The organism is Spirosoma liriopis (genome assembly GCF_023196085.1).
GTDB classification, from domain to species: Bacteria; Bacteroidota; Bacteroidia; order Cytophagales; family Spirosomataceae; genus Spirosoma; species Spirosoma oryzicola.
Window position 1 is genome coordinate 1 of the sequence record NZ_JALPRF010000011.1, and the last position, 105,766, is coordinate 105,766.

Genomic DNA, 105,766 nt, shown 5'->3' on the forward strand with positions numbered 1-105,766 from the left:
TTCGCCGGTGTCGTGCAGCAGCACGGTGCCGGGGGTAGAGCCCTGCGTGCAGCCGCGTTTGACGGTGGGTCAGCCCATCTGCCAGGGCAGCACCTACAGCGTGAGCTACACCCTGGAAGGGGTGGCCAGCCTGAGCGTGAGCGGGGGTAACCTTAACGTAGTCAATCATAGTATTGAGAACATTCCGGTAGGCACCAACGTGGTGGTGAGTGCCTTGACCAGCAGCAGCTGCATCAGCAGCGTGACGGTAGTGGCACCAGCCAGCTGCACGAACGTGTGCGAGAACCCGGCCATCAGCTTGAGTGGCCCAGTGTGCTCGAGCTCGGCGGTGGGCACCTACGTAGTGAACTACACCCTGACGGCGGGGGCTACAGTACGGGTCAGCGCGGGCGTGGCAGCCAACGGGGTGATCAGCGGGGTACCTTCGGGGGTGCCGCTGAGTCTGACGGTGAGCAGCGCCAATGGCTGCGTGGACAAGGTGGTGACCGTCTCGCCAGCCAGTTGCAGCGTGGTAGTCTGTGAGAAGCCAGTCTTGACGCTGGGTAACCCGGCCTGCACGGGTACGGGCAGCTACAGCGTAGCGCTCTACAGCAGTACGAGTCTAATCACGGCCAGCGTGGGCAGTGTGGATGTGGCTAACCGGCGCATCACGGGTATCCCGCTGGGCGTGCCGGTGAGCGTGACGGCGCTGAGCAGCGGGGGTGCGGCCTGCATGAACATCTCGATGGTGGCTTCGCCGGTGTCGTGCAGCAGCACGGTGCCGGGGGTAGAGCCCTGCGTGCAGCCGCGTTTGACGGTGGGTCAGCCCATCTGTAACGGGGCTACCTACAGCGTGAGCTACACCCTGGAAGGGGTGGCCAGCCTGAGCGTGAGCGGGGGTAACCTTAACGTAGTCAACCATAGCATTGAGAATATCCCGGTGGGCACCAACGTGGTGGTGAGTGCCTTGACCAGTGGTAGTTGCATCAGCAGTGTGACGGTGGTGGCGCCGGCCAGCTGCACGAATGTGTGTGAGAACCCAGCCATCAGCTTGAGTGGTCCGGTGTGTTCGACATCGGCGGTGGGCACCTACGTAGTGAACTACACCCTGACGGCGGGGGCTACGGTGCGCACCAGCGCGGGTGTGGCAGCCAACGGGGTGATCAGCGGGGTGCCTTCGGGGGTGCCGCTGAGTCTGACGGTGAGCACGGCTAACGGCTGCATCGACAAGATCGTAACCGTCTCACCAGCTTCCTGTGTAACGCCGGTCTGCGAGAAGCCGGTCTTGACGCTGGGTAACCCGGCCTGTACGGGTACCACCAGCTACAGCGTGGCCCTGTATAGTAGTACGAGTCTAATCACGGCCAGCGTGGGCAGTGTGGATGTGGCCAACCGGCGCATCACGGGCATCCCGCTGGGCGTGCCGGTGAGCGTGACGGCGCTGAGCAGCGGGGGTGCGGCCTGCATGAACATCTCGATGGTGGCTTCACCGGTGTCGTGCAGCAGCACGGTGCCGGGGGTAGAGCCCTGCGTGCAGCCGCGTCTGACGGTGGGTCAGCCCATCTGTAACGGGGCTACCTACAGCGTGAGCTACACCCTGGAAGGGGTAGCCAGCCTGAGCGTGAGCGGGGGTACCATCAACACGGCTAACCATAGTATCGAGAACATCCCCGTTGGGGTGAATGTAATTGTGAGCGCGGCCAACAGCGCCACCTGCATCAGCAGCGTGACGGTAGTGGCACCAGCCAGCTGCACGAACGTGTGCGAGAACCCGGCCATCAGCTTGAGTGGCCCAGTGTGCTCGAGCTCGGCGGTGGGCACCTACGTAGTGAACTACACCCTGACGGCGGGGGCTACGGTGCGCACCAGCGCGGGTGTGGCAGCCAACGGGGTGATCAGCGGGGTGCCTTCGGGGGTGCCGCTGAGTCTGACGGTGAGCACGGCTAACGGCTGCATCGACAAGATCGTAACCGTCTCGCCAGCCAGTTGCAGCGTGGTAGTCTGCGAGAAGCCGGTCTTGACGCTGGGTAACCCGGCCTGCACGGGTACGGGCAGCTACAGCGTAGCGCTCTACAGCAGTACGAGTCTAATCACGGCCAGCGTGGGCAGTGTGGATGTGGCCAACCGGCGCATCACGGGCATCCCGCTGGGCGTGCCGGTGAGCGTGACGGCGCTGAGCAGCGGGGGTGCGGCCTGCATGAACATCTCGATGGTGGCTTCGCCGGTGTCGTGCAGCAGCACGGTGCCGGGGGTAGAGCCCTGCGTGCAGCCGCGTCTGACGGTGGGTCAGCCCATCTGTAACGGGGCTACCTACAGCGTGAGCTACACCCTGGAAGGGGTAGCCAGCCTGAGCGTGAGCGGGGGTACCATCAACACGGCTAACCATAGTATCGAGAACATCCCCGTTGGGGTGAATGTAATTGTGAGCGCGGCCAACAGCGCCACCTGCATCAGCAGCGTGACGGTAGTGGCACCGGCCAGCTGCACGAACGTGTGCGAGAACCCGGCCATCAGCTTGAGTGGCCCAGTGTGCTCGAGCTCGGCGGTGGGCACCTACGTAGTGAACTACACCCTGACGGCGGGGGCTACGGTGCGCACCAGCGCGGGCGTAGCAGCCAACGGGGTGATCAGTGGGGTGCCATCGGGTGTGCCGCTGAGCCTGACGGTGAGCAGCGCCAATGGCTGCGTGGATAAGGTGGTGACGGTGTCACCAGCCAACTGCGTAATGCCAGCCAGCTTAGGGGACTTTGTGTGGGTGGATACGGATAAGGATGGTGTGCAGGATGCGGGTGAGCCGGGCTTGCCCGGGGTGGTGGTGGTGCTGCTGGACGGCAACAACACACCGATTGCTTCGACGACCACCAGTGCCACGGGGGCGTACAGCTTCACGGGTCTGACCCCGGGCGTACCTTACTCGGTGAGCTTCACGGCCCCTTCGGGTTACACAGCTACGCTGGCTAACCAGGGCGGTGACGACACCAAAGACAGCGATGCCGACCCCATCACGGGCCGCACCCAGTCGGTGACGCTGGCTCCGGGTGAGAACAACCCAACCCTGGACGCGGGCTTCTACCTAAATGAGATTTGTGAGAAGCCGGTCTTGACGCTGGGTAACCCGGCCTGCACGGGTACCACCAGCTACAGCGTAGCCCTTTACAGTTCCACCAGCCTGGTAACGGCTAGTGCGGGCAGTGTGGATGTGGCTAACCGGCGCATCACGGGCATCCCGCTGGGCGTGCCGGTGAGCGTGACGGCGCTGAGCAGCGGGGGTGCGGCCTGCATGAACGTATCGATGGTGGCTTCGCCGGTGTCGTGCAGCAGCACGGTGCCGGGGGTAGAGCCCTGCGTGCAGCCGCGTCTGACGGTGGGTCAGCCCATCTGCCAGGGCAGCACCTACAGCGTGAGCTACACCCTGGAAGGGGTAGCCAGCCTGAGCGTGAGCGGAGGTAACCTTAACGTAGTCAATCATAGTATCGAGAACATTCCGGTAGGCACCAACGTGGTGGTGAGTGCCTTGACCAGCAGCAGCTGCATCAGCAGTGTGACGGTGGTGGCGCCGGCCAGCTGCACGAATGTGTGTGAGAACCCAGCCATCAGCTTGAGTGGTCCGGTGTGTTCGACATCGGCGGTGGGCACCTACGTAGTGAACTACACCCTGACGGCGGGGGCTACGGTGCGCACCAGCGCGGGTGTGGCAGCCAACGGGGTGATCAGCGGGGTGCCTTCGGGGGTGCCGCTGAGTCTGACGGTGAGCAGCACCAATGGCTGCGTGGACAAGGTGGTGACCGTCTCGCCAGCCAGTTGCAGCGTGGTAGTCTGCGAGAAGCCGGTCTTGACGCTGGGTAACCCGGCCTGTACGGGTACCACCAGCTACAGCGTAGCGCTCTACAGCAGTACGAGTCTAATCACGGCCAGCGTGGGTACGGTGGATGTGGCTAACCGGCGCATCACGGGCATCCCGCTGGGTGTGCCGGTGAGTGTAACGGCCATCAGCAGCGTGGGGGCAGTTTGTGCTAGCATTGGAACCGTTGCTTCGCCAACGGCATGTACAGTGGTTGTCCCCTGCCAGCAGCCTAAGTTGAGCGTAGGTCAGCCTCTCTGTAACGGCAATGGTAGCTACAGCGTCAGCTTTACCTTAGATGGGCCTGGTAGCGTGAGCGCTAGTGCTGGTACGATTGTAGGAAATCTAGTAACTAACATTCCATCAACGGTTGATGTGGTAGTCAGTGCCCGCACGGCTCTTGATTGTCCTGTTACTAGTCTCACCGTCACCCGAGCCAACTGCCCTGTCGATCCGCCGTGTACGAATCCGGCTATCACGTTGAGCGGACCAGCCTGTGCGGCCGACGGTAGCACCTATGTTGTCAATTACACGGTAACGGCTGGTACGTCGATTAGCGCCAGTGCAGGTGTGGTAAGCGGTGGCATCATCCGTGGTATTCCGCTCGGTCAAGTATTGAGTTTGACGATTATTGCTCCTAATAGCTGTACGGTTAAAATGGTCCGAGTGCCATCGCCAACGAACTGTCTGGCTGTATGTCGTACACCTGTTCTGATGGTGGGTAATGCCGCCTGTACAGGAGCAAACAGCTATAGTGTAACCTTCACTAGTAGCGTTACGGGTGTTACTTCGAATGTGGGAACGGTCAATCTGGCTGCTGGTACCATTGCGGACATTCCGCTGGGAACGGCGGTGCGCGTAACGGCTACGGCCAGTGAGGGCTGCACCAATATCGAGACGGTAGCCAGTCCGGTTAACTGCACTTGTCCAGTGCCGCAGCTGACCGTCGGCCAGCCGATCTGTCAGGGTAATGGTTTCTACACAGTAAGTTATACGCTGGAAGCCCCAGCTAGTCTGAGCGTCAGCGCCGGTCGAGTAGTGGGCAATACGGTGATGGATATTCCGACCGCCGTTGACGTAGTGGTCAGCGCCTGGCTGAATACCAGCTGTGCAAGTAGTATCACTGTAGCGAAACCAACCTTGTGTCCGCCACCGGATGTGCCTGGTACGGATTGCGTAAATCCGGGAATCACTTTGAGTGGCCCGATCTGTGCTACGGATGGCCGGGCAACGTACGCTGTCAACTATACCCTGACGGCGGGGTCAATTTTAGCGGTCAGCGCGGGCGTCGCTTCCAACGGTGTTATCAGCGGCATTCCGCTCAGTCAGGTAGTTAGTCTGACTATCACCAAAGCGGGCTGTACGCCAGAAGTGGTACCAGTGAGGCCTCCGCTTACTTGTATTATACCTTGCGAGCGACCAGTCTTGACGGTTGGTAACCCAGCCTGCACGGGTAGCAACCGCTACAGCATTACGTTCTACAGTAGCGTCGCCAGTGTGACGGCCAACGCGGGTACAATCAGTGGAAACCGGATTACGGATATTCCGCTGGGAACAGCGGTGCGTATAACAGCTACTGCCAGTGCGGGCTGCGTGAGTGAGGAAACTGTAACTTCACCTGTTTCCTGTGGCTGTGATCTGCCAAAGCTGACGGTGGGTCAACCGATCTGCAACGGTGATGGTACTTATATGGTCAGTTACACGGTAGATTCTCCAACCTCTACGATTGGTCTTCAGCCTACACTCGTTATTCCTGCTGGTGTCGGTCAGCTCAATACCGTCAATCACACGATCACGGGTATTGCCGTTGGAACACCTATCAGCATAAGTGCGATAACGTCATCGGCCTGCGTAACGAGCATCACCGTAGCGTCTCCGCGTAACTGCACGAGTGTATGCGAGAATCCGGCCATTAGTCTAAGCGGTCCGACTTGCGAATCCAACGGACTGACTTATGTGGTTAACTATACCACGGTAGCCGGAGCAACAGTAAGGGTAAGCAGCGGTATTGTCGTGGCCGGTCGTATTCAGGGCATTCCGTCGGGCCAACCAGTGAGTCTAACGGTCAGTGTGGCCGGTTGTGCGGATAAAGTAGTGGTAGTGCCCCCAGCTCTGTGTACGAGTTGTGTTCAGCCTATTCTGACGTTGGGAAATCCGACTTGTAATGGAACGACCTACAGCGTGGTTTTCGCTAGCAGTGTTTCTAATTCAGGTTTGAAAGCCAGCAGCGGCCAGATTTCAGGTAACATGATTTCAGGTATACCCGTTGGTACGCCGGTAAGCGTAACGGCTGGAGTAGGTACGAGCTGCGTGAATGTAATAACGGTAGAAAGTCCAGTCAGTTGCACGATAAATTCGCCCTGTACGCAACCCCAGTTAAGTGTGGGTCAGCCGATCTGCCTGGGTACGACCTACACTGTCAGCTTCAACGTTGGCAGTCCCGCCAGCGTCAGCGCCAGTGCGGGCGTCGTTGTGGGTAATCAAGTAATAAATATTCCGGTCGGTACGGATGTGACGGTAAGTGCAACGAATGGTGCTTGCGTGACCCGAATTCGGGTTACGGCTCCGACGGCTTGTTCCGATCTGTGTAAGAGCGAACAAATCTCGCTCAGTCTGCCGGTATGTTTGACGGCTGGAGCAACTACTTATTCGGTAAATTACACGGCTGTAGCAACGACCGTTCGTGTGCTGGCCAATGCAGGCGCAACCGTGACGACCAGTAGTATTACTGGAATTCCGGTTGGGGTACCCTTGTCATTGACGGTGCTCACAGGTATTCAGGATAACTGCCCTGCTCGCCTGGTGGTAGTACCCCCGCCGACCCTTTGCGGACCAGTTTGTTTGCCACTGGGTCTAAATACGGGTGTTGCGCTGGCAACCTGTGGTCAGGCTAATGGATCAGCATCGGTTGTTGTCAATCCCGGTAGTGGCGTAGCACCGTTCACTTACCGGTGGACCAATGCCAGCGGTAGCAGTGTGGGCAGCACCAGCGCGGTAAGCGGACTGGCATCGGGTCAGTACACAGTGATTGTGACCGACAGCCAGGGCTGCACCGCCACCAAAGAGGTAACGATCGGTAGCACTAGCGCACCGACCCTGACAGCCCGCATGACCAACACCAGCTGTGGTGGGGCCAACGGCTCGGCCAGCGTGCAGGTCAGCGGAGGTAGCGGTTCGTATACCTATCAGTGGACTAGCGCCAGTGGCAGTGTGGTCTCGACCAGCGCTACGCTGACAAACCTGGCCGCGGGCGTCTACACCATACAGGTGACGGATGCTTCGGGCTGCAGCAGCCTGACGAGCGTGACGATTGGCACCAGCAACCCGGTTCAGCTTTCGAGCCAGGTGCAGCCAGCGGCTTGTGGAGCCTCCACCGGCTCGGCGGTTGTGACCGCCAGCGGAGGCAGTGGCTCGTATACCTACCAGTGGACCAACGCTAGCGGTAGTGTGGTCTCGACCAGTGCTGCGCTGAGCAGTGCGGCTTCGGGCAGCTACACGGTGGTGGTTGGTGACGGGTCGGGCTGTAGCAGCAGCGCGGTGGTGAGCATCAGCAACACGGCAGCTCCGGTGGTGAGCGGCACGGTGAGCAACGTGCTCTGCCACGGCTCGGCGACGGGCTCGGTGGTGCTGAGTGTGGTGGGTGGTACACCCCCGGTGAGCTATGAGTGGAACACGGGTTCGACCAGCAAGGACCTGAGTGGAGTAGTAGCGGGCGTGTACACGGTGAGAGTTCGAGATGCGGGCGGTTGCCAGAGCGTGCAGAGCTTCACCATCAGCCAGCCTTCGGAGATCGTAGCGGTGATACAGCCAAGTCCGGCTACCTGCACGACGCCAGGCAGTGTAAGTCTGGTGAGCGTGAGTGGCGGCAGCGGTAGCTACAGCTACCGCTGGAGTCCGGGCGGCTCGACGGCCACCAGCCTGACGGGTCTGACAGGCGGTAATTATACCTTGACGGTAACGGATGCCAACGGTTGCAAAGCGATCGCCATTGCGACGGTGGTCACGCCGACCAACTGCACGACGGCTTGTGCTTTGCCAGGCATAAACGTGGGCATCACCCTGGCCAGTTGTGGTCAGGCCAACGGGGTGGCCGTGGTCAACATCAACCCCGGTAGCGGCACAGCTCCCTACACCTACCGCTGGACCAACGCCAGTGGCAGCAGCATCGGCAGCACCAGCGCGGTGACGGGTCTGGCACCGGGTCAGTACAGTGTGCTGGTGACCGACAGTCAGGGCTGCACGGCTACCAAAGAGGTCAACGTGGGCAGCACCAGCGGAGTGAGTCTGAGCGCCAGTGTGCTCGCCAACACCAGCTGTGGCCAGGCCAACGGCTCGGCCAGCGTGAGTGTGAGCGGGGGCAGCGGCTCCTACACCTACCGCTGGACCAGTGCTAGTGGTACGGTGGTCTCGACGGGGGCCACGCTGGTGAACGCCCCTGCGGGCGTGTACACAGTGCAGGTGAGCGACGCCAGCGGCTGCAGCAGCCTGACGAGCGTGACGATCGGCACCAGCAACCCGCTCCAACTGAGCACCCAGGTCCAGTCGGCGGCCTGCGGAGCCGCGACGGGCTCGGCCAGCGTGAGTGTGAGCGGAGGCAGCGGCTCCTACACCTACCGCTGGACCAGCGCTAGTGGCGCAGTGGTCTCGACGGGGGCTACATTGAGCAATGCGGCCTCGGGCAGCTACACGGTGGTGGTTGGTGACGGGTCGGGCTGCAGCAGCAGCGCGGTGGTGAGCATCAACAACACGGCAGCTCCGGTAGTGAGCGGCACGGTGAGCAACGTGCAGTGCAACGGCTCGGCGACGGGCGCGGTGGTACTGAACGTGAGTGGGGGCACGCCACCGGTGAGCTATGTGTGGAGCAACGGTGCGACGAGCAAGGATTTGAGTGGTGTGGTCGCGGGTGTGTACATGGTGACGGTTCGGGACGGTGGCGGTTGCCAGAGCGTGCAGAGCTTCACCATCAGCCAGCCTTCGGAGATCGTAGCGGTGATACAGCCAAGTCCGGCTACCTGCACGACGCCAGGCAGTGTAAGTCTGGTAAGTGTAAATGGAGGTACCGCGCCTTACGCTTATAACTGGAGCCCAAGTGGATCAACATCCACCAGCTTAACTAACTTGACGGCGGGTGCATACACCTTGACAGTGACGGATGCCAACGGCTGCAAAGCAATTGCCATTGCAACAGTGACTTCGAGCTGTACTGCCGTATGTGAAAAACCGTTGTTAACAGTGGGAAGCCCCGTATGCAATGGCAACACTTACTCGGTGAGCTACTTTAGCAGCGTGGTCAACGTGACGGTCAACGCCGGTACGGTCTCGGGCAACAGCATCACGGGTATCCCAGTGGGTACGGCGGTTGTGGTGACGGCTACGCAGTCGGCAGGCTGTGTGAGCACGCTGACGGTCAACAGCCCCGCCAGTTGCACGACGATTCCGCCCTGCACGACACCTTCACTGAGCGTGGGTCAGCCGATCTGTAACGGCACGAGCTACTCGGTAAGCTTCAATGCCGTGGGTGGTACGGTGAGCGTGAATGCGGGTACGATCTCGGGTAACACTGTCATTAATATTCCGAGCGGCACGAATCTGGCAATAACGGCTACCAACGGGACTTGCGTGAACACGGTCAACGTGGCCAGCCCAAGCTGTGGTGGACCACAGTGCGAGAACCCGGCCATCAGCCTGAGCGCGCCATACTGTGATGCGTCAGGCAGCGGTAGCTACCAACTCAACTACACGCTGGTGAACGGGGCGTCGGTGAAAGCCAGCGCGGGTACGGTCAGCAATGGGGTGATTAGTAATCTGTCTTCGGGTAGACCGGTGAGCCTGACGGTAAGTCTGGCAGGCTGTACCGATAAGGTCATCACGGTTCCAGCCTTCACGTGTGAGAAAATTTGTGAGAAGCCAGTGTTGATGGTAGAAAGCCCGATCTGCAACGGTAACACATACACGGTAGGCTTCTCGAGTAGTGTGGCCAACGTGACGGCTAATGCCGGTACGGTCTCGGGCAATACTATCACGGGTATTCCAGTGGGTACGGCGGTTGTAGTGACGGCTATGCAATCAGCGGGTTGTGTGAGCACACTGACAGTCAACAGCCCGGCCAGCTGCCCACCGAATCCGCCTTGCACGACACCTGCCTTGAGCGTGGGTCAGCCGATCTGCGCAGGTAACAATACCTATTCAGTTAGCTTCGATGCAACGGGTGGTACGGTGAGCGTGAACGCGGGTACGGTCTCGGGTAACACCGTTATCAATATTCCGAGCGGTACGAACCTGGCAATAACGGCTACCAACGGGACTTGCGTGAACACGATCAACGTGACGGCTGTCAGCTGCCCAGGACCGAAGTGCGAGAACCCGGCCATCAGCCTGAGCGCACCAGTCTGCGACGCCACGGGCAGCCGTACATACCATGTCAACTACACGTTGGTGAATGGGGCGTCGGTGAAAGCCAGCGCGGGTACGGTCAGCAACGGAGTGATCAGCGGTATCCCATCGGGTAGACCGGTGAGTCTGACGGTGAGTCTGGCAGGTTGTGCCGATAAGGTTATCAGCCTGGCAGGAGCAACGTGCCCACCAACACCAACGCCTGAACCGGTATTAGACCTGGGCAAACAGGTAAGCAAAACCAATGCGCGGTTAGGTGAGGTGGTGACGTACACGGTGACGCTGGTTAACAAAGGAACGGTACCGGCTACCAATGTGCTCGTACAGGAATCCATGAGTGCTGGGCTAGCCCTGGTGCCAGGTTCAATCGCGACCACAACCGGTACGTACACGATTGGTAGTCCAAGCCTATGGACAATCGATAACTTGCCTGCCGGTGCGACGGCTACGCTGACTTTCTCGGCCAGCCTGACACAAGCGGGTGTCGTTTACAACACGGTAGCTATACCGGGTGATACAGCGACGGTTTGTACGACGGTTCCGGTTAAGGTTTGTAAAGGTGCTCCGATCAACGTAGCGCTGTCGGCTCCGGCTGGTTACAGCAGCTACCAGTGGTACCGCAACGGAACCTTAATCTCGGCGGCAACCAGTAATACCTATACGGCGACGCAGCTCGGTGAGTTTACGGTACACGTCAACCAGGGCCAATGCCCCAACGGTTCGTGCTGTCCGATCATCATCGAAGAAGAAACGGGAGTGGCTTATACGTTGGCTTCACAGACACCAACCTGTATTGGCAACCAGCCACAAGCGAATGGTTCAGTGACGATCAACGGATTGTATAATACGCCTGGTTCGTTCCGGTACGCAGTCACCGCAGGAAATAGCTTTACGCTAACGAATCCGGCAACGCAGCCTGTACCAGCCAATGGTGTGATTATTACCAATGCAGCTGGTGGTCAGACGTATACGGTCCGGGTGTTCAACGGGGGCGGTTGCTGGCAGGATCAAACCGTTACGGTAGCCAATCCGAACTGTTCCTGCTCGGCAGAACCACCAACGATTGCCTGCGCGATTACCCAGTTATGCAAAGGCGGAACAACAACGCTGACGGCAACGGGTTGCGCGGGCGGTACGATAATCTGGTCGGATGGTAAGACCGGTACGACGATTTTCGCTACGCCAAGTGCAACGACGACCTATACCGCTCGCTGCGTGCTGGGTACTAACTGTACGAGTGGTGCGTCGAATGCGATTACCATTACCGTACTCGATCCGAAAGCACCGACGATTACGGCCAGCGCCAGCACGGTCTGCCCAGGCTCGTCCGTAACGTTGACCGCGTCGGGTTGCACAGGTGGCACCATCGAATGGTCGGAAGGAGCACAGAAGGGTAACTCGATTGTGGTTAATCCGAACACGCGAACAACCTACACGGCGCAGTGCCGGATGGGTGGTTGTTTGAGCAGCCCAGGAACAAAAACCCTTGAAATGGGCAGCGATATGCCAGCGCCAACACTGACAAGCAGTGTGACCGGCGTATGCCCCGGTGGTTCGGCAATCCTGACGGTTACGGGATGCGAGGGTACGCCAGTCTGGAGCCACACAACCGCTACGGGTACGAGCCTGGTGGTAACACCAACGGCTGGCAACAATACGTACTGGGTGTACTGTAAGAACGGTGCTTGTACCAGCAAGGCCTCGTCGATAGTCACCATCAACGTGATTACACCGACCGCGCCGAGAATAACGGCCAGTGCGGATACGATCTGCGTAAAAGGACAGGTTACATTGACCGCTGCGGATTGCGGAGGTACGGTAAAATGGTCGACGGGTCAAACCGGAACCAGCATTACCGTGCAGCCAGAGGCAACCATCAGCTACCTGGCCTATTGCCAGACGGATGTTTGCCTGAGCAATGCGTCAAACGCGGTGAAGGTGACGGTTGTCAACCCAGTGGCTCCGATTGTGAAAGCAAGCAAACTACTGGTTTGCAGCGGTGAAGCCGTCGAGTTAACGGCCACAGGTTGCACAGGTATCGTCCAATGGCATGGTGTCAATCAGCAAGGTAGCACCGTCGTGATCTATCCGACCCAGACCGCTGAGTACTACGCAACCTGCAAGCAGGGTGCTTGCGAAAGTCCAGCTTCAAACAAGGTGCGGGTGACGGTGAATAGTTCGGGTGGTACGCCACCAACGATCTCGGCTTCTTCGCCCAATACATGCAGTGGAGGAACGGTTTCGCTAACGGCAACGGGTTGTGCAGGTGGTACGATCAAGTGGTCGGATGGCCAAACCGGATCGGTAGTCACGGTGACACCGACAACGGCTAGCCATGAGTACTACGCACTTTGCCAAGTCGGTACAGCATGCGGTAGCAGCAAATCGAACGTGATCAACATCAATGTCACATCAACACCGACGCCGACCGTCGTTTGTAGTACGGACTCGATTTGTGTGGGTGAGACGGTGACGCTAACCGTGCAGAACTGCACGGGTACGCCACGCTGGAACACGGGTGAAACGACTAGTTCGATTGTCGTGTCGCCACCTGTAACGACGGGCTACACCGTACAGTGCTCGGATGCGAACTGCACCAGCCCAAGCTCGAAAACCTATACCATTACGGTGGTGACGGTTCCGTTGCCAATGCTGACGGCTTCGGCAACGGCGGTAGAGCCAGGTGGTACAGTTACGTTGACAGCCAGCGGTTGCCCAGGCGAAATCATCTGGTCGGCCAACGACATCAACGGCAACAACAAAGGCGCCATCCTGGTCGTACGCCCAGAAGGTACGCAGACCTACTACGCTCAGTGTAAGTTCCACGATTGCCTAAGTGATCCGTCACTGACCATCACCATCAACAAAGGGGATTGTGTGGTTCAGGCCGGTACGCTGAAAGCGGTTAGTCCAACGGTTTGCGCATCGACCTCATCAACGGTTGTCGTTGCCGCTGCTCCGAATGGAGGACTGTTGCAACCCGAAGGCTACTCCGTGCTGTATGTACTGACGAAAGGAACGGAACGGATTGTTCAGCAGATGGCAGCTACTCCAAGCTTTACGGTAGGGGCCGAGACTGCCGATTACACGATCCATACGCTGGTCTACAAAGCGCAGGCTACTGATAAGAACTACCTGAACCTGAGTGCTGTCCAGGCAGGTATCAGTACAGGTGCCGACCTGCTACGGTTAATCACCGACCAGAAGGTATGCGCAGCGCTGGATCTGACGGGGGCCAAAATAGCCGTACGTTACGTCGCTCCGCCGAAACTGTTGGCGGGTCCATCACTGACCGTTTGCTCCGGTTCCGAAGCAACACTGACAGCGCTGGGTTGCGAAGGGGGTACGGTTACCTGGAGCGATGGTTCGATTGGTCATAGCATCAAGAAAACGATCCATGCTGATCTGTGGCTGATGGCGACCTGCACGCTCGACGGCTGTACGAGTGCACAGTCGGCTAGCATCGATGTTCATTTAGGTACGCCAAACATCCCAGCCATTGCGACAAACACGCCGGCTATTTGCACCAGCGAAACGGTTTCGCTAACGGCAACGGGTTGCACAGGTGGTACGTACATCTGGTCTGATCCGGCTAGCACAACGGGCAGTGTACTGACCGTAACGCCAACCGCAACAACTGAGTACCGCGTCAAGTGTAAGCTGGGTCAGTGCGAAAGCAACTGGTCGGCAGCCAACACGATTACGGTAGGAACACCCGCTGCACCGACAGTTTCGCTGGCAGGCTCAGGGGTTAACACCAGCATATGTGCGGGCACACCGGTGACCTTGGTCGCTGAAGGCTGTCTGGCGACGAGTGAAGTGATCTGGTCAACCGGTCAGATCGGTCGCTCAATCACGGTTACGCCGACGGCAACAGTGACGTACACCGCACGTTGCCGCAACTCGACCAATTGCAACAGTACTGCCTCAAACCCAGTAACGGTTACGCTGATGAATACTGTGGCTGCGCCAACGGTAGTGGACAAAACCAATACATGTCCGTTCACAACGGTTGATCTAAGCAGCGCGGTGACCAGCAAGCCGGTTACAACGGGCGGTACGTTTGCTTACTACACGGACGCGACGTTGAAGACGCCAGTGGCTAACCCAGCTGCCGTCGGTTCTGGAACGTATTACGTGGTAGAGAAAACGACGAACGGTTGCAGCAGTCAGCCAGTAGCCATCCATGTGCAGATTACTACCTGCCAGGAGCAAACGCCTTGTGACGAAAAGAATCCAGCCACAGCGGATGCGGGCGCAGATGCTAGTATCTGTGCGGCTAAAACCTACCAGTTGGCGGGTAAAATGGGTGGCTCTGCCAAAACAGCCCATTGGACCACCAGCGGTAGTGGTAGCTTCGATAATGCGTACGCCTTGAACGCAGTCTACACAGCAAGTGCCGGGGATATTTTGGCCGGTACCGTAACGCTAACCTTGTCGGCTAGCGCGGGCAGTGCAAATTGTCCAGTGGCTACGGATCAGCTGGTTCTTTCGATCCAGGGAAGCTCGGCAGTGCCCGTGGTGTCGATCTTAGGATCCACCAAGCTCTGCGCGGGTGACTCGGTTACGCTCAGGGCACCTGCTGGAGCGACGAGCTACAAGTGGAACACGAACGCGACCACACAGAGTATCGTCGTCAAAACAGGCGGCAGCTACAGCGTGCAAGTACTGGATGCGGGTGGTTGCAGCTCAGTCAAGTCGGCGGATGTGGTTGTTGAGGTAGCTGCTCCGCTGGCGCCACCGCTGGTGCATAATCTGCGCAACGAGTGCCCGGCCAAGATTGTCGATCTGACGAAGGGGTTGTCTTCGACGAGCGTAGGCAGCAGCTACATCTACCGCATCTGCGAATGCAACACGTCTAATATTGTGATGCGTCCTGATTCGGTCTGCGAGGGTACGTACTGGGTGGTTGAGAAAGGACCAACGGGCTGTTTGAGTGCACCGTCGAAGATTGAAGTAAAAGTCTTTAACTGTGCAGCTGATACACTCAACACAGATGTACGCATTACCAAGCTGGCCAGCACCGCCTACGTATCAAACGGTGCACCGGTGAGCTACACAGTGACGGTGACGAACGCGGGTCCGCACACGGCTAAGAACATCGATGTACGCGATGTGTTGCCAGCAGGCTTGTCATTAGTCTATGCGTCACCCACCAGCTATTCTGTGTCGAACGGGGTTATCAAACAACGGATCGACAGTCTAAAAGTGGGTGAATCCCGCCAGTTGGTGTACGCGGCCCATGTGATTAAGAAAGGACAAGCCATTGTCAACACCGCCGAGGTTACGTATCTGGACAACAAGGATTTGAATGGGGCTAATAACTTCTCGAGCGTGACGGTACGGGATACCTCAGCCGCCCGTACGGGTGTGATTGGCTTGGCTAAAGCGGTTGTTGGTACACCACGTGCGGTTGGTGATTCGCTGATCCGGGTGTCATACGGCTTTGTCGTTACCAACTTTGGGGACGATACGCTTCAGAACGTCCACGTAACGGACGACCTGGCCCGTGTCTTTTCGCCCAACACGATTCGTGAGGTTTTGGTCAGAGCGTCCGATGCGAAGCTGGTTCCCGAATTCAGTTGGACAACCGGTACCGGTACCAATACGCAACCGGGTCTGACCACGTCGCTGTTGCCAGGCGGATCACAACACTTTACAATCGATGTGACCCTGAAACGGGCGCTGGGTAATACCAGTAAATCGTTCAACAACACAGCGTATGTATCGGCGTTGAGCCACGGTGTAACGGTAGCCGATTCGTCGGTAGCCGGTATCAATCCTGATCCAGATAACGATGGGAATCCGGTCAATAACACCGGTGCCACCAGCTTTACCCTGGGTGTCAGCGCGCCAACCGGACCGGGTATTGGTGTTGCCCTGGCGGTAATCAAGATTCAGCCGCAAGCGGATAACAGCTACAACGTAACGTACAAAGCGACGGTCAAAAACGTGGGTAACGTAAATCTGACGAATGTAAGCCTGAGTGACAGTCTGATTCGTGCGTTCAGCGCGCCCGCTTCGTACGCTGTCGTTGGTAAGCCAGTCGTTGGGGCAGGCAGCACGTTAGTGGCGAATACAAGCTATGACGGTCATACACAGCCTGACCTGCTCGCAAGAGCCAGCAGTCTGGCCGTAGGCGTGCAGGATACGATTCTGATCACGGTGAATGTGAAGCCCAACGGAGCAGCGGGTCCGTTCTACGCTAGTGCAACGGCCGTTGGTCTCACTCCGGCAAACCAAGCCGTTACCGACATCTCCAACACAGGACTTGATCCTAAACCAGAGGGCTCTACGCCAACGGGTGTTCGTTTCGATCTGCCATCAGCGTTGTTAGGTGTGGCTAAATCAGTAGGAACACCAGCGCTGGTACAAGCGGGTATCTACGATATTCCCTACACCATTACCCTGAGTAACATGGGTCAGCTACCACTCTACAACGTGCAAGTGGTGGACAACCTGTCGCAGACCTTTGGGCATGGAGCGCTGATCGTTGACAACCGCATTCACCTGACGACCGATACCGGCTTGAAGGCTGATACGCTCTACACGGGTCAGGGTCTGGTGACCAAGATGCTGGTTGATTCGCTCAGCAGTCTGCCCGTAGGTACATCACGGCAGGTAAGCTTTACGGTACGGGTGAATGCGAAGAATGCCGATGCGCTGACCTTCTATAACACAGCGTACGCGACGGCTCAAACGGCGGAAGGAAGGGCGGTAGCGGATACCTCAACAGCAGGTACCAATCCTGATCCGGCGAACACGCTTGATCCAAGAACAAGTAACCTGCCCACGCCGGTATCGTTGAATCAGCTTCTGACGGGCTCCTACATCGGCGTCGCCATGGCGATAGCTGACACTGCTCGTCAACCGAATGGATCGTACAACGTGACCTATCAGATCGTGGTGCAGAACTTCGGTCCTGACACGCTGACAAAGGTGAGTGTAAGCGACTCGCTAACGAAGGTCTTCAACGGTCAGACGGGCGCTCGCTATACGGTTGTGAAAGCGCCGATCACCAGCTCAACGGGCAGCCAATTGGTTGTAAATCCTCACTTTGACGGGGATAGCCAGCCGCAACTGGTGCTTGGTGAGCCGGGTAGTGTACTGCTACCGGGTGTGGTGGATACCATTCGGGTGGTGGTGAACGTGACCAGCAGTGGCAACACGTCAACGTTCCTCAACTCGGTCTATGCTCAGGCATTCAACCGAACTGGTCTGGTCGACGATGTGTCAACGAATGGACTTATCGCGGATCTTAACGGTAACCAGAACCCGACGGATGATAACGAGCGGGAAGCGACTCCGCTGACCCTGCCGCTGGATAATTCGGCGGTCTTTATTCCCGAAGGCTTCTCGCCCAACGGTGATGGTGTCAACGATGTATTTGTCATCCGCGGCATGCAGGGGTTAACGGTTAGCCTGGAAGTGTATAACCGTTGGGGACAGATGGTCTATCAGAACCAAGACTACCAAAACAACTGGAATGGTAAGCCAAACACGGGTGTGACGGTAGGTTCGGATGACGATGGTCTGCCAGACGGTACCTACTACTACATCATTCGCACCAGCGATGGCCGCCGGTATGTCCGTTACTTGACCCTTAATCGCTAGTTATAGATACCTATGGTAAGATTGGTTTTTTCTCTCCGATACAGACGGGTTCTGGCGCTACTGATGCTTATAGGCATCAGTAGCCCAGGACTGGCCCAACAGGACAAAATGTTCTCCCAGTACATGTTTAACATGGTGGCGCTAAATCCGGCTTATGCCGGTAGTCGCGATGTACTAAGCATGTCGGCCCTCTACCGCAATCAGTGGACCGGTGTGGAAGGAGCCCCCCAAACCGCTACCTTCACGATGGACATGCCCCTCAACCGGGAGCGGGTGGGGGTAGGTCTACAGCTTTACGGGGATAAGTATGGTCCTATTCAGGAAGCAGGCGGATTTGTCTCGTATGCGTTTCGAATTAAGGTTGGCAATCGCTCGACGCTGGCTCTGGGCTTGCAGGGAGGGGCCGCCAGCTACAATGTTAACCTGGCGGATGTACGAACCGGTCCAGACGGGGGACAGGTTGATCCTGCCTTTGCCAGCAACATTACCAAACTGCTGCCCAACTTTGGGACGGGTATCTACCTGAGCAACGACCGCTCGTACCTGAGTCTGTCGGTGCCTCGTCTGATCAAGAACAAGCTCAGTGAATACAACGTAGGGAATGTCATTTCGACGCAGCGTCGTCATGCTTACCTGGCGGCAGGTTTTGTCGTGGGGGTTAGTCCGGTCATCAAGCTAAAGCCTTCGCTGTTAATTAAATATGCCGAGGGTGCACCGTTGGGATTCGATGGTAACGTAAACATTTGGTTTATGGATCGCATCGGGCTTGGCGTTTCGATGCGCAGAAACCAGTTCAGCGATTGGAGCAGTGTGGGCACCGATGCACTGGTTGGGCTGCTGGAAGTTCAGTTAAGTGATCAGTTTCGGTTTGGGTACGCTTATGATCGGACGATGAACAACTTTAAGGATGTAGCGCCCAGTTCACACGAAATTATGCTACGGTACGAATTTGGATTTGGAAAGAATCGCGTTCTGACGCCCCGGTATTTTTAGCTGAAAACCCCAAAGAAGAATCCCATGTATCTGTTGTGTAATAGATACATGACCGGGATTCTTCTTTGGGGTTTTGAAGAGAATCTTAAATGAACCACTGGCTTAGTCCGAATCACGTACATCAACAGTTGAGAAGGCTGTAAAGTCACTATTAACTTATAGTTTATTTTGCTATTCACTCAAGCTAAATCAGAGTTAAAAATAAGGGTCATTCTTTTTTATAAAGTGTTATGACCGATAATGTTAAATTATTGGTCATATAAAAGGACTTGTAAAAGTTTTATAACAGGCTTGCTCGTTTATCTAAAGCTGATGCTGCTGTAAGGTCCGCCTATACGTAATTGTCTGTCATCTTATTGGCAAAAAATGCATTTGTCCCACATTCATTATGGTTGAAGCGGCTTTTGTTTTGGTTATTCGGTTCAACTATATGCTGTTTTCTGCACCTTATAAAGACTGGTGAAAGGTTGCTCGACCTAGACAAACTAGTTCATTGTGTAATGAGAAGTATCGTATTTAAATAAGTGCAAGAAAGGTCACAAATGAGTTAAAGAGTATAAAAAATCAGACAATAGAAAATATATTTATATATATGTAAATTTTATTAACAAGATGGTTAAAAAGTTAATAATGGCACAAAATTTTTACTGTTTATTGAAAGAGGCAGATCCTCTACGGCAACAAAGGATAGATTTTTTAAGAAAAAAATGTAATATAAATTCAACTAGAATTTAATTCATTAAGTAACACTGTTCGGAATATTAGTTTATGGTATAAAAACCTGTGTTAATGTTATTTTATGGTTCAGTAATGACCCGATAGTAGTTTATATTATACCATAATAATTAACTTTACTTATAGAAACAAGAGAGATTATACCTATTTAACTGTACATAGCGTAAAAATTTCTACTACTATGCATGCGGTTCATTGTTGAGCTTAAATGGATAGAAGACATTGCTCTGTAAAGCGTGTAAGCAGATCCACTTTGGTGCTAAACGTATCTGACTGCTTAAAACGACTAATCCAGAAAACAGGACTTAATCTTACATTAAGTATGTAGATAAAGAATGAAATGATAGGGCAGTTACCAGAGGATGGATGTTCCAATTTTTGATAGCTGTTCTTTAGATCTTTACCACTATGAAATGTAAATTGATTAAACCCGATGTCATTAGACTAGTTGATGTTGAATCTAACACCTAAAAGCAGAAGTATCATGTACAGCGTACGGAGTTAACTACTCCATCTCATTAAAAATTAGGGCTTATTTTTTAATCTATATGTTAAAGCCAGTCACTTTGCCTAGTAAAGAGTGAATCACGACTAAATGCGTGAAGAAGAATAATATTGATTATTACCACCGTAATTCTTTGTAAAAAACTAATAAATGCACAACTATGGAATCTTTTGATAGCATTTACAAGCGTTATTCTGAAATGGTCTATAAGCAATGCTTTTCAATGACAAAAAATCATGAAGTTGCTAAAGATTTTACGCAGGAAATTTTTATTAAAGTTTTTGTCAAGCTTAATACCTTTCAAAGCCGTTCAGATTTCTCCACATGGCTATACTCAGTTGCTTATAATTATTGTATTGATCAACTGCGTTTAACTAAGCGATTGAGAACAGAATTTCTTTCAGACAGTCATCTGCGGAACGTCCCTGAATCGGATCATGCTGAAGTTGCTAACGTTCAACTTCAGGATTTAGAACTTGTTATGGAAGAGTTGCGGTCAGAAGATGTAGAGATCTTGCGCTTGAAATACGAAAAAGGCGTATCAATCAAAAGTATCAGCCAACAATATAATATTTCAGAAAGTGCAATTAAGATGCGATTAATGCGTACCCGTATTAAACTGCAAAGTGCTTACTCAAGAAGATTTTTATAAAGGCTATTTATGGGAAACATATACATCAAGCTGTAAATGTTAATTAAAACTACAGGGATCTGGTTTTGTAACCAACTTAATGGTTTACAAGATCAGATCCCTATACGATGAAATCTAAGTACCAGTGTCTAAGAACTTTCGAAGAGTCGTAACAATCCTTCGAGTTTGGGTCGAAATGAGACCCCGATAGGGATCTTCTCCGCATCGATGTGGAAAAAGTTGCGGTCGTAACTGGTGATCTTGCTCAGATTGACGATGTACGACTTGTGCACCCGCACAAACTGGCGGGCCGGCAACAGGGCGCTCAGGGCCGCAATCCGCTCGTTGACCACAAACAGCTGGTTGTGGTAGACCACCTTGGAGTAGATGCCGTAGGCTTCGATGTAGTCGATGGCCTGGAAGTCGAAGCGCTGGATCTTGCGGCCCATCTTGAGGAAGATGTAGTCGAGCTGCTGGAAGCTGGTTCTGGTGAGTTGCTGGGCGAGGGCGCGGTTGATGGCCAGCAGGAGCCGTTGTAGGGTGACTGGTTTGAGGATGTAGTCGGCGGCCACGCCGATCTCGTAGCTTTCGACGGCGAGTTGGTGGGAGCTGCTGAGCACGATCACGGGCGGCAGGGGTAGGTTCTGCTTTAATAAAGGAAAAGTTGGCGTACCCCCTAGGCTTGTTTCCATGAAGATAAGACCAACGTCTTCGGTAGACAAGGTTGTTAAGGCTTCATCTAGTGTAGTACAAACCTGAATAAGATTCAAAAAAGGGTAGTTCATCAAATTCTCTTTGAGATTCGCTACATCGGACTCCGTGTCATCAATAATAATGTAATTAATAACCTTCACGATCGAAATAATTTGAAGTTGGAGTTTGAATTATTCGTCTGCGTTGTTCACGCATAACTAATTAATAGCACGACTGACGATGCTTTTCTTTCAAACTAATTAAGACCAGATAAGTAACAGTGTAGCTAAAAAAACAGGTAAAGCGGGCAATTTTTTAGTTAAAGCGGGCATTATAGATCAAATGACATAGTTTTAAGAAGCCAAATAGTATTTAGACTGTTTATAAAATAATTTAATTAAATACCTTTTTGCCGAGGAAATGAAAAGAGTACCACTGACAAGGTTTAAACCATTGCCGAAGCAAATTGAAAAGGCTCTATGATAGCATTTCATTGTTGACAGGATATACTTTGTTCGAATGCTGCTATATTACTATTGAAGATAAACTTTCATTTTGGTTAGTATTAGTTTGCCGATATTTCTCATCAAAAGAGATGGTAGCTTTTAGTCTATAATATTGATAGATATTTATAAAGATAGTATGTTTATCGTTGAACGTTAATTGCATGGACGCCTTACTTTCAAAATAGTTATTTTCGAAGCTATAGTAAAGCAAGTAAGTTGTAGTAAATGGAATATTTTAGACGTTTTTAAGATAGTTATCCTTATCTAAGATTAGATAAATTTAGGAACGTATTTTAAGAAAAGTATTAATCGTAGCTATTAAATTATTATGTCATCAGGCTCTATACATAAAGTTAAACTATCGAGTGATTATTTATGTTTAACACTGCTTCTAACTAGTAATTGCAGCGTTTGTAAATAGTGCTACTTTATAATAGGTGTTTTCAAAATGAAGAAAGGTCTGGATACTATGTATCATATAGTAATAGAATAAACGAGCCTTGTATTATTCAAAGGAGTCGCACATGCGAAGGTATATATCTACTGAGCAGCTTTTTTTATTGATGACAATACGAGTAGGTACTCGTATTGTTGTTAGTTTAATTGCAAACTGTATATAAACACTTGTCTCTGTCTATTAGATAATCAGTATAATACAGACACTTAATCGATTAATCTGAATAAAGTTCTGTACAAATCAACTTGCTCTAAAGATTGCCATAACATCGAGCCTAGAAAAAAGATAAAAACAGTAATTTTTTTGCAATATTAGAGGATCAAATGAGTTTTTGTATGTAACAAATTGTATATACTAAGCGCAAGTAAGTCAAGTAAATTCATTTATAAACAAAGAAATGGCGTTGTCAGGTAAGCAAAAACATAGAATTGAACGCTCTTATGTCGCGGATAGCTAATAAGTTGATGATTGTAAATGGTAGTTTGATTCCCACTCTCAATGCGTCAACTTACCTCGTAAAAACTAACGGGTCCTGAATATAGCAGAAGTACAAGCGAGCAAATGACTAAAACGTATATTATTGACCGTTATATTATACGTATACATACTATTTTTATGAGGTCTTTTGGGGAGAAGTTTACGACGCTCCTAAAAAATTTAACAGTCCTTCGAGTTTGGGTCGAAATGAGACCCCGATAGGGATCTTCTCCGCATCGATGTGGAAAAAGTTGCGGTCGTAACTGGTGATCTTGCTCAGATTGACGATGTACGACTTGTGCACCCGCACAAACTGGCGGGCCGGTAACAGGGCGCTCAGGGCCGCAATCCGCTCGTTGACCACAAACAGCTGGTTGTGGTAGACCACCTTGGAGTAGATGCCGTAGGCTTCGATGTAGTCGATGGCCTGGAAGTCGAAGCGCTGGATCTTGCGGCCCATCTTGAGGAAGATGTAGTCAAGCTGCTGGAAGCTGGTTCTGGTGAGTTGCTGGGCGAGGGCGCGGTTGATGGCCAGCAGGAGCCGTTGTAGGGTGACTGGTTTGAGGATGTAGTCGGCGGCCACGCCGATCTCGTAGCTTTCGACGGCGAGTTGGTGGGAGCTGCTGAGCACGATCACGGGCGGCAGGGGTAGGTTCTGCTTTAATAAATCTAAACCTGACGGGGATGAATCGACATTGAGAATAATCAGATCGATGTCTTCACTCATCAACAAAGCTATGGTGGCTTCTATGCTGGTAGGAATACCGGCCAATTGTAGTAAAGGAACTTTGGTTAAGTGATCCCTAAGAACTGTAACATCCTCAGTCGTGTAGTTAGCAATTAAGTAATTCCTGATCTGCATAAATTGTATCTTTAATTGGCCCACAAGTCAAGCAACTGCCGGTTAATTACTGCGGCAAAAAGTGCTTGTTCCGTCGATAAAAACGTGACAGCCTCAAAGAAAAAGGCCTTGTTTGATGAACACTTGCTGGGAATAATTTTGAGAAATTATCTCGATTAGTTAAAAGCAAAGTTTACGTAATAAACACTTTCTATCAGCCATCCAAACGGACGGTGTATGTAAAAGCTATTCTGGAATTGAAGGGTAATAAGAAGTTACCCTGAGGAAAGTTCGTTAGCTCAAAAATCAGCGATAGCTATAATAACGACTATAACTTTTGTGGCGACTTTCGTAAAAAATGTAGCAAATAGTATAAATGATGAGTCATAAGTGGTTGTTTTACTTATTATCATTCAAATTTATAGTGTATTTGATCAATTTTACTCGGAGTTACCCCATATAGGTTACGAAAGCATTTGGTAAAGTAAGAAGCGCTATCGAAGCCTACCAGCGTAGCAGTTTCAGCAATCGTGTAACCCTTTTGAAGAAAATAAAGAGAACGCTTGAGTCTGTAGTTTCGAATCAGTTCATTTGGAAGCAGCGTAGTAAGGGTTTTGATCTTACGATGGAGGGTATACCGACTCATGCCTATATCGCTGGCTAATTCTTCAACGCCATAGGTGGAATCGTCAAGCTTAGTTTCTACTAGCGAATAAATTTTAGTCAAGAACGAGTTTTCAACTGGCTCGGTGAGTGCTGGCTGGTCGATACCTGTCAGGTCGGCATGAATAAGCTCCCGGAATCGCTGTTGACGCTCTAACAGGTTTCGGACGCGCAGTTGTAGTTCAGCTATCAAAAAAGGTTTGGTGATATAATCATCAGCGCCTGTTGCTAATCCCTCCAATCGGCTGTCAACGGACGATTTGGCCGTTAATAGAATGATAGGAATATGGTTGGTTCTTGGGTCAGCCTTTAGATTTTGGCAGAGCGTGTAGCCATCCATAACCGGCATTAAAACATCACTAATAATCAAGTCCGGAATCTGCGAAGTAGCATGACTCATGCCTTCCAGACCGTTTTTGACCCAGGTGACGTAGTAGTTTGCTTGCAGACTATCGACGATCAGGTTAGCCACGTTCGCATTATCTTCAACGAGTAAGATAACCGGCGTTTCTGCACTACTTCGCCCCTCACCTCTTGGCGTACTACCTGTGTTGGCTATTTGCTCGGTTTCTAAGGGCTCAACTAATTGGTAGGGTAGTCGTACCGTTACCACCGTTCCCCGCCGATTCGGCAACGGATCTTCGGTGCTCTCCAGGTGGATCGTTCCCCCCTGGAGTTCGACCAACTCTTTAACTAACGACAGGCCAATGCCAGTACCTTCGTTTTGACGAGTGGCAGGTGTACCTGCCTGAAAAAAACGGTCGAAGATGGAAGGTAGCTGTTGAAACGGTATGCCAACGCCCGTATCGGTTACGGTTAGCGTGATGCCGTTATGCGGGGCCAGGCAGACCGTTACATGACCACCGTCGGGCGTAAATTTCAGCGCATTGGACAGTAGGTTGTAAACGATTCGTTCCAGCAGCATGGAATCAAACTGGTAGTCGTTGCTAAGCTGGTTTTCATAATCCAACTGAATTGTTTTTTGCTGCGCTAAGCTGGAAAACGAATTAACAACCTGCTCAACCAACATACCCGGACTGCCGCACGACTCATGCACCTGCATAATTTTAGCCTCTACTTTCGCCAGGTCCATAAGTTGGTTGGTGAGCCGGAGCAATTGGTTGGCATTGTGCTCAATGGAATCTAGCTGATGGATGTAATTTGTCTGATCCAACTCCTTCCGCAGAAGTTGGGCTGGAGCCAGAATTAAGGTTAAAGGCGTTTTAAACTCATGGGTAACGTTGGTGAAAAAACGGGTCTTCAGTTCATCAATCCCTTTGAGCTGTTGGGCCTCTTGCTCTTTAAGTTCGACTTCCTTTTGCTTTATCTGAATTGACTGGTGCAGCGATAGCCGGTAGGCGAACGAACGCAGCAAACCGTATAGGATAAGCGCTACCAAAACGCTGTATAGCCCGTAAGCCCACCATGTAGCCCACCAGGGTGGCTGAACGATGATATCCAGCTTACGACAATAGTTGCTCCAGAAGCCCGAATAGTTAGAAGCGTTGATGATAAGCGTGTAACGCCCCGGTTCTAAATCGGTGTAGACAGCTTCAGGATGATTAACAATAATCCAGTCTTTGTCTAGTCCCTCCATTCGATAGCGGTACAAGTTCTTTTTTAGTCGATTGAACTGTATTACCGCAAATTCAATATTGAGGTCGTTTCGGTTGTGTGCCAGGACAATTTTTGTAAGCGCATGAGCCGGCAATCCGACAATCGACGAGTCCGTCTCCGAATTGACAGGCCGATTATTAACCAGAAGATTGGTCAACTCTACCTTTGGCTGGTACGTATCATTTCTTACGCGAGAGGGCTCGAAAGCCGTAATTCCTTCAATACCACCTAGTATGATTCGATCATTGGGTAAATGCAGAAAATGATACCGGTTAAATTCATTGGCAATCAGTCCATCCTGCGTGGTGTAGGTTTGCGTCTGCAAGGTGCGTTTATTCAATCGGCATAGTCCCTTATTGGTACCGATCCACAAATAACCCTTTTGGTCAGGAATTGCCGAGTAAATGACGTTATTGGGTAAACCATTGTCAGTCGTCAGTCGGCGTGATGTACCGGTGCGTTTATCAAATCGGCATAAACCGTTGCCGAAAGTTCCAATCCAAAGGATATTGTCATCTACCGGATCGCTGGACAAACAATAAAGGTTGTTGCTACTCAGCGAAGCGTTGTTCTTCGGTTCGTGCCTGTACGAGCGCAAAATCCCCGTCGTACGGTCTAAGCGGTATAAGCCATCGCTGGTCGATAGCCAAAAGGCATGGGGATCAACCACCAGTTGATTAATCGATGGTTTGATCTGTGCCAGCTGAGGATACGATACATGGATCCATTTGCCTGCCTGTTTGTCATAGCGCCATAATTCCGATTTACAGACAGTCCAGATTGTGCCGCCTGGGTCGGTAGCCAGGGGAATGGATTGATCGGTCGGCTGACCGTCAAACAAGACAGGAAAAGGAATCGTTGTCAGTTGCTTTGTTTGCAGATTAAGCAGGTGGAAGGGCGACTTCCCTACGTTGAACATGAGCCGCTTATCCTGATCAAAAGTGTATCGGAAATAAAAGGAACCATTGTGCAGTGCAAGGCGAGCCACCTTTGGTGAAGGAACTCCCAGTTGGTTGACCAGCAGATCGGTGTGAAAGCTCACTTGGTAAGGATAGCGGTCGAACTGCTTGTTGTTCAAATCATACTTAAATACCCCTCGTCCGTTCGTTCCCGCCCAGAGAACGTCAGATCGGTCGATGAATAAGGATATGTACATGGAGCTACCAGGAAATATAGGAAACCGCTGTAAGCCACTTTTCTCATCGAGTCGAAACAGTTCGTCGTAGTAGTAAAAATAACCGTTGCCTTTTGAGTCAGTAAAAAAGAAGCGGTTCTTTTGTTGGGTCTGCTTCGGCGCAAGGGGAGAATTAGCGCACTGCCCCGTGGTAGGCTTCAACAAAGTAAGATACCGTTGGGAAAGAACGACCAGGCTACCATTAGGGTGTTGATACAGGCCCGTAAGTTGATTGTCCGGAAGCGAGCGGGGGTTGTTCGGATCGTGTTTGTAGTGCGTAAACTGTCTTGTCTGCTCATCAAATCGGTCTAGTCCGCTCGCCGTTGCAACCCACACCCTACCCTGTTTATCTTCGACAATCCCTCCGACTGACCCCTGGCTAATCGAAGCAGCATCGTGCGGTTGGTGACGGTAGGATTGAAAACGATTTGTGCGTAAATCTACCGAGACCAGCCCTTGCTTGGCGAAGTAAAGCCAAAGGCGATTATGACCGTCTGGATAAAAGAGATGCAATGAATCACGGCCAAAATTACGCTGGTAAAACGGCTGGTGTGAAAAATTGACAAACGTTTCGCGAACGGGATCAAACCAATCAAGATCCTGCGAATAACTACGAATCCATATATGTCCCGAGTGATCGAGCTTTAACGTTAAAGGGTCCGGAAACGAAAGCGAAGTTTTAGCGGCTGAGTTCGGTTGAAAAACTTTAAACGTGTGCCCGTCGTAACGGCATAATCCGTCGCGGGTTGCCATCCAGATAAATCCTTTAGGACCTTGTAGGATATCTGAAACAAAAGCCTGAGGTAAACCTTGTTCTTCAGTGATTAACTGGGGTTTAATGGCCGTAGCTGATTGGGCCAGCAGTGGTAATAAGGGTGAGTAAAAAACGGTTACTGTACAAATCCATATAACTATTCTCCAAAGAGTTTTCGACATTAATAAGTCTATTTAATATATTTTATTGGTAGACGATACAAATATACGTTACTAGTTATTTATACTCAGCAGTGTATGTGTTGGTTGATTAGTAAGTTAATTAAACGGTATACAATTGTATCTACACTAGTTTACTAGTTCCAGGCAAAATGATGACGTTCAAGCTATTAAGTGAACTAAGTCTTGATGTCGTCAGAGAAAGGTTGTCACCATTGTTCTGATTGGTTGCTTTGCTTTTTCACTCTCACTAAGTTGACCGTATTGACTACAGCGTCAATCAGATTTAGATGATTTTCGGCTATTGAGTCATAACGAATATTATAAATAATTAAGGATCAGCATACTAACCTCGTTATATAATATTTAATTGCTATATATAATACAACTAAAACAATAAGTCGCTAATTTTATGGCATGTTAGCGAAGCGCGGCATCGCTGATACGATTTTTTATTCTTTCATTTCTCTTTTGACTTCTATGGCTATTAAGAAACACTTGATCCGGGTTGTCTTCGACGTTCTTGATGAAACGAACCACAGTATTCAACTAAATACGGATCTGGCCGTTACCGCTGCTGATCCAGATGAAGCCATTGATTGGGTCTTCACTGAAATGCAGCGGCAATTCAATCGGACTGATATTCGATTGGCAAAGGTGCGCATTTGTGCGTGAGTACTTGCCCTGAATAGCGGAAACAGTAGGTCGATAGACTTCGTACACACCCGTTTCTACGTCTGTCATACGCTCGTTGTAAACCCATCGTATTTCGGTTTAGGTAATCACAACGGCTTGCTTGTCAGTAATGGAGCCAAAGTGCGCTAGACCAGTTAAATAAGATACGTTTATTACAGCCGAGTGAAGCATAACCGAAGCTTCGAGCGGGTAAAGAAAGTTATAGAATTAGCTCCCACTTATACTGGTAGCCTTGACCTTGTTTTTACGAATGCTAGTTATTCGCTGATTGATTGTACTGGCGATCTTGCCTTTGTCATAACAGCAGAGGGCCGTCAGATCCGTATCCTCAGTGCGATAATCTCGAGCGAGCCGCACCAGAACAGCCCGTATGAAAAGTCTACGCAGGAATTGGGCTGTCTCCACTGAATTTTTGCTGCTGAAAGGCAAATTCGTGCGTTACCTTCGCTCGTTGGCGGGTTTCCTGGGCCTTTTGGTAAAATTGATCAGCAGCGACCTGATTGCCTCCCTCGGCAAACTGCTTGGCCGACTGCTCGAGCAGAATCACCGTTTCTTCCAGGCTACGAATGGCCTTCCAGAACGATTCTTCCACCACCTTCGTCGTTTCCGCCAGCAGTGAACTAGCCGTAAAGGCATGACCCGTATGACAGCGGTAGCGAATCAATTTACCCTCTTTAATACTGATCAGCGCACCATTGCATTCCGGACAGGTTAAGGCCGTCAACTCACCCATGCTCAAAATACCCATTTCGAAGGCGTTTTCCTGAGCAGCGATGTTTACTTCCGTTTCCATCCGCTGCTGTTCGTCGCTGGTAAAATCTGGTTTGTCCATAACGGTCTCTCTGCTTAGTTGGACCAATAAGGGGGCTAGTTCTTTAACCGGAACGCAGTAATCTACATCCACATAGGCCAGTACGCTATCGGGCATACTCGAGTAAGGCGCATCGTCGGGTTCCTGAACAACTGTGGTACCACCCAGTCGTTTTATCGCCCACATGCCCGAGGTGCCGTCATCGAGCATTCCCGTCAGAACCACGCCAATAACCCGCGATCCGTACGTATAAGCGACGGAACGAAACAACGCATCAATAGAAGGACGAAACCGGTTTTCCTTGGGACCTCGCTTAACAAGTACCTGATCAAATTCAACAAGTATATGATGGTCGGGTGGAGCTACGTAGATATATCCCGGCTGAATAATCTCACCATCAATAGGGTGGACTGCTTTCAGGGATCCTGCGCCCGTAAGGATCTCCGGTAAATAACTTGAGGAATGGGGAGATACGTGTAATACGACAAAAATAGACGCCTTAAGATCAGCCGGTAAAGCTGCTACTAGTTCTTTTAAGACATAAACGCCACCGGCTGATGCACCAATTACAATAATGTCACGTTTTGCCATATTAAGTTAAGGCTATATCTTTATCAAACGGTGATTTAAAAAAACACTCTAATCTTTCAAACTGCCCTACTGCTTCTTAGTTTACCGGTAGTTCGTGAATAATGGCAAAAAAGAAGTCCACCTCCGATTCTCCGCAGTCCAACTTGTCCTCAAACGTTCCCATTGTTGCCATTGGTGCATCAGCGGGCGGACAGCAAGCGGTGGTTGAACTGTTGCAGAACCTGTTGCCCACAACAGGACTAGCCTACGTATATGTTCAGCACCTTGATCCAACGCAGGAAAGTCGGTTGGTAGACATTCTTGGCCGGGCAACGGAAATGCCCGTGCACGAAGCACAGCACTTGATGCGGGTTGAACCCAATCAGGTGTACATCATTCCACCTGACCAGGATCTGGAGGTATTGGATGGGGTTCTCACCCTGAAGCCGCGCGAGTCCCGTTCGTCGATCCACATGCCTATCGACCAGTTTTTTTTATCGCTGGCCGAACGACAGAAAGAAGGTTCCATTGCTGTTGTGCTGTCGGGTGCGGCTTCCGACGGGACGCTGGGCATGCGCGCCATCAAAGCTGCGGGCGGAATAACATTTGCCCAGGACGAAACGGCCCGGTTTCAGAGTATGCCCCGGTCGGCCATTCTGGAAGGGGTAGTAGACCGGGTATTGCCACCCGCCGAAATCGCTAAAGAACTCGAACGGCTTAGCCAGCAAACATCGTTGTTTCAGCAGACAACGCTAACGGAACTGGAGGAAACGGACAATCTGGAAGCGATGCTGGATGAACCTACGGCCTCTTCCAGTGAAGATCTGCGGATGATCATTCAACTACTGCGTCGGTCGACGGGGGTTGATTTCAGTCACTACAAAATAACGACTATTCGCCGGCGTATTATCCGCCGAACGCTGCTCTATAAACTGGACTCTCTGCGCGCCTATGCCGACTATCTGCGCCAGCATCCCGATGAAGCCTTGTTACTCTATGATGATCTGCTGATCAATGTGACGACTTTTTTTCGGGATGCCGATACGATGGATTACATCCAGAAAGTTCTGCTTCCGCAGCTCGTCCGCGAGAAACCAGCCGCTGAGCCTATCCGCATCTGGGTACCCGCCTGCTCAACGGGGCAGGAAGCCTATTCGCTGGCTATTCTGTTGCTGGAAGTACTGGGGGAGCGGGCTATAAGCCGGACTATTCAGTTATTCGCGACCGACTTGAGCGAGTCGGCTGTGGCAAAAGCCCGACTGGGCAGCTACACGCGCGGGGAAGTGATGGACATATCACCCCGGCGACTGCAACGCTTCTTTACCAAAGTAGATGACCACTACCGCATCAACAAATCGGTGCGGGACCTGTGCGTATTTGCTCCCCACAATTTGCTCAAGGATCCGCCCTTTTCGCGACTCGATCTGGTTAGTTGCCGCAATCTGCTTATTTATCTGGATGCAACCCTCCAGCGCAAAGCCATCGTCACGTTTCACTACGCCCTGAATCCGAACGGCTATCTGGTGCTTGGCAAGTCTGAAACGGTAGGTTCTTCGGCGCAGATGTTCTCGCAGCTGGAAAAAAATTATAAGATTTTTGCCCGTAAAAACGACGTCGACAGCCGGGCCACATTTACGCTTACACCCCGTCAACTGGACGGTGACTACATAAACAGCCGTCCAACGACGATTCCCAAAACGACTAATCAGCCGAGTGGTAACTTGTTGGATCGTCATTTGCCGTCAGGACAGGAGCGGTGGTCGGGTTCGGGTGCTGATCTGGATAAACTGGTTGACAATTTGCTGCTGAATCAGTACGTCCCGGCCAGTGTGGTCGTGAGTCAGGACATGGAAATCCTTCAGTTTCGGGGGTCAACCGGTATGTTCCTAGAACCATCGCCGGGGAAAGCCAGCCTGAACCTGATCAAGATGGCCCGACCCGCGCTGGTATTTGAACTGCGAAATGCGGTTCATAAAGCCCAGAAGTCGGGCGAGTCTGTTCGCAAAAGTGGTCTTGAATTTAAGGTTAGAAACAAAACGCATTACGCATCCATTGAAGCCGTGCCGCTCGATACGGCTACCGAAGAGCGATTATTTCTCATTATCTTCGAGGAAGTCGATCCACCGGTAGCACCGGTTACCCAATCGACCAGTGCCCGCAACCGCCGGATCAAAGAACTGGAATCCGAACTGGCCAACCTGCGGGAGGATATGCGCTCCATCATCGAAGAACAGGAAGCCAGCAATGAAGAACTTCAATCGGCAAACGAGGAAATCATCAGCAGCAACGAAGAGTTGCAGAGTATCAATGAAGAACTCGAGACCAGTAAGGAAGAAATTGAGTCAACCAACGAAGAACTGCTGACGATCAACCAGGAGTTGCAGGTACGCAATGATCAGTTGTCGGAGGCTCACCAGTTCTCGGAGGATATTTTCAATACCATTCGCGAAGCTACGCTGGTACTCGATACCGATCTCCGGATAAAAAGTGCCAACCCTGCTTTCTACCGGCTGTTCCAGCTAAACGCGAGCGAAACAGAAGGCCGACTTATTTACGAATTAGGCAATCGGCAGTGGGACATTCCCGACTTGCGGCTGATGCTTACCGATGTGGTCACCTCCGGAGCGCAGTTTCAGGGGTATGAACTTACGTATCAGTCGCTCATAACGGGCGAAAAGCGGCTTTCACTCAACGCCCGGCGCGTTGTTCGTCAGCAGGATTCCATTCTACTGGCTATCGAAGACATTACCGAACACCGACGGGCGCAGCAACTGCTGGCCGAACGGGAGGCCTGGTTCCACCAGATCGCCGACAATGCCCCAACGCTTATCTGGGTCACCGACGCCAATGGTCAGTACACATTCTTGAATAAAGTCTGGCTGGAATTTACGGGGCGTTCGCAGGAGGAAGTGATGAAGCGCGGTTGGGCCGAGAGTCTGCATCCAGACGACCAGTCCGACTACCTGAAGATCTACAACAGCAACCTGAACACCCGGCAATCCTTTCAGACTGAGTACCGCCTGCACCGACACGATGGCGCATACCGATGGATGCAGGAGAATGCCCAGCCGATGTTTGGAACCGATGGCGTCTTCAACGGATTTATCGGTAGCTCGGCCGACGTCCATTTGCAAAAGGAACTGAATCAGGAACTGGACCTGCGGGTACAGGAACGTACGCAAGAACTGGAACAGTCCAACGCTACCATTCAGCGGATGCTCGATGGATCAATTGCCGCCATCGTTCTGCTTGATCCGTTGTACAATAAGACAGGAAGCATCATCGATTTTGTGTTCCGGGCTGCCAACAAACCGTCCGAAGAGATTTACCAGAAGACCGAAGCTCAACTTCTGGGTAAACGGTTGCTGGAAGAATTGCCGGACACGCACCGGGCTTTCCTGGACACCTATTTAAGCGTGATGGAAACCGGTGAATCCGTTCGTATGGAAGGGCTGTATAGTCAAGCGCCTTTGGAAGCCTGGCTGGATATGACCGTGACGAAAAACGGCGGAGGGCTTATTCTGAGCTTCATTAACATCACCGAACGCAGGAAAGCAGAGTCTGAAATCCGGAAAAACCTGACCCTGCTGCAACAAACGGAAAACATCGCTAAAACCGGAAGCTGGGAATACAACCGGTCAACGGGCACGATGATCTGGTCGGAGGGGATGTACCGGTTGTTTGGTCTCGAACTAGGTACGCTCGTCAAGCCTGAAACCTACCTGACTTTTGCGCACGAGGATGATCGTGCTACGGCCCAACGTCTGGTCGAAAACTTAGAACAAGGTACGCAGTCTTTCGAGGAAACAATACGGATTCGAAGCACAGATGGCGTCAAAACCCTCAAGGTGATCGGCGAAATTATGCAGGACCGCAATCCCGCTCCCCTGCGTGTGTTGGGAATCGATTGGGACATTACCGATTTGGAGCAGGCGGCAGAACAGTTACGGGAACAGGCCATAAACCTGCAAGCCGTGCTGAACAGCTCACCGGCTGCTATTAGTTTTCTAAAACCCGTATACGAGCGTTCGGGTGAATTCGGCACTGAGCATATTGTTGATTTTCGGCTGGTAGTTTGCAACCAGGAGTTCGCTCAGATAGCCGGCTATGCCGTTGCGGATTTGTCGAACCAGGTGATTTCTCAATTGGCGGATAAACTCTGGAAGGAGCATTCGATCGACAACATCCGGCATGTGCTGGAAACGGGAGAGCCTTTTTTCGAGGATCGCTACGACGCAGATAAAGACCAATGGATGCTGATTGCCTTGACAAAGTTTGACAGTGGTGTGGTGCTGACCGGTCAGGACTTTACCCGATCGAAAAAAGCGGAACAGCAACAGGAACAGTGGCTTAACGAACTGGAAAAGTCGAACGAGAACATGCAGGTACTGGTTCAGCTTCGCCAGCAGTTACGGGAGCGGGGTGAGTTTTTGCGGAGTACATCGCACGATCTACGGGGTAACTTTGGCATCATCCAGGGAGCCGCTACACTGCTGGATATGGCTAACACCGACGAAGAGCGCAGCCAAATACTGAGTATGCTTCAGCGGAATTTAAAGCAGGGAACCCAAATGCTTACGGAACTGCTGGATATGGCCCGGCTGGAAGCTGGTCAGGAAAAACGGCAAGTGTCATCCTTTAACGTCGCTGATTTGCTGAACGGGTTGATCGACAGCGTCCAGCCATTAGCCAGCGAACGGCAACTGTGGCTGCACAATGAAGGCGCTGAAAACCTGACCGTGCAGGGAGATGCCGTAAAAGTGCACCGGATAGCCCAGAACCTATTGCTCAACGCGTTGAACTACACCCAGACTGGTGGCGTAACCGTTCAGTGGGGGGACGCACCTACTTCGGACCGATGGTTGCTTACCATTACCGATACCGGACCGGGCTTACCCGAACGAACCCGCATTAAATCCGGGGAGGGCATTGGCCTTGTCATCGTGCAGCAGTTATGTCAGTTACTAGACTGTCAGATAGAAATTAATAGCCAGCCGGAAACGGGTACGCAGTTTCGGTTACTGTTTCCCCGAACGTATCCCGATTGAACCAAGTAAGCCTGAAAGTATCGTTGTTGCCTGGTTCACATTCGTTCCTGATGGCCCGGCCATTAGGAGCGAATGTGAACTGTACATGAAGCCGTGCAATAGCGACGTCTGTCAGGGATACTGATCGCATAGAGCATCAGCTGATGGCTACGTAAGCTGCGATTACGGGTTGTAAAAGCGGCAGGATGGTTTCGATTTGTGTTTTTTCTTCCTCGGTCCAGTGACGGGCACGGCCAAACATACACGGCTGAAGAATGCCCCACAGTTGATTGTCTTTCTGAATGTGCGCGTGGATCAGCGCCCGATGCCCGAAAGTGTCCCGTTCAAATTGCCGGTTGAGTACTTCAGTGCCTGCCGTTTCTACATCATCGACATAAACGGACGGTTTCATGGCTAGTCCCGCCCGAATCAGCGGGTCCTCGGCGGGTAGCGCTTTGGTATCGGGTTGCCAGTCCGGCTGTATCGTATTCTTGTCGGGAATGGTTTCGTTTTTTCGCCAGCAAAAAGCGGTTCGTCCCCGCCCTTGGTCGGGCTGACGAACATACAAAAAGCAGCGATCCGCATTTAAAGCCGTTCCAACGTTCTCTACAACCTGATTCAGGGTATCAGCAGGTGTGCGCCCGGCCTGAACGAGTTGGCTAATTGCTGCCGACAAAGCGTGTATAGGTATCATGTGTGCCTAACCCCTGAACGAGGGTTTGGGTTTACGAATTACCCATTCTCACAGAGTAGACGACGCACGTAAATGGTGCTCTTTCTGGTTAATTAGCGGTCACAGAAAACGAAGGATAGATGTTTTCGATTCGCGCTATCGAGTTTGTATACCGATTGATAATTAGCTCATAATGGGTAATCAGTCGAGTTTTGTAGGGGCCTTCCTGCATACCAAGCTCGGTCGTATAGAGGAGTTGCTGCATTTGATTGAGCGTATCTTGCAGACCATCGATCCGTCGTTGTTTCAGGGCTATCAGTGGCTCAATCACTTCGGTCTTTCTCCAGTCGACTGAGGTTAAGGCCTGGCTAACCGGAGGTTGCGCCAACAGTTGCTCCCATTCGCGTTTGAGCTGTCCAATCGGTTCCGAGAAGGAGTCTCCCTCGAAGGCTTCAACGGGTAATGCCAGGCGGCTATCGCCATCGGTCAGGTAAGCGTTTATTAGCTGGTCACCCATCTTGACAATGCTGAGCAAAACGTCGAGTCCAACTTCGAGCTCATCCAGCTGACAGCTAAACTCCCGCCATTGTCTGTCTTTAGTCAGGGTAGTGAATTGGAGAAACATAAATTTATATCAGCCAGCTTGAGGGTGTCGCTACGCGTTGTTTCACAGCTATATGTAAAATACTTCATAATAATTGGGAAACACAACCCCGAGCAATCGTATGGCCTTTTTTCGAGCCTATATACACTTAGCGGTCCAGAAGCGCGCGCGTTTGCCTTACGTTTCGATTGCCTAGTTCGTTCATACAAAAACCGGCTGGACTAAATGATCCAGCCGGTTGGTGAAAAGCCGTTAGGCAACGTTTATTTTTTAGCCGAGGCAATCAAGTCATTCGCCATTTTTACGTAATCTGCATTCTGGGCTTCCTTCGCCAGGGCAGCCGTTTTTTCGGCGCTGGCAATGGCATTCGCTTTTTCGTTCATTTTCAGTTCTATACGCGCTTTGAGCAGCATGACCCAAAAAGCTTTCGGATTCTGTTCGGTGGCTTTGGTTACCCAGTTGAGCGCCTGCTTCAAATCACGATTGTTTTCGTAATAGTAACTAGCGGCCTCAAAATAAGCGGGTTTTTCAGACGCTAACGATGCCTCGATGTTCTTCATGATCGTCTGATCAATATCGGCCGTGATGGTTACGGGAACGCGGGTTTTATCCCACATGATTTCCAGTACGGCTGAGCTGGGCATAATGTCAGCAATGTTGATGGTAAAAGTCTCTACTTTGTTAGCCAGTGTAGTCGGTTTTACCGTCACCCGTACAACCTCGTTTTCCTGTTTGTAATTGCCCACGTTAGCCCCCAGGTTGAGGTCTTTGGAAAGCATAACTTGCCAGCTGTTTTTACCCGGAATAGTAAATAAACCGTAGGTACCCGCTTTCACTTCTTTGCCTTCTAATTTAACATCCGAAGAAAAGGTGATTTTAGTAGTAGCATTGGCACCCGTACGCCATACCTTGTCGTAAGGAACCAGATCCCCGAAGATGCTTCGGCCTTTGGTGGCTGGTCGAGAGTACTCCAGCGTGATCTCGCCTAAGGCGAAGCTTTGTTTGGTGGTTTGAGCCGGACTGGCTGCCGGAATTTTGAGCTGTGCCTGAGCGGCTGAGCCTGAATAGATTGCAAGTAAAATAGCGAACGCAACTGACAGGCGGTTTAAACGCTTCATGCTGATAGAGATGACGAAATGAATAAGTAAGTAATTGGGTATTGACACTCAAAGGTAGTTATTGTGGATGACTTCTTCGAAACGGCATTCGGTTATAGTAATCTATACAGCCCACTGGCTAACTTAAATACTGTCAATACCCGGATTAAGGTATATTGCAGAAATATGAGTTATAATGCTATATGATCAGGCAACGAACGGTACAAAGAGGCAAATCATTGACGGTAGCGTATGAAGTGATTCATCCCGCAACCGAGCACATATTAGGTATTTTTCCGAGTGAAGCCAAAGCAATAAAAGCCCTCGAAAAGAACAGAAAACGGTGGCTGTAACAGTAAGCCGTTGATTGAAGAACCACGCAAAACAGTCTACTCGTACGAGTAAATTTTCATCGTGTGGCGGTGAAGGAAATTGCCGAAACGATAAGCGTGCTTTTCGACGTATTTATTGACACAACAACCGTAGATTTGGTTATGTCTGTGGACGGGTAGCTAGCGAATTTTGCATCTGTAAAATCACAATGCTATGAAAATCACAGTCACTGGTTCGTTGGGACATATCAGTAAGCCACTCGTTGACGAGTTGGTACAAAAAGGGCATTATGTAACCGTAATCAGCAGTAATCCCGGTAAGCGGATTGCCATCGAAGCAACGGGGGCTACCGCTGCCATCGGTTCGATCAAGGACGTTGACTTTCTGGTCGAGGCATTCCAGGGAGCAGAAGCGGTATACACCATGGTGCCACCGGTTGGCTACTTTGACCCGAATCTGGACCCGATCGCTTATTTCCGCATGATTGGTTATAATTATGCCGACGCTATCCGACAGACGGGCGTCAAGCGGGTGGTTAATTTAAGCAGCTGGGGTGCCCATCGGGATAATGGAAACGGTGGTATTGCCGGCACCTATCACCTGGAACAAATCCTCAACGAGCTTCCGGACGATGTACGTCTTTCCCACATCCGGCCTACTTCTTTCTATTACAACTTGTACAGCTTCGTACCAGCCATCAAAAAGGCTGGGATCATAGCAGCCAGCTACGGTGGCGATGACCGTACCGTTTTGGTGGCTCCTTCGGACATTGCCGCTGTTGTTGCCGAGGAACTCCAAACACTTGCGGAGGGCCGTACGATCCGTTACGTGGCAAGTGACGAACTGACGTGCAATGAGGTTGCCCGCATTTTGGGAGAAGCCATTGGCAAACCGGACCTGGCGTGGGTCGTGATTTCTGAAGAACAAATGTTGAGTAACTTAGCGGCTATCGGAATGCCTCCCAAAATGGCCGCCGTTCTGGTGGAGTTGCAGGTAGGCCATCACAAAGGAATCATTGCGGAAGACTATTATCGGAACCGGCCAGCAACACTGGGCAACGTTAAAACAACTGATTTTGCCCGCGAATTTGCGGCAGCCTATCACCAGCAATAAGCGCATTGCATCATGCCACAGCAGCCTTACTCCATTAAAACCATTAGCGAGTTTCATCAATTCCGGAGATTGGCCGGTCCCGCGCATCCGTTGGTTAGTGTCGTGCAGTTTGAGCAGATGAGGGAGCTGGCAGATAATCATCCCCGAAGCTGGGTGCTGGATTTTTACGCCATCGCTCTGAAGCGGAATTTCAATGCCAAGCTTACCTACGGCCAGCAGGTTTATGATTTCGACGAGGGGGTTATGACCTTTATGGCTCCGGGCCAAAAGATTGGTATTGAAGCTGGGTCGGAGGGTCATTTAGAGCATTCGGGATGGTTATTGATTTTCCACCCTGACTTCCTGTGGCATACATCGCTGGCTAAAACGATCCGGCAGTACGAATACTTCGATTATGCGGTTAACGAAGCCCTGTTTCTCTCTGAACAGGAAGAAGCAATTATCACGGGAATCATGCAGAACATCCGTCAGGAGTATCATGCACATATCGACCGGTTCACCCAAAACATCCTTGTCGGTCAGTTGGAGGTGCTATTGAATTACGCCGAGCGGTTCTACCAGCGTCAGTTTACGACTCGTCGGATGAGTAGTCACGACATCCTCACCCGACTGGAAGATCTGCTTACCGACCGTTTCAGAAGCGATGTGCTGGCAAAACAGGGACTGCCTACGGTGCTGGAGATTGCCGGTTCACTGCACGTTTCACCGAACTACCTTAGCGGCTTACTAAAAACGCTGACGGGGAAGAGCACGCAGCAGCATCTGCACGATAGAATTGTTGTGAAAGCTAAAGAAAAGCTCTCCGGCACAAATTTGTCGGTGAGCGAAATCGCTTATGAACTGGGGTTTGATTACCCGCAGTCGTTCAGTAAATTGTTTAAAGCCAATACACATCTTTCACCGGTTGAATTTCGCCAGTCATTCAACTGACAGACTGTTCGTTTGTCTCCAGATGAAAGCGGGTTTGTGGGGTCAGGTTTGAGAACCTGACCCCACAAATACATAGCCTGAACAAAACTTGACTTTCCTGGTCGGTAGCACGAGCTATACGCTGGCTACCAAAAAGTCGTTCGTGTCAAAGAAGCTGTACAAATCAACCGCAACCAGCGAACCGCTGAGAAGTGTGTCGAGGTCTAGAATTTCGTCCGGATAGAAGCGGTAAATCTCCCCGTCACAGCCAGGAGAACAGATGTCAAACTGGTGCGATAGTGGAAACTGGTGGAGCGATTCATGAACGGTTACGAACTGACTCACGCGCCGGGCAAACTGGCGCAAGTACTCCTGTGACAGCCAGATCTGCATTTCACCGAAGTTTACCCTAAATTCGTCACTGTAACGGCAGTAGGTTACCTGACCATAAAGGCTACTAAAAAGAGGTTCATCGGTTCGATCCATTGTTTTTAGAGAGATTATGAGACAACACTTGACCGCTCCCTGCCGAGTCAGCGAAGCCAATAGCATCCACGTCAGAATGCGACGCATCATTATGCAGTAAGGGTTTCACCGCATGATTTACTACTATCAGCAGCTGCATCACGACCCCGCCAACGACGGTAACTTTTTCGCGGGTAGGTTCCAGATTCGGTCCGTATACCTGTACAACGTACTGACCCGGCGGCACCTGCTGGAACGTGAATCGTCCCTGTTGATCGGAGGAGGTGCGTAGACAGCCCTGTTGAAGAACAACGCAGGCCGAAAGAATAGGTCGGTGATCGGTGGTGACCAAACGTCCCTGAATATCACCCGGCAGATCGATTTGCGCCTGCGATGCCTGATACAAGCCAAGCACGAAGCTAAAGACCAAGAAATACTTCATCGGTGTCGGCTTAACGAAAACAGGTTAGTTCGCTACGTCAAATACGTAAGTAGCACACCGCCAAACCGATTGATACGGCTTGCCTCCTTGCTCGCCGGTTTCCTTTTCGCTTTTGGATGCTTCAATTCGATACGTATCTGGCCAGACTGGGGTGAACTCGGCAACTCCTTCGGCATTGGTAAAAATCTCTTTGTTCCATCCGCTGGGCGAATGAACCGAAACGCGTAGTTTGTCGGATGGTTTTCCATTAAAAATACCCGCCAAGGCAACCGGCTGCCCGACTTTATAGACTTTGGCAACGTTCGTTAGGGCTACGTTCAAATCGTTGGGGTACGCAGCCGATGCCGTTAGGGCCTTGCCGACGCGTACGGTGGCAGTGGCGTTAAACTGGTACTTGGTATTTCCGCCCAGATCTTTTGCCAGATGCCCTACCGCGAGCGTATACACGCCGTCCGATTCGGGCGTAAACTCAGCTATGTACTGATTGTCGGCGGGCGTGACCGTTAGCTTGATTTTTTGCTGACTAGGGCTGATCAGCCAAAGTTCAAACGCCTTAATATCGGAATACCAGTCTTGGATTTTTTCGGGCGATTCGCCGGGTTCTGCGTAGCTTATTTTGACGGTTTGCTTCTGGCCGATCCTGCCCGTCGGGTTGGTTTCGATCCATAACGCATGAGCATATACGTCAATACAAGCGAAGGTAACAAAGAGGAAAACAAGACTAAAAAAACGATTCATGATTGTAGCTAATAAGAAGATTTGATTCGTGTGAGGGGTGGGAGACACTCATGTCAATTGACTATTGTCCGAACGATCCGGTATGTACAAACCCGGTCCTGCCGTAGTTTACGCTGGGCCAACCCGGCCGTCAATAACCAACGTAAGGAAATGTAGACGGTCGCTTTGCTGATTCGCGGGTAATTGACCCGGAGCGAGAGCCACAGTACATCGGCATCGGTATACGATTTGAACTGACTGAGCGTCAGGGCGACGGCTACCCGTTTTGCCGCGTATCGGTAGCCGTTTTGCTGTGAATAGGCGATGATTTTGTCGGTCAACTTACACATTCGTTGAGTCAGAAGTCGGATTAGAATGGGTGGAAGGCACAAAGACAGGGCCCACTGTCCTGTTTACGGGTGATCGACGCGCGGGTTGAAACGGTTGCGTAGGGTCCACCTGTTTGGCCTGGCTTTTCGACTTTTTACCTTTCTTAGTTCCTCTTTTCTTTTTACCCCACCAGATAATAAAGCCCGTTACGGGTAAGCTGGCTCCGATCAGGCTGGCAAAAAAAGCCAGTACCTTACCAGGTAAGCCCAGAATCGAACCAACGTGAATATCGTAGTTCATCCGGCGAAGCTTATTGCCGAAAGAGGCCTCCGAAAATTTGGTGCCGTAGACTTCATCTTTCGGAAGCGGTTTCAGCGTAAACTGGTCAAAAGCGTATCCCTGATTATCATAAAACTTGCCACGCGATGGATAAACCGTAACCGTAATGGGCGCTTTCCGGTCGGACGAATCGGGGTACATCATAAAGAAACCCTTTGAATCCGGATGTTTGCTGGCTACCTGCTGCCAGGCACCGTCAGCAGCCTGCGCGGGCGTGTAAGGACGAAGCGTTTGTATCGTATCTGAATGATTTTGGGCGTAAGGAGGAAGGGTTTTCCCACCCGTTGTGGTCCAGTACAATCCTTTGCTGAACCACTCAATACCGTATACCATACCGGTCATCGAAATAGCCGCTACGACTAGCAATGAATAGAATCCGAGTACGTTGTGCAGATCATAGTTCACGCGCTTGGCAGAACCGTTCCACTTGATGGTGAAGCTTCGTTCACGCGTACTTTTCGTCCACTTTTGTGGCCACCAGAGCACCATACCCGTAATAAGTGTAATGACAAAAATCAAGGTGCTGTAGTTAACAATCGGACGGCCTATTTTGAAGGGTAACCACAAGAATCGGTGACCATTCAGCACCCACCGGAAAAAGCTTACCTCGCCTTCCTTGCGTACGGTTTTGCCCATAATCTGTCCCGTGTACGGGTGAATTTTAAGCGTTGGCCCTCCCCTACGCCGTCCCCCTATGATTACTTCAATAGCCCTTCCCTGTAGATAATACGCACTGGCGACGCGCTTATCCGGAAATTCGTTGGCCGCAATGGCCATAATATGCGAGGGCTGCACAACGGGTTTGTCTTGGTACGACACATTTGCTTCCGGTTCTAAGACCAGGCTGGTAATTTCATCCTGAAAAACCCAGATACATCCCGTCAGACACACGATGATCATAACAATGCCCGTAACAAGACCCAGCCAAAGGTGAAGCCAGGCAGAAATACGGTAAAAAAGCGAGCGAGACGATTCTTTCTTTTTTTTGACAGTCTTCGTGTCCATGAGCGTCACAGGTTATTTCGAATCGGTAAGAGAACACAGTCGTGCTCATCGAAGGGATGGGCACGACTGTCGGGAAAGTGATGTATTTATTTGTACGTTAACCAGTTGACCGCCGTGATCGTACCACCGTCAACTTTAATACCACGCGTGGCTTGGGCTGTGCTGGCGTCGATCTGATAGATGTAGCTGGTTCCGTCGGTGAGTGTCAAGCCCATAAGACCAGTTTTGCCATCTTTGGGTGAATAGCTGTTTTGTCCGGTCGTAATCTGGGTGATTTCAGCCACCGCTGGCATACCTTCGACCCACTTGAACGTCTGATTGTACACGTTGACGATCGCTAATTTTTTGCCGGTTACGTAAGCGCCTTTCTCTGCCGCGCTGCTCATCGTGAGGATGTAATTTCCCTTGCCCACGTACAAGTGCGTGTTGAGGTTATAGCCACCCGAAGCCTGCTCTACATTGAACAGATAGCTCTTGTCAAATTCCGTCGTACCCGCTTTGATCCGGGTAACCGCCGAGGGTTTCGTTGACGTTAGTTTGCCGCTGTTCGTCGCGACGCCGGATGAGAACGCATAAACATCACCCTGTTCGTCAACCGTTAGCCCGTTCGTAAAATAACGACCGATAAAGCTGGTGCGGTTATCCCGGATTACTTTTTCGACTGCTAATGAAGGGTACGACAGCACGGCTACCCAGGCACTGTCGGGGTTGTTTGTACCAAATGCATCCGGGGCTACTCCTTTGATACTCATGTACGGTGCGTACAGTTTGTCGCCAACTTGCGTCGCCCAGGTGAAGTGAGCCCGTTCGCCATTGCCCGCCAGTTTGACGATATTGACCTGAGCTTCCCCAGCCACTTTCGATCTGGCGGCATCAATCCGGTAAAACGAAGCACTCTCATTGCCGGTCCGGGGTACTTTAACCGTTACGATGTCATCTTTCATGGGCGCAAAAACCTGTACAGTTTCGGCCTGAAAATCCGACACTTTTTCCAGCTTACCCGCCGAGTTCACGGTGTACGTTGTTACCGCGCCCGGATTGCCCTGCCCGTAAAGCAGGCTAAAAAAGCGGTTTTTGTGCGTTACGTAATAGCGGTAGGTACCATCCTGTTCGATGCCCGTACCCCGTGTCGAAACGGTTCCTTTCGTGAGCGTATCAGCGGTTAACAAATAATCCGCGACGCCCTGCGAGCCGACCGGTGTTGCCGAGATAATGTATTTTACTTTTGTCCCGTCGTTTGGTACGGGGGTGGTACCGGTTCCGGTACCCGTGCCCGTGCCCGTGCCCGGATCAACCTGGGTTGTTTCTTTTTGACAGGCAGTCAGCGACAGGCCCAACGCCAGCGCCATGAACAAGGTTTTGTTGGAATGAAACATGATTAGTAGAAATTAAAGCGATTATTTACTGACAAAGTATCGGAGCTTGACGTAGAAGCCACGACTCGGTTTTTGGAGGCTGAAGTTGTCGTACAACTTGCTGTCCAGCAGGTTTTTGCACTCTAGCGCAATGTTGTATTTGCCGTTAGCCAGCGCGTACACAATGTTGGCGTCGTGAGCCAGTTGCTGTGGAATGTCCAGCTTGTCCTGACCCAGACTCGGCCAGTAGAGGTAGTATGCGTGCACATAAAGGAGGTTATAACCAAAGGTGAGCGTGTTGCCGGGGGCTCCTACATTGCGCAGGAAAAGCGAAGCATCGGCGTTACCGAATATAAAGGGCATGTTTGGAATCCGATCGCGGAACAGCGGACTTTCTCCGGTGTAGCCATCTTCGAATCGGGTGTTGTTTCGGAGATTTTGATACGTCATGTTGACGCCCGCCGTCAGCAGCTGCTTGAATGAATAGCGGACTTCTCCGTCGAAACCCAGATTTGTCACGTCGGCCAGATTGTCCATGACCTGCTTGGTCTGGTTTGTGTTCAGCCGGGGCCGGATAAAGCCCTGCGCGTCGCGGTACAATACATTCCCGGCGAACGTAAACCGGTGAAGGCGACTGAGATTGGTCAGGTAACTGAATCCAACGTTGTAATTGTTGCTTGTTTCGGGCTTTAGGTTAATGTTGCCTTCTAGGTTGATCAAATCACCGTACAATTCGTCCGTTTCGGGCAGCCGGTAGCTTTTTTCGTAGGAGGCTTTTAACTGGAAATTCTTTCTGACGAAGTATGAGGACGCAATCCCGTAGCCTAGTTGACTGAACGAATTTTTCTGCGTTAGATACGCTACATCACCGAAGTTACCACTTGGATTATAGGTTACGCCGTACTTGTTGTGCTGGGAAAATTGCTTGACAAATAGCGACGTGTTCCAGCGGTCGTTGTAATCGTACCGATAGCCAATTCCCAGAATATTTTTGGTGTTAACCCGCGGCTGTTCGTACCGTTCACTGTTGGGATACAACGCATCCGAACCCCGCCGATTAAACGTATTAAACACATTGTTGACGCTTATCGAATGCTTCTCGGATAGCTGATAGCTGACATTGGCCGTTATTAGTCCGTTGTTGTTGCGGAACTTATAGAGCGACCGTTCGCGCTCGCTGCCTAGCCCGTCGTACTGCTTAAACTGCTGAAACCAGTTGTAACGCCGGTAAACCGTATCGACGTTTTGCTCCTGACCCAGATTGATGTTGCCGGTAAGCCGAACATTTAACCCTTTTACGAACAGATTATCTTTCTGGTATCGGATGCTGGGCATCACAATGTTACCCCGCCGGTACCAATTACCGAATACGCTAACCATACGCGCACCCGTCTGAATATCAGCGTGATTTTGGCCCAGCGTGACACCAACCAGCAGCTTGTCAGCGTATTTTTTACCGACTACACCCACATTGGCGACCAGCGTTTCATTGTGATAGGTGTCATGGAAACGCCGGACACGCTGATTGCGGTAGTACTCCCCCGTATTGATGTCGGCCACGTCGACCGTTACCCAGTAGTTGTTGTCCGAATAATTTTGAAACGCATTGAGTTGAAACGTAAATCCAGATTTTGCCGTGTAACCGGCGTTGATGGCCGTGCGGTGGGTGTTGAACGAGCCGTATGAATAAGACGCATCCAGAAACGTACGCTGCCGATTACCGGTGACAATGTTGACCGCTCCGCCTAGTGCATCAGACCCTAACCAGATGGGCACAACACCTTTGTAAACTTCAACGCGTTCGGCCAGATTGATTGGAATGTTGTTAATCTGAAACGACGAACCAAAGTTGTTCATGGGCACCCCGTCGATAAAGAATTTGACTTGCCGTCCCGTAAAACCGTTTAGCGAAAAATTGATGTTCGAACCGACGCCACCCGCTTCGCGGACCCGTACGCCCGATACCCGGTCGAGCGCATGCGATAAATCCAGCGTAGAGTTGTGCAGTTTGCTGGCGTCAATAGCCGTTACGTTGAACGCTTGGCGGTTTACTTCTTTCGCTTCGCTGCGCCCGATCACCGATACCGTTTCGAGTTCATGCGTGGCCGAAACCAGCCTGAAGGTATGCGATCGGTTTTCGCCTTCTTTTACGGTAATGGCTTTCTGCTGCGTTTGGTACCCGACAAATGATACAGTCAGCGTGTAACTACCGGGAGCGATTGATTTTAGTTGGTAATGACCGGCGTTGTCAGTGTTAACACCTTTGGTTGTTCCGGCGACCATAATGGTCACGCCTGGTAGCGCTTCTCCCTGCTCCGAAGTGACCCGCCCGTGCAGGCTCCCTATCGATTGGGCCTGTGTAAGAATTGACAGGACGCATAGAAATCCTGTACTAAACTGTTTGGCAAAATGCATTGCGATTTACTAATCTAAAGTTGTGGGCGTCAATCCCGACGCTCATCGGAGTATGTAAATGGAACCACTTGATTACGTGCTGTAACCGAGCCTGGCGAGTAAAGACCAGCTCCTAGATCGGTCAAATCGAGTAAAATCGTACACTTTGTTTTTATTTAGATTAATTAAAATTTAATGCAAAATTGCGCCCTGAATGAATGGCGTGAATACCGGGATCGGGATTATATCTAACAGAATCGGGCTTTTATGGAAATAATGCTAAAACTTAATGGCTCGGATATACTTTTGTACAGGGGCGAGTTGTCAAAACAGGATCGTTACAAGGAATTCTTTCGGGAAGAGCAGGTTATATCGCAGCATAATCAGGTGGGGACCATTACCGCTACTCAGATCACAACGGGAAGCTTTATGATGGCTCATTGCCAGTTACAGCTTACGCATACGGTGCAATTGAGCAAGGAAGTTGAGGAGGACGTTGTGGAATTATCGTTTGCATTAAAGGGAAGTAGTCGGTTTCAAACGATTGGGCAGGCTACCCGCCACGCCTTTTCAACCGGGCAGCATAATATCTGCTATTTTCCCCGGTCTAAAAGCGTTTATGAATTTTTGGCTTCCGATCATCCCCTCGACTACAGCGTTGTCATCATTCCGAAAGAAACGTATTTCCGGCTGTTGCCCGCCGACAGCGATCTGCACCGACAGTTCGCTTTGCAGTTGGACAAACAAAAGACCACGTGCAGTTTTCAAACAAACTTGCCCATCACCCCTGCCATCGCTTCCGTGCTTCGGGATATGCGCGGCTGTCAGCGAACGGGTTCGTTAAAGCGATTATATCTGGAATCCAAGGTAACCGAACTGTTGATGCTCCAGCTAGAGCAAATGCAGACGCGGGAGGAAGCTATTCCCTTTTTCAATAAAGCGGATTATCGTAAGATACACCAGGCTCGTGAATTGCTGGATGCTCATTACGTTGCTCCACCAACAATTATTGAACTGGCTAAACTGGTCGGGCTGAACGAGTTTAAACTAAAACGAGGCTTTAAAGAACAAGTTGGTACGACGATCCTGAGCTATATTACCCAACGACGCATGGAAGATGCGCACCGCTGGTTGCTGGAAGGGGAAAAAACCATCGGTGAAATCTCATACAACATCGGCTACAAAAGCCCGGCTCATTTTACCGCTGTCTTCAAGCGATATTATGGTCTATTGCCCAGTGCTGTCCTGGCTAAGCTGACGTGAACTGGAGCCATAGTCGTTCGATACAAAGCTTTACACTATAAAATGGCAGGCTGTTAGTCTACTATTATGTTTTGACATCGTTTTTATTCTCCTGACGAAAAAATCAATCGCTTAAAGGGTGTCTGAAACAATGCCATTTCTGTCATCCCGACGCCAGGAGGGATCTTCGGAAAGGGCATACGACACCTACTCTCGAAGATCCCTCCTGGCGTCGGGATGACAAAAACATCCATTTTGGCTTACTTTGTTTTGAACGCGTAGGTGTGCTTTATCGGTACTACTCTACTCTATTCACCGCTGTTTGCAAAAAAGTCTTTTTGCCGGAGCATCGCTTCGTTCAACGATTTTTGAATGTAAGCAATCCCCGCTATCGCTTCGTCGGTCGAGGCTCGTTGGCCAACCCTGGGGTCCGTAAAATCTACGGCCTCAACACGTTGGTTTAGCCACCAGAGGTTGCCAAAGGGGTCTAGTAGCCGGCAAACTTTTTCGCCAAACCACAACTCGGTACTGTTGGTAACCAAAACAGCTCCTAACTCCTGAGCTTTCTGAGCGGTGCTCGCAATGTCTTCAACGTACAGGTTTAGATAACTGGGACTTGGCGGCCAACCTTCCCTTGAGTCAAAAAGCAGAATCATTGCGTCGCCTATCTTCACTACGACGTGGATGATAATACCGTCTTCATTTGTTATTCGACTATTCGGAACTTCTTGGGCATCAAAGGCTGCCGTCAAAAAATCAATTAGGCCTGCCGAAGAAGGAGAAATAATCCAGGGCGTTACTGCGGTGTATTGGTCAGGCACCGGTTTGATTCTTGGCGCTTGGTTATCGTTCATGTTGCTGATCGTTTTGATGACGACACAAACTAACCACCGCGCAATGACAGCCTTATGTCAGGGGTTTCAACTTTATTTCCACCAGCCGCACATGTCAGGGCTCATTTGATCAATTTAGCAATTAAAGACAGACCAGCACAGGTGATTTCTCTGGGATTGGTCATCCAGAACAAGCTCACGAATAGTATCGCTAAGCTGATCCCGCTGCCACTGACATTCCCGGCTTCCTATTTCTTCTTTCTCCGTTTCGTCAACCGACGCTCTTACCGCTTTGATGGCGTAGGCAGCGGCACCCAACTCATGGGCCGCCACGTGCGCTACCGCCACGGCTTGTCCGGCTGCCAGAGCCGCAAACCGGGCCGAATCGGGCAATCCTTTTGCCGCAGCGTTGGCCGCAAAAGCGGCCTGGTGGGCTTGTTTCATAGTTATCTCCCCGTTGATCCATGCACGCGTCAACTCAATAGCTTGTCTGGGTCGTTTATCATCCGGATTCGCTTGCTCAAACAGATAAAGAACATGTTCCGCACAGGTAGCAGCCCATTCGGCCAGTAAATGATGCGTTGCATCGGTTAATGATCCGCCCCGTCTTAGGGTTATAAACCTTGGGTCTCTTTCTTTCGGTAAGATCATTGGCTAGGATTAGTTCGCAAGTAAATGACAATCGATAACCTGAAAAGCGGGCGTCACGACTTTATTTACTTCATAATACAACGCAGTAAATACCCTAAAGCTTACTCGTCTTTGTTGCCAAAGCGGTTTATGCGTTCATTGTACCGGTCCAGTAGCGCATCGTTGATCCGGGCGGCTTGTTGAAGGTCGAATCGGAGGAAATCGGCTCGGTCGGCTCCCTCAATCATGCCCTCAAATTTGAGTTCTTCCTCGACCCATACCGACGTTTTTTGGAGAGCGGTTGCCTGATCAAGAACGGCCCGAACGATTGACGCGGTTCGATCAGGATTTTGTGTGGTTAGTAATAAGGTGCTGATGTTGCGAAGGTAATCCTCGTAAGCCAGGTCCTGGGCGGGTAGCTCGGCGCGTACCCACTGAAAAGCCAGTGATTGAATCAATTCCTTGTAGGGGCTGGTCTGAAGATCGTCGGGGGTTAGGCGTCTATTCACAGATCAAATTTACGTTGTGGACTAGTTGTAACAAATGTCATACATGGGATTTGTTATAACTAATACTGTCTGTTACGGTCTATGTGTTCATGAAAAGTCAGCTCTTTCTTATTCAGTTTATTACTAAAAGGTCAGGAGGCTTCGGCTGGAAGCGCGACGTACGAGTGTTATTACGATTCGGTTTCGCTACTCTTTGGTGCTAAGTACACACCCGCTGACATCGAGATGTCAGCGACGAGCCAGGGCCACGGCGGGCTTTGTCTGAAGTAGGCCATTGACCTGAATCTTGAACAGCGACGGCCAGTTCTTGCCCGTGATAAACAAAGCGTTTTCTATTCCCTGATAAGCGATTCCGTTTAGCACATTCTCTTTTGTATCGATCCCTTTGGGAAGTGTAGGGTCTATGTTTAATTCACCGATAACCTTTCCAGATACCGGATCAATTAGTACGATGCGGTTTGTTTTCCAGACATTAGCCAAGATGTAGCCGTTGACATATTCCAACTCGTTAAGATTCATGACCGGCCCTTTGTCATCGTATACGACGAGTTCTCCGGTCTTTTGAAAGTCAAGAGAATACAAACTCAATCGATTGGAGCCATCACTGACAATAAGCGTTGTGTCCCGGTGTGTGATTCCCCAGCCCTGCGTGTGGTAGGTGAAGGTTTTTTCCAAGGTCATGTCCATTGTGTAGCGAAAACAGCGCCCCGAAGTCCAGGTCAGCTGGTAGATGCGGTCATTAACGACGGTGATGCCTTCGCCAAAATACTCTTCGGGTAACGGAACGGACTGAAGTATTGACCCCGTCTTTACGTCTATTTTCATCAGTTTGGACTGACCATTCAGGCCGGTTCCTTCGTACAGAACTCCCTTATAAAACGCAAGCCCCTGGGTAAAGCTGCTGGCCTGATGCGGGTAGGTTTGTAGGACGGAATACGTTAGCCGCTGCGGTTTGATATCGGACCACAGTTCAACGGTTAACGTATCATGAACGGGTTCTTTAGCTGCGGTTGTTCCGTTGACAATGAGTTGGTGCAGACCAATTGTCTTGCCTTTTGAGCTAAGATTCAGACTATTGCCGATGGGCTGGTCCGGTATGGCCTGAAGGTTATCCCACTGGACGCTTACCTGACTAAGTGCTGTACTCAATTGGATGGAAAGGGTGTCACCGAGCCGGTAAGCGGGCTGGGCCAGCACAGCAATGGGTGGTTCGCTGGTTTCTGTTTTTGTCTTTTGCTGACAAGCCGTACTCAGTAAACCAATTAGTACCAGAGCAACAACACACTTCATATTGATTTGGAAAAGCCAACTGTGGATTAAAAACACACGAACGAGCAACTTTACTTAGTAGCCTATGCTAAGCTTCATTGTTCTCAACACGATTAGTAGTCTTGAATCTAAGTAGAATGTACGATTAAATACCTCCTACTGTAAGTTTCCTCTACTGAACATACCAATCTCGCTTTAGTGATGCTTCTCCGAAAAGCATTTTCAAGAAAAAATGGTCAAGAATACGATGAGTAATATTGCCGCTGAACAGCCAGGATGCACAACGAACAACAAACAAGCCGTAAGGTTCTTTTCGCTTAAACGCTCAGGTCATATAGGAATCCTAAAGCACGTTGGCTGGGTTTCGCTGGCCTTATTTACAGCTATCACTAGAGCTCTCTCGCAACCAGCCAGGGCGCAGGAAGCGGAATTGCCGACTCGCTGGACGAAAGCGGCTATGACTGCTCAAGTACCGCTCAGCGAATACCCACGTCCGCAGCTTCAACGCAATGAATGGCTTTGCCTGAACGGAAACTGGAACTACCAGGGTGGAAAGAACGTCGCATCCGCCGAGAATCCCGCAACGGTCATGACGTTTCCGGCCCGCTCTGCAACGATACGGGTCCCTTATTGTCCGGAATCGGTCCTGTCGGGCATCAAGCGGAAGCAGGAAATCAACATGTGGTATCAGCGCCCGTTTACACTTCCTGCCAGTTGGAAGGGCCGCCAGGTCATTCTTCACTTCGGGGCCGTCGATCACAAGGCAACTGTTTTTGTAAACGGCCAAAAAGCGGGCAGCCATTCGGGTGGTTACGATGCGTTTTCGTTCAACATCACAGCCCTACTGAAACCCGGCGAAAACAGTATTGTTGTAGCTGCTTACGATTCGAACGATGGGCGCACGCCTTCCGGCAAAAACGGCCCGCGTGGTGATTACACCTTTACATCCGGTATCTGGCAGACGGTGTGGCTTGAACCTGTTGCTGACGTGTACGTCAAAAACATCCGTATTCTTCCTGATCTGGCAGGCAAGCGATTGAAGATTGAGGTGAACACCAGCTCCGAAGCTAAGGTGTCAGCGCTTGTTCTGGACGGAAAAAAAGAAGTTACCAAAGCCGATGGAACTTCGGGGACCGCTTTCTACCTACCAATAGCGAGCCCAAAGGTCTGGTCGCTGGACTCGCCTTTTCTGTATGATCTGAAAATTACGCTGAAGTCGGGGAATGGGGGAGCGCAGGATGAAGTGATGAGCTATTTTGGAATGCGGGACGTAGCCCTTGGCAAGGTTGATGGCGTTGTGCGTCCCTTGTTGAACGGAAAGTTCGTTATGCAGCTTGGCTTGCTTGACCAGGGCTACTGGCCCGACGGTATCCTGACCGCGCCCACGGAGGATGCGTTAAAATCAGATATTGAGTTTACGAAAAAAGCGGGTTACAACCTGATTCGCAAGCACATGAAAACCGAGCCTCAACGGTTTTACTACTGGGCTGATAAGCTGGGATTGCTGGTTTGGCAGGATATGCCTGCGATCTGGTACCCCGACGAAGATACATTGAAAACACGATCCACGTTCCGCAGCGAGCTTAAAGCAATTATCGACGCTCATTACAACTCCCCGTCCGTGATTGCCTGGGTACCCTTCAATGAAAACTGGGGCGCGTTTGACGTGAAAAATATTACAGATTGGGTTAAACGCTATGATCCTTCACGGCTGGTCAACGGCAATTCGGGTTTTAACAACAATCCATCGTACCAAAAAGCGTACGGAGATCCTAAAAACGGTGATTTTGTAGACACCCATATTTACGTTGGTCCCACGAAAGCTTCGGAGCCAGATAGCCAGCGAGCAGCTTCACTCGGCGAATTTGGCGGGGTTGGCTTATTTATTCGCGGGCATATGTGGCCGGTTGAAAATAATGCGTACGCCTACGAGCCAACGAAATCCGCGCTAACCGACCGGTACATTTTCTTACTGGATCAGGTGGAGCAACTGATGCGCTATCGGGGGCTGAGTGTTGCGATTTACACCCAAACGACGGATGTTGAACACGAGGTGAACGGCCTGCTCACGTATGACCGCGAGGTCGAGAAAATGGAGGTAGACCGCATCCGTCAGGTAAATCAGGCGGTCATACAAGCGGGTAATACGTTAGCTTCCAAAAAAGAGTAAGAACCACTCTAGATCAGTGCTTAGCGATTTAACAACTCATCGAATCGCTAAGCATTGAATGACTTGCTTCTTGTACTTGCTGAAAATTTCTGGAAAGCTTTCTAAAGAGAAATCAGCAATCCGGCAGAGGCATAATTTAACCAGGTGAAGTTGTACACCTCGTCCACATTTGCGCCCCCTTCTACGACCCGGTAACCCGCTTTTAAGCCGATTGTGGGGCTCAGGGAATACGTACCGCCCAGAAAGATGTCTTCGGCACGACCAAAACGTGAACCCAGCGCATCGCCCTCCAGCAGCACACCCCAATGGTCACCGGGTTTGTAAGCAACGCGGAAATTAATGAGCGGTACAACCCCCAGATTGTCGAAGTGTGTGCTGACTGACTCGTCAGAAAACCGGACGTTGGCATCCCGAATTTTGGCGGTCAAACCCAGACCTACCTGCCATTGCTTGCTGGCAACAAAATCATACCGGTACGTCAGCCGATACGAGTTGAATGTGTAGTCAACGGTGGCTGGTCGATTGGCCGCGAAAAGTTGGTTGTTGAAGTTAACATTTTGTCCGAATGCGCCGGTGTACCGCACCGTCAGCGGAGCGTACAAAAGCGATACCGTGTGACGATTCGCGATTGTATAACCCAGCCGAACACGGTAAAACACCGTTGGCTTCGCGCTTAAATTGTCATTCAGATTGACGAGCGTACCACCCTGATTGGGTATCCTGACCTTGTTGTAGTTACTTCCTACGACCAGCCCCGATTCCAGGTCAAGCCGCAGTTGAGCCCGGAGAGGAAAGCCACTTAAGCACAACAGAACCGTACAAAGCCCAACGAAAAATGCCTTCGGAAAAAGTAGTTTTCTATGCATTTCTCCTAAACGCGCCAGCAATCAAATGGTTTTACCAGGAGTATCCGGCACGCATGGGCTAGTTTTTCCAGGTGTCCAGCGTCCAGGCGTCGGTCCACTGCACCACCGGCTGATTAGCAATAAATGATATGGGAAGCCATAAGTAGCGACTGTCTTTGAGGTCTTTAGGGTTCCAGCGGTCGGCAATAAAGATGAACGCATTTTTCTTGCCCTGCACCGGCTGAATGTACGTTGACTGACCATCGAAGGTGATATCGGCCATCGGTCCTTTCATTGGATCGCCTACGGGTTGCCACGGCCCAAACAGCGAGTTGGCCACGTGCAGACTAGCCCGGTTGGCCGCCCAGCCCGTGCATCCACTGGTAATCAGAAAGTATTTTCCGTCTTTTTTGAAAACGGCGGGCGCTTCGCGGTGATTGCTGAACAGCAGCGTGTCTTGTGTGGTGGCCGACAGGTAATCGTCGGTCAGCTTTACGATGCGCAAATCGTAGTTTTCGCGGGCGGCATAAATCTCGTAAGCCGAACCATCGTCGTCAACGTACAGGGTCATGTCGCGTGACATATGGCCGTTAGGACGAAAACTTTTTACGTAGGCGTACGGACCGGTAACGTTTTTACTGACGGCGACCCCGGCGCGAGCGGCCTTGTAACCCTGACCCGGCAGTTCGAGGTGAAACCACATGACGTACTGCTTCGTGCGGGGGTTGTAGATTACCTTGGGGCGTTCCATCAGGCCGTGGGTAGCAATCTCACTGGTCGTATCGGTGGATTTAGCCAGGGCCAACCCTTCCATTTTCCAGTTGTAAAGATCTTTTGAGGAATACACATTGACTCCCTCGGAGGCCGATTTGCCGCGTCTTTCGCCAAACCAGTAGTAGGTGCCTTTGTCGTACAGCAGTCCTCCACCGTGGGCGTTGATGACCTCGTCTTTGTCGTCGTACCAGACGGCACCGGGCTTAAATTCGGTTTGATGCTGCGGTTTGTTTTGGGCCTGCGTTGCCAGCGATCCGGTCAGGCAAAACACAGAAACAACCGTTAAAAAACGTAAAAACATAAGAATGAGAAAATTACAAGATGATTACGGTCGCCGTTGCTCCGCTATTTTTGATAGATCCGTACGTAATCGACTTCAAACCGGGTCGGAAAAGTCGTCGGTCCGTGGTCTCCGCCGTTGTCGCCACCCAACGCCAGATTCAACAACACGTAGTGCGGCTGATGAAACGGATTCTTACCATCGCTGTTAACAGTGTCCGTTAGGTTTACTTCGTTGAGCAACAGGTCGTCAACGTAGAGTTTAATAGCCGTTTTGTCCCAATCCATGCGCCAGACGTGGAACTGATCAGCCCAGTTTGGGTCGCTGAAACTGGACACGGCCTTTTTCGTACTCCGCCAGTTCGCTGTCCACTGCTTGTCAGTTCCCCAGGCTACGTTTGCCAGCAGCATACCCTGGTAGTATTCCATGATGTCGATTTCGCCGTTGTTGGGCCACTCGCCCACTGTACCTAGCGTCCAGAAGGCGGGCCATAGTCCCGCACGGGTGTCGATACGTCCCCGCATTTCGAACCGGCCATACTGCCACTGATGTAGCCCACGCGTGTTCAGGCTGGCCGCTGTGTAGTCGATGGTGGGGCGGCTTGTTTTCCAGTCGCTGCTACCCGCTTTGTAAGTCGGATTGGGCCGCTGTTCGCGTCGGGCCTCGATCACCAGCATACCGTTCTGGCAACGAGCGTTGTCGGACTGATACCACTGTAGCTCATGGTTTCGAACGAATCCCTGCTCAAAAGTCCAGTTTTTCGGGTCAGGGGCTCCATCGGTAGTAAACTCATCTGCCCAGACCAGCCGCCACCCCGGCAGCGCAGGCGAATCCGAGGAAGGAGCAGCCGGTTGGCCGCTACCCCTACAGGCTAGCAGCGTGGTGCCGAGCAAAAGCCAGTACTGGGTTTGGCGGATAAACGGATGGACAGGCATAACAAATGTCGTTGCGTGGTTTAACTACGGGACCAACGCGCAAAAGCCATCAATCTCTGCGCGTTAGCTTATCCGCGTCGGTATCTAATAACCTGGATTTTGCGCCAGCACGGCGTCCTTGTTAAGCTGAATCTCGCCTAGCGGTATTGGCATTAGTAGGTGCGTGGTCGTCAGACCCCGAATCGGGTTGACGGCACTGTTGCTGTTGAGCCGCGTTGCCCGATCGACCAGCGTTTTGGTCCGCATCAGGGTCATCCGCCGGTTTTCTTCTCCGATCAGTTCACGGACGCGTTCGTCCAGAATAAAGTCCATCGTAATGTCAGATGACGATACCTGTCCAGTGTTTGGGTAACTGGAAAAGGCCCGTTGACGCAGTACGTTGATGCTGTTGGCGGCATCGGCTAGTTTTCCCTGCTTAAACTGCGCTTCGGCCAGCAACAGGTAGGTTTCGCCCAGTCGCATCAGCATAAAATCTTTAATCATCGCAAAGCCAAACGCATCGGTAGGGTTGTACTGATACCACTTGGTTGTGTGCGGGGCAATGCTGAACAGCGTATCCGTGCCCGTGTACGGCACCACTTTACCAAACGTAGCCGTTTTGCTGGGGTCGTTGTAGATAAACCGACGACGGATGTTATACTGCGAATTGCGAACATCGCCCGACCCGTACAGTTCGTATAGCACCCAGTTGCTGAGCCGCAACCGCCCGATACCGCGCCCGCCCGTCGAATCCGACAAGGACATACCAACAATGTTATAATAAGCGGGTCCCCAGACACGACGCTGCTGCGGGTTGTTGGTGATCCCTCCTACTACGACGCTGGGATTCTCCTGTTCCAGTACCCAGATGGCTTCGGTGTTGCCCTGCGACCGGCGTTGGTTACCGTAGATAAACATATCGTGGTAAAAGTCGCCGGGCTGGCTGGTGCCAACGCCATACCGCCGTTTGATCAGACTGAACCGCCCGCTGCTGATGATACCCTGTAGCTGAGGTTCAGCCAGTTCAGGTTTACCCATGCGCAGATACGCTTCGCCCAGTAATTGCATGGCCATAAACTTGTTGGCCCGACCATACAGCTTGGCCCCACCCGCATTGGCCCGGACGCTCTCGATGTCAGGCAAATTCGCTACGGCATACGTCAGATCGTCAACGATTAGTTTGTTCACCTCGTCCAGCGTAGCCCGCACAAAATCCGTTTTGGGACCGGTTAACGCCTGCGTCAGAATAGGAACGCCACCAAAGCAGGTCGCCAGGTTGTTGTAAGCGTAGGCCCGGAAGAAGCGGGCTTCGGCACTGGCCCGTGCTTTGCCGCCCGTGCTCAGACTGGTCATGGTGGGCGAATCCATGCTGTTGATGATGATGTTGGTCAGGTTAACCAGGATGTAGTTACGATTCCAGGTAAAGGAAGCCGCTCCATCGGTTGGCGTCAACAGCGCGTAATTGTAGTACGGGATCTCGATTCCCTGCTGATTGGCCGTTGCGTTGGCTACGTCGGTTCCTACCTGCCAAACGCTGGGCCACCCCTGCTGATCGGCGTAGGAAAAAATGGTGCTGACGTGGTTGTACAGACCGACCAACGAGGCATCGGTGCCGAGTGAGTCGTTGAGGGTAACGGGGGTGTAACTCGAATACGGCTTTTCGGCCAGGAAGTCGCTTTTGCAGGCTGATGCTAGTCCAAGCAACGCCAGCGCGCCAAGTTTGATGTATGCTTTCATGGGTAAAATGCGTCGCAACAAATGTTGAAAGACCGGGTCGCCGGTGCGGTGATAGAGCGAGAGGGCCATTGCCACTGGTAGAACAGCCCTCTCGTACGAATTCATTAGCGAAGGCTGATGTTAAGGCCTCCCACGAACGAGCGCGTCACTGGATAGTTGTTGGTCCAGCTGGTGTTCGGATCGCTGCTGTTAGCCTGTGTTCCCCGGGGCTGCTGAACCGCTTCGGGGTCCCAGCCAATCCAATTGGTGAACGTATACAGGTTCCGACCACTGACGTAGAGCGTTACGCTGCCTAGGCCCAGCCGGTCGAGCAGTTTTTGTCCGAAGACGTAGCTGAGTGTAACATCCTTAAGGCGGGTAAAGCTGGCATTCGATGCGTAGCCGTAGCCCCGTGGGTTGTTATACGCTAGTGACGGACGCGTCTGGCTCATGTTCTCGGCGGTCCAGTACCCAACAACCTGTGGCGTGTTGCGTCGACCGCTTTCGTCACCATAGCTTAGGTCGGAGTTGTTACGGGTTATGCCCTGCACCGTCTGGACAAATACATTCAGGTTGAAATTACCGAAGTGGAACGTATTGGTCAGGCCACCCTGCCATTTAGGAGCCGTTTGCCCCAGAATAATCCGGTCGTCGGCGGTAATTTTGCCATCGCCGTTGGTATCCGCAAATTTCAGGTCACCCGCTTTCGCGCCGGGGTCCTGCGAAGAAGCATCTTCGCCCTGCTGCCACACACCCGTCATCTGATAATCATAGACAACGCCGATTGGCGAACCAATAAACCACCGGTTACCCAAATCGCTTTTTCCGTCGCCATACAGGTCTAAAATGCGGTTGCGGTTCGATGAGAAGACAACCGTACTTTCCCATTTCAGCGGTCCTTTCACCAAGTTACGCGTATTCAGCGTTAGCTCGATACCCTTGTTGGACGTTTCGCCCAGGTTGTCGAATACATTTTGATAGCCGGTGATAATCGGCAGGCTCCGCAGCAATAGCAGTCCTTTGGTGTTGTTCTGGTAAACGTCGATGCTTCCGTTGATGCGGTTGTTGATAAATCCGAAGTCGATTCCCAGGTTGCGGCTGAGTGTGGTTTCCCATTGCAGATTAGCGTTACCTAGGTTACCTGCCACCGCACCGATGGTACTGACGCCATTGAAGGGTGACCGAACCGTGTTGCTCGTCGTAATAGTCCGGTACACGCTGATCGCTTCATTGCCTGCCTTCCCATAGGAGAACCGTAGCTTCAGGTTTGATATACCCCGCACGTTTTTCATAAAGCCTTCGTTGCTGATATTCCAGCCCAGCGCGACCGATGGAAACAGCCCGAACTTGCTGGTGTTGGCTCCGAAGACAGATGAACCGTCACGCCGGGCCGTCACCGTCAGCAGGTAGCGGCTGTCGTAGTTGTAGTTGATTCGGCCCATCTGCGAATTCAGTCGGTACTGATCCGCGTACGAACCGCTCGTCTGCGTAGCGCCAGCCCCCAGATTGTCGAAGCCCAGTTCGTCGTTGACGAAGCCAACGGCATTGGCCCGTGATTCACTGTATCGGCGTTGTTGCGCGCTGTACAGCCCCGTAAAATCGAAATGGTGTTTGTCCCAGTCTTTCGCGTACGACAGGATGTTTTCGATGGTGTAGCTGTTGGTTTCTGAATAGAAGGTATTGGCGGTACCGAGCAGGTCGTTGGCAGCGCGACCGACGTAGCTCCCCGTACGAGATGGAATAAAGGAGTACCCCATGTTAAGCCGGTACTTCAACCCGGTCAGTTTGCCCGGCAGCTTTAGTTCGAGGTAGCCGTTTCCGTTCAGGTTCGTGTTGCGGTCAACGCGTTGGGTCACCAGCCCCAGCATCGGGTTGGTATACAGCAACTCCGGGTACATCGGATAGATTGCGTAGGTACCGTTGGTGTTGTAAAGCTGACCGTACGGACTCATCGCCGTGGCAAACAAAAAGTTGGACCGCCCGCCGTCTCGGTTATTGTTGGCGATGAACAGGGACGTTCCCACGGACAGGTAATCCGTCAGGTTGACATCGAGGTTTGAGCGGAAGCTGGCCCGCTTGTATTGGTAGCCTTTGATAACGCCTTTCTGATCGAGGAATTCACCCGAAATAAAGTAGCGCACCTTGTCGGTACCGCCCGAAATGCTCAGGTTGTGATCCTGCAAGACACCCGTTTGCGTAGCTTCCTTAAACCAGTCGGTCGTGATGCCCGCGTTGTAGTTGGGCAACTCACCAAAGTTCGGCACCGGATTAACCTGCTTCTGATTCGTCTGCGACAGCCAGTCGGCATATTTCTGCGCGTATTCAGGGCCGGTACGAGGTGTTAGTACGTTGGAAAAGTTTTCGACGCCGACGTAGTTACTGTACCGGATGGTTGGTTTGCCGGTCGTACCGCGTTTGGTCGTCACCAGAATAACCCCATTAGCCCCGTTGGTTCCGTAAATCGCCACCGCCGATGCATCTTTCAGGATTTCGATACTCTCGATGTCGTTGGGGTTGATATCCGCCAGCGAACCGCCTGTCTTGCTGATTGGAATACCGTCGACAACGACAAACGGGCCGGAGTTGGCGTTGATTGAGTTCTGTCCCCGTACCGTTACCGATGGGGCCGTTCCGGGTACCGACGACGACTGCGAGATGTTCAGACCAGCCACCGCTCCCTGAATGGATTGCAGCACGTTGGTAACCGGCAACTGCGACAGCCGCCCCTTCGGTACCGACGCCACCGCCCCCGTAATGTCGGAACGCTTTTGTGTCCCGTACCCAACGACCACGACTTCGTTGAGCGACTTTGCATCCCCCTGTAGCTGTACGTTCACCGTGGTCTGACGGACAATGGCTACTTCCGACGATTGATAACCAATAAAGGAAAAGACCAGCACTGGGTCTTTGGTGCCATCTGGAATGCGAATCGTGTACGCGCCATTGCCGTCGGTATTCGTACCAATGGACGAGCCTTTAAGCGTTACGGTAGCACCGGGCAGCGCACCGCCTTTCTCATCCGTTACAGTCCCCGTAATGGTGACGATGGCGGACAGATTGCCATCCGTATGACTGGTCCAGGCCGAGGCATACAGTGGCGCATTGGCAGGACTAACGGATTGGGCCATTAGTCCCTGAGCAGCGAGTATAGCTCCGTAGAAAAGTAGCCATTTATGCTTCATAAGCAGGGTTTGGGTTCTTACGTTATTCGGCGATTATTTTGACAGGAAGCGCCTTGTGGAAAATCAAATGTTTGAATAGTACAAAATTAAGGAAGCCTGTTAAGACAGAAGGGTGTCTTTCTCGTCAAAAAAGGGGGGTAAATTCGTCTGGTGGTCTTTTCGCTGAACTATTGTAGACAGCTAGAAAAGCATTTTACATCATTTTGATTAGGGTGTAATTTGATCCGCGGCTATGATGTGTTCTCCATGCTGCATAAGATTGCTTATTCAGAAAGTGCAACTTTGCTCATACAACCTCATCACCCGTCAAATCGCCTGATGCGGGCATATCGGTCGTCTTCTCACTGTAAAAAGTGGTAACTTTAGCAGAGCGTTCGATGTCCATTACCGGGTGTAGGTCGGTAAAACGGGCTTATTAAAAGAGAGGAAGCTGACCCCTCACAGGTATGCGGTTTAGTACATACATAGGCTGGCTACTGGCCTTTTTCATAATAACAATACCGGGGTTTTCACAACGAAGCCCCGATCAGTTTCGATTTGAACACATTACGATAGACCGGGGGTTGTCGCATAGCGATGCCATGTGCGTGACACAGGACAAGGAAGGATTTGTCTGGATTGGCACAAACAAGGGGATAAACCGCTACGATGGGTATTCGCTGAAAACCTATAATCTCCCCGTTGATACCCAGCGGGGCGTGTCGAGTAACCGTGTCCGTAGCCTTCATGTCGATCAACGCGGTACCCTTTGGGCGGGTGTCGAGCGGGCGGGACTGTTTTGGTACGATGTGCGCACCGACCGGTTCACCAGCATTCAAACTAAATCGACAAATGCTGGCTTTGGGCCGTTGCTTGATAAGCTGGGCCAAACCAATGTTCACGCTGTTGTCTCGGATAAGCGGGGTCGATTGTGGGTAGCGACCCAACGTGACGGGGTATTTATGTTTCAGTTTGACCGGGACGGAACGCTTCAGGCAGTCCGGTCAGTCCGGCTAACGGGGAGTCCCAACAAAGAACCAACGATCAGTAAGCTAGCGCTCGATGAACGGGGTACTCTCTGGATCGGTACGTTGGGGTATGGCCTTTGGCGTTTTCGCTGGACCGACGCGCAGAACAAGACACCCCTACAGGCTGTTCCGGTACCTACCGTAGAGGGGCCAAACATTCGGGCGCTGCACATCGACCGGCGCAACGATCTGTGGGTCGGGACGGATGATCGCGTATACTGGACGGCATCGTCGGCACTTCGTTCAGCCGTCGGCCCCACCTTTCAGTCCCTGCACCGCCCTTTTGCTGGTGTAGAAAGTTTGTTCCTCGATTCATTTTACCGGTTATGGGTTGGTACACACTACGGCTTGTTGCTGCTTGATGGCGGTGCTGTAGCCCAGAGCCAGCCACCCGTCGATGAACGAAAGCTGCTCACGTTCCTGCCCTCCGACGCTGATTCGTACAGCATTAATTCGGTACGGGTTCACGACATCCGGGAAGATCAGTTTCATAACTTATGGCTTGCTACATCGGCGGGTGGGCTGAACCAGATCCGGCTGCGGGCCAAGCCTTTCGGCCAGTTACGACAGGCGATTACCGGCACAACGACACCCGCTACCAATTACATAAACGCGATCTGTAAAGACGAAGCAGCCAACCGGCTCTGGATCGGTACGCGCAACGGGCTAACCTGTTACGATCAATCAACCGGCACGTACCAAAACTACCTGAACCGACCGGGGCTGGGCACGGTAAATGGCATCGATGTGTCGGCGCTGTTTTTAGCGTCGGACCGTACGCTCTGGATCGGCACGCGCTACGGTGGTTTGTACACGATGGATGTCAGGCGGGGTACGTCCCCCCAGCGCCTTTCGGACGTAAAACCCGGTCCCGACTGGCGTGGGATCAGTACCGAAAGCATCACCGGCGATCGCTCTGGTACGGTCTGGATTGCTTCCTTCAACAACGGTATGCACCAGTTGAATCGGCACGGTCACTACCTCCGGCATTACGACGGGAAAAACGGGATATTGCCCACGCACCAACTGACAGCCTTACTTTACGATTCTACCCGCAATGTCCTTTGGGTAAGCACCCGCGACGCTGGATTGCTCAAACTAAGACCGCAGCCTGATTCACTGCATCTGGTATCGCAGTTTACGCACGATCCCCGCAATCCGAACAGCCTGCTTGTTAACTATACGTGGCCCCTGCTCAACGACGGTCGGGGCAATCTCTGGATCGGGACTATCGGCGGAGGGCTGCACCGGCTCTCGACGGACGCGCACGGACGAGAACGCATTGACCGATACCAGCAACAAATCCCTGAAACTGATATCGAAAGTTTACTAACCGATGGCGCGGGAAATATTTGGATCGGGGGAGCCGGACTGTATAAATTTGTTCCGCAAACCAGGCAGTTGCTCCACTTCGACATCAGCGACGGGCTGCAAAGTAATTCGTTCAAAGTTGGCGCTGCATTCCAATCCTCCGACGGCACCTTGTATTTCGGCGGAACCAACGGCATTACCTTTTTTCAACCCCGGCAGATTCAGCAAAATCCGTATCGGCCCATTGCCCAGATTACGGGTCTGCACGTGCTGAACCAGTTGGTTACGGTTGGCGATACGCTCAATGGACGCGTGCTGCTGACAAAACCTTTGACGCAAAAGCCTCGTATTGAGCTAAACGCGTCGGAAAACGATTTTTCGGTTGAATTTGTCGGGCTTAATTACGCGAACCCGCAGAAGCAACAATACGTCTATCAGCTTGAGGGGTACACGAACGGCTGGGTGCGGCCCGCGCCGGGGCAACGCATGGCTACCTTCGCCAACCTCCCCGCCGGTGACTACGTGTTCCGGGTCAACGCCAGCAATGATGATGGCATCTGGTCCGCGCAGCCTGCTGTTATGCGTATTACCATTCTGCCGCCATGGTGGCGTACCTGGTGGGCGTACCTGCTCGGTATCAGCGCTATAACGGGAGCACTCTGGTTCTACCGCCGGACAGAACTGGCTCAGCAGGCGCTGCAAAATAAGTTGGCACTTGAACAGTACAAGGCCGAACAGGAAAAAGAAGTTACCGATAGCCGACTCCGGTTTTTTACCAATGTGTCGCACGAGCTTCGTACCCCGCTGACGCTTATTCTGGGACCGATGGACGAATTAGCCGCATCAACGAACATAACGGTTACGCAGGTCCGGGAGCGAATTCTGCTGATGCACCAGCAAACCCGTAAACTGCTCGATCTGGTCAATCAACTGCTTGATTTTCGCAAGGCAGAAACGGGACACATTACCCTGCGAGCCAGCCGCGAGGACATTATTCCGTTTCTATCCGAGATCTTTTTGATCTTTAAACTAAAGGCTGAAGAATTAGACCTTGATTACACGCTGCAACTTCCCGCTGAAAATATAGCGCTGTATGTTGACCGCAGTAAGCTGGAAATTATGCTGACCAACCTGCTTTCCAATGCGTTTAAATACACACCCGCTGGGGGAAGGATTCAGGTTACCGTTGCCCGTATCGGCTCGCCCGACCGACCGGCGGTTTTTCAGAATACCGTCTTGCAGGATAACTACCTACAGATTACGGTGCGCGACTGGGGTGTGGGCATGCCGAGTGATCAGGTCGACAAAATTTTTGACCCGTATTACCAGGCGTCGCAAACGGACACACTACGCGTAACAGGTACCGGGCTAGGCTTGTCGCTGGTGAAGCAGTTTACCGAAGCGCATCAGGGCAGCGTAGCGGTACAAAGTTCGCCGGGGGCTGGCACGACCTTTACGCTTCGGCTACCGTTTGGCCACGCGCACCTTCCGCCCGACGACATTCGGACGGCAATCGCAGCCGACGAAGTACCCGACCCCGACCCGACCCCTCAACTTGATGACCTGCCCTTACACGATACCCCCCCGGTTGGTATACCCCCCGGAGCGGCCCGTGTTCTGATCGTGGAAGACAACGACGACCTGCGGCAGTACCTGATTCGTCTGCTCGATCCCGCCTTCAAGGTGTATTCGGCAGTTGATGGGCTCGATGGCTGGTCAAAAACGCTTGAGCTGCTACCCGATATCGTTGTCAGTGACGTGATGATGCCCCGTAGCAATGGACTTGAACTATGCCGGACGATCAAGCAGCATCCCAAAACCAGCCATATTCCGGTGGTGCTGCTGACGGCGCGGGTGGCGGCTACGCACGAGCTGGAAGGGCTTGAGACGGGCGCTGACGAATACATGGCTAAACCATTCAATCCGCAGGTGCTGTTTACCAAGCTGTCGGTTATGCTACAAAACCGGTTTCGGCTTCGCGACTATTACCAACGGCAAATCCTGCTCGAACCCAGTGACATCGCTATCCCCGACGAAGAACGGCAGTTGCTCGAGAAAGCCATGCAGCTTGTCGAAACGCACATGAGCGATCCGGATTTTTCGGTGCCGATGCTGGTGCGAGAAATGGGCATGAGCCAATCCGTATTTTACCGGCATATCAAAGCCATTACGGGGCAGACCGTCATTGAGTTTATCCGCGATGTGCGGATGAAACGCGCGGCTCAGTTGCTGGCCACGTCATCCCTGCGGGTTTCCGAAGTAGCCAGTCAGGTTGGCTTCGAGGATGTAAAGTATTTTAGAAAAGCGTTTCAACACTTGTTCAACGTATCGCCGTCGGATTATGCCAAACAGCATCGGGAATCGGTGACTGATCCAAAGGTATGATTTAGACGCAATCTGGTAAACGCTCCGGACAAGAAAGCGAGATGTGTTGGGTATTCTATGTACTTACCTCCCAAAAAGTTAATCGATAAGATACGCTGGTTCGTTTGAAGCCTTTGCGTAATCTTGCCGTTAAAATATGATCACTATGATCTGGATTACCCGGCAACGTCCCAAAATTGACCGTCTAGCTTGTCCCTGGCTGATTCTGCGGTTCGTCGACAAAGACGCTCAGTTCTTATTTGTTCCGACTGAGCAGGTCATTGAAAAAGCCAAAAACTTAGGTGGCATCCCTTTCGATGTTCCCGATGTGGAGTTTTCGCACTACGGGCAGGATTGCACCTTCGATTACATTCTCAAAAAATATGAGCTAACCGATCCGGCACTTCAGACAATGGCTCCTATTGTCCGGGGAGCAGACACGGATCATCATGAACTCGCTCAGCAAGCCGCCGGTTTGTGGGCTATTTCAGCCGGATTGGCCCACAACATTCAGGATGATTACGCCTTATTAACGCAAGGCATCATTATCTATGATGCGCTCTACAGTTGGGCGACTCATCTTCAAAACCAAAAACACACTCAGCAGCCGGAAGAGCATTTGCTTCTTCGTTTTTTTACTACGTACCTGCATGAAATAAGGGATCGGAAATTAAATCCACCTCCCTGGGCAGCCGAGCTAAAAGAGTTGATTCAAGACCACATTGACACGAACCTGAGCCTGAGCCTGTCAACGGTTGCCCAGTCCTTGCAGGTCAATCCAACGTACCTGTCGCGTGCTTTCGCCCAGTACTTCGACAACCTGACCTTTGGGGATTATATTCGCAAGCTACGCATTGAAAAAGCCATTCAGCTATTAGAGACGACTTCTCACTCGTTATCGGAGATCGCGTACCTGACCGGCTTCTCCGACCAAAGTCATTTTACGCGGATATTTAAAAAAATGATGGGCCAAAATCCGTCCCAATACCGAAAAAATAACTCCAAACGTAAAGCCGGTCCAAACGGGTAAAATCTGTTCTATTTCTTCAGTGAGCGAAGACGTATTCTTGCCGAAAAGTATACCTCTTCCATGAACAAGATCTACGTCGTTTCTGGTTGGCTACCTGCGCCGAACCAGAGAATCTCAAAAACTATCCTTGGTCTATTTACGTGTGTCGTCCTGCTGGCGCTGTCACCTCAAGCCAACCTATTGGCTCAAACGCAACCAACGGTAACTTACCCACGCATGGTCGGGTACTTGGGCGTTTTGCATCCGCTCATTACCCGAAACGAAACCGGGACGGAAACCAACTTCGACCGGTATTACGTGGTGGGGCTTCCTATTGGTCTGAACCTCTGGAAGACCAAACAACTTGGCTTTTCTGTGGAAGTTGTTCCGCTCATTCGCGCGGAAAATGGAAATAGCCGGGTTGCCAACGTGCTGTTTCATCCGGGCGTGTTAATGAACCTGGGCAAAGATTTTACACTTGCCACTCGCCTGGCATTCGAAACCTCAGGCCGCTACGGATTCACGCCTGTATTAAACAAAATCGTTCGAAAAGGTCCCACGAATAGTTATTTTGTCGCGGTTCCGCTACCGGTTCGCTTTGGTAATGATCATGCAACCTCGTTCACGGTTGGCTTTCAGTTTGGTATCGTCTTCTGATCTGTTTTCAGCTGGAACCGGGTCTTGTTGTCGATGTCCCAACTATGCTAATAACCCGCTCGTCAACCCCAAAACCCACTAAGAACGTCTCAGGACAGACAGATGCTCAAACGCAGTAAATGAACCGGCTTTGCCTTGCTGGTGAAAAACATGCATCTGCTGCGCCGGGAAATCGGTAAGCTGCGTTCGTTTTTGTTGTCTGTTTTACAAATATTCCTGGGCGTTCGTTTTTGTGTTGATAACTGGAAGCCCTGTCAGAAGGGGCCTTCGTTCGACCCCGTCCAGGTGAGTCATAATGCCTTCCTGGTTTCGGTTTTCTCGAAAACGGGAATACACATAACCCTCCTCGACCGACAAAGCCGGTATGCCATTTAGCTTGTCTTTTTTTACGAAATAAGCATTGTTACCCGCTTGATTACAGCCCACAAACGCGTACCCTTTTTCAAGCGCCAGATCACACAAGGCGGGCAGTGAAGCGCCAAAGTACAAATATGAGTAATGAGCTTCCTGTCGCATAAAATCAGGTCTGTACGGAACAGTGATCGATCGATCAGAGCCAAACAAACTGTTGTATTCGATCACCACAATGTCGGACTCTACCTCCGTGATGGCTTTCCACACCCAATAATCGTTACCGTCGATGTCGATGCTAAGCAAGCCGATCTGGCCAGCAATGCCATTGTTGACCAATAGTTGATTGATATTTTCGGCGGTAATAAAGCTGCTAATGGCTTTTAAGCTGTAGCGCCAGTAAAACGAACTGGTCTTAATGTGATCAATAAAGTGTGACGAACCATCGATGATCAGGCCCTTCCAATTGTTGTTCATCATCAAGAAACGTGTATTGGCTTCTTCATAATCTTCAACGCCGAATTCAACGAACGTATCGACGCGCGGTTTGACGTGGCTGATTAAGTATTGAATAATACCGTCATCACCGAACTGAGAAAATAGCTTAAATTCGGCATCCTTCATTGAGGAAGCCTGACCCGCAAATTTAGCCAGCATGGCCCCCATCACTAGTTTGGTGGCCGCGTTGTCCTCCTTAGCTTGTCTGAGTTGAACCTGTATTTGCTGGAGTTGCGCTTGAAGGGGCTCAAGGAGTAACTGTTGTATTTTTTTTATAAGCTTCACGGAGTATGAGCGTTAGGGCTGGTAATCGATTAAAACAGTTTTGGTCAACTTCTGGGAGAAAGTTGTACTAAGCACTGTCTTGCTTTTTTCAGGCTACGAATTTTCTTCCCGAACAATGTCCAATATTTCTTCCGCCAGCGTTTGAATGCGCTGCTCAATCAGTCGTAAGGGTTGCCCCGTCTCTTTAGCGATCCGCTCCGCTTCGAGTTGTTCGAGCACCCGCAGGTGGGCCTGTGTTACGAGCAACAACTCCTTTAATTCCTCTAAATCCGAATACATGCGTTGAAGGTTTGACCGATAAACGGCAAGATATAAGGATGAGCCAGAATATAGGGTAAGCGCTCTGTGATTACTTGTCGATTGCCGACAAATCGTAAACAGCCGCGAACGATTGCCGAAAATGCTTATTTTCGCCCGCTTTTCTACACCACTACTTTATAGTTCCGTCTGTCATGATTCGTTTGCTCTCGCTCATCGGCTTGTCCTTTTTGCTTTTCGCCAACGCCAACGCCCAATCTCCCGTTGAGGTATTTTACGAAAAAGATAACACGGGGGCCTACGTCTTTTCCTGCCGAAATTCCGCTTTCTGTCCTTATTCAATCACCGTTACGTTCAGCGAATTGAACGGCCTGCGGTCCTCGACAACATTCCCTTATCGAACTGAGGTCAGGCCGGGACAGCAGTCGCTTTTCAAATTACAACCCGAACCCAATCAATCAAATTCGTTTCGCTACAGCTTCAGTTCGGTAAAAGGCTGTAAACAAACCAAGGTCGATACGGCATTGATATATCTGCTCCCTGCCAGTCCGGGCAAACGGGTTAGTGCGGTTGAATTACCGTACATTGGCAAACTCTACGCGGGCGAAGCAGACCCCAAAGACTGGTATTCGCTGGCTATCAAAATGAATAGTGGAGACACGGTATTTGCGGCTCGCCGGGGAACCGTATCGGCGGTGCGTAGTGATGCCATGCCCAGCGGGACACATCTGGGTTTTAACCGCAGTGATAACATGGTCGAGATCAATCATGCCGACTGTAGCTTTGCCACCTACACGGTCTTGCGGCAAAAAAGCATCTTTGTTGAGCCGGGTCAGTTTGTCGAAGCGGGAACGCCACTGGGTATCGTTGGGGGAGAAAATTACGATTTCGGTCCGCACGTTCGGTTTACCGTGCACTACAACTACGAAGCGCCGGTGATTAAAAATGGTAAGCCAACGGATCAGAAGCAGTATTGGGCCTACGTACCCATTCGATTCTGGCTTGGGGAGCAACAGAAGGCGGGTCGGTTGGAGCCCCGAGAGAATTACCTGGCGGAGCATCCTGAACCGATTATCCAACAGGAAATGAGCAAACGAGAGCAGAAGAAGTGGCAAAAGAGTCACGCGAAATAAGCACGTTCTGTATCATACACTCGTTAAGTAGGCTCGCTCATCGCCAATAAGGCATTTCGGCCTGCGACAACAGTAGCTTCCGATTTTTACCGTCAGCGTCGGCCGTGTATACATTCCGCTGACCAATGCCGGTATTGTCGGTATTAGTGAAGATCAGACTGGCACCGGTAGGTGAAAAGCGCGGTTCGAGATCGTTCGTTCCGGCGGTTTTTCCAGTCAGGTTTTGCGAGCTGGTGCTCACCTGATTCTGTGACAGATCAGCTACCGCGCCGGTTGTCAGATTGAGCCGGTATAGCCGGGCGTCAAGCTGTCGACCCTGCTCGTTCTGAAAATCTGTTGAATCGGCGGAGAACACGATCTGTTGGCCGTTGACCGAGAAAACCGGGTTACCCACGCGGGCTGCGCGTCGGGCGTAGACCGTCCGGGCCGAACTGCCATCGGACCCAAACACGCTCAGCTCGTTGTCATACAGGCTCGTACCCGTCGTTCGGGCCGCAATGCGGTTGCCCTGCGGAGTCCAGTCACAACCCGCCCAGATTCGGCCGCTACTGGCCAGGGCTACCGTCCGAAGCCCGGTTCCGTCAGTACGGACCGCGTAGAGTCGGTCGTTGCTCGGGTATAGGAGCTGCGTACCGTCAGGCGACCAACAAAACGACAGGTCAGCCGCTGCTAGCCCGGCAATGGGTACCGACGTTACCTGTTGCCGATTGCTGCCATCCATGTTCATCAGGTACAGCTGAAGCTCCGTGTCAGTATTGGAGATAAACGCAATCTGCCGACGGTTCGGACTGACGATAGGTCGCCAATTACTGCCCTCCCGCGTGAGCTGGCTGGCAGTCCCATCGGTCGTCGCGCCGAAAATCTGGAAGCGGCCGTTCATTCGCCGAACAAAAACGTAGCTGTAGTCTGGGTAGGAACCCGTCTTAAATGACCAGACGGGGCCGTTTGTCGTATTCACATTATCACTGACAATGACCTGCCAGAGATAAGTTGTGTTGTAATCCAGCCCAGAGACGATAACCGAGTCGGCAGTCAGGCCCGTATAGGATGATGTTGGCGTTGCGGAGCCCGCCCGGTACAGCAGCACATTATAGATCAGCGTGTCACGGTTCGGGTCGGTTGACGTCCATTTCAGCGTCAGCGTTGTCGACTGAGCCGTGCTGTTCAGCGCGGGAGCGACCAGCACCGGCGTGGTGGGCGGTCGGTTCTGACTTTTATCGTCCGTCAACTGGATGGTTACAACCGGTGCTGTCGCCACCGACGCGGCTACTGTCGCCACCTGCGTACCGTAGCCCGCTTTCGACGCCTGTATAGTGTAGTTACCAACGACAACGCTGTCGAAGCGGAACGCACCTGACGAATCGGTCGAGACGACGCGACTGCCGGGGGTTAATTTGACCGTCGCATTGCGCACCGGCTGCTGATCGAGGCTGTATACCACCCGACCACGTACCGTTGTCAGTTGCACCGGGTCGACATAGACATCTTCATTACAGCCCACCAGTCCGGCAAGGCCAGCCAGGAGCGTCAGAACGAGATAGACAGATTTGGGGAAAAGAAGACGGGTAATCACGGCAATTGGCGGATGAGGTAGGATTAGTTACGGGTGTTGACGGTGGTGCTCTTGGGCCGGTAGATACTGCCGATATTCAGCGTCAGCCCTGCTGTGCCCCGCAGGTAGTAGTCATTGCGTGTGCCGGCCGTGATGCCGTCGAGTGCGTCGGTAAACGGCTGGTTGTACGAGATTGTTGACCGGAAGCCGATCAGGCCATTCGATGAATACTGAATGCCGGCGCCCCCCTGCGCCTGTAAATAGCGATCGCCCTGCCAGTTGAATGGACTGGTTCCCGCCCGCGACACCATACCCACACCGATGAACAACAGTGAAGTCCAGTGTTGAAAGGGTGTTGGTCGGAAGATCAGGTTTCCTTCAAGCGACGAAATACGGGACGAAAAGGCTCCTTCGCTGGCCAGTGTTCCGGTCGCGGCATTGGCCTGTATACCGAACTTCGAGCTGAAATAAACGTCCATCGATGCGCCATATACCCCCTTCATCGTGTGTCGGGCATAGTCGCCGGAGTAGCGCATGACACCGGCATACGGTTGGATGGTGATCAACGGCGCGTCAATTTCAGGGCGGATGCCGTACACGTCGGTCTCGCTCATGCGGGTCTTTTCGGTGTCATAGGCATCGAGCACTTTCTTCATTGGACCGGCCTGCTTATCTTCGGCGGCCCACAGCCCATCGCGTACTCCTTCGATAATCAGGCCCTCGACGGCTTTTTCGATGGCCTCCGTCACGGCCATCTGCCCCGGTTCGGTAGTGGTCAGTCCTGTTTCAGTTTCCAGCAGTCGTTTAAACGTAACATACCGAAATAAACTGGCGTTGACCGTCTGCGACAGAATGGTTTTGGAGGTGTAAATGGTTTTAAGAATCTTACCTGTTTTCGTCGCTACAGCCCGTAGGTAGACCGTTACGCGGTCCTGCCGGTATTGTGTCGAGCCGCCCGCAGCAAAGTATTGCAGCCCACCACCCCCGGTAATGATGTTGGCGTCGTAGGACACCACGCCCCCTTCCAGGATGATTCCCGCAAAGAGCAGCGGGGGCAGGTTTTCACCATCCTTAAACTGCGCTACGCTGGAGCGGACAATCTTGCGTTCATTGAGCAGGTTACTAACGTTTTCCCGTTCGATGGGTACAAACCAGTTGCTTTCTTCCAGCGCTTTAAGCAGAATATTGGTCGTGCCCTGCGTGACAGCCGTCGAAAAACCGGTGCCGGTTTCGGTCTGTTTGTATTGCCCCGTCAGGTCACGGAATTTATAGACGGCGGCCACGATTTTTTCCTTCGCCGGTGGCAGCGACCGAAGCGTGGTCGTGGTGGGCGTTGTCTCGCCTAGCCGCGCCCGACGCGGACCGGTAGGCTGATAAAAAAAAGCCGTGCAGCCGCTTAACAGGCTTACGAAGGTAGTCAGCACCAGCGGGCGGAGCAGACAGCGAATAGACATTGGCGTAACAAGTTCGGGGAATAGTGATCGTTATTGGTAGTGTATTGGTCGGGTAACTTATCTGGTTCAGAAGTAAGGTACCGTAATCGACGTTTCGCCCCCCTTTCCGTCAACGATACGTACGACGACGCCATCGGTGCCATTAGAAATTTCAACCTGAAAATCGCCGAACGTGTAGGTGCCGGGCTTCAGCGTCGATTCGCCAAACTGCTTGCTGATGAGGTTGCTGGTGATCCGGCTCAGCAACTGGTTTTGCAGGCTCTGCGCGTAACTGTCGAGCGTACTGGTCTGAGTGCCGGTCGTCGCGTTTTTTTTGGCCGATGGGTCGGTGGTCCGGTCCTGCGCCGTGGCTGAGCTAAGCATCCAGGCGTAGTTAAAGGTGTTCCCGCCAAAGTTGGGATTGTTGGGGTGATAGACGAAGCTTTGGCCGTATGTGGTAGCAGCTCCGGTCAGCAGCAAAAACACGAGTAGTAGTTTGTTCATCGTTGGAAACAAATTAACAGACTGATAGACAAGCCCCGGTGCGTACATGAATTGGTCAGCCTTGATCCCTGAACGGTAACTCTGCAACCAGTCTTAAAAGATGCCCGTACCCCGCTGATCGGCGTTTTCGAGCTGATTTTGCACCTCCTGATAATTGATGACGTATTGATTGATCAGTTCAGCAGCATCAAAGGCGTAGGCTTCGAGAATGTCGGCCCGCGCCTGCACGTAGTTTTGCCAGAGTACCTGATCGTTGAGCGATACCACAACGACCGTCGTGCCGACACCGAAAGCGGGTAGCTCATCGATGGTGACCACGAAGGCCGTCAGATCGAGTTCGAGGTTAGGATCAATTCGACGAGTCGTATCGGTGGAAACCGGCTGACTAACTACTTTGGGCAACTCCGCGTAACGCCGAAAAAACGCTTCGTAAAAATCGCGGCCAATCTTACTGCGCGTCTGATCCAGCATCAGGGTCTGCGTACCTTCCTGTTCGACAATCGTTTCGTCCATCACCGCTTCTTCGAGCCGTCCTTCCAGATCCGGGTCCTGTGCGTAACCACCGTAGCTAAGCAGCAAACCGCTAGTAAGCAGGAAGATAAGCCAGCGCATAAATCGTTTCTTTACTGTTTGATTGACAGGCCGTTCTGAATGCGGACGGTTGCGCCACCTGATTGCTCGATCCTGAGATTAGCGACGCCCATTCCCGTCGAGGTAGTGGGAATGGTCAAGCCGTCGGCCATGATTGTGTTGTTGCCGTTCCGTTGAATCATATCGATTCGGGCATTGCTACCAGATAAACCCAACAAGCTGATTACGTCGCCACCGCTTTGGCTCACACGCAGTTGATTAGTACTGCCATCGAGCCCAAGGGTAAATCGATTTCCACCACCGGCTTGGTTCAGTTGAAGCTGGTTCGCCTGTCCTGTCAGCTGCACCGTAGCTGCGTTCGCATTGGCCGTCTGCATTAGGCTAACCTGATTCTGCTGCCCCAGTACCGCTATCGTGGCCTGATTACCCATACCCGCCTGTTGCAACATTACCTCATTGGCAGGTGACGTGACAGCAGGCGCTGTACCGGCAGTCAGTTGCCAGAATACCTCCGGTGAGCTAACGGGATTAGTTTGGGCAGATACCCCAGGAACCCCAATCAACAACAGGAAAAGGACGCGAAAGAGCATGGAATGATCCGATACATAAGCCGTGATCGGCAGACTGCCTGACGACCACGGCCTGTTTACAGTTTACACCTGACGGCTATTAGTTACGACCCGTCTGCATAATCGTTGCGGTATTTCCGTTGCCAAGCTGCGATACATTGGCCACGTTTTTCACGTAAGGAGCCGAGCTGCCGGAGTCTTGCATAACCGTCAGCATGTTGTCGTTACCCCGCTGTGTAGCAAAGCTGCCTGCTTTACCGTCTATCGACTGAATCAGGTTACCGTCCCCGGTTTGCGTAAGCGTAGCCATGTTACCGGTACCGACCTGCAAAAGCCGGGCCTGGTTTTCGCTGAAACTCTGCGTAATGGATGCCGTATTGTTCTTCGATTGGGTACCGCCCTGCTCGCCCTGGTTAATCTGGGCTATGTTGCCAAACCCAGCAGTTGAAGCCAAATCCTGCTTGATAGTGGCTTGGCTATTTGCTACATTATACTGATTGATCTGCGCGTCGTTGTAAGATCCCTGCTGCTGAACTGTCGCCTGGTTATTCGTTGCGTTATACTGCTGATTAATTTGGGCGCGGTCACTGCCAAAACCGGTCTGCTCGATGGTAGCTACGTTCCCTACACTATTGTCAGTTTGGTAGACAGTTGCCACATCACCAAATCCGCTCTGGATCACAGACGCTTTGTTTTTACTGGCGTTGTCGTTCTGGAAAATGTTTGCTGTTTCAAACCGGGCGTTGTCGATCTGGTCAATCGTCGCTTCGTTGCCTGACGACGTATTGTTCTGGTAAATGCCAGCGACGCTTCCTTCATTAGCCTGGGTAATTGTTCCTTTATTCTCGCGGCTGTTACCACTCTGCTGAATGCGAGCAGCTACATTGGTTGCTGCTCGCTCAGCTGTTCCCTGGTTGATACGGGCCTCGTTGTTTACCGAACCCGTTGACTGCTCGATTGAGGTCGGCCGGGTACCGCTGGCATACTGCGTAATTTCGCCAAAGTTCTTGCTGCTGTTATTGCTCTGGTTGATCGATACATCTTTGTTGTTCGATCCTTGTTGGTAAATACCGCCCCAGTTACCACCAGCCGCACGTACTTCGGAAGACGAAGCTCCTTCGGTCACCTGTAGCGATCCACCACCACTACCATTACTTTGAGTGATGGAACTTAGGTTCCCTGTACCGCCTACCTGGGTTACGTAGCCCCGGTTACCGCGGGAACCAACATCCTGGCGAACGGCAGCGTCGTTGCCGGCCGAACCGGTGCTTTCCTGACGAGTGGCCGCAAAGTTGCCTACGTTCGTTCCCGTAGTCTGGTTCTGGCTAACCGTTGACTTCAGGTAGTTACCCGTCTGCACTTGTTTAGCCGTTTGGCGGGTACCGTTTTGTTCGGTGGTCGCCGTGTTGGTCTGCGCAAAGCTCGCTGCGGCAAAAGCCATCAGTGCCGCACTGGTAAGGAATACTTTTTTCATGAGTTTTAAGAAATAGAAATGAGTAAAGGGTTAGTTTTGCCGCCGGTTTTGCCGTTTCACAGGCTTATTCTTCGGTCGGTTGGGTGAGGATGCTGGGAGCGAATTGATAAAATTCTCACCCGTTTCGGACGACTGGCTGATCGTTGCTGTCGCCTTACCTTCCTGCGAAATCTCGACTACGTTGGGGCCGGTATTCCGCTGGCTGATCGTCGTTTCGGTACCTTGGGGCACCTGTAGGCTCACCCGATTACCGGGCTTACTACCATCAGCGACGGCACCACCCGTCTGGCTGATGCTGACGCTGTTCCCCTCACCTGATTGGGTGACGGATGCTGTATTACTGGCTCCGCCCGTCTGCGTAATGGTGACGTTGTTCTGGGCAAAGACCGAAGTAATGGAAAGAAGAAGGATCGGGGTAATGACAAGTTTTTCCATGATCTTTTTGGGTTTAAAGCTCCATCTGTCGGGAAGAAGGCTGCTGGTGTTTGTTCCGGCCTTTGCCGTCTTAGTACGGTCAGGTCAGAATCAGTTGATCATACGAGAGGTACTAGTTGAAAGAGAAAGGTCGAATTGTCTGGTGCGTGAATTGGTGAACGGCTGGGAGAATAAGCAGAGAAAGGTTGGGTTAGGATCAGTCAGTTGATGAACCAAAAGTACCCGGTGCCAAACCACCGTGCCGGAGAAAAGCAGTGAATAACGGCCTTTGGTAGGTGAATGGTAGAGTTTTGTGAGGGAGTAAGTAGATTAGCGCTGTAAAAAATGGCGCATAAAATCATCTTTACAACTCCGGCTAAGCGGTAACAGCTGAGGACCGATGCTAACCTCTACATCGTTGAACGATTCAACGTAGTTGATATTGATGGCATACGATCGATGAATGCGTACCAATCCTGGCTGGTTGATCCGCTCCAGCATATTACTAAGTGTCAAGCGTAGGATGTATTTGCGATTGGACGTAACCAGCTTCGTGTACGAATTGTCAGCTTCCAGGTAAAGCAATTCGTTCAGGTCGATACGGACGAACTGATAATTTTGTCTGATATACAGGTAGTTGTTAATCTGAAGCAGTGCTTCGCGGCCGTTGTTATCGCGTTCGGCGGGAACTGGCGAAGTGCGCAACGTGGCGTTGTGAATGGCTAGTTCAATAGCGGTACGCAGGCTGGACAATTGCCAGGGCTTGTTGAGATAGGCAGCTGGGTACGTTTGTTTGGCCCGATCCAACGTATCGCGGTCCGTTAGGGCGGTCAGGTAAATAACGGGAACCGCGCGTTTGGTCATGAGCTGGCGAATGGTTTCAATCCCGTCCCATTCGCCTTTGATCATAATATCGCATAGGACAAGATCAACAGGTTGGTTGTGAAACAATTGAAGGGCTTTGGGGCCATTGTTGGCAATGCCGACCACGCAGTAGCCTTCGGCTTCCAGGGTATCTGATAGGTCCATGGCTAAGATGGGCTCGTCTTCTACTACGAGGATCTGAACGCGTTCAGAGTTATTCATAAACGTAACTAAAAGGAGGTAAAGCGTATGATTAAATGTCTGCGTTTACGTGGCTCAATAAGCTGATAAACAACAAGAAATGCAGGGTCATAGCCCGTTGGCTAGGCCGTAGACAGCCTTGTATTTTGAAACGACAGCCGGAAGAGCGTACCATTTTGCTTAAGCCATTCGCCCTGACCATCCAGCTGTTCGCTGAGCGACATGATCAGGCGTTTGCCGAACGATTTGGATTTGTTTGGTCCCTGCCACTCACGAACGTCGATACCCGGCCCGTTGTCCTGCACTTCAAGCATCATGTTTGCATTGAGGTTATTCTTGTTTCGGTAGAGGTTGATGCGTAACAAGGGACAGGGGTTGTTTGAATAAGCGTATTTGAAAGCATTGGTTACCAGCTCATTCACAATCAAGCCCAGCGGTATGGCAACATCAACATCCAACTCGGGCAGATCGACGTTGAGTTGTAGCGTAAACTTGTCGTGCTGATAGCCGTAGGCCCGCATGAGACTATACGCCAAATCGGTGAGGTACTCGGCCATGTTGACAGCCGTGAGCTGATCGGTCTGGTACAGCCGCTGGTGAATCAACGACATCGCTTCAACCCGCTGCTGCCCAACCCGTACAGCCTGAATTGCTTTTTCATCGTCGAGTCGGCTCGACTGGAGTTTAAGCAGGCTCGAAACGATAGCCAGGTTATTCTTGACGCGGTGGTGCAATTCCTTCATCAACGTGCGCAGTTGATCGGACTGACTCATCAGTTGCTGACTGTTAACGGTGATAATTTCGTTCTGGATCGACAAGCGTCGATTGGTCCGCCGGATAATCGTGTATTGTCCGACCAGCGCGCTCAACAGAAGCAGTAGCGCTCCCAGCCCACCGGTCATGTACTGGATTTGCCGGGTACGCTGTCGATTGTACTGATCAAGTTCGGCAATCCGATGTACTTTTTTCTGGGTGTCGTACTTCGTTTGCAGCTCTGCGACAGCGCGTGTTTTTTCAATATCGGCCATCGCTCGGATCTGAGCCACCCGGCGTTTCTCTTCCGACTGGATGGTTGCAATTTGGTTTGCCTTCTTAGCCTCCATGCGCGCTATGGTCTGCGTTCGGGCCAGTTCCAGATTGGCTTTAATGGTAGCCAGCGCCTGAGTTTGCTGTGTGGCATACTTTCCCTCCAACTGGCTGATCGTACGTGTTTTGGCAATAGTCATTAAGGAGTCATCTATACGCTTGTTACGCACCAGAGACGCGTACGCCTTATCGTACTGACCGGCATCGGCATATACAGTAGCCGCCGTGGCGTACACCGTACTAACCAGCGACGCATCCTTTGACTGTTTGCTCAGTGTTAGCGCGTTTTCTGTATACTGAATGGCTTTATCCGGTTGTTTTAAACCATTGTAAGCCGTTGCCAGATTCCGGTAGTTATGAATGAGACTGCTAACTTTCCTGACGGCCAGGTTAATTGCCAATGCTTTTTCAAGATAGGTAATGGCCTTCTGGTACTGGCCTTCAACCGTATAGTTCTTACCCAGATTGTTGTAGAGGATACGGGCATCTTCCGACGTTACTTCCGTTTGACCAATGGGAGCCAGTGCTTTGTAAAAATAGTTTCGAGCTAATTTATAATCGCCAAAGTCTTCGTAGAGGATTCCTATGTTGATGTAATTACTTCTCAACGATTGAACCGCCCCTAAACGCTCGTTGAGCGCAATAGCCTTCTGCATGTAATCAAGCCCCTGTCTACTGTACGCCAGGACACCCTGATTTTGCCCGATCATCTTGTAAAGCAATCCCATGTTGTGGTACACTGTTGCAACAGCTTTTGACGCATTGACCTTACTGTATTCCGCTAATGACTTTTGATAAAACGTTAATGCATCTTCGAATAAGCCCTGGTGCACAAGAATGACCCCGCTAAGCCGATTGTAATCGCCTAGACCAATCCAGTAATGGGCACGCAGACAAACAGGCTGCATGCGCTTTAGGTAGCTGAGCGCTGAGTCGGATTGGTTCTGCTTATAAAACAGATTAGCGATATCATAATAGGTGTTGGCACGGGTCGTGTCGGGCAGCCTATGAACGAGTACCGTCTTCAGGCTGTCAATTTTCCTCTGCTGGGCCATTGTTGCCGAGCCTATGGTTAATAAGATCAGGATAAGGCGGCCAACAGACGGTAGATGCAGTTTCATGGTTGTTTAACTAGACTAATTGAGTACAATAATTTGGCGATAGCGATAACGCTCAAGTAGAAAATTGACGGCTACCGTACGGTAGCCTGCCGGTCAATGGGTACAAGGTTTTGAGACTTAAAGAGACAAAAAAAAAGGCCCACCCGCGTGCCAAAAAGCATCACCGATGTGCCAAAATGCATGGCAGAAGCCTTAAAAGGCTTGTTTAATCGACAAAAACGGGTGTTTGAAAAATGAAATGAATAAAACCCGCTGGTTTAGGGTCTTATTGTTTTAAAAGCTCTCAAACCAGCGGGTATGTTCTGAAACGTTGGACGTGCCAGAAGAATTGACCGTAAGCCTGCCGTCACTTAAGCAAACTAATGCGTCCTGCGGTGGGGTAGTATCGGTCAGGCGGGGGTAAGTAGTCACTTACTTTCGGGAAGGAATTTGCTGTTCGAAAAGGATCATGACCAGCGCGGTGCGTCAGAAAATGCAGAAAAGGGCCAGGAGAATCGGTGGATACGAAGACCTAATTGAACGACTGTTTGAATGCCACCGGAGAGAGAGCCGTCTTTAATTTAAACAACCGACTGAACGACTGAGGGTGCTCAAAACCCAACTGGTAAGCGACCTCGGAAACCGACAGCTGCGACGTTGACAAAAGTTCTTTTGCTTTTTCGACCAATTTATGGTGGATGAGATGCTGGGCATTCTGACCAGTTGATACGCGCAGCATATCGCTTAGGTAGCTGGGCGATAGATGCAGCCGGTCGGCAAGATACTGGACCGTAGGAATACCTTGTTTCAACGAGGTTTGGTTTGCGTAATAATCGTCTAAAAGATCGTCCAGCTTTTGCAGCAGGTCGTTGTTGACGGCTTTGCGGGTAAGGAATTGTCGCTTGTAGAACCGGTTGCTATAGGTAAGCAGCAACTCAAGTTGCGAGATAATGACATCTTGGCTAAAATCATCGATCCGGTTAGTTAGTTCATCATCGATAATCCTGAAAACCAGCATGATCGTTGCTTTTTCCTCATCCGATACATGAAGCGCTTCGTTGGCCGAGTAAGAAAAGAAACCGTATTGCTTGATCTTTTTGGCTATTGCGTACGACAAAAGAAAATCAGGGTGAATCAGTACCATATAGCCCGTAGTAGGCTCGCCACTGGGGCTTTCAAATACCTGTCCCGGTGCTGTGAATACCAGGCCGCCTTCACTGAAATCGTAGTAATTTTGTCCGTACCGGGCTTTGCCGCATAGAGTGGCTTTATAGGCGATTTTGTAGAAGTTCAGTACCAGAGAGCCGGGTAAAACGGCTGGCTCGTAGTTCATTTGTTCAATATCGATAAAGCTGACTAACGGATGTTTGGGTTTTGGAAGCCCAAACATCCGGTGAAAATGGGTCAATGAGTCAACCTTCTGCAACACGGTTTCTGGCTTTTTCATCGGGTAACGTTATAGGTTCTATACGCAGTTTGCTACCAGGGAGTTTCGCCGGTCTGCGGATTGTGTTCCTCGGCAATGAATTTCCCAGTTGGTCCGTCCTGTCCGATCATGGCGTACTTAGCGATGCGAGTGCCCCCTTCCTGAACGGTGCCGGTACCCCGGTGATTGTTAAAGTCGGTCGCCACAAAACCGGGGCATACCGCATTGACTTTAAAGGCGGTATCTCTCAACTGATAAGCCAGGTCGATTGTGTACATGTTCACTGCCGCTTTCGAAGAAGGATAAAGCGCGGCTTTGTGCGAATAATAAGTCCAGGTAGGGTCACTTTGCAAGGTAAGCGAACTACCGCTAGACGAAACGTTGACAATGCGGGGTTGGGCAGACTTTTTCAGCAAATCGATAAAGGCTTGCGTGACCCGCACCACTCCATACAGATTCGTGTTGAATACCCGTTCGAACTGGTCAACGCTGGCTTCCAGAGACGACTGGGGCATACCTCCGTTGATACCGGCATTATTGACCAGTACGTCCAGCACATCGGTTTTACGACCTATTTCCTCGCGGGCGGCCCGTACGGATTCGGAGTTGGTAACCTCCAGTTGTACCGCTTCGACTTGGGTTAATCCCTCCGCCTTCAGCTTCTCGACAGCGGCCTGACCATTTTCCAGGCTGCGGCTACCGATGTACACGTAATAGCCATTTTGCAGCAATTGGCGGGCTGTTTCGAAACCAATCCCTTTGTTGGCTCCTGTAATGAGTACCTGTTTCATGGCTATTTCGGTTGATTGTGATAAACCTGGGCAAATTCCTGAGCGAACTGGCTCAGTTTGGTTTTGCCCAAAACGGGTTTGTGTCGGTAAAAATCGTCGTACAAGCTCCCGCTCCGTTGCGCGGCTTGCATTTCGACAAAGCCATTGGCGATCCAGGGGTTCATACCGGCGGCTAACAGCTCACTCAGCATTTGCTCATCCGGAACAACGGTCCATGTCAGATCCGGCAACCCAATCGCTTCACCCAGAAGCTGCGCTATTTCATTGGGCGAAACTTCATCACTTGCGAGGTAGTGCACAGTTCTGCCCACAAACGGTTTTTCCATCTCTTGGGCAATGGTTGTAGCAATATCCAGCGGTGAAACCCAGGGTTCCTTTTGATCTCCACCGTAGCTTTGAAGAATGGTATGCTGCGTTTTAATGGAGTTGAGGTAGCGATAAAGATTAGTGTAAAAGCCGACGGGTCTCATGAATTTGATACCCACATCACCCGGCAGTTGTCGAAGTATGGTTTCGACCTTGTTATGTAAAGAAAGACTGCCTGTTCCCTGGTCCGTGTGGGCACCTATGCTACTCAGATGCACAACTCGTTTGACACCCGATTGCTCGACCGCTTCTTTGTAGTTGGTACCGATCCGTTCGAATGCGGCCACAAAATCAACGTTCTTGTCAAAGATACTGCCCACGCCCTCCCAGGCTTCCATGAGATACACGACATCCGCGCCATTGAATGTTTGAGTCAGGAAGTGGGCGTCCTGAAATGAACCGATGGCTGCTTTTGCGCCCAATGCCTCGATGGCCACTTGTCGCTCGCCTTTGCTGGAAATGACGGTTACGGAATGGCCTTTCTCGACTAGCTCCTTGGTCAAGGGTTTACCGATGGTACCAATCGACCCCGTGATTACGATATTCATACCCGTGTTTTTTGTTTTGGCAAAGGTTGCCAACCAGCAAACGGATGGAATAACTGAAATGAGGATTTACCTAACCGGAATGAGGGTTCATTGTGGTGTCAGGTTCTCAAACTTGACACCACAGCCTGCTGATGGCATTTTTCTCTTTGGTTTAAGGCGCAACTGGAAAGGTTCATTCTCGGCCTGTCTTCGCGCTTGATGTGGGCAAAATCGGCTTTCCCTAAGCATCTTTTACGGGAGAAGCGAGTACGTCAGCAACAGCCGTTTGCCAGGCGATCTCTGAACCCGCGTATCGTCCTGGAATTAATTTTATCTTAAGCAAATCTTCATCTGACTAAGGCAACTTTGGTCAAACAACGTAAAGAAAACCAATGAAACGAAGCATTTTATCCGTTGCCTTGCTGGTTCTGCTGCTCAACGCGAGTTGCAGTAAAACGGCATTGGCACCCGATCTAACCCAGTCGACAGAAACCAGTACGCTTTTTGGTGCCCGTGTGTCAACGGGTTTAGTAGCCCTACCTGCCTCGACACTCCCGACGGCGGTAAAAAGCTATCTCGATCAGAACGTATCGGGCTACACGCTGATTCGCGTCGAAAAAATGAGACAGCCCGGCACAACAACCTATTGGGGAACGAAAGTAACGGTGCTGCAAAATGGGGTACCCGTCGATTATTTCTTCGACACGAACGGAGCGCTAACCACCCGGCCCGCTGGTCCACGGGGAGAAATCATTACGCGCCTGACGGCGGCCCAGCTACCCGCTTCGGTTAGTAACTACCTGAATCAGACCTATGCCGGTTATCAGCTTGTCGTCGCGGAATCGATGCAAATTAATGGGACTGCGCAGGAATACCGGGTGCAGATCCTGTCAAACAATCAGCGGATTGATGTGCATTTCGACGGTACAGGTACCTTCCGCGATGCGCATGGAGCCCCAAGCAATTTAGAGACTGCGCACTCGGTTACCTACATCTCGCGGGACAATCTGTCGGACGCTATCAAGACGACGTTGAACAGCACCTATTCGAACTATAAGTACGGATGGGCTGAGCAGCACGTGCATGATGGAACGACCACCTATGACGTTAAACTGTTCAACAATGGCCAACCCGTCGTGTTGCATTTTGATACCTCAGGAGCGCAGGTTGCTCCGGCGGGACCGGGCGGCCCTACTGGACCAGGCTCAACGACTGCCGTAGCCGGTCCTGGGTCTACAACTGCTGTAGCCGGACCTAAACCAGCTGGCCCGGCGGGTGCTCCGACACCACCGGCAGCCGCTGATCGCCAGCTTATTCTGGATGCGGCCAGCTTACCGTCGGCCATAACGTCCTATTTGCAGGCTAATTTCAGTGGTTATATATTCCTGGCGGCCGATTTGCATACCCCACCTACAGGAACGACCGGCGAGTACAAAGTCGACCTGGCCGTTGGGCAACAGTTGTACAAACTGAAGTTCTCGTCGTCGGGCGAATTATTGAAGGCCGAAGCAAGACGGTAAACACTGTTACACAGAGCTAATAGAATTACTGGGGCCAATCTACGTAAGATTGGCCCCAGTCCATTTATAGACAATGTGCATTGGCGCGAGACACAGACGGTTGAAGTTGCTGTCATTGACCAACAGCCATACAGGCGCAGGAAAAGAAGTTTCCTAGTATCTGTTTTTGGCTAGTTCGGCATCTACACTCGCCTTACCTCCTCCGGCTATTAGTACGATCAGGGCCAGGCCAAACAGCAGAATAAAGTATTCGATTCCTTCTTCTTTATTGGCCTCAGCGCCCCAGTTCATAAAGAAACCCGTAGACGAATGAGCAGTTAAGACAATACCGATGAAGTTACCCAGGATTCCGAGAGCAGCTACGCGGGTGGCCGCTCCGAGAAAAAGCATCAGGGGGCCAAAAAATTCGATTAGAATCACCAGAAGGCCCACAATCCAGGGAAGCCCCGCCGAGCCCGTCAAAAAACCCATTGTTCCCTCAAATCCGGAACCTCCAAACCAGCCTAGTAACTTTTGAGCTCCGTGTGGAAATACGACGATTCCCAAAGCCAGTCGGGCAATTAAAGGCGTTATGCTAGCCGGGTTTGTAGCGAATAGTTGTTTCATAGGCTTTTTAATAAGCTGGATTAGGCATCGGTTGAATTAGGCGCAAATTGTAAAATTTACTGATATCACCCATAAAATCAGGTTATTCGGAGGAAGAATAGTATCAATAGTACGCTTCTGGCAAAAAACGAATCTGTTGGGGCGCAAACGTTGCCGGTTATGCGCTAAAGCGGACTTCGGCCCGGAATGTCTCATTCGTTGCGGATACCGTAAGGGAGCTGCCCATGAGTCGGACAATTTGATGACTGATCCAAAGTCCTAGCCCGTAGCCGTCGTGACGAACATCCGCCTGATAAAATTCTCGGGTCAATCGGTCGGGATCGGGAATCGGAACGTTTGTCTGGTTGCTCAATGACCAGACGATTTCGTTGTTTTGCGCCACAATGCTCAGGTCGAGCTGCGTGTTGGGTCGGGCGTATTTAACCGCGTTGTCGAGCAAATTCAGCAGTACGTTCGTCAGTTTATCCTGGTCGGCCACAACGGTAAGTGATGCGCTGGATTCATCCAGTTGAATAGCCAGGTACAGGTTCCGCTTATTGATTGCGTGGTGGTATCGCTCGGTCAGGTACAAGGTTAAATCATCCAGCTCAATACGTTCGGGGCGAAGTTGCAGCGTACCCGCACGTAGCTGACTCATCGCCAGCAAATCATCGACCAATCGGCTTAACCGGCGTAGCTCGGTGAGTTGGCTGGACAGAAAATGCCGCTCCCGGTCATTGATCGCTTCGCGCTGGGCTACTTCGATCTCGGTGCGCAAAATACTGAGTGGTGTCCGTAGCTCGTGCGAAGCAGCCGCAAAAAAGTTGTGTTGTGTATCGACCGCCTGACGGATCCGGACCAACATGTCGTTCATGGTATTGGCCAGTTCCTGAAATTCGTCTCCTGAGTTGGGTGTCGGAATAGGCGTGACATGTTCCGCCTGATTGACCGACCGTGCCGAGTCGATGATGGCCCGTAACGGGCGTAGCAGCCAACCACTTAGCCACCAGGCTCCCAGTATGGATAAGCTCATGCTCATGAACAGGGTAATGGCTAATAACCAGCCAATCTGGCCCAGCTGATGATTCAGCGGATTACTGCTTCGCCCGACAACGACGGATAGGTTGCCATAGCCATCATCGGCCATGCGGACCACCCGCGCCAGCCGGAACGTATCGCGTTGAACGATTGAATCCCTGCCGGAAACCGAAGCGGATTCCGGAAAGGAAGGCGAACGATATAGCTTCTTTTTGACATTGTTGGCCGTGTAGTCCAGCGATAATACTTCACCTCGTTCCGGCAACGGAATAACCAGCGGGTAAACGGATGTGCGTTCGGCCAATCGACTGGCCCGGTCGATCAGGGTACGATTATCCTGTTGAATCAGTACCTGTCGCACCTGGTTAAAAACATACATAGCCGCTCCGGCGAACCCCAAAAAAAAGGTAGCGCCAAATACCAAACCAATTTTCAGGCGAATGCTGCGGGCGGGACGCAAAAATGACATACGTGTGGCGTTGAGGCAGGCAGATTACTTTACGTCGAGCGAACCTTTTAGCCGGTATCCGACGCCCACCACCGTTTCGAGCAGTGGCGTTGCAAATCCCCGGTCAATCTTTTTACGGAGCTGGTGGACATGCACTTCAACAACATTGCTGCCCCGGTCGAAATCCGATTCCCAGACTTTTTCGGTTAGCTGCGCTTTGGAAAGAACCCGCCCGGCCTGGCGCATGAGCTGTTCCAGCAGCTGGTATTCGCGGGGAGTTAGCGTAATCGACTTTCCTCCCCGACTCACCTGACGACTTGCCAGGTCCATCGTCAAATCGCCTACTCGCCACACGGCCAATCGACTTCCCGTCTGACTTCGTTGCACGGTACGAATCCGGGCGAGCAGCTCGTCTAGCTCGAAGGGTTTGCGCAGGTAATCGACAGCACCTAAATCCAGTCCTTCGACTACGTGTTTGGACTGATTGAGGGCGCTCAGGATCATCACGGGCGCGTCGATGCCAAACGCCCGCAGGGTGCGCAGCACATCAAAACCCGTTGTGCCCGGTAGCATCAGATCCAGTAGAATCAGTTCGTAGCCACCTACCGCTGCCAGTTCGAGACCAGCGGCCGCCGACAGGGCAATATCGACCGAATACCCAGCCTGTCTAAGCCCTTTTTGCAGGTGTAGTACTAACTTTTCTTCGTCGTCGATCAATAATAGTTTCATTAGAGTGCAAACGTTTGGCCTCGTATGGTTAAAGTTGTTGGGTGGAGTACAGGGCGGCCGGTTCGATTGACGAAGCCATCTGCGGTTCGTTCAAATCCCGTAACGCCCAATCGCTGAACGCCCGTCAGCAGGGAGCTGATCTGCTCGACCTGGTGGGGCTTCAACTCTATCAGGTATTTATCGGTCAGCAGGGCGGTCAGTTGCCCCTGTCCACTATGTATTTTACTAATCAGTGGACCCTCTGTCTGAATCAATTGTCCCTGCCGGGGTGGTGGGGGCGGCAAATCGGCAAGTTGAAAGCTCGTACCTAGTGTTTGGTTACGCAATCGAATCAGCCGGTAGGTTGTTATGGTTGATCGGTCCGTCTCCGTTGTTTCACCTGGCCCTCCCAATCCGGGTTGGGCAAGCTCTGGCCTTCCGGGCTGGGGTTCCACATCGGCTTGTATACGCTGTCCTGTGGCTGCCAGCTTTAGAATCCGGGAGGCCGTATGCGGTGGAAACAACAGATGAGCCTCCCCCACCGAGGTTTGCAACCGTAACCCATCGTAATCGCCGATCCGATTGGACAGATAGCCGAGTACTCGTCCCGAAACAGTCGTAGGCGTATGAGCGAATACGCGAATCAAGTCAGTCGAGAGGATAAGTAGTACAAAAAGAGTATGTAGCCTTTGTTTCATAGGCAGGGAGTGGTTGGTCAGCACTCGATGAGAGTACCTTTTGTCCTTAGAATATGTTTCGACCGCAGCTTGCCGAGTGCTATGTAGGTATTTATCACTAAACGAATCGTCGCGCTCATTGTGCATGCTACAATCACCGCAAGCCTTGTTGTATAATGCTAAACTAGGGGAGTGATCTAAGGGGGATCTTAGAATACTATTAAATTTTCTTAAGCTGCCCGTATAAGCCAGGATGCTTTTAACAAAGATTACAACCTTGATATACTAGCTTGATCGTGCCGATATGTGAAGAATGGGTGTGGTGGCGGTTTTGAGAAACCGCCACCGTCAGGTTCTCAAACCTGATTACAGGACTATAGGCGCGAAGCGAAGAGACGGTAATGCCACAAACTGACCCGTCTACAGTAATTCAAAAAAGAGCGTGACTTCGCCACCCAATTCAATCTGATCTCCGTTTTGGAGGGGATAGCCCATTCCTGCAATATCGGCCCGCTCTATTGAATCATCCGGGTGTATGAGTTTGGTTTTATTGCCCCCGGCAGGCAGTCCACCCGGATCGACAAGGAGTACGTACCGTTTCTGAGCGGGGTCGAAGCGAATCGTTGCATGCGCCCGACTAACCGCTCCATTTCCCGCCCCTTTCGCTGAGTCGTAACTGGGGTCTTCCTCATTCAGAATGACAATGTCATTCGTTCGAACGCGTCCTGACGCCGTTTGGGTGGTACGGCCGCGCCCGATGCAGAACGTCGTCTTTTTCGCTGAATCAAGAATGTATTCCGGCTGTTCCAACTGCCCTACTAAAGCTGTCACCCTGGCGTGAAGGGGGGCGTTATCCGGTTTTGACCGATCAACGACAACCAGTCCCAAATTCCCTTCCCGGTATGTAGTGTCGGGTAATGTGTCCGTGAAAAAGGTATACGCAAACTGCCAGTTTTTGGGCAACGTGATGTAATTGTCAGCCAATTGACGAGACAGTTCGGCCTCAAATTTTCCCGGCTGATTCGTCCACAGAACGACCCGGTATAATTCTTCATCCGCTGGGGTGGTACATAAAACAGACAATTGAATTCCAGCCGGAGCGGTGTCCGGTTCGTTTTGGTAAGCCCGTAGTTTACCGATGATAAACCGCATGACCTGCTCCCGTACCTGAGCGGCTGGCGGAGGCCCGGTCGTCGTGGATGTCGGCGCAACGGAAACTGGTTCACCTGGCCGACTGGTGGACGCAATAGGCTGCTCTTCCGTCGAGGCTAACCCGAACAAATTTTTAACCTTATCGATTAGGCTCATTATGCATTGAGTGTTGAAATAGGCTTAACATTTCACAACAAACTTGAAGTCAGCCTTTTTGTCATTCCGACGATGGACCTCTGGTTGCCAATAGAATTATAATTATTACCGAAGGTCCCTCCTGCGTCGGGATGAAAAAAAATTGTTAAAAGCTTCCTAAATAGTTACGTTCTTTCAAGATAGGGGCCACGACGGTGTTCGCCAGGTTGACGGCATCCGCGGAGGATTGACCCAACTCGATCCGTACCGCAACCACTGTATGCGACCGACCGTCCGATGTAGGAGCAAAAAATACGTACCACCCATCATTCCGCTTAACACCCTGTACGATCCGTTCGGGCGTACCGGTTTTACCAGCCACCCGCGCGACGCTGATCTTAGCCCGCCCCTCCGATGGGTTCGACTGTTCAATCATAAATTCCTGTAGCTGCTCGGCATAATCCGCTCGGCGAGCCACGGACTTGCCGGTGCTGATCGTTTGTGGTTTACCCGCTTTATCCAGTACGTAACGCGACGGTTGCAGGATACCCTGGTTTGCAATGGCCCCGGCCATTCGCGCCATCGATACGGGCGTTGCTGTCAATTGGCCCTGTCCCCAAGCCAGCCCCGAAAATTCACTCCGGTAGCGTCTCGGGTATTGCGTACTCTGGTACAATTTCCGGCGAACTGCAAACGTCGAATCGCGCCAGTGCTGCCGGATCTGAACCTGTTCCGCGTCGGTATGCGTATTCGAAAAAGAATAGCCGCCAATTAGATCGACGTTCATACCCGTAGCTAGATACAGATCGGCCAGTTCATTATCCAGCGCCTTGTCGTTCGCCATTCGGATAAAATAAACGTTGCTCGACCGAACGATCGCCTTGCGCATATCGACCGTTTCTCCGCAGGGTTCAGATTCCCGCGCACCCCGTCGGATGATCTCCTGACACGAAATTGGGTAGCTAACGGATGATGCCGAGGCACCTACTTTATTAAACGCAGCCATTGCCGTCAGAATTTTAGCCGTCGAGCCAGGGGCCGTTGGATAGGTCATGCCCAAATCGCGCTCGGTGACCAGATACGGTAGTTCAAGCCGATCCCGGTCTGACAGCAGCATAACATCGGGCGTTTTAAGATTGGGCAAAGGGTAAGTCGCCGACGCCAGCACATCGCCCGATCCCGCATTGAGCACGACCACCGAAAGACGCTTGTCGTTGTACTCCGATTTAGCCAGCCCTTTCTGTAACGCAACTTGCAACTCCGCATCGAGACTCAGCTTGATGTCGCGGTTCTGGGCTTTCCGGTCGGTTACTTCACGGCTGTCGATTCCAGCCCGTAGAGCGGGAGCCAGTTCGCTGTAGTCGTAAACGGATAGCGTACGCGTTTGCTGAACCGGCGGGCTAAAGCGATCGGCCTGGTAGTCGGTGGCCACAAGCGTTGTTTTACGGGGGCGACTGTTGAAGCCGCGCAGTTCGCTGAAATGGGTAGCTTCGGCGTAATACCCATTGCTTTGTCCCCAGAAAAGTTGCGTATTCAAATCACCGGTCCAGAAAAACAGCTGCTCACCAAACGGGTAATACCGTTGCAGTCGTTTGCGCGTGAGCGTCTGAATCTGATCCGATGTTAACCCGCTTTGGCGGAGTTGTGCCGACTGCTGCGTAACCCGTTCGGGTGAACTGGTTGCCAGTACCAGACCCTTCCGGTCGTAGACCGTGCCTGCCGCCAGCACGCGGGTTAGCCGCTCGATGCGGGGGTTATAGCTGTATACGGGATCACCGTAGCGGGTCACCACCCGAGCCGGACGAACGATATACTCATTGCCCCGCCACCCGACAATTGGTAACAAGCGACCAATCAGAATTAACACTCCGATCAGAAACCCGGCGATACCCGCCATCAGGACCCTGTCGTAGTGCTTCTCCAGGTACTGGCGTTGTTCCAACTGCCCCGGCCGATTGGCGACGCTAAACACAACGCCCATAGCCATCAGGTTGATGATCAGTGAAATCTTGCCGTAACTTAGGAACGGCACGCTGATTCCCGTCAGGGGTAACAACCCGATGGAGCCGCCCGCAATAATCAAAAACTGAACACCGGTCGCAATGGCGATACCCGCTACCAGAAAGAAGCTAAAGGGCTGACCCGCTCGCCGGGCGTGCAAAAAAATTCGGTGCAACAGTATACCCATCAGCAGGAAAACGGCTACGAGACCAAACCCGCCCAGTTCTTCACCCACGCTCGGCAGAATCATGTCCGTATGAGCGGCTGGCATGGTACCTGCCAACCCCTTTCCGAGTCCTTGCCCGGTCCAGCCACCCGTTGACAAGGCCCAAAAGCCGTGCGCCAGATGATCACCACCATACACATCATTATTCCAGGGGTTAAGCCACATCGCTTTCCGGTCGGCCAGCCGGTTTCCAACGAACGGCAACAGATCGCCAAACGCAAACATCGCCATCACCAGAAGCAGCAATACGGGGGCTTCGGTAAACAAAGCGGCCCAGCCCAGCCGAGTCCGCGAACGGGCCTCGCCCTGCCCGTACATATACCCGATCAGAACCACTAAGCTGAGTAACGTAGCGGCCCAGCCGGGTAATAACCAGAGCGCTACGCCGTAGCCAAAACCTGTTGCCAGTGTTAGCGGTAGATTTCCCCGGGCTATGCTGTAAAAAAGCAGGAACGTAAAGCAAACGACCAGCGCCGGACCCATATCGCCCAGCAGGAGGTAGAGCAGCATCAGGAACCCCGCTCCGGCCAGTGCACCCAAACTGACCTGAAACCGCCAGCGCAGATCGGGTAGTTGCCGAATCTGTTGCTCATTGGCGGCAAAGAACCCCGCAAAGAAGATCAGCAATAGGTATTTGGTAATTTCACTGGGTTGAAAGCTCAGCCCCAGGATGGACAAATTGACGCGTACACCACTTCCCTCCGGCCCCGAGCCAACAAGCAACGTCAGCGTCGCTAGTCCAATGGCGAGCACAAGCCATGTCCAGCCCGACAACTGTACGGACGTACGGTTCCGGAATGTAAACAGCCAGTCGTAGCGCCAATCCGCGTAAAAGCGCCCGATCGGCAACTGCGATAAAATCGTCAGACCAACCAGGCCGACCACCACACCCTGTACCGTTTGCCAGGCGTAAAGCATGTCCTGCAACGGGTCCTGAATGGCCAGCAGTGTCAGCACCGATAAGCCCGTCAGCAGCATCAGGATCGGCAATAGCAACGGGTCGGGTTGAAAGCGCCGGATATCCCAAAAGCCCTGTACGGCCCAAAACGCCAGCATAAACAGTCCAATAATGGCCCAGAACTGCATCGTAAAAGCGGTGGGCGCACGGACCATAAACGCATGGTCGTTCTTGAGCTGCCCATACGCCGTTGTTCCAATCAGGCGCAGTTGATGCTGACGGCCCGTGAACGTGTACGACTGATCACGGGTCAAATGGCTTGTGCCCCGTCGGCTGCCAAACTCAAAACCGGGCTTGAGCGGAACCACGCTATACCCCGAGCCAACCGTCAGACCCGTAAAGGCAAACGTTCCATCGACATCCGTTCGGGCGTAGGTAAACCGATCGGGCAGCGTATCGGGTTGGGCGGTGGCGGGATGAAGCTTTAGCTGAACCAGTACGTTCGCCATCGGCTCTTCGTCGCGCGTAACCTGACCCGATATTGACTCCGTTCCGCTACCAGCGCTAACGGTAGCGGGATACGGTTTCGGATTAGTCAGTTCGCGAACGTACAGCACCGAGTCGAAACCCATTTGCTGACGGGATACCCGCAGCCGACTCTGAAAATCTATACCACCAATCCGACTACGCCAGGCCACGGGAGCCTGCACGAAAAACAGCCGTTTGTTAAGCGTTCCCAGATTTTCGGGCGAGCCCTGTTGACGAAGTTTAGCGCTCAATGAATCGGCAACCAGGAGTCTGTCCTTCGGGTCACTGTAGTAATTGCCTGTATTAAGTAGGCGCTGGATAGGCGCTGATTTAAGTCCTGATTCGAGGGTTAACGCCTGCCCGCTGGCTAACGCTTCTTTGGCCTCATGTAATGCCGGGGACAGGTTCATAAACAGCCGTCCGAACAGGAGCAGCAGCATAACTGATGCGCCCAGCAAATACGGCCGACCAGAGGGTATATTCATGCAGAAGATTTTTGGTTAATCAAAACGACTTGGTTGAATCAACGACCGTGCGCGATGAATCGGGTATGGCAGCGGGCGGCTCAGCAACGGTTTCCGAAGGGCTTTCTGTTTTGGTTGAATCGGTTGTTGCCTCGACTGGATAATCGGATGAGGACTCGGTCGTATCTTCCACCATCGTCTCGGTCTCCGTCGAATCATTCGCCACAGTTGTCGTATCGGGTACCACGCTGGTTCCGGTGCTGGTCGCCTTGTGGTGCGTTTTGTACAAAACGGCCAGCACCAGCAGCATCGCTACAATGGCAACACTTAACCCGATAAGCCACTTGTTTGTACCGGTGGCCGGTTCTTCATCGGGCACAGAGGCAACGGCTTCCAGCGGTCGGGGAGTCGGTACTGGGGCTGCCACCGTACGCGATGAAACAGGCACCCGCCGATCCGCCGAACGACTGGTCTGTAGCTGTTCGACATTGGCTTGCCGCAGCAGTAAGATCAATTCATTGACATCATTAAGCCGCTCGGCTGGATTTTTGGCTAATGTCCATTCCAGGATCGTTTCCAGACTGGGGGGAAGATACTGTTCCGAAGGTATCTGTAAAGCAGGTGGCGATGTGCGCAGGACATGCCCCATGAACGAAGCGATACCCGCACTGTCCGTCATCGAAAATGGCACCTTCCCCGACAGACATTCGTACAGGACCACGCCCAGCGAATAGTAATCGGTGGCCTTGTCGACGCCCCGTGGATTATCGAATTGCTCCGGCGATGCGTATTCGTAGGTCATCAGCGATTGACCCGTCATCGTTTGCGACTGTTCGTGCAGACGGGCAACGCCAAAATCGGTTAACAGAAAATGAATCTCGCCACTGGGCAAGGGCCGAAAAAGAATGTTTTCCGGCTTAATATCGCGGTGAACAATACCCTGTGGATGAATTACCTTGAAGGCTTCGGCCACTTGCAGCCCCAGTCGAATGGTATTGGACACGTCCAGGTAGCCTTGCTCGCCGAGCAGTGTGCGTAAATTGCCGCCCTCGATCCATTCCATGACAATAAACGGCATCGGCATGTCCAGTTGCACTTCCCGCACCCGCACGACGTTCGGATGGTTGATGTCGGTCATCAACTGCGATTCAAGCCTGAACCGCCGAAGCGTGTCGGCATCGGTATTGAGCGAGAAGTGTTTGATCGCGACCAAATCGCCCGTTTCCAGATGACGCGCTTTCAGCACACGGGCATTCGACCGGCCCAGTTCGCCAATAATTTCGTAACCCGGAAAATGCGTATTGACACTTACTGTTGGCATAAATTAATTAGTGTAACGAGTCTGCCGAAGCCTTACTCATCAATGAATCCAGCGGAGGAGCAAACTGATGCCCAATGATTTTGTAGGTAAGTTTGGTTCCCCGATCACTGTTCGGTGCGGTTTCAATCAGCGACGAATTGGGACCTACGTTGTTGAAATACACTTTTTCTGCTTTATAAAGACCCCCATTGTCTTTGTAATAGTTGACCTTGACCACCACCGATGAAAACGTAACCGGGCTTGGATTGCTCAGTTGAAGTTGAACATTTTTGATCCCACCGAATAAGCCTACCCGATAATCATTGACCTTAACCGCCAGTCCGTCAACGGCGGCTAGCGCTTCCTGCCGGAGCTGCTCCTGCCGGATGGCTTCCTCGGCTTCCCGTTGGTGCCGCGCCGTTTCTTCGGCCACATCGGTCCCTCCGGCGGTGGTGCCCGTGGCGGTTGGGACATCGGCAAGCGTTGTAGACGGGTTGGCTTTTGGCTTAAGGACGGCGAAGTACAGGCCGACGACACCAAGTAAGATAACCAGAGCCAGGATAGTCCATTTTAATCCGTCATTTTTTGGCGGACGAGAAGCGGATCTTGGCGTTGGTTTTGCTTCCGGTAAGGCAGCGTTTACTACGTTAGTCTTATTCGTTTCAGGCTCCCGGCTTTGGGTGGTCTTTACGGACTCTACAGCGGAGGTCGGGAACTTGGGAGCCCGATTTGTCTGTAAATAGCCTAGTTCAGCCTGCTTGATCAGCCAGGTTAATTCATCCGGATCGCTTAGCCGGTCGGCGGCTTTCTTCTGCAATAAACCCCGTAATACTTCCGTGAATGGACTAAGAGCCTGATCGTTCGACGAAATGGGCAGGGCGGGCGGTGCTTCCGTCAGCACTTTATTCATGAACGTGACAATACCCGTATGATCATCCAGCGCAAAGGGTACGCTTCCATGCAGACATTCGTACAGAACCACGCCTAACGAGTAATAATCCGTTGCGACGCCAACGCCTTTTGGGTCGTTAAACTGCTCGGGCGATGCGTATTCGTAGGTCATTAGCGACTGCCCCGTCATCGTAGTCGATTGCTCGTGCAGGCGGGCGACGCCAAAATCCGTTAACAGAAAATGGAGTTCACCACTAGGCAAGGGACGGTACAGAATATTTTCCGGTTTGATATCGCGGTGAACGATACCCTGCGGATGAATCGCCTTGAACGCACTGGCCATTTGCAGTCCTAATCGACTGACCGTTGGTACATCCAGCCCGCCCTGACTGGCGATAAGCTGGTTCAGACTTCCCCCCTCAATCAGTTCCATGACCAGGTAAGGCAATTCCGCTTCCAGTTGCACCTCCCGCACCTTTACGATGTTGGGATGGGCAATGCTGGTCATAATCGCTGATTCCCGGCTAAACCGGCGGAGGGTTTCGGCGTCGGTGTTGAGCGCAAAGTGCTTAATGGCGACCAAATCACCCGTTGCCAGATGACGGGCTTTCAGGATACGCGCATTGCTACGTCCTAACTCGCTTAGCACTTCGTAACCCGGAAACCGCGTGTCAAATCGAATCGTAGACATTACTGGCGTCGTGTTTTAATTGAATCTGGCCCATTTTGTACGGACAGGATTACAACGGTTTTGCGGAAGGTATCTTGTCGAACAGCGGCACTAATTGGTAAGCCCACGTTAGCAAAGTACACGTTTGAGAGTTGCAACTTCGCGTCGCGGGTTGTCTCAATACCGGCCTTGAATCCACTGATCGTTATATTTTCCAGTGGCACGGCTCCTGAGCGGGTAATCCGCAACGCTACCGGTACTTGCGTAGAATCGGCGGGTATAAGAACGGTTAGTCGGTTATCACCCACAATGCTAAGCAACGAATCGGTTACTAACAGAGGTTTCGTCAGCCGAAACGTATCGGCAGGCAAAAGCAGCCGATGGTCTTTGCTGCGATAAGCGTTCTGTAATAACGAATCAAATCGGGAAACTGCCCCTACTGTCGAGCCGGGTTGACTGGTAGTCAGGCTGTCAGCTGTCCGGGCATCCGATTGGTTGGATGGCTGAAATTGGTACCACACGATGGCTGCAACTAGTCCAATCGCGAACAAACTAAATAGAACCCATAACCCGACCGGGCGCTTTCGGGCTGGCTTCGTATCAACCGGTGTTGCCTTTTCGACAAGCGGAACGGCTACGGGTTGCACGCTGGACGCTGGGACCTCTGTTGCCTCGGTCAATGCTGGTACAGGTTTGGTAGCTGATGCGTTATTTTTGGCCAGAACGACCGTAATGTTGTCGTTCCCACCCTGCTTGTTTGCTAGCCGGATCAGCTCGGTCGTTTGCTCGTCAAGGCTACGTTTCTGATTCAGAACTGCTTTGATTTGCGCCTGCGTAATCATATCCGTCAGGCCGTCGCTACAAAACAATAGCCAATCACCCGGCAGAAAATCGGTTTCTCCCGACTCCAGAAAATCAGGGTCATCGACCCGGTGCACCATCGACCCCACATCCCGCAATATTTCGTTCCGGCGTGGGTGCTGCATCGCTTCGGCTTCGGTGAGCTGGTTGGCATCTTCCCGAACGCCAACCAGCGAATGATCGTAGGTTAGCTTTTCGAGAACGCCCTGCCGGTATCGGTACAGGCGTGTATCGCCCACGTGTACGTAATACAGCTTACCCGATTGCGTATCGGCTACGGCGGTGGTCAGCACGCAGCACATCTGCGCCAGTCGAGGCTCCTGCTGACGCTGGGTATTGATTTGGTTATTGGCGAATACGACCGCTTCGCGTAGCATCGACAACGGGTTTCCGTTGGGCGTTGCCATGTATTGCTCAATCGACTCCTTGGCAATAGCCGCTGCCCGGTCGCCCCCGGCGTAACCCCCAACACCGTCGATGACTGCCAGTAACGCACTGGTTTCCGCCCAGATCGTTGCGCAGATAAAAGCGTCCTGATTATCGGTTCGGCGCTGGCCTACGTCGGTCTTACCGGTGAACAGTAATGATTTCATTCAAGCTTATTATTTGACAGGATTAACATGATTTACAGGATTGTTGTCATGTTTTCTTCGACAGGATTCACAGGATTAATATGATTATTGTCGTTCGCATCCTGTAAATCATGTTAATCCTGTCAGAAAACAAACTATGACTAATAATTCTGTAAATCCTGTCAATAACCTATCGAGGTAAATCCTGAAAATGTTTCAGCACCAGAAATATGACGAATAGCAGCAATACGAAAACAAGCAGCGCGTCGATCATGATTACAGAGTCCGTTGGAAGTGTAGCGTGACCATACTATTGAGCAGAATTTGGGCCTTATCGGGTAAGGTATACCACTGTGGACTAGCCGGTTCACTGCGGGGAATAAGCTGTTCGTTTACGCGGGTTTCATTCCGGCTGAAGGACGCGAGCTGAAAGGTTTGCGTAGCATCGTCGTAGCGAATGCGGGCGTGGGGATTTGATACGTACGCCGATTCGAGCAACAGATAATTCGGAAAATGTTGGTTTTCGGGTTCCTTGCGGGCTACCACAATCTCCCGGTCGCGCATCAGGTACGAATCCTCTTTGTTTAACTCGGCGATGTAATAGGTAAGCTCGGCTAGTCCGGCAGCCAAACTGCGGGGCAATACTGTTGCGTTTCGGGTGGCCGACCCCGGCATCGGTGCCCGTTCTTGTTGGGCGGGCGACGAATCGAATTTAAACTTAACGACAAACGCCCCCGGCTCGCGAAAGTCGATATGCTGAAATGTATTCAGGTCTACATCCACCTTTTCGTAGCGGTTGGTTTGTTTGACCCGGCGCGTTACGTGCAGCTTATCCGGCGACTGGCGCGCTTCGTTGCCGGGCAAAATACCGGTCAGGGCACCGACGACGTAAACATCGGTTGGCGAGACCGTTTCTCCGCCAAACTCCCGTCCGCCCCCAAATTTAAAGAACCAGCTGGAAGCCACAGGAGCAATCCGTTCATACTGCCCTTTGTGCGATTCAATACTGGCTTTAAATGATTTTACGGCTTCATCGACAATAACCGGAAACGCATTCTGACGTTCTTCATAAGTGTCCGGGTGTAGAATGATGAGAAAGTGCGCGTTAAACAACATACTGGCCCCAACCGATTCCCGACCAATGGAGTCCTCAAACGACGTTACCAACTCGTCCAGGATTCGCTTGTTTGTCACCGTAGCAACAGGGGTGGTCTGACTCTGGCTGGGGGGCACGAGTAAATTCCCTAATTTATGAAGCCAGTTGGGCTGATTGGCCATGATTGAACGCGAATAGGTGCTTTTTACACCCTTAAACGATATTACCGGCCTTTTTCTTTTGACGGTCGCTAAGTTGCCTGATTTGTATGTGCTATCAGCTGGGTATTTCCTGTCATCCAGACCGGCCCGCACCTAGTTTTAAGAAGCTGTCTAAACTTTTTAAAATCAAGCATTGATCGGTGCCTTTTTGTCACTCCGACGCACGAGGAACCTTTGAATTATTCAATAAAATAAACTTTACCCGAAGATTCCTCCTGCGTCGGAATGACAGTAATCTTACTGAAAAATCGTTCATAACGTACTGCCCAGACGAACGGAGTGCTACGGTTTGTCATGACGCATTTCTAGCCCTACGGTCATACGAGGTTTGAAACCGGGCCATCCCTCAGCCGTGTCGCCTTCTGGTAGATCCAAATACTTCTTATTGTCCATACCCTTGAGGTGAATACCCAGAAAAGCCGTTACAAAGTGCTGATTGATGTTGTTGATCCGACGCTCGTTCCAGGCTGGCTCGGCATAATGCATGTATTCATCCGACGACACGCCGGGTCGCATCGAGGCTGATGGGGGCGGATTAGGCGCTACATTATGCCGGGCGTTGATGTAGGTCAGCATGTGCCGGTCTGCGTTGACAGCACCATCGTAAATCGCTTTGACGCCTTTTTCGTACCCAGATACATCATCTTTGCTACCAGCTACCAGCAGGGTAGGCAGCCTCAAACCCGCCAGACCGTCGGCATCCCAAACCCCACGTTCCATACCCCAGGGGGCAAACGCAACGACAGCCTTGATGCGAGGGTCCAGCGACGCTTTGTAAGCGGGTGAAGCCTGCGTACGAACCTCCAGCGCCGTACTGCCTCCGCTCATCTGCCCGAATAGCTTCAATGCCTGTGGACTGTACCCGGCTCCGGCTGCGTTTAGTACACCATAGCCACCCATCGAGTACCCAATCAAGGCTGTATTATCGGCGTTGAGCAAGCCCGACAGAAAACTCTTGCTGGTTTTGCCCGCTAGCCGGGCCATTTCGTCAAGCACAAACTTGTCGTCGAGAGCACGGTTCAGCAATGTGCTGGGAAAGGCCGCCAAATCGCCGTAGGTTGATTCGGTATGATCGATGGCCGCAACGACGTAGCCTTTGGAAGCCAAATTTTCGGTTAGATAAGTCAACAGTAACCGCGAGCCGGGGTAGCCGTGCGACACAATCACCAGCGGATAAGCGCCCCCGCTGGGGTCCGGCTGCGCATCGCGAGCGGCCCGACCCTGGAAAGTGAACGGAACAAGTGGTCGTTTCGGATCATTGGCCCGGCCCAGGGTGGACTCGTAGGTAACGGTCGGCTGTTTATCACCCGGCACCCGCGCTGGATACCATAGTTCAACCGTCAACGGGCGGTCATAGAGTGGATGTTTACCCGCGTTCCCGTGGAGTACATCAACCTGGGCTGGGTGAACCAGTTTGATCGTCCGCACTCCAACTTTGTAGCTCCCTCGGGCAGCCAGTTCAGGAGCGTTCGGTAGCAAATCGCCATTGATGAGCGTATCACCGGGCGACTGGGCGATTAGTTGTCTGACTGTTATCAGCAGTAAGGTGAAGACAACGAGAATGGAGCGGGTGTTCATGGATCGTGCAAAAACGTGTTCGTCGGTTAAGGCCAACGCTACCGGGATTTAGTCAAGGTTTAGGGCTGTTAAATTAGTGATAAAGCTACTAGCTACTGTTAAGCAAAAGAATATCCTATTGAGGGGGTAGGTGTTGCAGGCTGGTGAGGTCAGAGGTTTCAGTCGCAAGGTGTGCTTGCATGTAAACGCTCTCGAATTACTCCTGTCAAATGTATGTGTGTCGAGTCATCCATTTATAGCGGTCAGTACGTCACTTTCCAGAGCTATATCCCATAAGTAAATGAGTCTGATTGTCTATCAATCTTTCCGTTTGTCTACATGAATTAAACTATATAAACAAAATTTATAAAATTTAATAGTATTAAAGCCTTTTTTAATCCCATTTTAATACCTTCGTTCGCAGATCTAATTTAGTCTTTGTCTAAATTAAAGGCAGAGGGTCAATTCTCTTCGAATGAAATACTACTACTTACTGACCTGTCTACTCATTAGTTGTTGTGTATTTGCGCAAACGGACGGTGTTCGTTTTGCTACATTAAGAGGAAATGTCCATGTTGAAGGTGACACCGGTGTAGCCCATGTCACGGTACGCATCAAAAACACCAGCATAGCCACTTTGTCCGATGCGCGGGGTCATTTCGAACTTAAAAACGTTCCGTATGGTCATCAGGAGATCTCAATAACTTCCGTCGAGATTCAGCCGAAAAGCGTAAAACTACACGTACACAAGCCGGTCCATACCATGCCGGTTCTGGTCAACAAAGCGATTTTCGATCTGGCCGAAGTACAGGTCAAACACAAGACCGAAAAAAAAGAGATCGAAACGCAGGGTTTCGCGGTCAACGTCATCGAGACAAAGGAAGTGGCCAATCGAAATTTTCAAACCAACGAACTGCTGGACAGAACCGTTGGCGTACGAGTTCGGCAGAATGGCGGATTGGGCTCATCGGTCAGTTATAACCTGAATGGAATGTCGGGCGAGTCAGTACGTATATTCATAGACGGTATCCCTATTTCTACCTACGGTGCGTCCTTTAGCTTAAACAGTATACCCCCGGCTCTTATCGAGCGAATCGAAGTGTATAAGGGGGTAATTCCCGCCCATCTATCCGACGATGCCTTGGGAGGGGCGATCAATGTGATCCTGAAAAAAGGAATGGGCAACAACCTGACCGCTTCGGTTTCGTACGGCTCGTTTAATACGCTTCAGGCTACCATTAGCGGTACACATCGGAATGCGAAAAGTGGGTTTACCGTCAAAGCATCGGGATTCTACAATCACTCGGATAACGATTACGAAGTATGGGGGAAATTTGTCAGAAATATTCTACCCAATGGCCGGTATGACTACGTACGGGCCCGGCGCTTCAACGATGCCTACAAGTCAATCGGAGGACAAGTTGAGGTTGGGTTTACGGACGTAAAATGGGCGGATCAGTTTTTCGTAGGCTATAACGGTTCCAGCGATTACAAGGAGATTCAGCATGGTACGTATATGTCAATCCCTTACAAGGGCCGGTTCACGGAATCCGAATCGCATGTGCTTAGTCTGAACTACCGGAAGAAAAATCTGCTGGTTGATGGCCTTGAATTTACTCTGAGCGGTATGTCGAGCAACCGGAGCCAGGTCGTTGTGGATACTGTCAAATGGAATTACAACTGGTTTGGCGAACGAAGTGTCGGTCTGGACGGTAACCCGATCTTACGGCCCAGCGGAGCGCAGCAAGGAGCGCCGACCATCAACCATATCAACCGACACGTAACTACGTTCCGGGCCGGGATCAATTATGATTTTCACCAGAATCACCGACTGGTTCTCAATCACATCTTCTATAACATAGACCGCGATCAGCAGGATTTTCTGCGCTCGGAAAGCGAACGGGAATTCATCGGAACCCGGAACCTGGCGAAGAATATAACGTCTGTTGCTTACGAGTTAAAAGCCTTTGAATCTAAGCTGAAAGCCAATGTGTTTGGAAAGTATTACCAACAGCAAATTGACAAAATGGACCCGGTTCTGGTCGTAACGGAAGGGCAGAGTAGTCGGCGGGAGAACAGAACAGCCAACGCCAAAACAACGACCGGTTACGGAGCGGCTTTGTCGTACGCGCTCCTGCCCAATTTGTACGTTCTCACCTCCGCCGAAAAAGCCGTTCGCTTGCCTTCCGAAGGCGAAGTTTTTGGCAGTCCCGGTGAAAACATCGTCGAAAATTTTGGGATCAGACCGGAGGTTAGTAACAACCTGAACGTTGGTTTCAGAGCGGGATCGTACACAACCGGACAGCATAAATATTCCTTCGCCTTATCTGGCTTCATCCGTGACACGAGAGACAAAATCGTTCAACGGGTAAATCCCAGACTGAACGATGCGGTACAAACGGACCCCTTCGAAAACCTCGGAAAGACCAAGTCCATCGGGTTTGAAGCCGAAGCCAGTTACAGCTACAAAAACAACCTTACCATTGGCCTGAGCGCATCGAAATTCAATTCGGTTTTCAACATGCGTTACGACCCCAACGGTCGGGAGTACGATTATTACAACCGCCAGCTTCCCAACGAACCTTTTTTCACGATCAATAACACAATTCAGTACTCGTTTAAAGACGTACTCGCTCAGCAATCAAGACTTAATGTGTATTACGGGTTCCGTTTTGTAGAGCGATTTTACACCACCTGGCTGGTCATTGACGACTTCAGAACCCCCCGTCAGTACATCCAGGATCTGGGAGCCAGTTATGTACTGCCAAACAAGCGGTTCATCGTTAGTGCCGACATCAAAAACATATTTGACCAGCAGGCCTACGACAATTTCGCCGTTCAGAAGCCGGGGAGAGCCTTTTATCTCAAGTTGAATTACTCAATTAATAATTTATAATCAGTCGCTTACATGAAAAAGCAAGTGTTGAATCTATCCCTGCTGGGAAGCTTTCTTATAGCCGTTTCCCTTACGGGTTGTCAAGATAAAAATTCAGGTACGGGTACCGATCCTGATCCGGTAGCCAATGAAGATCGCTGGATTACGGTGGCTGGCGCTGTTATGGGGACTACTCCGGGCGATGGAAACGGAGGAACCATGGTTTACTCGGTCAGCAAAGCGGACGCCAAAAATCCGAATACATCCATCAGCGTTTACGACAACGGTTTCGCCGTAAAATCGAACCGTACGGCCCGGCTGCAATCTTCCGAAGATGGTCATACCCTGTTTAACATTGCCTATACCGGTGATAACGGCGGAGAATTTTCGAGATACAAAGTCAACGGAGCCGGATCGTACGCGCAGGAAGACGTAACCGTCAATATTTCACAATACGCCAGCACATCGCCCCGCTGGGTAAAATTGTTCGATGGTGATAAAACGGGAATCGCCGTCAACGTGGCCAACATAGCGGCCAACAATGCGCCAGCTGGGTCAACACCGACGGCTCCATTCGCTTACTACCGGGGGACGGCTACCGTATTGGCGCTAGATCTGCAAAAGGTGCTGATCGCTGGTTACAAGCAGTACCAAATTCCGCTGTCGGCAGCCGAAGAATTGCAGGGTCATGCCATTTTCCGGCTGGATGCCCCGGTGCTGAATCAGGCGAAAAACAAGCTCATCATTGGTACCTGGATGCAGAAAAGAAATCCAGCAACTGGTCTGACAGAAACCAATTTTACCCGGCTAGGCAGCAAATCGGTCATCGTCGATTATCCTTCGCTGGAAAATCCCAAGGTGATTACCTCAACGGTCGGCTTCGGCGATAACAGCGGCTATCGTAGCCATAATTCGTTTCTAGCTAACGACGGCGCTATCTATCAGGCTACACAACGGGATTCCAAAGGTTCGCATATTCTGAAGATCGGCCAGAACAATGAGTACGACAATTCGTACGTGTTTAGCCTGGATGCAGCTTTGGGCGCGAAAAATGTGTACGTCGATAGCTGGAAATACGCCGGTAATGGTATTGCTTACGCGCTTTATTCGCAGGACGGCTCTGATCAGGGTTTTGTTGCCCGGCTGGACCTGAACGCAAAGACGGCCACGCGAGTCGACTTGCCGTATGAAGCCGGTCTTGACTTCGGTCAATACCAAGGGATTCTGGTAAGCGGAGATGACGTCTACATCGCATTCACACCCGTTGGTAAAGACGGTAATATTTATATCATCAACCGCCAAACCGGTGCTGTGACCAAGGGTGCTAAGTTGGTTAATAAAGCCGGAAACCATTACATCGGTATTTTCTAATACGCTATAATCGCATAAAAAAAGCCGTCTTCGATCTGAATTGAGAGACGGCTTTTTTATTCTTCGACTTTGTACCCCGAGCACCCTTGGTTTTATGGCTTCTTGATTACTTGACAAGTTTAGCTTCTGCATCGTTTGTAGAGACGTTGCATCAAGATCCAGCCTAAGATTAAGCTGTACGCTATCAACTTGCCAGGGAACAGGAAAGCTTGCAGGTAAACTAACCCACGATTGAAATCATCCGATATACGGAATGGATTGTCTAGTAGACCGCCCAACCAGCCAACGTTCGAATAGTCGGGTCTTGCCGTAATTTTGTGGCTGGCAAAAACATAAAGAGTCAGCCAGCACAATTTGAGTATGGCTCGGCCAATGCCGACCTGGAACAGATCGTAGAACGCCCACCACATACCAATCCCAGCCAATACGAGTCCGACTAGAACGGCAAGCCAAATCTGCCATTTTTTGGGCGGGTCCTGGTCGTCCGGCTCCGGTGAATCGACTTCTACATTACCTACTGGACCGGGGTTGGCCGGTTCGAGAAACCACTCCAGAAAACTCATTGCTGCATCGTTGGTACGAATTAAGTAATGGAATCGGAAAGGATACCTGCAATTTGTGTTGATGGGTTAAATTGAAATACTACTGGCGAAAAATGAAGATGGTCACAGATCGTTAATCAGTGCAGTGTTGCTTAACAAGCCAGGAGTTGCTAGGCTATTTTAAGGGAAATTGGTGGCTGGGCTCGATATATCGTCCAGCATTTTGACATAATCCACGTCCTTGTATCGTCCTAAAATAAGTTGACCGTTGTCTGATCCTGAAAATAAGTTGTCAGTTTTTCAGTCAGCAATTTTTGGTCAATAGTAATCCTAGTATAGCGTTGTCAAAATAGATGAAACAGA

Annotated in this window: 65 protein-coding genes; 15 read left to right on the forward strand and 50 right to left on the reverse strand. The window is 51.5% G+C overall.

From position 1 onward, the window contains the following. Positions 1 to 100 precede the first annotated feature (100 nt). The 3 genes from M0L20_RS27985 (at position 101) to M0L20_RS27995 (ending at position 20,712) form a co-directional block, all read left to right on the forward strand. On the forward strand, positions 101 to 17,827 hold the full coding sequence (locus M0L20_RS27985; protein ID WP_248480482.1) for an SdrD B-like domain-containing protein: 17,727 nt from the start codon (positions 101 to 103) through the stop codon (positions 17,825 to 17,827). A gap of 12 nt (positions 17,828 to 17,839) precedes the next feature. Then, positions 17,840 to 18,820 (forward strand): PorP/SprF family type IX secretion system membrane protein, encoded by a 981-nt coding sequence (locus tag M0L20_RS27990; RefSeq protein WP_262924050.1) that lies wholly within the window; start codon positions 17,840 to 17,842, stop codon positions 18,818 to 18,820. A gap of 1,400 nt (positions 18,821 to 20,220) precedes the next feature. Beyond that, positions 20,221 to 20,712, forward strand: a complete 492-nt coding sequence (locus M0L20_RS27995) for an RNA polymerase sigma factor (RefSeq protein WP_232564009.1) — start codon at positions 20,221 to 20,223, stop codon at positions 20,710 to 20,712. Between the two features lie 128 nt (positions 20,713 to 20,840). Here the strand turns inward: M0L20_RS27995 and M0L20_RS30440 are convergent, their stop codons facing one another. The 5 genes from M0L20_RS30440 to M0L20_RS28020 form a co-directional block, all read right to left on the reverse strand. Further along, positions 20,841 to 21,545, reverse strand: coding sequence for a LytR/AlgR family response regulator transcription factor (locus M0L20_RS30440; RefSeq protein WP_248480483.1), 705 nt, complete (start codon positions 21,543 to 21,545; stop codon positions 20,841 to 20,843). A gap of 1,439 nt (positions 21,546 to 22,984) precedes the next feature. Beyond that, positions 22,985 to 23,551: a LytR/AlgR family response regulator transcription factor gene (locus M0L20_RS28005; protein WP_232564007.1), complete on the reverse strand. Its 567-nt coding sequence runs from the start codon at positions 23,549 to 23,551 to the stop codon at positions 22,985 to 22,987. Positions 23,552 to 24,074: 523 nt separating this feature from the next. Further along, complete coding sequence (locus tag M0L20_RS28010) at positions 24,075 to 27,872, reverse strand: hybrid sensor histidine kinase/response regulator transcription factor (RefSeq protein WP_248480484.1); 3,798 nt, start codon at positions 27,870 to 27,872, stop codon at positions 24,075 to 24,077. Positions 27,873 to 28,601: 729 nt separating this feature from the next. Further along, positions 28,602 to 28,796: a hypothetical protein gene (locus M0L20_RS28015; RefSeq protein ID WP_248480485.1), complete on the reverse strand. Its 195-nt coding sequence runs from the start codon at positions 28,794 to 28,796 to the stop codon at positions 28,602 to 28,604. Positions 28,797 to 29,127: 331 nt separating this feature from the next. After that, the gene (locus M0L20_RS28020; protein ID WP_248480486.1) at positions 29,128 to 30,150 is read right to left on the reverse strand and encodes a chemotaxis protein CheB; all 1,023 of its coding nucleotides are present in this window, start codon (positions 30,148 to 30,150) and stop codon (positions 29,128 to 29,130) included. A gap of 101 nt (positions 30,151 to 30,251) precedes the next feature. Between M0L20_RS28020 and M0L20_RS28025 the strand changes: the two genes are divergently transcribed. After that, the gene (locus M0L20_RS28025) at positions 30,252 to 35,177 is read left to right on the forward strand and encodes a chemotaxis protein CheB (protein ID WP_248480487.1); all 4,926 of its coding nucleotides are present in this window, start codon (positions 30,252 to 30,254) and stop codon (positions 35,175 to 35,177) included. Positions 35,178 to 35,313: 136 nt separating this feature from the next. Here the strand turns inward: M0L20_RS28025 and M0L20_RS28030 are convergent, their stop codons facing one another. From M0L20_RS28030 to M0L20_RS28040, 3 genes are all read right to left on the reverse strand, one after another. Continuing rightward, a complete protein-coding gene (locus M0L20_RS28030; RefSeq protein ID WP_248480488.1) occupies positions 35,314 to 35,850 on the reverse strand; it encodes a GAF domain-containing protein in 537 nt (178 codons plus the stop codon). An 88-nt stretch (positions 35,851 to 35,938) separates the two neighbouring features. Continuing rightward, positions 35,939 to 36,454: a hypothetical protein gene (locus M0L20_RS28035; protein WP_248480490.1), complete on the reverse strand. Its 516-nt coding sequence runs from the start codon at positions 36,452 to 36,454 to the stop codon at positions 35,939 to 35,941. A gap of 242 nt (positions 36,455 to 36,696) precedes the next feature. Then, positions 36,697 to 37,551, reverse strand: coding sequence for a DUF2911 domain-containing protein (locus M0L20_RS28040; protein WP_248480491.1), 855 nt, complete (start codon positions 37,549 to 37,551; stop codon positions 36,697 to 36,699). A gap of 525 nt (positions 37,552 to 38,076) precedes the next feature. Here M0L20_RS28040 and M0L20_RS28045 point away from each other — a divergent pair. Continuing rightward, positions 38,077 to 38,976, forward strand: a complete 900-nt coding sequence (locus M0L20_RS28045) for an NmrA family NAD(P)-binding protein (RefSeq protein WP_248480492.1) — start codon at positions 38,077 to 38,079, stop codon at positions 38,974 to 38,976. Between the two features lie 12 nt (positions 38,977 to 38,988). Further along, positions 38,989 to 39,906: a helix-turn-helix domain-containing protein gene (locus M0L20_RS28050; RefSeq protein WP_248480493.1), complete on the forward strand. Its 918-nt coding sequence runs from the start codon at positions 38,989 to 38,991 to the stop codon at positions 39,904 to 39,906. A gap of 114 nt (positions 39,907 to 40,020) precedes the next feature. Here M0L20_RS28050 and M0L20_RS28055 read toward each other — a convergent pair whose 3' ends face one another. The 7 genes from M0L20_RS28055 to M0L20_RS28085 all read right to left on the reverse strand — a co-directional run bounded on the left by M0L20_RS28055 (position 40,021) and on the right by M0L20_RS28085 (position 46,953). After that, entirely contained in the window at positions 40,021 to 40,371 is a 351-nt protein-coding gene (locus M0L20_RS28055; protein WP_232563997.1) for a hypothetical protein, read from the reverse strand. Further along, positions 40,355 to 40,792 carry a carboxypeptidase-like regulatory domain-containing protein gene (locus tag M0L20_RS28060; protein WP_248480494.1) on the reverse strand — a complete coding sequence of 146 codons (438 nt, stop codon included), beginning with the start codon at positions 40,790 to 40,792 and terminating at the stop codon, positions 40,355 to 40,357. The genes M0L20_RS28055 and M0L20_RS28060 overlap by 17 nt, the downstream gene beginning before the upstream one ends. A 24-nt stretch (positions 40,793 to 40,816) precedes the next feature. Beyond that, a complete protein-coding gene (locus M0L20_RS28065; protein ID WP_248480495.1) occupies positions 40,817 to 41,530 on the reverse strand; it encodes a DUF4198 domain-containing protein in 714 nt (237 codons plus the stop codon). A gap of 53 nt (positions 41,531 to 41,583) precedes the next feature. Continuing rightward, a complete protein-coding gene (locus M0L20_RS28070; protein WP_248480496.1) occupies positions 41,584 to 41,859 on the reverse strand; it encodes a transcriptional repressor in 276 nt (91 codons plus the stop codon). Beyond that, on the reverse strand, positions 41,852 to 43,183 hold the full coding sequence (locus tag M0L20_RS28075; RefSeq protein ID WP_248480498.1) for a PepSY-associated TM helix domain-containing protein: 1,332 nt from the start codon (positions 43,181 to 43,183) through the stop codon (positions 41,852 to 41,854). Before M0L20_RS28075 ends, M0L20_RS28070 begins: the two co-directional genes overlap by 8 nt. Positions 43,184 to 43,269: 86 nt before the next feature. Then, positions 43,270 to 44,559, reverse strand: a complete 1,290-nt coding sequence (locus M0L20_RS28080) for a DUF4374 domain-containing protein (protein WP_248480500.1) — start codon at positions 44,557 to 44,559, stop codon at positions 43,270 to 43,272. Between the two features lie 21 nt (positions 44,560 to 44,580). After that, on the reverse strand, positions 44,581 to 46,953 hold the full coding sequence (locus M0L20_RS28085; RefSeq protein WP_248480502.1) for a TonB-dependent receptor: 2,373 nt from the start codon (positions 46,951 to 46,953) through the stop codon (positions 44,581 to 44,583). Positions 46,954 to 47,199: 246 nt separating this feature from the next. Here M0L20_RS28085 and M0L20_RS28090 point away from each other — a divergent pair, with 246 nt between their 5' ends. Then, positions 47,200 to 48,195, forward strand: a complete 996-nt coding sequence (locus M0L20_RS28090) for a helix-turn-helix transcriptional regulator (protein WP_248480504.1) — start codon at positions 47,200 to 47,202, stop codon at positions 48,193 to 48,195. A gap of 287 nt (positions 48,196 to 48,482) precedes the next feature. Here the strand turns inward: M0L20_RS28090 and M0L20_RS28095 are convergent, their stop codons facing one another. The 4 genes from M0L20_RS28095 to M0L20_RS28110 form a co-directional block, all read right to left on the reverse strand. Next, a complete protein-coding gene (locus tag M0L20_RS28095; protein ID WP_248480506.1) occupies positions 48,483 to 49,028 on the reverse strand; it encodes a VOC family protein in 546 nt (181 codons plus the stop codon). Between the two features lie 114 nt (positions 49,029 to 49,142). Next, positions 49,143 to 49,658 carry a putative immunity protein gene (locus M0L20_RS28100; protein ID WP_248480508.1) on the reverse strand — a complete coding sequence of 172 codons (516 nt, stop codon included), beginning with the start codon at positions 49,656 to 49,658 and terminating at the stop codon, positions 49,143 to 49,145. 101 nt (positions 49,659 to 49,759) lie between these two features. Then, the gene (locus M0L20_RS28105; RefSeq protein ID WP_232563987.1) at positions 49,760 to 50,146 is read right to left on the reverse strand and encodes a hypothetical protein; all 387 of its coding nucleotides are present in this window, start codon (positions 50,144 to 50,146) and stop codon (positions 49,760 to 49,762) included. Between the two features lie 228 nt (positions 50,147 to 50,374). Beyond that, on the reverse strand, positions 50,375 to 51,436 hold the full coding sequence (locus tag M0L20_RS28110) for a glutaminyl-peptide cyclotransferase (RefSeq protein ID WP_248480511.1): 1,062 nt from the start codon (positions 51,434 to 51,436) through the stop codon (positions 50,375 to 50,377). A gap of 211 nt (positions 51,437 to 51,647) precedes the next feature. Between M0L20_RS28110 and M0L20_RS28115 the strand changes: the two genes are divergently transcribed. Further along, positions 51,648 to 53,585 carry a glycoside hydrolase family 2 protein gene (locus tag M0L20_RS28115; RefSeq protein WP_248480513.1) on the forward strand — a complete coding sequence of 646 codons (1,938 nt, stop codon included), beginning with the start codon at positions 51,648 to 51,650 and terminating at the stop codon, positions 53,583 to 53,585. A gap of 101 nt (positions 53,586 to 53,686) precedes the next feature. Here the strand turns inward: M0L20_RS28115 and M0L20_RS28120 are convergent, their stop codons facing one another. From M0L20_RS28120 to M0L20_RS28140, 5 genes are all read right to left on the reverse strand, one after another. After that, on the reverse strand, positions 53,687 to 54,451 hold the full coding sequence (locus M0L20_RS28120) for a porin family protein (protein WP_248480515.1): 765 nt from the start codon (positions 54,449 to 54,451) through the stop codon (positions 53,687 to 53,689). A gap of 58 nt (positions 54,452 to 54,509) precedes the next feature. Then, complete coding sequence (locus tag M0L20_RS28125; RefSeq protein ID WP_248480517.1) at positions 54,510 to 55,505, reverse strand: glycoside hydrolase family 43 protein; 996 nt, start codon at positions 55,503 to 55,505, stop codon at positions 54,510 to 54,512. Between the two features lie 44 nt (positions 55,506 to 55,549). Further along, a complete protein-coding gene (locus M0L20_RS28130) occupies positions 55,550 to 56,419 on the reverse strand; it encodes a glycoside hydrolase family 16 protein (RefSeq protein ID WP_248480518.1) in 870 nt (289 codons plus the stop codon). Positions 56,420 to 56,503: 84 nt separating this feature from the next. Further along, on the reverse strand, positions 56,504 to 58,240 hold the full coding sequence (locus tag M0L20_RS28135) for a RagB/SusD family nutrient uptake outer membrane protein (RefSeq protein WP_248480519.1): 1,737 nt from the start codon (positions 58,238 to 58,240) through the stop codon (positions 56,504 to 56,506). Beyond that, positions 58,240 to 61,296 (reverse strand): SusC/RagA family TonB-linked outer membrane protein, encoded by a 3,057-nt coding sequence (locus M0L20_RS28140; RefSeq protein ID WP_248480520.1) that lies wholly within the window; start codon positions 61,294 to 61,296, stop codon positions 58,240 to 58,242. Before M0L20_RS28140 ends, M0L20_RS28135 begins: the two co-directional genes overlap by 1 nt. Before the next feature lie 446 nt (positions 61,297 to 61,742). Here M0L20_RS28140 and M0L20_RS28145 point away from each other — a divergent pair, with 446 nt between their 5' ends. From M0L20_RS28145 to M0L20_RS28155, 3 genes are all read left to right on the forward strand, one after another. Beyond that, a complete protein-coding gene (locus tag M0L20_RS28145) occupies positions 61,743 to 65,999 on the forward strand; it encodes a hybrid sensor histidine kinase/response regulator transcription factor (RefSeq protein WP_248480521.1) in 4,257 nt (1,418 codons plus the stop codon). A gap of 145 nt (positions 66,000 to 66,144) precedes the next feature. Then, on the forward strand, positions 66,145 to 67,008 hold the full coding sequence (locus M0L20_RS28150) for a chromate resistance protein ChrB domain-containing protein (RefSeq protein ID WP_232563979.1): 864 nt from the start codon (positions 66,145 to 66,147) through the stop codon (positions 67,006 to 67,008). 60 nt (positions 67,009 to 67,068) lie between these two features. Then, positions 67,069 to 67,644, forward strand: a complete 576-nt coding sequence (locus M0L20_RS28155; RefSeq protein ID WP_248480522.1) for a hypothetical protein — start codon at positions 67,069 to 67,071, stop codon at positions 67,642 to 67,644. Between the two features lie 204 nt (positions 67,645 to 67,848). Here M0L20_RS28155 and M0L20_RS28160 read toward each other — a convergent pair whose 3' ends face one another. After that, on the reverse strand, positions 67,849 to 68,778 hold the full coding sequence (locus tag M0L20_RS28160; protein WP_248480523.1) for a hypothetical protein: 930 nt from the start codon (positions 68,776 to 68,778) through the stop codon (positions 67,849 to 67,851). Positions 68,779 to 68,871: 93 nt separating this feature from the next. Next, positions 68,872 to 69,057 (reverse strand): hypothetical protein, encoded by a 186-nt coding sequence (locus M0L20_RS28165; RefSeq protein WP_248480524.1) that lies wholly within the window; start codon positions 69,055 to 69,057, stop codon positions 68,872 to 68,874. 173 nt (positions 69,058 to 69,230) lie between these two features. Between M0L20_RS28165 and M0L20_RS28170 the strand changes: the two genes are divergently transcribed. After that, a complete protein-coding gene (locus M0L20_RS28170) occupies positions 69,231 to 70,169 on the forward strand; it encodes a M23 family metallopeptidase (RefSeq protein ID WP_248480525.1) in 939 nt (312 codons plus the stop codon). Positions 70,170 to 70,206: 37 nt separating this feature from the next. On the opposite strand, the gene M0L20_RS28175 is transcribed toward M0L20_RS28170, so the two are convergent. From M0L20_RS28175 to M0L20_RS28230, 12 genes are all read right to left on the reverse strand, one after another. Next, positions 70,207 to 71,742 carry a carboxypeptidase regulatory-like domain-containing protein gene (locus tag M0L20_RS28175; RefSeq protein ID WP_248480526.1) on the reverse strand — a complete coding sequence of 512 codons (1,536 nt, stop codon included), beginning with the start codon at positions 71,740 to 71,742 and terminating at the stop codon, positions 70,207 to 70,209. 23 nt (positions 71,743 to 71,765) lie between these two features. Further along, the gene (locus M0L20_RS28180; RefSeq protein ID WP_248480527.1) at positions 71,766 to 73,175 is read right to left on the reverse strand and encodes a CsgG/HfaB family protein; all 1,410 of its coding nucleotides are present in this window, start codon (positions 73,173 to 73,175) and stop codon (positions 71,766 to 71,768) included. Positions 73,176 to 73,241: 66 nt separating this feature from the next. Then, on the reverse strand, positions 73,242 to 73,658 hold the full coding sequence (locus tag M0L20_RS28185; protein ID WP_232563972.1) for a curli production assembly/transport component CsgF: 417 nt from the start codon (positions 73,656 to 73,658) through the stop codon (positions 73,242 to 73,244). Between the two features lie 93 nt (positions 73,659 to 73,751). After that, a complete protein-coding gene (locus M0L20_RS28190; RefSeq protein ID WP_248480528.1) occupies positions 73,752 to 74,270 on the reverse strand; it encodes a curli production assembly/transport protein CsgE in 519 nt (172 codons plus the stop codon). Between the two features lie 11 nt (positions 74,271 to 74,281). Continuing rightward, the gene (locus tag M0L20_RS28195; protein ID WP_248480529.1) at positions 74,282 to 74,839 is read right to left on the reverse strand and encodes a hypothetical protein; all 558 of its coding nucleotides are present in this window, start codon (positions 74,837 to 74,839) and stop codon (positions 74,282 to 74,284) included. A gap of 79 nt (positions 74,840 to 74,918) precedes the next feature. Continuing rightward, the gene (locus M0L20_RS28200) at positions 74,919 to 76,292 is read right to left on the reverse strand and encodes a curlin repeat-containing protein (RefSeq protein ID WP_248480530.1); all 1,374 of its coding nucleotides are present in this window, start codon (positions 76,290 to 76,292) and stop codon (positions 74,919 to 74,921) included. Between the two features lie 30 nt (positions 76,293 to 76,322). Next, the gene (locus M0L20_RS28205; RefSeq protein WP_248480531.1) at positions 76,323 to 76,727 is read right to left on the reverse strand and encodes a curlin repeat-containing protein; all 405 of its coding nucleotides are present in this window, start codon (positions 76,725 to 76,727) and stop codon (positions 76,323 to 76,325) included. A 309-nt stretch (positions 76,728 to 77,036) separates the two neighbouring features. Then, positions 77,037 to 77,792, reverse strand: a complete 756-nt coding sequence (locus tag M0L20_RS28210) for a response regulator (RefSeq protein WP_232563967.1) — start codon at positions 77,790 to 77,792, stop codon at positions 77,037 to 77,039. A 101-nt stretch (positions 77,793 to 77,893) separates the two neighbouring features. After that, entirely contained in the window at positions 77,894 to 79,978 is a 2,085-nt protein-coding gene (locus tag M0L20_RS28215) for a tetratricopeptide repeat-containing sensor histidine kinase (RefSeq protein ID WP_248480532.1), read from the reverse strand. 511 nt (positions 79,979 to 80,489) lie between these two features. After that, on the reverse strand, positions 80,490 to 81,404 hold the full coding sequence (locus M0L20_RS28220; protein WP_248480534.1) for a helix-turn-helix domain-containing protein: 915 nt from the start codon (positions 81,402 to 81,404) through the stop codon (positions 80,490 to 80,492). Between the two features lie 32 nt (positions 81,405 to 81,436). Then, the gene (locus M0L20_RS28225) at positions 81,437 to 82,174 is read right to left on the reverse strand and encodes an SDR family oxidoreductase (RefSeq protein WP_248480536.1); all 738 of its coding nucleotides are present in this window, start codon (positions 82,172 to 82,174) and stop codon (positions 81,437 to 81,439) included. A 2-nt stretch (positions 82,175 to 82,176) separates the two neighbouring features. Next, complete coding sequence (locus M0L20_RS28230) at positions 82,177 to 83,088, reverse strand: NmrA family NAD(P)-binding protein (protein WP_248480537.1); 912 nt, start codon at positions 83,086 to 83,088, stop codon at positions 82,177 to 82,179. A gap of 371 nt (positions 83,089 to 83,459) precedes the next feature. Between M0L20_RS28230 and M0L20_RS28235 the strand changes: the two genes are divergently transcribed. Then, positions 83,460 to 84,587, forward strand: a complete 1,128-nt coding sequence (locus M0L20_RS28235) for a PepSY-like domain-containing protein (protein WP_248480538.1) — start codon at positions 83,460 to 83,462, stop codon at positions 84,585 to 84,587. A gap of 153 nt (positions 84,588 to 84,740) precedes the next feature. Here the strand turns inward: M0L20_RS28235 and M0L20_RS28240 are convergent, their stop codons facing one another. The 11 genes from M0L20_RS28240 to M0L20_RS28290 all read right to left on the reverse strand — a co-directional run bounded on the left by M0L20_RS28240 (position 84,741) and on the right by M0L20_RS28290 (position 100,636). Continuing rightward, entirely contained in the window at positions 84,741 to 85,193 is a 453-nt protein-coding gene (locus M0L20_RS28240) for a DoxX family protein (RefSeq protein WP_232563961.1), read from the reverse strand. 157 nt (positions 85,194 to 85,350) lie between these two features. After that, positions 85,351 to 86,679 carry a sensor histidine kinase gene (locus M0L20_RS28245; protein WP_248480539.1) on the reverse strand — a complete coding sequence of 443 codons (1,329 nt, stop codon included), beginning with the start codon at positions 86,677 to 86,679 and terminating at the stop codon, positions 85,351 to 85,353. A 24-nt stretch (positions 86,680 to 86,703) separates the two neighbouring features. Continuing rightward, the gene (locus tag M0L20_RS28250) at positions 86,704 to 87,387 is read right to left on the reverse strand and encodes a response regulator transcription factor (protein ID WP_232563959.1); all 684 of its coding nucleotides are present in this window, start codon (positions 87,385 to 87,387) and stop codon (positions 86,704 to 86,706) included. Further along, a complete protein-coding gene (locus M0L20_RS28255; RefSeq protein WP_248480540.1) occupies positions 87,387 to 88,064 on the reverse strand; it encodes a hypothetical protein in 678 nt (225 codons plus the stop codon). Before M0L20_RS28255 ends, M0L20_RS28250 begins: the two co-directional genes overlap by 1 nt. Positions 88,065 to 88,463: 399 nt before the next feature. After that, positions 88,464 to 89,351 (reverse strand): FHA domain-containing protein, encoded by an 888-nt coding sequence (locus tag M0L20_RS28260; RefSeq protein ID WP_248480541.1) that lies wholly within the window; start codon positions 89,349 to 89,351, stop codon positions 88,464 to 88,466. A 145-nt stretch (positions 89,352 to 89,496) separates the two neighbouring features. Next, complete coding sequence (locus M0L20_RS28265; protein WP_248480543.1) at positions 89,497 to 93,468, reverse strand: FtsW/RodA/SpoVE family cell cycle protein; 3,972 nt, start codon at positions 93,466 to 93,468, stop codon at positions 89,497 to 89,499. A 19-nt stretch (positions 93,469 to 93,487) separates the two neighbouring features. Next, positions 93,488 to 94,768, reverse strand: a complete 1,281-nt coding sequence (locus M0L20_RS28270) for a serine/threonine-protein kinase (protein WP_248480545.1) — start codon at positions 94,766 to 94,768, stop codon at positions 93,488 to 93,490. 7 nt (positions 94,769 to 94,775) lie between these two features. Then, positions 94,776 to 96,329 (reverse strand): serine/threonine protein kinase, encoded by a 1,554-nt coding sequence (locus M0L20_RS28275; RefSeq protein ID WP_248480547.1) that lies wholly within the window; start codon positions 96,327 to 96,329, stop codon positions 94,776 to 94,778. Further along, positions 96,329 to 97,762 (reverse strand): PP2C family protein-serine/threonine phosphatase, encoded by a 1,434-nt coding sequence (locus M0L20_RS28280; protein WP_248480549.1) that lies wholly within the window; start codon positions 97,760 to 97,762, stop codon positions 96,329 to 96,331. The genes M0L20_RS28275 and M0L20_RS28280 overlap by 1 nt, the downstream gene beginning before the upstream one ends. Before the next feature lie 255 nt (positions 97,763 to 98,017). Beyond that, positions 98,018 to 99,019 carry an FHA domain-containing protein gene (locus tag M0L20_RS28285; RefSeq protein ID WP_232563952.1) on the reverse strand — a complete coding sequence of 334 codons (1,002 nt, stop codon included), beginning with the start codon at positions 99,017 to 99,019 and terminating at the stop codon, positions 98,018 to 98,020. A gap of 321 nt (positions 99,020 to 99,340) precedes the next feature. Continuing rightward, positions 99,341 to 100,636 carry an alpha/beta hydrolase family protein gene (locus M0L20_RS28290; RefSeq protein ID WP_248480550.1) on the reverse strand — a complete coding sequence of 432 codons (1,296 nt, stop codon included), beginning with the start codon at positions 100,634 to 100,636 and terminating at the stop codon, positions 99,341 to 99,343. Positions 100,637 to 101,090: 454 nt separating this feature from the next. On the opposite strand from M0L20_RS28290, the gene M0L20_RS28295 reads away from it, so the two are divergent. Both M0L20_RS28295 and M0L20_RS28300 read left to right on the forward strand, forming a co-directional pair. Next, positions 101,091 to 103,511 carry a TonB-dependent receptor gene (locus M0L20_RS28295; protein ID WP_248480551.1) on the forward strand — a complete coding sequence of 807 codons (2,421 nt, stop codon included), beginning with the start codon at positions 101,091 to 101,093 and terminating at the stop codon, positions 103,509 to 103,511. A gap of 12 nt (positions 103,512 to 103,523) precedes the next feature. Beyond that, the gene (locus tag M0L20_RS28300; RefSeq protein WP_248480552.1) at positions 103,524 to 104,861 is read left to right on the forward strand and encodes a DUF4374 domain-containing protein; all 1,338 of its coding nucleotides are present in this window, start codon (positions 103,524 to 103,526) and stop codon (positions 104,859 to 104,861) included. Positions 104,862 to 104,980: 119 nt separating this feature from the next. Here M0L20_RS28300 and M0L20_RS28305 read toward each other — a convergent pair whose 3' ends face one another. After that, positions 104,981 to 105,424 carry a hypothetical protein gene (locus M0L20_RS28305; RefSeq protein WP_248480553.1) on the reverse strand — a complete coding sequence of 148 codons (444 nt, stop codon included), beginning with the start codon at positions 105,422 to 105,424 and terminating at the stop codon, positions 104,981 to 104,983. Between the last annotated feature and the right edge of the window lie 342 nt (positions 105,425 to 105,766).

What these genes read in the sequence shown, in the direction of transcription:
- M0L20_RS27990 (WP_262924050.1), top strand. Translation starts at nt 17,840, where the DNA reads ATGGTAAGATTGGTTTTTTCTCTCCGATACAGACGGGTTCTGGCGCTA.
- M0L20_RS27995 (WP_232564009.1), top strand. Translation starts at nt 20,221, where the DNA reads ATGGAATCTTTTGATAGCATTTACAAGCGTTATTCTGAAATGGTCTAT.
- M0L20_RS28005 (WP_232564007.1), bottom strand. Translation starts at nt 23,551, where the DNA reads ATGAGTGAAGACATCGATCTGATTATTCTCAATGTCGATTCATCCCCG.
- M0L20_RS28010 (WP_248480484.1), bottom strand. Translation starts at nt 27,872, where the DNA reads ATGGCAACCCGCGACGGATTATGCCGTTACGACGGGCACACGTTTAAA.
- M0L20_RS28015 (WP_248480485.1), bottom strand. Translation starts at nt 28,796, where the DNA reads ATGACAGACGTAGAAACGGGTGTGTACGAAGTCTATCGACCTACTGTT.
- M0L20_RS28020 (WP_248480486.1), bottom strand. Translation starts at nt 30,150, where the DNA reads ATGGCAAAACGTGACATTATTGTAATTGGTGCATCAGCCGGTGGCGTT.
- M0L20_RS28025 (WP_248480487.1), top strand. Translation starts at nt 30,252, where the DNA reads ATGGCAAAAAAGAAGTCCACCTCCGATTCTCCGCAGTCCAACTTGTCC.
- M0L20_RS28030 (WP_248480488.1), bottom strand. Translation starts at nt 35,850, where the DNA reads ATGATACCTATACACGCTTTGTCGGCAGCAATTAGCCAACTCGTTCAG.
- M0L20_RS28035 (WP_248480490.1), bottom strand. Translation starts at nt 36,454, where the DNA reads ATGTTTCTCCAATTCACTACCCTGACTAAAGACAGACAATGGCGGGAG.
- M0L20_RS28040 (WP_248480491.1), bottom strand. Translation starts at nt 37,551, where the DNA reads ATGAAGCGTTTAAACCGCCTGTCAGTTGCGTTCGCTATTTTACTTGCA.
- M0L20_RS28045 (WP_248480492.1), top strand. Translation starts at nt 38,077, where the DNA reads ATGAAAATCACAGTCACTGGTTCGTTGGGACATATCAGTAAGCCACTC.
- M0L20_RS28050 (WP_248480493.1), top strand. Translation starts at nt 38,989, where the DNA reads ATGCCACAGCAGCCTTACTCCATTAAAACCATTAGCGAGTTTCATCAA.
- M0L20_RS28055 (WP_232563997.1), bottom strand. Translation starts at nt 40,371, where the DNA reads ATGGATCGAACCGATGAACCTCTTTTTAGTAGCCTTTATGGTCAGGTA.
- M0L20_RS28060 (WP_248480494.1), bottom strand. Translation starts at nt 40,792, where the DNA reads ATGAAGTATTTCTTGGTCTTTAGCTTCGTGCTTGGCTTGTATCAGGCA.
- M0L20_RS28065 (WP_248480495.1), bottom strand. Translation starts at nt 41,530, where the DNA reads ATGAATCGTTTTTTTAGTCTTGTTTTCCTCTTTGTTACCTTCGCTTGT.
- M0L20_RS28070 (WP_248480496.1), bottom strand. Translation starts at nt 41,859, where the DNA reads ATGTGTAAGTTGACCGACAAAATCATCGCCTATTCACAGCAAAACGGC.
- M0L20_RS28075 (WP_248480498.1), bottom strand. Translation starts at nt 43,183, where the DNA reads ATGGACACGAAGACTGTCAAAAAAAAGAAAGAATCGTCTCGCTCGCTT.
- M0L20_RS28080 (WP_248480500.1), bottom strand. Translation starts at nt 44,559, where the DNA reads ATGTTTCATTCCAACAAAACCTTGTTCATGGCGCTGGCGTTGGGCCTG.
- M0L20_RS28085 (WP_248480502.1), bottom strand. Translation starts at nt 46,953, where the DNA reads ATGCATTTTGCCAAACAGTTTAGTACAGGATTTCTATGCGTCCTGTCA.
- M0L20_RS28090 (WP_248480504.1), top strand. Translation starts at nt 47,200, where the DNA reads ATGGAAATAATGCTAAAACTTAATGGCTCGGATATACTTTTGTACAGG.
- M0L20_RS28095 (WP_248480506.1), bottom strand. Translation starts at nt 49,028, where the DNA reads ATGAACGATAACCAAGCGCCAAGAATCAAACCGGTGCCTGACCAATAC.
- M0L20_RS28100 (WP_248480508.1), bottom strand. Translation starts at nt 49,658, where the DNA reads ATGATCTTACCGAAAGAAAGAGACCCAAGGTTTATAACCCTAAGACGG.
- M0L20_RS28110 (WP_248480511.1), bottom strand. Translation starts at nt 51,436, where the DNA reads ATGAAGTGTGTTGTTGCTCTGGTACTAATTGGTTTACTGAGTACGGCT.
- M0L20_RS28115 (WP_248480513.1), top strand. Translation starts at nt 51,648, where the DNA reads ATGGTCAAGAATACGATGAGTAATATTGCCGCTGAACAGCCAGGATGC.
- M0L20_RS28120 (WP_248480515.1), bottom strand. Translation starts at nt 54,451, where the DNA reads ATGCATAGAAAACTACTTTTTCCGAAGGCATTTTTCGTTGGGCTTTGT.
- M0L20_RS28125 (WP_248480517.1), bottom strand. Translation starts at nt 55,505, where the DNA reads ATGTTTTTACGTTTTTTAACGGTTGTTTCTGTGTTTTGCCTGACCGGA.
- M0L20_RS28130 (WP_248480518.1), bottom strand. Translation starts at nt 56,419, where the DNA reads ATGCCTGTCCATCCGTTTATCCGCCAAACCCAGTACTGGCTTTTGCTC.
- M0L20_RS28135 (WP_248480519.1), bottom strand. Translation starts at nt 58,240, where the DNA reads ATGAATTCGTACGAGAGGGCTGTTCTACCAGTGGCAATGGCCCTCTCG.
- M0L20_RS28140 (WP_248480520.1), bottom strand. Translation starts at nt 61,296, where the DNA reads ATGAAGCATAAATGGCTACTTTTCTACGGAGCTATACTCGCTGCTCAG.
- M0L20_RS28145 (WP_248480521.1), top strand. Translation starts at nt 61,743, where the DNA reads ATGCGGTTTAGTACATACATAGGCTGGCTACTGGCCTTTTTCATAATA.
- M0L20_RS28150 (WP_232563979.1), top strand. Translation starts at nt 66,145, where the DNA reads ATGATCTGGATTACCCGGCAACGTCCCAAAATTGACCGTCTAGCTTGT.
- M0L20_RS28155 (WP_248480522.1), top strand. Translation starts at nt 67,069, where the DNA reads ATGAACAAGATCTACGTCGTTTCTGGTTGGCTACCTGCGCCGAACCAG.
- M0L20_RS28165 (WP_248480524.1), bottom strand. Translation starts at nt 69,057, where the DNA reads ATGTATTCGGATTTAGAGGAATTAAAGGAGTTGTTGCTCGTAACACAG.
- M0L20_RS28170 (WP_248480525.1), top strand. Translation starts at nt 69,231, where the DNA reads ATGATTCGTTTGCTCTCGCTCATCGGCTTGTCCTTTTTGCTTTTCGCC.
- M0L20_RS28180 (WP_248480527.1), bottom strand. Translation starts at nt 73,175, where the DNA reads ATGTCTATTCGCTGTCTGCTCCGCCCGCTGGTGCTGACTACCTTCGTA.
- M0L20_RS28185 (WP_232563972.1), bottom strand. Translation starts at nt 73,658, where the DNA reads ATGAACAAACTACTACTCGTGTTTTTGCTGCTGACCGGAGCTGCTACC.
- M0L20_RS28190 (WP_248480528.1), bottom strand. Translation starts at nt 74,270, where the DNA reads ATGCGCTGGCTTATCTTCCTGCTTACTAGCGGTTTGCTGCTTAGCTAC.
- M0L20_RS28195 (WP_248480529.1), bottom strand. Translation starts at nt 74,839, where the DNA reads ATGCTCTTTCGCGTCCTTTTCCTGTTGTTGATTGGGGTTCCTGGGGTA.
- M0L20_RS28200 (WP_248480530.1), bottom strand. Translation starts at nt 76,292, where the DNA reads ATGAAAAAAGTATTCCTTACCAGTGCGGCACTGATGGCTTTTGCCGCA.
- M0L20_RS28205 (WP_248480531.1), bottom strand. Translation starts at nt 76,727, where the DNA reads ATGGAAAAACTTGTCATTACCCCGATCCTTCTTCTTTCCATTACTTCG.
- M0L20_RS28210 (WP_232563967.1), bottom strand. Translation starts at nt 77,792, where the DNA reads ATGAATAACTCTGAACGCGTTCAGATCCTCGTAGTAGAAGACGAGCCC.
- M0L20_RS28215 (WP_248480532.1), bottom strand. Translation starts at nt 79,978, where the DNA reads ATGAAACTGCATCTACCGTCTGTTGGCCGCCTTATCCTGATCTTATTA.
- M0L20_RS28220 (WP_248480534.1), bottom strand. Translation starts at nt 81,404, where the DNA reads ATGAAAAAGCCAGAAACCGTGTTGCAGAAGGTTGACTCATTGACCCAT.
- M0L20_RS28225 (WP_248480536.1), bottom strand. Translation starts at nt 82,174, where the DNA reads ATGAAACAGGTACTCATTACAGGAGCCAACAAAGGGATTGGTTTCGAA.
- M0L20_RS28230 (WP_248480537.1), bottom strand. Translation starts at nt 83,088, where the DNA reads ATGAATATCGTAATCACGGGGTCGATTGGTACCATCGGTAAACCCTTG.
- M0L20_RS28235 (WP_248480538.1), top strand. Translation starts at nt 83,460, where the DNA reads ATGAAACGAAGCATTTTATCCGTTGCCTTGCTGGTTCTGCTGCTCAAC.
- M0L20_RS28240 (WP_232563961.1), bottom strand. Translation starts at nt 85,193, where the DNA reads ATGAAACAACTATTCGCTACAAACCCGGCTAGCATAACGCCTTTAATT.
- M0L20_RS28245 (WP_248480539.1), bottom strand. Translation starts at nt 86,679, where the DNA reads ATGTCATTTTTGCGTCCCGCCCGCAGCATTCGCCTGAAAATTGGTTTG.
- M0L20_RS28250 (WP_232563959.1), bottom strand. Translation starts at nt 87,387, where the DNA reads ATGAAACTATTATTGATCGACGACGAAGAAAAGTTAGTACTACACCTG.
- M0L20_RS28255 (WP_248480540.1), bottom strand. Translation starts at nt 88,064, where the DNA reads ATGAAACAAAGGCTACATACTCTTTTTGTACTACTTATCCTCTCGACT.
- M0L20_RS28260 (WP_248480541.1), bottom strand. Translation starts at nt 89,351, where the DNA reads ATGAGCCTAATCGATAAGGTTAAAAATTTGTTCGGGTTAGCCTCGACG.
- M0L20_RS28265 (WP_248480543.1), bottom strand. Translation starts at nt 93,468, where the DNA reads ATGAATATACCCTCTGGTCGGCCGTATTTGCTGGGCGCATCAGTTATG.
- M0L20_RS28270 (WP_248480545.1), bottom strand. Translation starts at nt 94,768, where the DNA reads ATGCCAACAGTAAGTGTCAATACGCATTTTCCGGGTTACGAAATTATT.
- M0L20_RS28275 (WP_248480547.1), bottom strand. Translation starts at nt 96,329, where the DNA reads ATGTCTACGATTCGATTTGACACGCGGTTTCCGGGTTACGAAGTGCTA.
- M0L20_RS28280 (WP_248480549.1), bottom strand. Translation starts at nt 97,762, where the DNA reads ATGAAATCATTACTGTTCACCGGTAAGACCGACGTAGGCCAGCGCCGA.
- M0L20_RS28285 (WP_232563952.1), bottom strand. Translation starts at nt 99,019, where the DNA reads ATGGCCAATCAGCCCAACTGGCTTCATAAATTAGGGAATTTACTCGTG.
- M0L20_RS28290 (WP_248480550.1), bottom strand. Translation starts at nt 100,636, where the DNA reads ATGAACACCCGCTCCATTCTCGTTGTCTTCACCTTACTGCTGATAACA.
- M0L20_RS28295 (WP_248480551.1), top strand. Translation starts at nt 101,091, where the DNA reads ATGAAATACTACTACTTACTGACCTGTCTACTCATTAGTTGTTGTGTA.
- M0L20_RS28300 (WP_248480552.1), top strand. Translation starts at nt 103,524, where the DNA reads ATGAAAAAGCAAGTGTTGAATCTATCCCTGCTGGGAAGCTTTCTTATA.
- M0L20_RS28305 (WP_248480553.1), bottom strand. Translation starts at nt 105,424, where the DNA reads ATGAGTTTTCTGGAGTGGTTTCTCGAACCGGCCAACCCCGGTCCAGTA.